General features: G+C 52.7%; 98 protein-coding genes and 1 riboswitch (2 of these 99 cut by a window edge). Of the genes, 57 read left to right on the forward strand and 41 right to left on the reverse strand.

The genetic code is table 11. From position 1 onward, the window contains the following. The 7 genes from fkpB to caiF all read left to right on the forward strand — a co-directional run. Positions 1-144: the 3' end of an FKBP-type peptidyl-prolyl cis-trans isomerase gene (gene fkpB, locus BEG40_RS09090; protein ID WP_000004655.1), read on the forward strand. Its footprint begins 306 nt before the window's first position; 144 of the gene's 450 nt are visible here — the last part of the coding sequence; its start codon lies off the left edge, out of view; it ends in the stop codon at positions 142-144. Between the two features lies 1 nt (position 145). Continuing rightward, a complete protein-coding gene (gene ispH / locus BEG40_RS09095; protein ID WP_001166391.1) occupies positions 146-1,096 on the forward strand; it encodes a 4-hydroxy-3-methylbut-2-enyl diphosphate reductase in 951 nt (316 codons plus the stop codon). A 65-nt stretch (positions 1,097-1,161) separates the two neighbouring features. Beyond that, a complete protein-coding gene (gene rihC / locus BEG40_RS09100; RefSeq protein ID WP_001239106.1) occupies positions 1,162-2,076 on the forward strand; it encodes a ribonucleoside hydrolase RihC in 915 nt (304 codons plus the stop codon). A gap of 166 nt (positions 2,077-2,242) precedes the next feature. Continuing rightward, positions 2,243-3,064: a 4-hydroxy-tetrahydrodipicolinate reductase gene (dapB, locus tag BEG40_RS09105; protein ID WP_105285269.1), complete on the forward strand. Its 822-nt coding sequence runs from the start codon at positions 2,243-2,245 to the stop codon at positions 3,062-3,064. 456 nt (positions 3,065-3,520) lie between these two features. Further along, a complete protein-coding gene (gene carA / locus BEG40_RS09110; RefSeq protein WP_001589662.1) occupies positions 3,521-4,669 on the forward strand; it encodes a glutamine-hydrolyzing carbamoyl-phosphate synthase small subunit in 1,149 nt (382 codons plus the stop codon). Between the two features lie 17 nt (positions 4,670-4,686). Next, positions 4,687-7,908 (forward strand): carbamoyl-phosphate synthase large subunit, encoded by a 3,222-nt coding sequence (carB, locus tag BEG40_RS09115; protein ID WP_001126396.1) that lies wholly within the window; start codon positions 4,687-4,689, stop codon positions 7,906-7,908. Between the two features lie 260 nt (positions 7,909-8,168). Next, the gene (gene caiF, locus BEG40_RS09125) at positions 8,169-8,564 is read left to right on the forward strand and encodes a carnitine metabolism transcriptional regulator CaiF (protein WP_000333115.1); all 396 of its coding nucleotides are present in this window, start codon (positions 8,169-8,171) and stop codon (positions 8,562-8,564) included. 117 nt (positions 8,565-8,681) lie between these two features. Here the strand turns inward: caiF and caiE are convergent, their stop codons facing one another. The 6 genes from caiE to caiT form a co-directional block, all read right to left on the reverse strand. Next, a complete protein-coding gene (caiE, locus tag BEG40_RS09130; protein ID WP_000122891.1) occupies positions 8,682-9,272 on the reverse strand; it encodes a carnitine operon protein CaiE in 591 nt (196 codons plus the stop codon). Positions 9,273-9,277: 5 nt separating this feature from the next. After that, positions 9,278-10,063 (reverse strand): crotonobetainyl-CoA hydratase, encoded by a 786-nt coding sequence (caiD, locus tag BEG40_RS09135; RefSeq protein ID WP_000004402.1) that lies wholly within the window; start codon positions 10,061-10,063, stop codon positions 9,278-9,280. A gap of 109 nt (positions 10,064-10,172) precedes the next feature. Then, on the reverse strand, positions 10,173-11,726 hold the full coding sequence (gene caiC, locus BEG40_RS09140) for a crotonobetaine/carnitine-CoA ligase (protein WP_105285270.1): 1,554 nt from the start codon (positions 11,724-11,726) through the stop codon (positions 10,173-10,175). Between the two features lie 72 nt (positions 11,727-11,798). Then, positions 11,799-13,016 (reverse strand): L-carnitine CoA-transferase, encoded by a 1,218-nt coding sequence (gene caiB, locus BEG40_RS09145; RefSeq protein ID WP_105285271.1) that lies wholly within the window; start codon positions 13,014-13,016, stop codon positions 11,799-11,801. A gap of 128 nt (positions 13,017-13,144) precedes the next feature. Further along, entirely contained in the window at positions 13,145-14,287 is a 1,143-nt protein-coding gene (gene caiA, locus BEG40_RS09150; RefSeq protein ID WP_000347117.1) for a crotonobetainyl-CoA dehydrogenase, read from the reverse strand. Between the two features lie 30 nt (positions 14,288-14,317). Then, positions 14,318-15,832, reverse strand: a complete 1,515-nt coding sequence (gene caiT / locus BEG40_RS09155) for an L-carnitine/gamma-butyrobetaine antiporter (protein ID WP_000650972.1) — start codon at positions 15,830-15,832, stop codon at positions 14,318-14,320. Positions 15,833-16,304: 472 nt separating this feature from the next. Here caiT and BEG40_RS09160 point away from each other — a divergent pair, with 472 nt between their 5' ends. The 10 genes from BEG40_RS09160 to BEG40_RS09210 all read left to right on the forward strand — a co-directional run bounded on the left by BEG40_RS09160 (position 16,305) and on the right by BEG40_RS09210 (position 24,842). Then, entirely contained in the window at positions 16,305-17,075 is a 771-nt protein-coding gene (locus BEG40_RS09160) for an electron transfer flavoprotein (protein WP_000692177.1), read from the forward strand. A 14-nt stretch (positions 17,076-17,089) separates the two neighbouring features. Then, complete coding sequence (locus BEG40_RS09165; RefSeq protein ID WP_105285272.1) at positions 17,090-18,031, forward strand: electron transfer flavoprotein subunit alpha/FixB family protein; 942 nt, start codon at positions 17,090-17,092, stop codon at positions 18,029-18,031. Between the two features lie 50 nt (positions 18,032-18,081). Continuing rightward, entirely contained in the window at positions 18,082-19,368 is a 1,287-nt protein-coding gene (locus BEG40_RS09170) for an FAD-dependent oxidoreductase (RefSeq protein WP_105285273.1), read from the forward strand. Continuing rightward, positions 19,365-19,652 carry a ferredoxin-like protein FixX gene (gene fixX / locus BEG40_RS09175; protein WP_000203741.1) on the forward strand — a complete coding sequence of 96 codons (288 nt, stop codon included), beginning with the start codon at positions 19,365-19,367 and terminating at the stop codon, positions 19,650-19,652. The genes BEG40_RS09170 and fixX overlap by 4 nt, the downstream gene beginning before the upstream one ends. Before the next feature lie 58 nt (positions 19,653-19,710). Further along, positions 19,711-21,042: an MFS transporter gene (locus BEG40_RS09180; RefSeq protein ID WP_105285274.1), complete on the forward strand. Its 1,332-nt coding sequence runs from the start codon at positions 19,711-19,713 to the stop codon at positions 21,040-21,042. Positions 21,043-21,149: 107 nt separating this feature from the next. Continuing rightward, positions 21,150-21,680 carry a glutathione-regulated potassium-efflux system oxidoreductase KefF gene (gene kefF, locus BEG40_RS09185; protein ID WP_000600737.1) on the forward strand — a complete coding sequence of 177 codons (531 nt, stop codon included), beginning with the start codon at positions 21,150-21,152 and terminating at the stop codon, positions 21,678-21,680. Then, positions 21,673-23,532 (forward strand): glutathione-regulated potassium-efflux system protein KefC, encoded by a 1,860-nt coding sequence (gene kefC, locus BEG40_RS09190; protein WP_105285275.1) that lies wholly within the window; start codon positions 21,673-21,675, stop codon positions 23,530-23,532. Before kefF ends, kefC begins: the two co-directional genes overlap by 8 nt. A gap of 194 nt (positions 23,533-23,726) precedes the next feature. Then, on the forward strand, positions 23,727-24,206 hold the full coding sequence (folA, locus tag BEG40_RS09200) for a type 3 dihydrofolate reductase (protein ID WP_024191058.1): 480 nt from the start codon (positions 23,727-23,729) through the stop codon (positions 24,204-24,206). An 85-nt stretch (positions 24,207-24,291) separates the two neighbouring features. After that, positions 24,292-24,525 (forward strand): type II toxin-antitoxin system CcdA family antitoxin, encoded by a 234-nt coding sequence (locus BEG40_RS09205; protein ID WP_000125566.1) that lies wholly within the window; start codon positions 24,292-24,294, stop codon positions 24,523-24,525. A 2-nt stretch (positions 24,526-24,527) separates the two neighbouring features. Continuing rightward, positions 24,528-24,842 carry a CcdB family protein gene (locus BEG40_RS09210; protein ID WP_105285276.1) on the forward strand — a complete coding sequence of 105 codons (315 nt, stop codon included), beginning with the start codon at positions 24,528-24,530 and terminating at the stop codon, positions 24,840-24,842. On the opposite strand, the gene apaH is transcribed toward BEG40_RS09210, so the two are convergent. From apaH to lptD, 6 genes are read right to left on the reverse strand one after another with little or no spacing between them, the layout of a single operon-like run. Beyond that, complete coding sequence (gene apaH, locus BEG40_RS09215; protein WP_016159402.1) at positions 24,839-25,687, reverse strand: bis(5'-nucleosyl)-tetraphosphatase (symmetrical) ApaH; 849 nt, start codon at positions 25,685-25,687, stop codon at positions 24,839-24,841. The two genes, BEG40_RS09210 and apaH, sit on opposite strands and share 4 nt — an antisense overlap. A gap of 6 nt (positions 25,688-25,693) precedes the next feature. Further along, positions 25,694-26,071, reverse strand: coding sequence for a Co2+/Mg2+ efflux facilitator ApaG/CorD (gene apaG, locus BEG40_RS09220; RefSeq protein ID WP_000610905.1), 378 nt, complete (start codon positions 26,069-26,071; stop codon positions 25,694-25,696). A 2-nt stretch (positions 26,072-26,073) separates the two neighbouring features. Further along, positions 26,074-26,895, reverse strand: a complete 822-nt coding sequence (rsmA, locus tag BEG40_RS09225; protein ID WP_001042780.1) for a 16S rRNA (adenine(1518)-N(6)/adenine(1519)-N(6))-dimethyltransferase RsmA — start codon at positions 26,893-26,895, stop codon at positions 26,074-26,076. After that, positions 26,892-27,881 (reverse strand): 4-hydroxythreonine-4-phosphate dehydrogenase PdxA, encoded by a 990-nt coding sequence (gene pdxA, locus BEG40_RS09230; RefSeq protein WP_105285277.1) that lies wholly within the window; start codon positions 27,879-27,881, stop codon positions 26,892-26,894. Before pdxA ends, rsmA begins: the two co-directional genes overlap by 4 nt. Beyond that, a complete protein-coding gene (gene surA, locus BEG40_RS09235; protein WP_000800488.1) occupies positions 27,881-29,167 on the reverse strand; it encodes a peptidylprolyl isomerase SurA in 1,287 nt (428 codons plus the stop codon). The genes pdxA and surA overlap by 1 nt, the downstream gene beginning before the upstream one ends. 52 nt (positions 29,168-29,219) lie before the next feature. Continuing rightward, positions 29,220-31,577 (reverse strand): LPS assembly protein LptD, encoded by a 2,358-nt coding sequence (lptD, locus tag BEG40_RS09240; RefSeq protein ID WP_000746179.1) that lies wholly within the window; start codon positions 31,575-31,577, stop codon positions 29,220-29,222. A gap of 254 nt (positions 31,578-31,831) precedes the next feature. Between lptD and djlA the strand changes: the two genes are divergently transcribed. Continuing rightward, on the forward strand, positions 31,832-32,647 hold the full coding sequence (djlA, locus tag BEG40_RS09245; RefSeq protein ID WP_001200584.1) for a co-chaperone DjlA: 816 nt from the start codon (positions 31,832-31,834) through the stop codon (positions 32,645-32,647). Positions 32,648-32,758: 111 nt separating this feature from the next. On the opposite strand, the gene rluA is transcribed toward djlA, so the two are convergent. The 6 genes from rluA to araB form a co-directional block, all read right to left on the reverse strand. Next, complete coding sequence (gene rluA / locus BEG40_RS09250) at positions 32,759-33,418, reverse strand: bifunctional tRNA pseudouridine(32) synthase/23S rRNA pseudouridine(746) synthase RluA (protein ID WP_105285278.1); 660 nt, start codon at positions 33,416-33,418, stop codon at positions 32,759-32,761. Between the two features lie 11 nt (positions 33,419-33,429). Continuing rightward, positions 33,430-36,336 (reverse strand): RNA polymerase-associated protein RapA, encoded by a 2,907-nt coding sequence (gene rapA / locus BEG40_RS09255; protein WP_105285279.1) that lies wholly within the window; start codon positions 36,334-36,336, stop codon positions 33,430-33,432. A gap of 164 nt (positions 36,337-36,500) precedes the next feature. Beyond that, entirely contained in the window at positions 36,501-38,852 is a 2,352-nt protein-coding gene (gene polB, locus BEG40_RS09260; protein ID WP_105285280.1) for a DNA polymerase II, read from the reverse strand. Between the two features lie 71 nt (positions 38,853-38,923). After that, on the reverse strand, positions 38,924-39,622 hold the full coding sequence (gene araD, locus BEG40_RS09265) for an L-ribulose-5-phosphate 4-epimerase (protein WP_105285281.1): 699 nt from the start codon (positions 39,620-39,622) through the stop codon (positions 38,924-38,926). A gap of 168 nt (positions 39,623-39,790) precedes the next feature. Then, a complete protein-coding gene (gene araA, locus BEG40_RS09270; RefSeq protein ID WP_105285282.1) occupies positions 39,791-41,293 on the reverse strand; it encodes an L-arabinose isomerase in 1,503 nt (500 codons plus the stop codon). 10 nt (positions 41,294-41,303) lie between these two features. After that, positions 41,304-43,004: a ribulokinase gene (gene araB, locus BEG40_RS09275; RefSeq protein WP_105285283.1), complete on the reverse strand. Its 1,701-nt coding sequence runs from the start codon at positions 43,002-43,004 to the stop codon at positions 41,304-41,306. A gap of 338 nt (positions 43,005-43,342) precedes the next feature. Here araB and araC point away from each other — a divergent pair, with 338 nt between their 5' ends. Both araC and BEG40_RS09290 read left to right on the forward strand, forming a co-directional pair. Next, positions 43,343-44,221 (forward strand): arabinose operon transcriptional regulator AraC, encoded by an 879-nt coding sequence (araC, locus tag BEG40_RS09285; protein ID WP_016159393.1) that lies wholly within the window; start codon positions 43,343-43,345, stop codon positions 44,219-44,221. Positions 44,222-44,306: 85 nt separating this feature from the next. Beyond that, complete coding sequence (locus tag BEG40_RS09290) at positions 44,307-45,071, forward strand: DedA family protein (RefSeq protein ID WP_001148380.1); 765 nt, start codon at positions 44,307-44,309, stop codon at positions 45,069-45,071. 113 nt (positions 45,072-45,184) lie between these two features. Here BEG40_RS09290 and thiQ read toward each other — a convergent pair whose 3' ends face one another. The 9 genes from thiQ to leuL all read right to left on the reverse strand — a co-directional run bounded on the left by thiQ (position 45,185) and on the right by leuL (position 55,443). Beyond that, positions 45,185-45,883 (reverse strand): thiamine ABC transporter ATP-binding protein ThiQ, encoded by a 699-nt coding sequence (thiQ, locus tag BEG40_RS09295; protein WP_105285284.1) that lies wholly within the window; start codon positions 45,881-45,883, stop codon positions 45,185-45,187. Further along, positions 45,867-47,477: a thiamine/thiamine pyrophosphate ABC transporter permease ThiP gene (gene thiP / locus BEG40_RS09300; RefSeq protein ID WP_105285285.1), complete on the reverse strand. Its 1,611-nt coding sequence runs from the start codon at positions 47,475-47,477 to the stop codon at positions 45,867-45,869. Before thiP ends, thiQ begins: the two co-directional genes overlap by 17 nt. Next, complete coding sequence (thiB, locus tag BEG40_RS09305; RefSeq protein WP_105285286.1) at positions 47,453-48,436, reverse strand: thiamine ABC transporter substrate binding subunit; 984 nt, start codon at positions 48,434-48,436, stop codon at positions 47,453-47,455. Before thiB ends, thiP begins: the two co-directional genes overlap by 25 nt. 30 nt (positions 48,437-48,466) lie before the next feature. Continuing rightward, a riboswitch (TPP riboswitch) is annotated at positions 48,467-48,566 on the reverse strand. A gap of 33 nt (positions 48,567-48,599) precedes the next feature. Next, positions 48,600-50,255, reverse strand: coding sequence for a DNA-binding transcriptional regulator SgrR (gene sgrR / locus BEG40_RS09310; RefSeq protein WP_105285287.1), 1,656 nt, complete (start codon positions 50,253-50,255; stop codon positions 48,600-48,602). 327 nt (positions 50,256-50,582) lie between these two features. Further along, positions 50,583-51,188: a 3-isopropylmalate dehydratase small subunit gene (gene leuD, locus BEG40_RS09320; RefSeq protein ID WP_105285288.1), complete on the reverse strand. Its 606-nt coding sequence runs from the start codon at positions 51,186-51,188 to the stop codon at positions 50,583-50,585. A 10-nt stretch (positions 51,189-51,198) separates the two neighbouring features. Next, on the reverse strand, positions 51,199-52,599 hold the full coding sequence (gene leuC, locus BEG40_RS09325; RefSeq protein WP_001140670.1) for a 3-isopropylmalate dehydratase large subunit: 1,401 nt from the start codon (positions 52,597-52,599) through the stop codon (positions 51,199-51,201). 2 nt (positions 52,600-52,601) lie between these two features. Then, positions 52,602-53,693 carry a 3-isopropylmalate dehydrogenase gene (gene leuB / locus BEG40_RS09330; RefSeq protein WP_000042349.1) on the reverse strand — a complete coding sequence of 364 codons (1,092 nt, stop codon included), beginning with the start codon at positions 53,691-53,693 and terminating at the stop codon, positions 52,602-52,604. After that, positions 53,693-55,264 carry a 2-isopropylmalate synthase gene (leuA, locus tag BEG40_RS09335; RefSeq protein ID WP_105285289.1) on the reverse strand — a complete coding sequence of 524 codons (1,572 nt, stop codon included), beginning with the start codon at positions 55,262-55,264 and terminating at the stop codon, positions 53,693-53,695. The genes leuB and leuA overlap by 1 nt, the downstream gene beginning before the upstream one ends. 92 nt (positions 55,265-55,356) lie before the next feature. Beyond that, complete coding sequence (gene leuL / locus BEG40_RS09340; RefSeq protein WP_001300467.1) at positions 55,357-55,443, reverse strand: leu operon leader peptide; 87 nt, start codon at positions 55,441-55,443, stop codon at positions 55,357-55,359. A gap of 657 nt (positions 55,444-56,100) precedes the next feature. On the opposite strand from leuL, the gene leuO reads away from it, so the two are divergent. The 24 genes from leuO to mutT all read left to right on the forward strand — a co-directional run bounded on the left by leuO (position 56,101) and on the right by mutT (position 83,166). After that, positions 56,101-57,045, forward strand: coding sequence for a transcriptional regulator LeuO (gene leuO / locus BEG40_RS09345; protein WP_010355140.1), 945 nt, complete (start codon positions 56,101-56,103; stop codon positions 57,043-57,045). 317 nt (positions 57,046-57,362) lie between these two features. Then, a complete protein-coding gene (gene ilvI, locus BEG40_RS09350) occupies positions 57,363-59,087 on the forward strand; it encodes an acetolactate synthase 3 large subunit (RefSeq protein WP_000425627.1) in 1,725 nt (574 codons plus the stop codon). A 2-nt stretch (positions 59,088-59,089) separates the two neighbouring features. Continuing rightward, the gene (gene ilvN / locus BEG40_RS09355) at positions 59,090-59,581 is read left to right on the forward strand and encodes an acetolactate synthase small subunit (protein ID WP_010355142.1); all 492 of its coding nucleotides are present in this window, start codon (positions 59,090-59,092) and stop codon (positions 59,579-59,581) included. Positions 59,582-59,592: 11 nt separating this feature from the next. Continuing rightward, positions 59,593-59,679, forward strand: coding sequence for a fruR/shl operon leader peptide (locus BEG40_RS21735; protein ID WP_123058462.1), 87 nt, complete (start codon positions 59,593-59,595; stop codon positions 59,677-59,679). 81 nt (positions 59,680-59,760) lie between these two features. Next, positions 59,761-60,765 (forward strand): catabolite repressor/activator, encoded by a 1,005-nt coding sequence (gene cra, locus BEG40_RS09360; protein ID WP_000762401.1) that lies wholly within the window; start codon positions 59,761-59,763, stop codon positions 60,763-60,765. 601 nt (positions 60,766-61,366) lie between these two features. Further along, entirely contained in the window at positions 61,367-61,825 is a 459-nt protein-coding gene (mraZ, locus tag BEG40_RS09365; protein ID WP_000488288.1) for a division/cell wall cluster transcriptional repressor MraZ, read from the forward strand. 1 nt (position 61,826) lies between these two features. Continuing rightward, a complete protein-coding gene (gene rsmH / locus BEG40_RS09370) occupies positions 61,827-62,768 on the forward strand; it encodes a 16S rRNA (cytosine(1402)-N(4))-methyltransferase RsmH (protein ID WP_105285290.1) in 942 nt (313 codons plus the stop codon). After that, a complete protein-coding gene (gene ftsL, locus BEG40_RS09375) occupies positions 62,765-63,130 on the forward strand; it encodes a cell division protein FtsL (RefSeq protein WP_000625658.1) in 366 nt (121 codons plus the stop codon). The genes rsmH and ftsL overlap by 4 nt, the downstream gene beginning before the upstream one ends. A 15-nt stretch (positions 63,131-63,145) precedes the next feature. Then, positions 63,146-64,912, forward strand: coding sequence for a peptidoglycan glycosyltransferase FtsI (gene ftsI, locus BEG40_RS09380; protein ID WP_000642204.1), 1,767 nt, complete (start codon positions 63,146-63,148; stop codon positions 64,910-64,912). Further along, positions 64,899-66,386 carry a UDP-N-acetylmuramoyl-L-alanyl-D-glutamate--2,6-diaminopimelate ligase gene (gene murE / locus BEG40_RS09385; protein ID WP_105285291.1) on the forward strand — a complete coding sequence of 496 codons (1,488 nt, stop codon included), beginning with the start codon at positions 64,899-64,901 and terminating at the stop codon, positions 66,384-66,386. The genes ftsI and murE overlap by 14 nt, the downstream gene beginning before the upstream one ends. Further along, positions 66,383-67,741: a UDP-N-acetylmuramoyl-tripeptide--D-alanyl-D-alanine ligase gene (gene murF / locus BEG40_RS09390; RefSeq protein WP_105285292.1), complete on the forward strand. Its 1,359-nt coding sequence runs from the start codon at positions 66,383-66,385 to the stop codon at positions 67,739-67,741. The genes murE and murF overlap by 4 nt, the downstream gene beginning before the upstream one ends. Next, the gene (mraY, locus tag BEG40_RS09395; protein WP_000964122.1) at positions 67,735-68,817 is read left to right on the forward strand and encodes a phospho-N-acetylmuramoyl-pentapeptide-transferase; all 1,083 of its coding nucleotides are present in this window, start codon (positions 67,735-67,737) and stop codon (positions 68,815-68,817) included. Before murF ends, mraY begins: the two co-directional genes overlap by 7 nt. A 2-nt stretch (positions 68,818-68,819) precedes the next feature. Beyond that, entirely contained in the window at positions 68,820-70,136 is a 1,317-nt protein-coding gene (murD, locus tag BEG40_RS09400) for a UDP-N-acetylmuramoyl-L-alanine--D-glutamate ligase (RefSeq protein ID WP_000796425.1), read from the forward strand. Then, entirely contained in the window at positions 70,136-71,380 is a 1,245-nt protein-coding gene (gene ftsW, locus BEG40_RS09405; protein WP_010345404.1) for a cell division protein FtsW, read from the forward strand. Before murD ends, ftsW begins: the two co-directional genes overlap by 1 nt. Further along, positions 71,377-72,444, forward strand: coding sequence for an undecaprenyldiphospho-muramoylpentapeptide beta-N-acetylglucosaminyltransferase (murG, locus tag BEG40_RS09410; RefSeq protein ID WP_105285293.1), 1,068 nt, complete (start codon positions 71,377-71,379; stop codon positions 72,442-72,444). The genes ftsW and murG overlap by 4 nt, the downstream gene beginning before the upstream one ends. 53 nt (positions 72,445-72,497) lie before the next feature. After that, complete coding sequence (gene murC / locus BEG40_RS09415) at positions 72,498-73,973, forward strand: UDP-N-acetylmuramate--L-alanine ligase (RefSeq protein ID WP_001096083.1); 1,476 nt, start codon at positions 72,498-72,500, stop codon at positions 73,971-73,973. Beyond that, complete coding sequence (gene ddlB / locus BEG40_RS09420; protein WP_000130076.1) at positions 73,966-74,886, forward strand: D-alanine--D-alanine ligase; 921 nt, start codon at positions 73,966-73,968, stop codon at positions 74,884-74,886. The genes murC and ddlB overlap by 8 nt, the downstream gene beginning before the upstream one ends. Position 74,887: 1 nt before the next feature. After that, entirely contained in the window at positions 74,888-75,718 is an 831-nt protein-coding gene (ftsQ, locus tag BEG40_RS09425; RefSeq protein WP_000075731.1) for a cell division protein FtsQ, read from the forward strand. Further along, complete coding sequence (gene ftsA / locus BEG40_RS09430; protein WP_000588474.1) at positions 75,715-76,977, forward strand: cell division protein FtsA; 1,263 nt, start codon at positions 75,715-75,717, stop codon at positions 76,975-76,977. The genes ftsQ and ftsA overlap by 4 nt, the downstream gene beginning before the upstream one ends. Before the next feature lie 60 nt (positions 76,978-77,037). Then, complete coding sequence (ftsZ, locus tag BEG40_RS09435) at positions 77,038-78,189, forward strand: cell division protein FtsZ (protein WP_105285294.1); 1,152 nt, start codon at positions 77,038-77,040, stop codon at positions 78,187-78,189. Positions 78,190-78,289: 100 nt separating this feature from the next. Continuing rightward, a complete protein-coding gene (gene lpxC / locus BEG40_RS09440) occupies positions 78,290-79,207 on the forward strand; it encodes a UDP-3-O-acyl-N-acetylglucosamine deacetylase (RefSeq protein WP_000595482.1) in 918 nt (305 codons plus the stop codon). A 230-nt stretch (positions 79,208-79,437) separates the two neighbouring features. Further along, complete coding sequence (secM, locus tag BEG40_RS09445; protein ID WP_000014328.1) at positions 79,438-79,950, forward strand: secA translation cis-regulator SecM; 513 nt, start codon at positions 79,438-79,440, stop codon at positions 79,948-79,950. Between the two features lie 61 nt (positions 79,951-80,011). Further along, entirely contained in the window at positions 80,012-82,717 is a 2,706-nt protein-coding gene (gene secA, locus BEG40_RS09450; protein WP_000905811.1) for a preprotein translocase subunit SecA, read from the forward strand. 59 nt (positions 82,718-82,776) lie between these two features. Continuing rightward, on the forward strand, positions 82,777-83,166 hold the full coding sequence (mutT, locus tag BEG40_RS09455; protein ID WP_000736052.1) for an 8-oxo-dGTP diphosphatase MutT: 390 nt from the start codon (positions 82,777-82,779) through the stop codon (positions 83,164-83,166). Between the two features lie 98 nt (positions 83,167-83,264). On the opposite strand, the gene yacG is transcribed toward mutT, so the two are convergent. The 3 genes from yacG to coaE are packed head-to-tail and all read right to left on the reverse strand — an operon-like array spanning position 83,265 to position 84,835. Further along, positions 83,265-83,462: a DNA gyrase inhibitor YacG gene (yacG, locus tag BEG40_RS09460; protein ID WP_105285295.1), complete on the reverse strand. Its 198-nt coding sequence runs from the start codon at positions 83,460-83,462 to the stop codon at positions 83,265-83,267. Between the two features lie 9 nt (positions 83,463-83,471). Then, on the reverse strand, positions 83,472-84,215 hold the full coding sequence (gene zapD / locus BEG40_RS09465) for a cell division protein ZapD (RefSeq protein ID WP_105285296.1): 744 nt from the start codon (positions 84,213-84,215) through the stop codon (positions 83,472-83,474). Further along, a complete protein-coding gene (coaE, locus tag BEG40_RS09470) occupies positions 84,215-84,835 on the reverse strand; it encodes a dephospho-CoA kinase (RefSeq protein ID WP_105285297.1) in 621 nt (206 codons plus the stop codon). The genes zapD and coaE overlap by 1 nt, the downstream gene beginning before the upstream one ends. A gap of 24 nt (positions 84,836-84,859) precedes the next feature. Between coaE and BEG40_RS21910 the strand changes: the two genes are divergently transcribed. Both BEG40_RS21910 and guaC read left to right on the forward strand, forming a co-directional pair. After that, positions 84,860-84,904: a hypothetical protein gene (locus BEG40_RS21910; RefSeq protein ID WP_176241868.1), complete on the forward strand. Its 45-nt coding sequence runs from the start codon at positions 84,860-84,862 to the stop codon at positions 84,902-84,904. A 155-nt stretch (positions 84,905-85,059) separates the two neighbouring features. Next, a complete protein-coding gene (gene guaC / locus BEG40_RS09475; protein WP_001217338.1) occupies positions 85,060-86,103 on the forward strand; it encodes a GMP reductase in 1,044 nt (347 codons plus the stop codon). Positions 86,104-86,137: 34 nt separating this feature from the next. On the opposite strand, the gene hofC is transcribed toward guaC, so the two are convergent. From hofC to nadC, 4 genes are all read right to left on the reverse strand, one after another. Next, positions 86,138-87,340, reverse strand: a complete 1,203-nt coding sequence (gene hofC / locus BEG40_RS09480; protein WP_105285298.1) for a protein transport protein HofC — start codon at positions 87,338-87,340, stop codon at positions 86,138-86,140. Beyond that, on the reverse strand, positions 87,330-88,715 hold the full coding sequence (gene gspE / locus BEG40_RS09485; protein ID WP_105285299.1) for a type II secretion system protein GspE: 1,386 nt from the start codon (positions 88,713-88,715) through the stop codon (positions 87,330-87,332). The genes hofC and gspE overlap by 11 nt, the downstream gene beginning before the upstream one ends. A gap of 9 nt (positions 88,716-88,724) precedes the next feature. Then, positions 88,725-89,165, reverse strand: a complete 441-nt coding sequence (ppdD, locus tag BEG40_RS09490) for a prepilin peptidase-dependent pilin (protein ID WP_000360898.1) — start codon at positions 89,163-89,165, stop codon at positions 88,725-88,727. A gap of 203 nt (positions 89,166-89,368) precedes the next feature. Continuing rightward, complete coding sequence (nadC, locus tag BEG40_RS09500; protein ID WP_021550199.1) at positions 89,369-90,262, reverse strand: carboxylating nicotinate-nucleotide diphosphorylase; 894 nt, start codon at positions 90,260-90,262, stop codon at positions 89,369-89,371. 87 nt (positions 90,263-90,349) lie between these two features. Here nadC and ampD point away from each other — a divergent pair, with 87 nt between their 5' ends. Beyond that, positions 90,350-90,901, forward strand: a complete 552-nt coding sequence (gene ampD / locus BEG40_RS09505; RefSeq protein ID WP_000923717.1) for a 1,6-anhydro-N-acetylmuramyl-L-alanine amidase AmpD — start codon at positions 90,350-90,352, stop codon at positions 90,899-90,901. After that, on the forward strand, positions 90,898-91,752 hold the full coding sequence (ampE, locus tag BEG40_RS09510) for a beta-lactamase regulator AmpE (RefSeq protein ID WP_105285300.1): 855 nt from the start codon (positions 90,898-90,900) through the stop codon (positions 91,750-91,752). Before ampD ends, ampE begins: the two co-directional genes overlap by 4 nt. A gap of 42 nt (positions 91,753-91,794) precedes the next feature. Here ampE and aroP read toward each other — a convergent pair whose 3' ends face one another. Then, a complete protein-coding gene (gene aroP / locus BEG40_RS09515) occupies positions 91,795-93,168 on the reverse strand; it encodes an aromatic amino acid transporter AroP (RefSeq protein ID WP_077630333.1) in 1,374 nt (457 codons plus the stop codon). 540 nt (positions 93,169-93,708) lie between these two features. Between aroP and pdhR the strand changes: the two genes are divergently transcribed. The 4 genes from pdhR to lpdA all read left to right on the forward strand — a co-directional run bounded on the left by pdhR (position 93,709) and on the right by lpdA (position 100,842). Next, positions 93,709-94,473, forward strand: a complete 765-nt coding sequence (gene pdhR / locus BEG40_RS09520) for a pyruvate dehydrogenase complex transcriptional repressor PdhR (protein WP_000331776.1) — start codon at positions 93,709-93,711, stop codon at positions 94,471-94,473. 160 nt (positions 94,474-94,633) lie between these two features. Then, entirely contained in the window at positions 94,634-97,297 is a 2,664-nt protein-coding gene (gene aceE / locus BEG40_RS09530; RefSeq protein WP_000003836.1) for a pyruvate dehydrogenase (acetyl-transferring), homodimeric type, read from the forward strand. 14 nt (positions 97,298-97,311) lie between these two features. Continuing rightward, positions 97,312-99,210 (forward strand): pyruvate dehydrogenase complex dihydrolipoyllysine-residue acetyltransferase, encoded by a 1,899-nt coding sequence (gene aceF / locus BEG40_RS09535; RefSeq protein WP_105285301.1) that lies wholly within the window; start codon positions 97,312-97,314, stop codon positions 99,208-99,210. Between the two features lie 207 nt (positions 99,211-99,417). Further along, complete coding sequence (lpdA, locus tag BEG40_RS09540) at positions 99,418-100,842, forward strand: dihydrolipoyl dehydrogenase (RefSeq protein ID WP_000102484.1); 1,425 nt, start codon at positions 99,418-99,420, stop codon at positions 100,840-100,842. A 242-nt stretch (positions 100,843-101,084) separates the two neighbouring features. On the opposite strand, the gene BEG40_RS09550 is transcribed toward lpdA, so the two are convergent. Continuing rightward, on the reverse strand, positions 101,085-103,085 hold the full coding sequence (locus BEG40_RS09550; protein ID WP_105285303.1) for a DUF3300 domain-containing protein: 2,001 nt from the start codon (positions 103,083-103,085) through the stop codon (positions 101,085-101,087). 354 nt (positions 103,086-103,439) lie between these two features. On the opposite strand from BEG40_RS09550, the gene acnB reads away from it, so the two are divergent. Then, positions 103,440-106,037 carry a bifunctional aconitate hydratase 2/2-methylisocitrate dehydratase gene (gene acnB / locus BEG40_RS09560; protein WP_105285304.1) on the forward strand — a complete coding sequence of 866 codons (2,598 nt, stop codon included), beginning with the start codon at positions 103,440-103,442 and terminating at the stop codon, positions 106,035-106,037. 175 nt (positions 106,038-106,212) lie between these two features. After that, positions 106,213-106,575: a protein YacL gene (gene yacL / locus BEG40_RS09565; RefSeq protein WP_021550202.1), complete on the forward strand. Its 363-nt coding sequence runs from the start codon at positions 106,213-106,215 to the stop codon at positions 106,573-106,575. 37 nt (positions 106,576-106,612) lie between these two features. Here yacL and speD read toward each other — a convergent pair whose 3' ends face one another. From speD to BEG40_RS09580, 3 genes are all read right to left on the reverse strand, one after another. Then, entirely contained in the window at positions 106,613-107,407 is a 795-nt protein-coding gene (gene speD, locus BEG40_RS09570) for an adenosylmethionine decarboxylase (protein ID WP_105285305.1), read from the reverse strand. A 15-nt stretch (positions 107,408-107,422) separates the two neighbouring features. Then, positions 107,423-108,289, reverse strand: coding sequence for a polyamine aminopropyltransferase (gene speE, locus BEG40_RS09575; protein ID WP_000818482.1), 867 nt, complete (start codon positions 108,287-108,289; stop codon positions 107,423-107,425). Positions 108,290-108,394: 105 nt separating this feature from the next. After that, complete coding sequence (locus tag BEG40_RS09580) at positions 108,395-108,742, reverse strand: YacC family pilotin-like protein (RefSeq protein WP_000846617.1); 348 nt, start codon at positions 108,740-108,742, stop codon at positions 108,395-108,397. Positions 108,743-108,906: 164 nt separating this feature from the next. Here BEG40_RS09580 and cueO point away from each other — a divergent pair, with 164 nt between their 5' ends. After that, positions 108,907-110,457: a multicopper oxidase CueO gene (gene cueO / locus BEG40_RS09585; RefSeq protein ID WP_105285306.1), complete on the forward strand. Its 1,551-nt coding sequence runs from the start codon at positions 108,907-108,909 to the stop codon at positions 110,455-110,457. 181 nt (positions 110,458-110,638) lie between these two features. Here cueO and gcd read toward each other — a convergent pair whose 3' ends face one another. Continuing rightward, positions 110,639-113,029, reverse strand: a complete 2,391-nt coding sequence (gene gcd, locus BEG40_RS09590; RefSeq protein ID WP_105285307.1) for a quinoprotein glucose dehydrogenase — start codon at positions 113,027-113,029, stop codon at positions 110,639-110,641. 205 nt (positions 113,030-113,234) lie between these two features. Here gcd and hpt point away from each other — a divergent pair, with 205 nt between their 5' ends. Next, positions 113,235-113,771 (forward strand): hypoxanthine phosphoribosyltransferase, encoded by a 537-nt coding sequence (gene hpt / locus BEG40_RS09595; RefSeq protein ID WP_000683335.1) that lies wholly within the window; start codon positions 113,235-113,237, stop codon positions 113,769-113,771. A 40-nt stretch (positions 113,772-113,811) separates the two neighbouring features. Here the strand turns inward: hpt and can are convergent, their stop codons facing one another. Then, a complete protein-coding gene (can, locus tag BEG40_RS09600) occupies positions 113,812-114,474 on the reverse strand; it encodes a carbonate dehydratase (protein WP_000651596.1) in 663 nt (220 codons plus the stop codon). Between the two features lie 108 nt (positions 114,475-114,582). Between can and BEG40_RS09605 the strand changes: the two genes are divergently transcribed. Further along, positions 114,583-115,343, forward strand: partial view of an ABC transporter ATP-binding protein gene (locus BEG40_RS09605; protein ID WP_105285308.1) — the 5' portion only. The gene runs 166 nt beyond the window's last position; the window shows 761 of its 927 coding nt (coding positions 1-761); its start codon is at positions 114,583-114,585; its stop codon lies beyond the right edge, outside the window.

A 115,343-nucleotide genomic window follows, 5' to 3' on the forward strand; every position in this document is an offset into this window, starting at 1 on the left:
GCAATGGATGGCAGTGAGATGCCTGGTGTGATCCGCGAAATTAACGGCGACTCCATTACCGTTGATTTCAACCATCCGCTGGCCGGGCAGACCGTTCATTTTGATATTGAAGTGCTGGAAATCGATCCGGCACTGGAGGCGTAACATGCAGATCCTGTTGGCCAACCCGCGTGGTTTTTGTGCCGGGGTAGACCGCGCTATCAGCATTGTTGAAAACGCGCTGGCCATTTACGGCGCACCGATTTATGTCCGTCACGAAGTGGTACACAACCGCTACGTGGTTGATAGCCTGCGCGAGCGTGGGGCTATTTTTATTGAGCAGATTAGCGAAGTACCGGACGGCGCGATCCTGATTTTCTCTGCGCATGGCGTTTCCCAGGCCGTACGTAACGAAGCGAAAAGCCGTGATTTGACGGTATTCGACGCCACCTGTCCGCTGGTGACCAAAGTGCATATGGAAGTCGCCCGCGCCAGCCGCCGTGGCGAAGAATCTATTCTCATCGGTCACGCAGGGCACCCGGAAGTGGAAGGGACGATGGGCCAGTACAGTAACCCGGAAGGGGGGATGTATCTGGTTGAATCGCCGGACGATGTGTGGAAACTGACGGTCAAAAACGAAGAGAAGCTCTCCTTTATGACCCAAACCACGCTGTCGGTGGATGACACGTCTGATGTGATCGACGCGCTGCGTAAACGCTTCCCGAAAATTGTCGGTCCCCGCAAAGATGACATCTGCTACGCCACTACTAACCGTCAGGAAGCGGTACGCGCCCTGGCAGAGCAGGCGGAAGTTGTGTTGGTGGTCGGTTCGAAAAACTCCTCTAACTCCAACCGTCTGGCGGAGCTGGCACAGCGTATGGGCAAACGCGCGTTTTTAATTGACGATGCGGCAGATATCCAGGAAGAGTGGGTGAAAGAAGCGAAATGCGTCGGTGTGACCGCTGGCGCATCAGCTCCGGATATTCTGGTACAGAACGTAGTCGCACGTTTACAGCAGCTTGGCGGTGGCGAAGCCATCCCGCTGGAAGGCCGTGAAGAAAACATTGTTTTCGAAGTACCGAAAGAGCTGCGTGTCGATATTCGTGAAGTTGATTAAGTCATTAGCAGCCTAAGTTATGCGAAAATGCCGGTCTCGTTACCGGCATTTTTTATGGAGAAAACATGCGCTTGCCGATTTTTTTGGATACCGATCCAGGTATCGACGATGCCGCAGCGATTGCTGCCGCGATCTTTGCTCCACAACTCGATCTCCAACTGATGACGACTGTCGGAGGCAATGTCTCGGTGCATAAAACTACCCGAAATGCGCTGCAATTGCTGCATTTCTGGAATGCGGATATCCCACTCGCCCAGGGGGCGGCAACACCGCTGGTTCGCGCACCGCGTGATGCGTCTTATGTTCATGGCGAATCCGGCATGGAAGGTTATGACTTCGTTGAGCACAATCGGAAACCACTGGAGAAACCGGCGTTTCTGGCGATTCGTGATGCGCTAATGTGCGCGCCAGAACCGATTACGTTGGTGGCGATCGGCCCGTTGACGAATATCGCGCTATTGCTTTCACAGTGCCCGGAATGCAAACCACATATTCGTCGTCTGGTCATCATGGGTGGTTCTGCCGGTCGTGGAAATTTCACGCCAAATGCCGAGTTTAATATTGCTATTGATCCTGAAGCGGCAGCCCAGGTCTTCCAGAGCGGGCTGGAGATTGTGATGTGTGGCCTGGACGTTACCAATCAGGCGATGCTAACTCCCGAATACCTCACCACACTGCCGGAATTGAATCGCACCGGAAAAATGCTTCATGCACTGTTTAGCCACTACCGCAGCGGCAGTATGCAAAGTGGCTTGCGAATGCACGATCTCTGTGCCATCGCGTGGCTGGTGCGCCCGGACTTGTTCACTCTCAAGCCGTGTTTTGTGGCGGTAGAAACGCAGGGTGAATTTACTGCGGGTACGACAGTCGTCGATATTGACGGTCGGCTGGATAAACCGGCAAATGTTCAGGTTGCGCTGGATCTGGATGTGAAAGGTTTCCAGCAGTGGGTGGCGGAGGTGCTGGCGCTGGCGCCGTAACCTGTCACATGTTATCGGCATGTAGTCATTCACTGACTCATGCCTTTCACTGATATCCCTCCCTGTTTATCATTAATTTCTAATTATCAGCGTTTTTGGCTGGCGGCGTAGCGATGCGCTGGTTACTCTGAAAACGGTCTATACAAATTAACAAAAGAGAATAGCTATGCATGATGCAAACATCCGCGTTGCCATCGCGGGAGCCGGGGGGCGAATGAGCCGCCAGTTGATTCAGGCGGCGTTGGCATTAGAGGGCGTGCAGCTTGGCGCGGCGCTGGAACGCGAAGGATCTTCTTTACTGGGCAGCGATGCTGGCGAACTGGCCGGTGCCGGGAAAACCGGCGTTATCGTACAAAGCAGCCTTGATGCTGTAAAAGATGATTTTGATGTATTTATCGATTTTACTCGTCCGGAAGGCACGCTGAATCATCTGGCCTTTTGTCGCCAACACGGCAAAGGAATGGTGATCGGCACTACGGGTTTTGACGAAGCAGGCAAACAGGCGATTCGTAATGCCGCCGAAGATATTGCGATTGTCTTTGCCGCCAACTTTAGCGTCGGTGTCAACGTCATGCTTAAGTTGCTGGAGAAAGCGACTCAGGTAATGGGTGACTACACTGATATCGAAATTATCGAGGCACATCATCGACATAAAGTCGATGCGCCGTCAGGCACCGCGCTGGCGATGGGGGAAGCGATTGCCCATGCGTTGGATAAAGATCTGAAAGATTGTGCCGTTTACAGCCGCGAAGGGCATACCGGTGAACGCGTTCCCGGAACGATAGGTTTTGCCACCGTCCGCGCCGGAGACATTGTGGGCGAGCATACTGCGATGTTTGCCGATATTGGTGAGCGTCTGGAGATTACCCATAAGGCTTCCAGCCGTATGACTTTTGCCAACGGTGCGGTAAGATCGGCTTTGTGGCTTAATAGCAAGAAAAGTGGTCTTTTTGATATGCGAGATGTGCTTAATCTCAACAGTTTATAGTTATAAAATACTGTCGATGACGAAAAAATAACTTATTTAATCTTATGATTTTACAGGTCTTTATTTTTAAGGCCTGTTATTTTTGTTGTTTGGTGATGGTTTTTTACTAATGAGGGAAAAATTAAGTGTTTTGTGGCTGATAATTGTTGTTTTAATGTAAATTTTGACCATCTGGTCTACTTTTCTTCTCCGGTTTTTGCATTTACATATTCTTCTCGCTGCGCAAGCGTTTTCCAGACCTTGTTAGATGGTGTTTTTGTCGGTTAGTGCCCGTAAAGCAGGCATGATGCATAAAATTATATAATAAATCCCGCTGTTGAGTTGACTTTTAGCTCCCATATCTCCAGAATGCCGCCGTTTGCCAGAAATTCGTCGGTAAGCAGATTTGCATTGATTCATCGTATCATTGTGAATTAATATGCAAATAAAGTGAGTGAATATTCTCTGGAGGGTGTTTTGATTAAGTCAGCGCTATTGGTTCTGGAAGACGGAACCCAGTTTCACGGTCGGGCCATAGGGGCAACAGGTTCGGCGGTTGGGGAAGTCGTTTTCAATACTTCAATGACCGGTTATCAAGAAATCCTCACTGATCCTTCCTATTCTCGTCAAATCGTTACTCTTACTTATCCCCATATTGGCAATGTCGGCACTAATGACGCCGATGAAGAATCTTCTCAGGTACATGCTCAAGGTCTGGTGATTCGTGACCTGCCGCTGATTGCCAGCAACTTCCGTAATACCGAAGACCTCTCTTCTTACCTGAAGCGCCATAACATCGTAGCGATTGCCGATATCGATACCCGTAAGCTGACGCGTTTACTGCGCGAGAAAGGCGCACAGAACGGCTGCATCATCGCGGGCGACAACCCGGATGCGGCGCTGGCGTTAGAAAAAGCCCGCGCGTTCCCAGGCCTCAATGGTATGGATCTGGCAAAAGAAGTGACTACCGCAGAAGCCTATAGCTGGACACAAGGGAGCTGGACGCTGACCGGCGGCCTGCCAGAAGCGAAAAAAGAAGACGAGCTGCCGTTCCACGTCGTGGCTTACGATTTTGGTGCCAAGCGCAACATCCTGCGGATGCTGGTGGACAGAGGCTGCCGCCTGACCATCGTTCCGGCGCAAACTTCTGCGGAAGATGTGCTGAAAATGAATCCAGACGGCATCTTCCTCTCCAACGGTCCTGGCGACCCGGCCCCGTGCGATTACGCCATTACCGCCATCCAGAAATTCCTCGAAACAGATATTCCGGTATTCGGCATCTGCCTCGGTCATCAGCTGCTGGCGCTGGCGAGCGGAGCGAAGACCATCAAAATGAAATTTGGTCACCACGGCGGCAACCATCCGGTTAAAGATGTGGAGAAAAACGTGGTGATGATCACCGCCCAGAACCACGGTTTTGCGGTGGATGAAGCAACATTACCTGCAAACCTGCGTGTCACGCATAAATCCCTGTTCGACGGTACGTTACAAGGGATTCATCGCACCGATAAACCGGCGTTCAGCTTCCAGGGACACCCTGAAGCCAGCCCTGGGCCGCACGATGCAGCGCCGTTGTTCGACCACTTTATCGAGTTAATTGAGCAGTACCGTAAAACCGCTAAGTAATCAGGAGTAAAAGAGCCATGCCAAAACGTACAGATATAAAAAGTATCCTGATTCTGGGTGCGGGCCCGATTGTTATCGGTCAGGCGTGTGAGTTTGATTACTCTGGCGCGCAAGCATGTAAAGCCCTGCGTGAAGAGGGTTATCGCGTCATTCTGGTGAACTCCAACCCGGCGACCATCATGACCGACCCGGAAATGGCTGATGCGACCTACATCGAGCCGATTCACTGGGAAGTGGTACGCAAGATTATTGAAAAAGAGCGCCCGGACGCGGTGCTGCCAACGATGGGCGGTCAGACGGCGCTGAACTGCGCGCTGGAGCTTGAACGTCAGGGCGTGCTGGAAGAGTTCGGTGTGACCATGATTGGTGCTACCGCCGACGCGATTGATAAAGCAGAAGACCGCCGCCGTTTCGACGTGGCGATGAAGAAAATCGGCCTCGAAACCGCGCGTTCTGGTATCGCACATACTATGGAAGAGGCGCTGGCGGTTGCCGCTGAAGTTGGCTTCCCGTGCATCATTCGACCTAGCTTTACTATGGGCGGCAGCGGTGGCGGTATCGCCTATAACCGCGAAGAGTTTGAAGAGATTTGCGCCCGTGGTCTGGATCTCTCCCCGACCAAAGAGCTGCTGATTGATGAGTCGCTGATCGGCTGGAAAGAGTACGAGATGGAAGTGGTGCGTGATAAAAACGACAACTGCATCATCGTCTGCTCTATCGAAAACTTCGATGCGATGGGCATCCACACCGGTGACTCCATTACCGTGGCGCCAGCCCAGACGCTGACCGACAAAGAATATCAAATCATGCGTAACGCCTCGATGGCGGTACTGCGTGAAATTGGCGTTGAAACCGGCGGTTCCAACGTTCAGTTTGCGGTTAACCCGAAAAACGGTCGCCTGATTGTTATCGAAATGAATCCGCGTGTGTCGCGTTCTTCGGCGTTGGCATCGAAAGCCACCGGCTTCCCGATTGCCAAAGTGGCGGCGAAACTGGCGGTGGGTTACACCCTTGACGAGCTGATGAACGACATCACCGGCGGGCGTACTCCGGCCTCCTTCGAACCGTCCATCGACTACGTGGTTACTAAAATTCCTCGCTTCAACTTCGAGAAATTCGCCGGTGCTAATGACCGTCTGACCACCCAGATGAAATCGGTTGGCGAAGTGATGGCGATTGGTCGCACGCAGCAGGAGTCTTTGCAAAAAGCCCTGCGCGGCCTGGAAGTGGGCGCGACTGGCTTCGACCCGAAAGTGAGCCTCGACGACCCGGAAGCCCTGACCAAAATCCGTCGCGAACTGAAAGATGCAGGCGCTGAGCGTATCTGGTACATCGCCGATGCTTTCCGCGCGGGTCTGTCTGTAGACGGCGTTTTCAACCTGACCAACATTGACCGCTGGTTCCTGGTGCAAATCGAAGAGCTGGTGCGTCTGGAAGAGAAAGTGGCGGAAGTGGGCATCACTGGCCTGAACGCTGACTTCCTGCGCCAGTTGAAACGCAAAGGCTTTGCCGATGCGCGTCTGGCAAAACTGGCGGGTGTGCGCGAAGCGGAAATCCGTAAGCTGCGCGACCAGTATGACCTACATCCGGTCTACAAACGTGTGGATACCTGTGCGGCAGAGTTCGCCACCGACACCGCTTACATGTACTCCACTTATGAAGAAGAGTGCGAAGCGAATCCGTCTACTGACCGTGAAAAAATCATGGTGCTCGGCGGCGGCCCGAACCGTATCGGCCAGGGTATCGAATTCGACTACTGCTGCGTACACGCCTCGCTGGCGCTGCGCGAAGACGGTTACGAAACCATTATGGTTAACTGTAACCCGGAAACCGTCTCCACCGACTACGACACTTCCGACCGCCTCTACTTCGAGCCGGTAACCCTGGAAGATGTGCTGGAAATCGTGCGTATTGAGAAGCCGAAAGGCGTTATTGTCCAGTATGGCGGTCAGACCCCGCTGAAACTGGCGCGTGCACTGGAAGCCGCTGGCGTGCCGGTTATCGGCACCAGCCCGGATGCCATCGACCGCGCGGAAGACCGTGAACGCTTCCAGCACGCGGTTGACCGTCTGAAACTGAAACAACCGGCTAACGCCACCGTTACGGCTATTGAAATGGCGGTTGAGAAGGCGAAAGAGATTGGCTACCCGCTGGTGGTGCGCCCATCTTACGTTCTCGGCGGTCGGGCGATGGAAATCGTCTACGATGAAGCCGACCTGCGCCGTTACTTCCAGACGGCGGTGAGTGTCTCTAACGATGCGCCGGTGCTGCTGGATCACTTCCTCGACGACGCGGTAGAAGTGGATGTTGACGCCATCTGCGACGGCGAAATGGTGCTGATTGGCGGCATCATGGAGCACATCGAGCAGGCGGGCGTGCACTCCGGCGACTCCGCATGTTCGCTGCCGGCGTACACCTTAAGTCAGGAAATTCAGGATGTAATGCGCCAGCAGGTGCAGAAACTGGCCTTCGAATTGCAGGTGCGCGGTCTGATGAACGTGCAGTTTGCAGTGAAAAACAACGAAGTTTACCTGATTGAAGTTAACCCGCGTGCGGCGCGTACCGTTCCGTTCGTCTCCAAAGCCACCGGTGTTCCGCTGGCGAAAGTGGCGGCGCGCGTCATGGCAGGGAAATCGCTGGCTGAGCAGGGCGTAACCAAAGAGGTTATTCCGCCGTACTACTCGGTAAAAGAAGTGGTGCTGCCGTTCAACAAATTCCCCGGCGTTGACCCGCTGTTAGGGCCAGAAATGCGCTCTACCGGGGAAGTGATGGGCGTTGGTCGTACCTTCGCTGAAGCGTTTGCTAAAGCGCAACTGGGCAGTAACTCCACCATGAAGAAACAGGGCCGTGCGCTGCTCTCCGTGCGTGAAGGCGACAAAGAACGCGTGGTTGATCTGGCGGCAAAACTGCTGAAACAGGGCTTCGAGCTGGATGCGACCCACGGCACGGCGATTGTGCTGGGTGAAGCGGGTATTAATCCGCGTCTGGTGAACAAGGTGCATGAAGGTCGTCCGCACATTCAGGATCGTATCAAGAATGGCGAATATACCTACATCATCAACACCACCTCAGGTCGTCGTGCGATTGAAGACTCCCGCGTGATCCGTCGCAGTGCGCTGCAATATAAAGTGCATTACGACACCACCCTGAACGGTGGTTTTGCCACCGCGATGGCGCTGAATGCCGATGCGACCGAAAAAGTTATTTCGGTACAGGAAATGCACGCGCAGATCAAATAATAGCGTGTCATGGCAGATATTTTTTATCTGCCAATTTGATCGAATAACTAATACGGTTCTCTGATGAGAACCGTTTTTTTTACCAGTAAGGACAATCTTTCCTGGAAACTCTATTTTTGATGATGTAAGCAGGATTTAGCTCACACTTATTGACAGGGAAGTTGCATACTATCGATATATCCACAATTTTAATATGGCCTTGTTTGATTGCTTCAAAACGAGTCATAGCCAGACTTTTAATTTGTGAAACTGGAGTTCGTATGTGTGAAGGATATGTTGAAAAACCACTCTATTTGTTAATCGCCGAATGGATGATGGCTGAAAATCGTTGGGTGATAGCAAGAGAGATCTCTATTCATTTCGATATTGAACACAGCAAGGCGATTAATACCCTGACTTATATTCTGTCGGAAGTCGCAGAAATAAGCTGCGAAGTTAAGATGATCCCTAATAAGCTGGAAGGGCGGGGATGTCAGTGTCAGCGACTGGTTAAAGTGATCGATATCGATGAGCAAATTTACGCGCGCCTGCGTAATAACAGTCGGGAAAAATTAGTCGGCGTAAGAAAGACGCCGCGTATTCCTGCCGTTCCGCTCACGGAACTTAACCGAGAGCAGAAGTGGCAGATGATGTTGTCGAAGAGTATGCGTCGTTAATTTAATTTCGTTGATACCGCGCGGCCTGGTTGCCGGATGCGATGCTGGCGCATCTTATCCGGCCTACGGTTGCTCTCCGCCAGGTCGGATAAGGCGTTTACGCCGCATCCGACGATGTTACCGTTTTGGCGTCACATCCGTCGTCCCCTGCAAACGGGGACGATTTTCCTCCATTTGCCTCAACGGTTGCGTTTCATGTAACGCTGCATGGCAACGCCCGACAAGATCCTGATACTCTTTAGTGTTCAATTGCTTCCAGTGCAACTCGTCATCGCTGACGCTGCGCACCGCACGGGCTGGCGTGCCCATCAACAACTGGCGTTTCTCGCCGCAAAAACCTGCTTTGACAAAGCTCATGGCGGCAACAATGCTCTCATCGCCAATGACCGCACCATCCATGATCACGCTGTTCATCCCGACCAATGCATCACGACCGATCACACAGCCATGCAGGATAGCGCCATGACCGATATGACCGTTTTCCCCGACAATGGTGTCAGTATCGCTGTAGCCGTGCATGATGCAGCCATCCTGAATATTGGCTCCCGCTTGCACAATCAGTCGTCCGTAATCACCGCGCAGCGAGGCGAGGGGGCCGATGTAGACACCGGCTCCCACGATCACATCGCCAATCAGTACTGCACTGGGATGGACAAACGCCGTCGGGTGAACCACCGGAATTAATCCCTCAAAGGCGTAATAGCTCACGGTTGTTAACGCCCTTTCCACACCGGATCGCGCTTCTCGGCAAACGCCAGCGGCCCTTCAATGGCATCTTCCGAATGCAGAACTGATGGATAGTGTTTCAACACGCCGCTGCGAATATAGCGATATGCCTCTTCTACTGGCATTTCGCTGGTGGTGCGGTAGATCTCTTTCAGTGCCGCAATCGCCAGCGGGGCGCTGTCAACCAGTTGCTGCGCCAGTTCGCGGGCGTTATCCATCAGTTCCGCCTGGCTAACCACGCGGTTGACTACCCCCCAACGCTGCGCCTCTTCTGCGCCCATTCTTCTGCCAGTCATTACCATTTCATTGACGATGGCAGGCGGCAGGATCTTCGGCAGACGCAGCACGCCGCCGCTGTCCGGGACAATACCCAGTTTGGCTTCCGGCAGGGCGAAGCTGGCGTTATCGGCACAAACAATAAAATCTGCCGCCAGCGCCAGTTCAAAGCCGCCGCCAAAGGCGTAGCCGTTCACGGCTGCGATAACCGGTTTATCGAGATTGAAAATTTCGGTTAACCCAGCAAATCCGCCTGGCCCGAAATCAGCATCCGGCGCTTCGCCTTCTGCTGCCGCTTTTAAATCCCAGCCAGCAGAGAAGAATTTCTCTCCGGCTCCGGTAATAATAGCGACGCGCAATTGCGGATCGTCACGGAAATTAAGAAATACTTCGCCCATCTCAAAGCTGGTTTTTGCATCAATAGCATTTGCTTTTGGACGATCAAGGGTAATTTCCAGAATTGATCCATTGCGGGTCAGATGTAATGATTCACTCATTCCTTTTCTCCATTTTTATTTTTTTCAGGGACGACAACATCCCTGCAAAGAATGCATTTATTTTTAGAACGTGATTATTAGCTGGCAGGATAATTCCCTGCCATTATGTTTATTTCAGATTCTTTCTGATTATTTTCCCCGAGCAATTACGCGGCAGATCTTTTCTGATCTCCAGATAAGATGGCACTTTAAATTTCGCCATATTTTGTTCGCAGAAGCGGAAAAATTCCTCTTCGCTCAATGTTTCACCTTCATTCAGTACCACGAACGCTTTAATGGCTTCATCGCGAATAGAATCTTTAATACCAACAACCACGATATCCTGAATTTTCGGATGGGCGGAGATAATATTTTCCAGCTCCACGCAGGAGACATTTTCTCCGCCGCGTTTGATCATGTTGCAGCGACGATCGACGAAATAAAAAAAGCCCTCTTCGTCGCGGTATCCGGTATCGCCAGTATGCAGCCAGCCATCGGCTTCCAGCACTTTCGCAGTGGCTTGCGGGTTGAGAAAGTACTCTTTGAAGATGGTTTTCCCTGGTTCGCCTTTAATGCAAATTTCGCCGATCTCACCTGCCGGGAGCGGACGATTGTGATCGTCGCGGATTTCCGCTTCGTAGCAAAACCCCGCCCGACCAATCGACGGCCAGCGCCGTTTATCGCCGGGGCGATCGCCGATAATGCCGACGATGGTTTCCGTCATCCCATAAGACGTCAGCAAGCGAACGCCGAAGCGTTCACAAAAAGCGTCTTTTTCCTGCTCCGACAAGTTGAGATAAAACATCACTTCCCGCAGGCAGTGTTGTCGATCGTTCGCAGAAGGCGGTTGCACCATCAAGGTGCGGATCATCATCGGAATACATTCGGTGACGGTGGCACGATACTTCTGTACCTGTCCCCAGAAGGCGCGGGCGCTGTATTTCTCGACCAGCACAAAGGTGGCTCCGGCAGAAAACGCCGCCATCGCCGCAGTACACTGGCAGTCGATATGAAACGCAGGCATCACCGTCAGGTAGACGTCATCGTCACGCAGGGCGCACTGCCAGGCGGAGTAATATCCGGCGAAGCGCAGATTGTAATGGGTAATCACCACCCCTTTCGGTCGGGAAGTGGTGCCGGAGGTAAAGAGAATTTCCGCCGTATCGTCGGTCGATAGCGGCGGCGCATAGCACAAGGTGGCAGGTTGTTGATCTTTCAGTTGAGTAAACGAACTGACGCCATCATCAGCGGGAAGCGCCACATCGGTCAGGCAAATGTGCCGTAGCTGCGTGGCATCTTCCTGCTGAATCTGTTGATACATGGGATAGAATTGCGCACTGGTCACCAGCAGGCACGCCTGGCTATTTTGCAGGATCCACGCACTCTCTTCGCGTAGCAGGCGGGCGTTAATCGGCACCATAATCGCGCCAATTTTTGCCAGCCCGAACCAGCAAAAGATAAATTCCGGGCAGTTGTCCAGATGCAGCGCGACTTTGTCGCCTTTGCGGATCCCCAGCGTATAAAACAGGTTTGCCGTGCGGTTAATCTCCTGATTTAACTGAAGATAACTGTACCGGTTAACGACTCCGCCGCTGGATTCACAAATCAGCGCCGTTTTATGACCGTAAACGTCCGCCAGATCGTCCCACATTTGACGTAGATGTTGTCCGCCAATGATATCCATTGCACCTCTATCCATTTTGTTCGTTTGTTATTGAGCGGGCGCTAGTCAGTCAAGCCGACTGGCGCCACGCGTTTAGTCCTCAACTTTGGCCAGACCTTTGCTGACCAACTCCTGAATGTCGTTTTCGCTGTAGCCGATATTTTTCAAAATGGCTGCCGTGTCCATGCCGTGCGATGGCATTCCGCGCCAGATTTGACCGGGATTATTTTTGAATTTCGGCATCACGTTCGGCCCTTTGCAGGTGCGGCCATCCATCGTTTGCCACTGAGTGATCGATTCACGGGCGACGTACTGTGGATTGCTTTCCAGTTCCGGTACGGTCAGTACTTTGGCACAGGCGACATTCAGTTCGGCAAAGCGTTCTTTTACTTCCGCGATGGTGTGTGCTGCCAGCCAGGCATCGAGTTTCTCTTCTACCAGCGGACCGTAAGGGCATTCGATACGGTGGATAAGCTGGGCGCCTTCCGGGATTTCCGGCGTACCAAGCAGATGCGCAAGGCCAATATCTTTAAAGCACTCTGCGATCTGAGTAATACCCACCAGCTCCATAACGATGTAGCCATCAGCGCATTTGTACAGACCGCAACCGGCGTAGTAGGGATCTTTACCTTTGGTCATGCGCGGGCACATTTCGCCGCCGTTGAAGTAATCCATCATGAAGTACTGACCCATGCGCAGCATCACTTCATACATGGCGATGTCGATACTTTCGCCTTTACCGGTTTCACGCACTTTGTGCAGTGCCGCCAGCGCCGCCGTGGTGGCGGTCAGGCCGGAGAAGTAATCGGCGGTATACGGGAAAGCAGGCATTGGCTGGTCAACATCACCGTTCTGAATCAGGTAACCACTGAAGGCCTGGGCGATGGTGTTATAGGCCGGAAGGTTGGTGTACTCCTCGGTGCCGTACTGCCCAAAACCGGACAAGTGAGCGATAACCAGTTTCGGGTTGTGCTGCCACAGGACTTCATCGGTAATGCCACGGCGGGCAAAGGCCGGGCCTTTACTGGCTTCGATGAAGATATCGGTGGTTTCCATTAATTTCAGAAACGCTTCGCGGCCTTCATCTTTGAAAATATTTAACGACAGCGCGTGCAAATTACGGCGGGAGAGCTGCGGGTAGTTCGGTTGAACGCGAATGGTGTCGGCCCAGGCGACGTTCTCGATCCAGATAACTTCCGCGCCCCATTCTGCGAACATTTGTCCGGCAAACGGTCCGGCGATTTCGATACCGGAGAAGACAACGCGCAATCCGGCCAGCGGTCCGAATTTCGGCATGGGTAGATGATCCATTATTTGCTCCTGAAAAATTTATGTAGCGCATGACTGCCGGATGCGGCGTAAACGCTTTATCCGGCCTACATTCGTGCTCCCGTAGGTCTGATAAGACGCGTCAGCGTCGCATCAGGCAGCGCACGGACTTAGCGGTATTGCTTCAGCACCGCACGACCCAGCGTCAGGATCTGCATTTCGTCAGATCCCCCGGAGACGCGGTCTACACGCAGGTCACGCCAGAAGCGGCTGATGCGGTGGTTGCCCGCAATCCCGACACCGCCCAGCACCTGCATTGCGCTATCCACAACTTCAAATGCCGCATTGGCGCAGAAGTATTTGCACATCGCTGCATCGCCAGAGGTGATGGTGCCGTTGTCTGCTTTCCACGCTGCTTCATACAGCATGTTTTTCATGGAGTTTAATTTGATCGCCATATGGGCGAATTTTTCCTGAATCAACTGGAAACGACCAATTGCCTCGCCAAACTGTACGCGCTGGTTGGCGTAGCGCGCTGCATCTTCAAAGGCGCACATTGCCGTACCGTAGTTGGTCAGGGCTACCAGGAAACGTTCGTGGTCGAACTCTTCTTTGACGCGGTTAAAGCCGTTACCTTCCCGACCGAACATGTCTTTCTCGTCCAGTTCTACATCGTCAAAGGTGATTTCACAGCAGCTATCCATACGCAGACCGAGCTTCTCAAGTTTGGTCACTTTGATGCCCGGTTTGCTCATATCAACAAACCATTCGGTGTAGACAGGTTTGTCCGGAGAAGCCCCGTCGCGCGCCATCACCACGATGTACGGGGTGTAGGCGCTGCTGGTAATAAAACACTTACTACCATTAAGATAAATCTTACCATTTCTACGGGTATAAGTCGTTTTCAGGCTACCCACGTCGGAGCCAGCGCCCGGTTCAGTAATCGCCGAGTTCCACATCTGCTTACCCGTGCCACGGAACGCCATAATCTTGTCGATCTGCTCTTGTGTGCCTTCGCGCAGGAAGGTGTTAAACCCGCCCGGCAACTGGTACAGCACGTAGGTTGGCGCCCCCAGACGCCCCAGTTCCATCCACACAGCGGCAAGCGTGACGAATCCCGCGTCCAGACCACCGTGCTCTTCCGGGATCAGCAGGCTATCGATACCCATATCCGCCAGTGCTTTGACAAAACGTTCCGGGTAGACGCTGTCACGGTCACACTCGGCAAAATAGGCCTCCCAGTTTTCGCTGGCCATCAGTTCACGTATACCGGCGACAAACAGTTCCTGCTCGTCATTTAAATTAAAATCCATCTTTCAACCTCTTGATATTTTGGGGGTTAATTAATCTTTCCAGTTCTGTTTCGCGTCTTTAATAAAGGAGAGCGTCACCATAATGTTGACGAAGAACAGCGGGCATCCTCCGGCGATAATGGCGGTTTGAATCGGTTTCAGGCCGCCGAGCGCCAACAGAACGATGCCGATAATGCCAACCAGGATTGACCAGCCGATACGTACCAGCAGTGGCGGTTCTTCGCCGTCGCGTACTTCGCGGCAGGTGGACATCGCCAGGGTATAAGAGCAGGCGTTAACCAGCGTAACGGTGGCAATAAAGCAGAGAATGAAGAAGCCCCACATGGTGGCGGTGCTGAGCGGCAGAGCGGCCCAGGTTTCGATGATGGCGCGCGCCACACCGTACTGTTCGATCAGGTTCGGAATGTTGATGATGTTTTTATCCATCAACAGCAGAGTGTTACTGCCGAGTACGGTCCACAGGATCCAGGTGGACGCTGTCAGTCCCAGCACCATGCCGAAGCACAGTTCACGCACGGTACGACCACGGGAGATACGGGCGAGGAAGATACTCATCTGGATAGCGTAAATCACCCACCATGCCCAGTAGAACACGGTCCAGCCCTGTGGGAAGCCGCCTTTAGCGATGGGATCGGTATAGAACAACATGCGCGGCAGATACATCAGCAACATCCCCACCGAATCGGTGAAGTAGTTCATGATGAAGCTGGCACCGCTGACAATGAACACCCAACCCAGCATCAGGAAGCTCAGGTAACTACGCACGTCACTGGCGATACGTACCCCTTTTTGCAGACCGCAGGCGACGCAAATGGCGTTGAGGATAATCCAGCAGGTAATGATGATAGCGTCCAGTTGCAGGGTATGCGGAATGCCAAACAACCATTGCATACACTCGGTCACCAGCGGCGTGGCAAGGCCCAGACTGGTGCCCATCGCGAAGATCAAGGCGACGAGATAGAAGTTGTCGACGATAGTGCCGAACAACCCTTTGGCGTGTTTTTCACCTACCAGCGGCACCAGGGTGGAGCTGGGGCGAATCACTTCCATTTTGCGGACAAAGAAGAAGTAAGCGAAGGCGACTGAAAGGAAGCTGTAAGTGGCCCACGGCAGAGGTCCCCAGTGGAACAAGCTGTAAGCCAGCCCCAACTCTTTCGCTCCTGTCGAGTTCGGTTCTAAGCCAAACGGCGGGGTGGAGATGTAGTAGTAGATCTCAATCGATCCCCAGAACAGTACGGCAGCAGACGTACAGGAGGCGAACATCATAAAGATCCAACTGGCGGTGCTAAATTCCGGTGGTTCGTTACCTAAACGCTTTTTGGCATACGGACCAAACACCAGCCAGAACCAGCCGAAAAGCATCACCACCATATACCATTCAAATGCCCATCCCCATACATTGGTGACGTAACTGAATACAGCATTAATAACGACATTCGCCGCATCCAGATCTCTGACTGTAAGCCAACAAAGTATGCCGACGATTATTAACGGCGGAAAGAAAACCTTCGGTTCTATTCCCGTTTTTCTCTTTTCATCTTTCATGAGTTAATTCCACTGTGAAAACGAATATTTATTTTGCGTTCCCGTTTGTTTTATTTTTGTTAACATTTAATATAATTATTATTAACCTCGTGAACGCGTTGATGGCTAACTCATAATGGGTATTCAGTTAGCCGTATTCTGTGATGGTAGTCACGTTTTTCTATCGGGTGAAAGCAGGGTGTTTTGATGTAAATATTCCTTGTTAATCAATTTATTATGTTTGATTATGAGTAAAAAAATAGCATCTGACTTTCAATATTGGTGATCCATAAAACAATATTGAAAATTTCTTTTTTCTACGCCGTGTTTTCAATATTGGTGAGGAACTTAACAATATTGAAAGTTGGATTTATCTGCGTGTGACATTTTCAATATTGGTGATTAAAGTTTTATTCCGGAATTAAATGGCGTGATATCTGTAATTAACACCACCGATATGAACGACGTTTCCTTCATGATTTCTGGAGATGCAATGAAGATTATTACTTGCTATAAGTGCGTGCCTGATGAACAGGATATTGCGATCAATAATGCTGATGGTTCATTAGACTTCAGTAAAGCCGATGCCAAAATAAGCCAATACGATCTGAACGCTATTGAAGCGGCTTGCCAGCTAAAGCAACAGGCAGCAGAGGCGCAGGTGACGGCCTTAAGTGTGGGCGGTAAAGCCCTGACCAACGCCAAAGGGCGTAAAGATGTGCTATCGCGCGGCCCGGATGAACTGATTGTGGTGATTGATGACCAGTTCGAGCAGGCACTGCCGCAACAAACGGCGAGCGCACTGGCTGCCGCCGCCCAGAAAGTAGGCTTTGATTTGATCCTCTGTGGCGATGGTTCTTCCGACCTTTATGCCCAGCAGGTTGGTTTGCTGGTAGGCGAAATCCTCAATATTCCTGCAGTTAACGGCGTCAGCAAAATTATCTCCCTGACGGCAGATACCCTCACCGTTGAGCGCGAACTGGAAGATGAAACCGAAACCTTAAGCATTCCGCTGCCTGCGGTTGTTGCTGTTTCCACTGATATCAACTCCCCACAAATTCCTTCGATGAAAGCCATTCTCGGCGCGGCGAAAAAGCCAGTCCAGGTATGGTCGGCGGCGGATATCGGTTTTAACGCAGAGGCAGCCTGGTCAGAACAACAGGTTGCCGCGCCGAAACAGCGCGAGCGTCAGCGCATCGTGATTGAAGGCGACGGCGAAGAACAGATCGCCGCATTTGCTGAAAATCTTCGCAAAGTCATTTAATTACAGGGGATGCTATGAACACGTTTTCTCAAGTCTGGGTATTCAGCGATACCCCTTCTCGTCTGCCGGAACTGATGAACGGTGCGCAGGCTTTAGCTAATCAAATCAACACCTTTGTCCTCAATGATGCCGACGGCGCACAGGCAATCCAGCTCGGCGCTAATCATGTCTGGAAATTAAACGGCAAACCGGACGATCGGATGATCGAAGATTACGCCGGTGTCATGGCTGACACTATTCGCCAGCACGGCGCAGACGGTCTGGTGCTGTTGCCAAACACCCGTCGCGGCAAATTACTGGCGGCAAAACTGGGTTATCGCCTTAAAGCGGCGGTGTCTAACGATGCTAGCACCGTCAGCGTACAGGACGGTAAAGCGACAGTGAAACACATGGTTTACGGTGGTCTGGCGATTGGCGAAGAACGCATTGTCACGCCGTATGCGGTACTGACCATCAGCAGCGGCACGTTCGATGCGGCTCAGCCAGACGCGTCACGTACTGGCGAAACGCACACCGTGGAGTGGCAGGCTCCGGCTGTGGCGATTACCCGCACGGCAACCCAGGCGCGCCAGAGCAACAGCGTCGATCTCGACAAAGCCCGCCTGGTGGTCAGCGTCGGTCGCGGTATTGGCAGCAAAGAGAACATTGCGCTGGCAGAACAGCTTTGCAAGGCGATAGGTGCGGAGTTGGCCTGTTCTCGTCCGGTGGCAGAAAACGAAAAATGGATGGAGCACGAACGCTATGTCGGTATCTCCAACCTGATGCTGAAACCTGATCTGTACCTGGCGGTGGGGATCTCCGGGCAGATCCAGCACATGGTTGGCGCTAACGCGTCGCAAACCATTTTCGCCATCAATAAAGATAAAAATGCGCCGATCTTCCAGTACGCGGATTACGGCATTGTTGGCGACGCCGTGAAGATCCTTCCGGCGCTGACCGCAGCTTTAGCGCGTTGATCCACTCTGGCAGGGCTGCATTTCGGCTCTGCCGCTGACAGGGAGCTCTTATGTCCGAAGATATCTTTGACGCCATCATCGTCGGTGCAGGGCTTGCCGGTTCGGTTGCCGCACTGGTGCTCGCCCGCGAAGGGGCGCAAGTGTTAGTTATCGAGCGTGGCAATTCCGCAGGTGCCAAGAACGTCACCGGCGGGCGTCTCTATGCCCACAGTCTGGAACACATTATTCCTGGTTTCGCCGAATCCGCCCCCGTAGAACGCCTGATCACCCATGAAAAACTCGCGTTTATGACGGAAAAGTCAGCGATGACTATGGACTACTGCAACGGTGACGAAACCTTGCCATCCCAGCGTTCTTACTCTGTTTTGCGCAGTAAATTTGATGCCTGGCTGATGGAGCAGGCCGAAGAAGCGGGCGCGCAGTTAATTACCGGGATTCGCGTCGATAACCTCGTACAGCGCGATGGCAAAGTGGTCGGCGTAGAAGCCGATGGCGATGTGATTGAAGCGAAAACGGTGATCCTTGCCGACGGGGTGAACTCTATTCTTGCCGAAAAGCTGGGAATGGCGAAACGCGTCAAACCGACGGATGTGGCGGTTGGCGTGAAGGAACTGATCGAGTTACCGAAGTCGGTTATCGAAGACCGTTTTCAGTTGCAGGGTAATCAGGGCGCGGCTTGCCTGTTTGCGGGTTCCCCCACCGATGGCCTGATGGGCGGCGGCTTCCTTTATACCAATGAAAACACTCTGTCGCTGGGGCTGGTTTGTGGTCTGCATCATCTGCATGACGCGAAAAAGTCGGTGCCGCAAATGCTGGAAGATTTCAAACAGCATCCGGCAGTTGCACCGCTGATCGCGGGCGGCAAGCTGGTGGAATATTCTGCTCACGTCGTGCCGGAAGCGGGCATCAACATGCTGCCGGAACTGGTCGGTGACGGCGTGTTGATTGCCGGTGATGCCGCCGGAATGTGTATGAACCTCGGTTTTACCATTCGCGGGATGGATCTGGCGATTGCCGCTGGGGAAGCAGCAGCAAAAACCGTGCTTTCAGCGATGAAAAGCGACGATTTCAGTAAGCAAAAACTGGCGGAATATCGTCAACATCTGGAGAGTGGCCCGCTGCGCGATATGCGTATGTACCAGAAACTACCGGCGTTCCTTGATAACCCACGCATGTTTAGCGGCTACCCGGAACTGGCGGTGGGCGTGGCGCGTGACCTGTTCACCATTGACGGCAGTGTGCCGGAACTGATGCGCAAGAAAATCCTCCGCCACGGCAAGAAAGTGGGCTTCATCAATCTGATCAAGGATGGCATGAAAGGAGTGACCGTTTTATGACTTCTCCCGTCAATGTGGACGTCAAACTGGGCGTCAATAAATTCAATGTCGATGAAGAGCATCCACACATTGTTGTGAAGGCCGATGCCGATAAACAGGCCCTGGAGCTGCTGGTGAAAGCGTGCCCCGCAGGTCTGTACAAGAAGCAGGATGACGGCAGTGTGCGCTTCGATTACGCCGGATGTCTGGAGTGCGGCACCTGTCGCATTCTGGGGCTGGGGTCGGCGCTGGAACAGTGGGAATACCCGCGCGGCACCTTTGGTGTGGAGTTCCGTTACGGCTGATGTTGGTTTGATACGTAACGCCGTACTGACTCTCATTGCAAAAAAACAGGAATAACCCATGCAACCGTCCAGAAACTTTGACGATCTCAAATTCTCCTCTATTCACCGCCGTATTTTGCTGTGGGGAAGCGGTGGTCCGTTTCTGGATGGTTACGTACTGGTAATGATTGGCGTGGCGTTGGAGCAACTGACTCCGGCACTGAAACTGGACGCCGACTGGATTGGCTTGCTGGGCGCGGGAACGCTCGCCGGGCTGTTTGTCGGTACATCGCTGTTTGGCTATATCTCCGATAAAGTCGGACGGCGCAAAATGTTCCTCATTGATATCATCGCCATCGGCGTGATATCGGTGGCGACGATGTTTGTCTCATCCCCCGTCGAACTGCTGGTGATGCGGGTACTCATCGGCATTGTCATTGGCGCGGATTATCCCATCGCCACCTCAATGATCACCGAGTTCTCCAGCACCCGTCAGCGGGCGTTTTCCATCAGCTTTATTGCCGCCATGTGGTATGTCGGCGCGACCTGTGCCGATCTGGTCGGCTACTGGCTTTATGATGTGGAAGGTGGTTGGCGCTGGATGTTGGGTAGCGCGGCGATCCCCTGTTTGTTGATTTTGATTGGTCGATTCGAACTGCCTGAATCTCCCCGCTGGCTGCTACGCAAAGGGCGAGTAAAAGAGTGCGAAGAGATGATGATCAAACTGTTTGGCGAACCGGTGGCTTTCGATGAAGAGCAGCCACAGCAAACCCGTTTTCGCGATCTGTTTAACCGTCGCCATTTTCCGTTTGTTCTGTTTGTTGCCGCCATCTGGACTTGCCAGGTGATCCCAATGTTTGCCATTTACACCTTTGATCCGCAAATCGTTGGTCTTCTGGGGCTGGGCGTCGGCAAAAATGCGGCGCTGGGAAATGTGGTGATTAGCCTGTTCTTTATGCTCGGCTGTATTCCGCCGATGCTGTGGCTAAACACTGCCGGACGGCGTCCATTGTTGATTGGCAGCTTTGCCATGATGACGCTGGCGCTGGCGGTTTTGGGGCTGATCCCGGATATGGGGATTTGGCTGGTGGTGATGGCGTTCGCGGTGTATGCCTTTTTCTCTGGCGGGCCGGGTAATTTGCAGTGGCTTTATCCTAATGAACTCTTCCCGACGGATATCCGCGCTTCTGCCGTGGGGGTGATTATGTCCTTAAGCCGGATTGGCACCATTGTTTCGACCTGGGCGCTGCCGATCTTTATCAATAATTACGGTATCAGTAACACGATGCTAATGGGGGCGGGTATCTCGCTGTTTGGCTTGTTGATTTCCGTAGCGTTTGCCCCGGAAACCCGTGGGATGTCACTGGCGCAGACCAGCAATATGACGATCCGCAGGCAGCGAGCGGGGTAATTTATTCAGAATTCTCTCTTTTCTGAATCAATATTATTGACTATAAGCCGCGTGAATATGTGACTACACTTTGTGGGAAAACAAAGGCGTAACCGCGCAGGCTAACTATGATTCTCATAATTTATGCGCATCCTTATCCGCATCATTCCCATGCGAATAAACGGATGCTTGAACAGGCAAGGACGCTGGAAGGCGTCGAAATTCGCTCTCTTTATCAACTCTATCCTGACTTCAATATCGATATTGCCGCCGAGCAAGAGGCGCTGTCTCGCGCCGATCTGATCGTCTGGCAGCACCCGATGCAGTGGTACAGCATTCCACCGCTCCTTAAACTTTGGATCGATAAAGTCCTCTCGCACGGCTGGGCTTACGGTCACGGCGGTACGGCGCTGCATGGCAAACATTTGCTGTGGGCGGTGACGACCGGCGGCGGGGAAAGCCATTTTGAGATTGGCGCGCATCCGGGCTTTGATGTGCTGTCGCAGCCGCTACAGGCGACGGCGATCTACTGTGGGCTGAACTGGCTGCCGCCGTTTGCCATGCACTGCACCTTTATTTGTGACGACGAAACCCTCGAAGGGCAGGCGCGTCACTATAAGCAACGTCTGCTGGAATGGCAGGAGGCACATCATGGATAGTCATACGCTGATTCAGGCGCTGATCTACCTCGGTTCGGCGGCGCTGATTGTACCCATTGCAGTACGCCTCGGTCTGGGATCGGTACTTGGCTACCTGATCGCAGGCTGCATTATTGGCCCGTGGGGGCTGCGGCTGGTGACCGATGCCGAATCTATCCTGCACTTTGCTGAAATCGGCGTGGTGCTGATGCTGTTTATCATTGGCCTCGAACTCGACCCACAAAGGCTGTGGAAGCTGCGTGCGGCGGTGTTCGGTGGTGGCGCATTGCAGATGGTGATTTGTGGCGGCCTGCTGGGGCTATTCTGCATGTTACTTGGGCTGCGCTGGCAGGTAGCGGAACTGATCGGCATGACGCTGGCGCTCTCCTCTACGGCGATAGCCATGCAGGCGATGAATGAGCGTAACCTAATGGTGACGCAGATGGGACGCAGCGCCTTTGCGGTACTGCTGTTCCAGGATATTGCCGCAATCCCGCTGGTAGCGATGATCCCGCTACTGGCGGCGAGCAGTGCCTCGACGACGATGGGCGCATTTGCTCTCTCGGCATTAAAAGTGGCGGGCGCACTGGTGCTGGTGGTACTGCTGGGGCGTTATGTCACGCGTCCGGCGCTGCGTTTTGTTGCCCGCTCTGGCTTGCGGGAAGTGTTTAGTGCCGTGGCGTTATTCCTCGTGTTTGGCTTTGGTTTGCTGCTGGAAGAGGTCGGCTTGTCGATGGCGATGGGCGCGTTTCTGGCGGGTGTACTGCTGGCAAGCTCGGAATATCGTCATGCGCTGGAAAGCGATATCGAACCGTTCAAAGGTTTGCTGCTGGGGCTGTTTTTCATTGGCGTTGGCATGTCGATAGACTTTGGCACGCTGCTTGAAAATCCGTTGCGCATTGTCATTTTGCTGCTTGGTTTCCTCATCATCAAAATCGTCATGCTGTGGCTGATTGCCCGGCCGTTACAGGTGCCGAATAAACAGCGTCGCTGGTTTGCGGTGCTGTTAGGGCAGGGCAGTGAGTTTGCCTTTGTGGTGTTTGGTACGGCGCAGATGGCAAATGTGCTGGAGCCGGAGTGGGCGAAATCGCTGACCCTGGCGGTGGCGCTGTCGATGGCGGCAACGCCGATTCTGCTGGTGATCCTCAATCGCCTTGAGCAATCTTCTACTGAAGAAGCGCGTGAAGCCGATGAGATTGACGAAGAACAGCCACGGGTCATTGTTGCTGGATTTGGACGTTTTGGGCAGATCACCGGACGTTTACTGCTCTCCAGCGGGGTAAAAATGGTGGTGCTCGATCACGATCCTGACCATATCGAAACGTTGCGCAAATTCGGCATGAAAGTGTTTTACGGCGATGCCACGCGGATGGATTTACTGGAATCTGCCGGAGCGGCGAAAGCAGAAGTGCTGATTAACGCCATCGACGATCCGCAAACCAATCTGCAACTGACGGAGATGGTGAAGGAGCATTTCCCACATTTGCAGATTATTGCCCGTGCCCGCGATGTTGATCACTATATCCGCCTGCGCCAGGCAGGCGTTGAAAAGCCGGAGCGTGAAACTTTCGAAGGCGCGTTGAAAACCGGGCGGCTGGCGCTGGAAAGTTTAGGTCTTGGGCCATATGAAGCGCGAGAACGCGCGGATGTGTTCCGCCGCTTTAATATTCAGATGGTGGAAGAGATGGCAATGGGCGAAAACGACACCAAAGCCCGCGCGGCAGTCTATAAACGCACCAGCGCGATGTTAAGCGAGATTATTACTGAGGATCGCGAACATCTGTCATTAATTCAACGGCATGGCTGGCAGGGAACCGAAGAAGGCAAACATACCGGCAACATGGCGGATGAGCCAGAAACTAAGCCATCGTAATCAGAAAGTGTGATGTAGCACACGCTTTACAACTAACTGTTTGTTTTTGCGCAACTGTAATGAGGCGAGTCCAGGGGCATAGCGTGGACTCGCCAGCAGAATATAAAATTTTCCTCAACATCATCCTCACGCCAGTCGACGAAGGTTTACGCTTTACGTATAGTGGCGACAATTTTTTTTATCGGGAAATCTCAATGATCAGTCTGATTGCGGCGTTAGCGGTAGATCGCGTTATCGGCATGGAAAACGCCATGCCGTGGAACCTGCCTGCCGATCTCGCCTGGTTTAAACGTAACACCTTAAATAAACCCGTGATTATGGGGCGCCATACCTGGGAATCCATTGGTCGCCCGCTGCCTGGGCGCAAGAATATTATCCTCAGCAGCAAGCCAGGTACGGACGATCGCGTAACGTGGGTTAAATCGGTGGATGAAGCCATCGCCGCGTGTGGTGACGTACCGGAGATTATGGTGATTGGCGGTGGACGCGTATACGAGCAGTTCCTGCCGAAAGCACAGAAGCTGTATCTGACGCATATCGACGCGGAAGTGGAAGGCGACACTCATTTCCCGGATTACGAGCCGGACGACTGGGAATCGGTATTCAGCGAATTCCACGACGCCGATGCGCAGAACTCTCACAGCTATTGTTTTGAGATTCTGGAGCGGCGGTAATTCTGTATATTAGAATTCCGGCATCACTGATACGTGCAGATATCCGTGTATACTAGACGTATAAATTGTACAGGAGCACGATATCATGACTGCAAAACGTACCACACAAAGTGTGACCGTCACCGTCGACCGTGAGTTAGTCAATCGCGCTCGTGATGCAGGGTTAAATATGAGCGCCACCCTTACGGTTGCGCTCAATGCTGAACTTAAAAAACATGCAGCAACACGTTGGCGTGAAGAGAACGCAGAAGCTATCGCTGCGTTAAATCAATTGGCTGATGAAACCGGATGTTTCTCTGATGAGTACCGGAGCTTCTAGTGATGCAATTTACGGTATACCGCAGTCGCGGCAGGAACGCCGCGTTTCCCTTTGTTATCGATGTTACCAGCGACATTATTGGTGAGATTAATCGCCGTATCGTTATTCCATTAACACCTATTGAACGATTTAGCCGTATTCGCCCACCAGAACGGCTTAACCCAATCCTTTTACTGGTAGATGGCAAAGAATATGTGCTCATGACGCATGAGACTGCCACTGTTCCAGTTAACGCGCTGGGAACGAAATTTTGCGATGCCAGCGCGCACCGAACGTTGATTAAAGGAGCATTAGATTTTATGCTCGACGAGATTTAAGACGCGACCGCCTCTCCCTCACCCAAATCCTTATGCCGGTTCGACGGCTGGACGAAATACTGCTTATCTTCCCAGCGCAGGCAGGTTAATGTCCCGCCCCAGCAGCATCCTGTATCCAGCGCGTAAATGCCTTCTGGCGTGCCTTTTCCTTCCAGCGATGCCCAGTGACCAAACACAATGCTGTACTCTTCGCTAACTGGCCCTGGAATGGTAAACCACGGTTTCAACGGTGCTGGCGCGTCTTCTGGCGACTCTTTGCTGTACATATCCAGTTGACCGTTCGGGAAGCAAAAACGCATACGGGTAAAGGCGTTGGTGATAAAGCGCAGTCGTGCCAGACCACGTAACTCTGGCGTCCAGTTGTTTGGCATGTCGCCGTACATGGCGTCGAGAAAGAAAGGATAGGAGTCACTCGACAATACTGCTTCTACGTCGTGAGCACACTCTTTGGCTGTCTCTAAGTCCCACTGCGGCGTGATCCCCGCGTGAGCCATCACCAGTTTTTTCTCTTCGTCGATTTGCAGCAGAGGCTGGCGACGCAGCCAGTTAAGCAGCTCGTCGGCGTCCGGCGCTTCCAGCAGCGGTGTCAGGCGATCTTTCGGTTTATTGCGGCTGATCCCGGCAAATACTGCCAGCAGATGCAGATCGTGATTACCCAGAACCAGACGCACGCTGTCGCCTAAGGATTTTACATAGCGCAGAACATCAAGCGAACCAGGCCCACGCGCGACCAGGTCGCCCGTCAGCCAGAGGGTATCTTTCCCAGGGGTAAATTCCACTTTATGCAGCAATGCGATCAGTTCATCGTAACAACCATGAACGTCGCCAATAAGGTATGTCGCCATATTATTTTAATGAATGAGTATTGGAACGGAGAGTCGGAATACAGGAATGTCGATGCTGAATGGAACGCCATTTTCATCGATCATTTCGTAGTGACCCTGCATGGTGCCCATCGGTGTTTCAATAATCGCACCGCTGGTGTACTGGTACTCTTCGCCAGGGGCGATATGCGGCTGAACGCCCACCACACCTTCGCCCTGGACTTCGGTTTCACGGCCATTGCCGTTGGTGATCAGCCAGTAACGCCCCAACAACTGCACTGGCGCTCGCCCCAGGTTGCGTATGGTTACGGTATAAGAAAAAACGTAACGTTCATTATCAGGTGAAGATTGCGCTTCAATGTAAACACTTTGAACCTGAATACACACTCGGGGCGAATTGATCATCGTTAACTCTCCTGCAAAGACGCGTTCTCCGCCAGATAGTTCGCCATCTGGCAATATTGCGCGACAGAGATATTTTCCGCTCGCATCGCCGGGTCGATGCCCATTCCCGTTAACACCTCAACGCTAAACAGGTTGCCGAGGCTGTTACGAATGGTTTTACGACGCTGGTTAAAGGCTTCGGTGGTGATACGGCTTAACACGCGAACATCTTTAACCGGGTAAGGCATCGTTGCATGAGGAACCAGGCGCACGACGGCGGAATCCACTTTTGGTGGTGGTGTAAAGGCTGATGGCGGTACTTCCAGCACCGGGATCACGTTGCAATAATATTGCGCCATGACGCTTAATCGACCATACGCTTTGCTGTTCGGTCCTGCAACCAGACGATTCACCACCTCTTTTTGCAACATAAAGTGCATGTCGGCAATGGCATCAGTATAGCTAAACAGATGGAACATCAACGGCGTGGAGATGTTATACGGCAGGTTACCGAAAACTCGTAGCGGCTGCCCCATTTTCTCGGACAGCTCACCGAAGTTAAAGGTCATCGCATCCTGCTGATAAATCGTCAGTTTCGGGCCTAAGAACGGATGCGTTTGCAGACGTGCCGCCAGATCGCGGTCAAGTTCGATGACCGTCAGCTGGTCCAGACGTTCGCCGACCGGTTCGGTCAATGCCGCCAGACCGGGGCCGATTTCGACCATCGCCTGACCCTTCTGCGGGTTAATGGCAGAAACAATGCTGTCGATCACGAACTGATCGTTGAGAAAGTTTTGCCCGAAGCGTTTACGGGCTAAGTGGCCCTGGTGGACTCGTTTATTCATTGGGTATTAACAATCATTTTGATGGCGAGATTAAGCGCCGTAATAAAACTGCCGACATCGGCTTTGCCACGTCCCGCCAGTTCCAGCGCGGTGCCGTGGTCAACCGATGTGCGAATAAAGGGCAGGCCCAGCGTAATGTTCACACCGCGCCCGAAGCCCTGGTATTTTAGCACGGGAAGACCCTGATCGTGGTACATCGCCAGCACCGCGTCGGCGTTGTCGAGATATTTAGGCTGAAACAGGGTATCGGCAGGCAAAGGCCCGTTGAGTTTCATCCCCTGCGCCCGTAACTCGTCGAGCACCGGAATGATGGTGTCTATCTCTTCCGTGCCCATATGACCGCCTTCACCTGCGTGCGGATTCAGTCCACAGACCAGAATGCGCGGCTCAGCAATACCAAATTTGGTTTGCAAATCGTGATGCAAAATAGAAATGACTTCATGCAGCAGTGGTGGGGTGATGGCGTCAGCGATATCACGTAGCGGTAAATGCGTCGTTGCCAGCGCCACGCGAAGTTCTTCGGTTGCCAGCATCATCACGACTTTTTTTGCCTGCGAGCGTTCTTCGAAAAACTCGGTATGACCGGTAAACGGAATACCAGCGTCGTTAATGACGCCTTTATGCACGGGGCCGGTAATCAGTGCGGCAAATTCACCGTTCAGACAGCCATCACACGCTTGCGCCAGCGTCTCTACCACGTAATGCCCATTTTCAACCGTTAATTGCCCCGCAGTCACAGGTGCACGTAGCGCGACAGGAAGTAGCGTTAATGTGCCCGCAGTTTGCGGTTGGGCAGGGGAGTCTGGGGAATAAGGGCGGAGTGTAAGCGGCAAACCGAGCATCGCTGCCCGGTCGGTAAGGAGAGTGGCATCGGCACAAACAACCAGTTCGACCGGCCACTCATGCTGTGCAAGCTGGACAACTAAGTCCGGGCCAATCCCGGCGGGTTCGCCGGGAGTGATCACAACACGTTGGGTTTTAACCATTAGTTGCTCAGGATTTTAACGTAGGCGCTGGCGCGTTGTTCCTGCATCCAGCTTGCTGCTTCTTCCGAGAACTTACGGTTCATCAGCATACGATAAGCACGATCTTTCTGCGCAGCGTCGGTTTTATCGACATTACGGGTATCCAGCAGTTCGATTAAATGCCAGCCGAATGAAGAGTGAACCGGTGCACTCATTTGACCTTTATTCAGGCGGGTCAACGCGTCACGGAAGGCCGGATCGAAAATATCTGGCGTTGCCCAGCCAAGATCGCCGCCCTGGTTGGCAGAGCCAGGATCCTGAGAGAACTCTTTCGCTGCGGCAGCAAAAGTTGTTTTACCACTCTTGATGTCCGCTGCAATTTGTTCCAGTTTCACGCGGGCCTGTTCGTCAGTCATGATCGGCGACGGTTTCAGCAGAATATGGCGAGCATGAACTTCGGTCACCGAGATATTTTTGCTTTCGCCGCGCAGGTCGTTAACTTTCAGAATATGGAAGCCAACGCCAGAACGAATCGGACCAACAATATCGCCTTTCTTCGCCGTGCTTAACGCCTGGGCGAAAATTCCCGGCAGTTCCTGAATACGACCCCAGCCCATCTGACCGCCGTTCAGCGCCTGCTGATCGGCAGAGTGAGCGATCGCCAGTTTACCGAAATCAGCGCCGTTACGAGCCTGATCGACAATGGCACGCGCCTGCGTTTCCGCTTCGTTTACCTGCTCAGAAGACGGGTTTTCCGGCAGCGGGATCAGGATGTGGCTTAAGTTCAGCTCAGTGCTGGCATCGTTTTGATTACCGACTTGTTGCGCCAGAGCTTCAACTTCCTGCGGCAGGATGGTGATGCGACGACGCACTTCGTTGTTACGCACTTCAGAGATAATCATCTCTTTGCGGATCTGGTTACGATAGGTGTTGTAGTTCAGACCATCGTAGGCCAGACGGCTGCGCATCTGATCCAGCGTCATATTGTTCTGTTTGGCAATATTGGCAATCGCCTGATCGAGCTGCTCATCGGAGATTTTCACTCCCATTTTCTGCCCCATCTGCAAGAGGATTTGATCCATGATCAAACGCTCCATGATTTGGTGGCGCAGCGTCGCGTCATCAGGAAGTTGCTGCCTTGCCTGGGCGGCATTCATTTTTACCGACTGCATTAATCCATCAACGTCGCTTTCCAGCACGACGCCGTTATTGACGACGGCTGCGACTTTATCGACTACCTGGGGGGCAGCGAAACTGGTATTCGCGATCATCGCGATACCGAGAAGCAGCGTTTTCCAGTTCTTCATACTTTTTCCATTTCAATTAACCGCACTGCGGATTACGTGGTAAATCAACAAATCACAAAGAGTTTTGATACGGCAGAATGTTCGAACGCAGCATCTCTTGCGTACCCAGACCGTAGTTAGAGCTCAGGCCGCGAAGTTCGATGTTAAAGCCGATTGCGTTGTCATATACCGCATGTTGTTTATCGTTATCCCAACCGTTCAGCTTCCGCTCGTAACCGACGCGAATCGCATAGCAGCAGGAGCTGTATTGCACGCCTAACATAGAGTCGGCTTGCTTGTTCGCATTGGTGTCGTAGTAGTAAGCCCCGACAATTGACCAACGATCGGCGATTGGCCAGCTGGCGACTGCGCCTACCTGCGAAATACCGTTTTTAAATTGTTCATATGTGGAATAATAATTAGGCAGTGTCGCCTGTATATATTCCGGGCTGGCATAGCGATAGTTCAGCTGTACCAGACGGTCTTCATCACGACGGTATTCAATACTGGTGTTACTGGTGGCTACGTTATCCAGACGAGTATCGTACTGAATGCCGCCACGTAATCCCCAGCGTTCGGAGATGCGCCAGTAGGTATCGCCTGCCCATACCAGTGAGCCCGTTTTGTCGTCATTCTCCCATGTTATGTTGTCATCGCCGGTGCGAGACTCCGTGAAATAGTAGATTTGACCAACGGAAATATTAAAACGTTCAACGGCTGCATCATCATATACGCGAGTTGTGATACCGGTCGTCACTTGGTTTGCGGAAGCAACACGGTCAAGACCGCCATAACTCCGGTCCCGGAACAGGCCTGAGTAGTCGGATTGCAACAGTGCGGAGTCATAGTTATAGATTTTGCTCTGATCGCGATACGGCACATACAGGTATTGAGCGCGCGGCTCCAGCGTCTGGGTGTAACCCGGCGCCAGCATTTCCATATCACGTTCGAAGACCATTTTGCCGTCAACTTTAAATTGCGGCATTACGCGGTTAACAGAATCTGCCAACTTATTGTTTTGTGGGTTGCTGTTATACCAGTCGAGATTGGTCTGCTGATAATGGGTAGCCAGTAGCTTCGCTTCGGTATTGATACTGCCCCAGGTGTTAGATAACGGCAGATTGATCGTCGGCTCCAGATGAACGCGAGTAGCCTCTGGCATATTGCTGTTTGTATTAACAAAATGCACTGCCTGACCATAAACTCGGGTATCAAAAGGGCCGAGATCGTTATGGTAGTAGTTGACGTCTAACTGCGGTTCAGCGGCATAGCTGTTGCCACTGGTATCATCAAAAACCTGGAATTGTTTATGCGAAAGCGTAGCGTCAAAGTTCTGCACCGCATAGCCAACGCTGAATTTTTGCGTTGCGTAACCATCGGTACTGGAACCATATTTATTATCAAAATCGTTGAAATAGGTCGGGTCGCTGACTTTGGTGTAGTCGATGTTAAAGCGCCAAACCTGGTCCATCACTCCGGAGTGTTGCCAGTAGAACAACCAACGGCGTGAATTACTATCTTCTGGATGTTCATCTTCATAGACTTTATCCGAAGGCAGATAATCCAGTTCCATCAAGCCTGCGCCTGCCTGGGTGAGATAACGGAATTCGTTCTCCCACATGATGTTGCCACGACGATGCATATAATGCGGCGTGATGGTGGCATCCATATTTGGCGCGATGTTCCAGTAATATGGCAGATAGAATTCAAAGTAGTTGGTGGTGGTGTATTTGGCGTTCGGAATCAAGAAACCAGAACGGCGTTTATCACCCACCGGCAACTGCAAATACGGGCTGTAAAAGATCGGAACCGGACCCACCTTAAAGCGGGCGTTCCAGATCTCCGCAACTTGTTCTTCGCGGTCATGAATAATTTCGCTACCTACCACGCTCCAGGTATCAGAACCTGGCAAACAGGAAGTAAAGCTACCGTTATCCAGAATGGTGTAGCGGTTTTCGCCACGCTGTTTCATCAGGTCCGCTTTACCACGACCCTGGCGACCCACCATCTGGTAATCACCTTCCCAGACGTTGGTATCTTTGGTGTTCAGATTCGCCCAGCCTTTCGGCCCTTTGAGGATCACCTGGTTATCGTCGTAATGGACATTACCGAGCGCATCAACAGTACGTATCGGCTCCGGTTGTCCTGGTGCCTCTTTTTGATGGAGCTGCACTTCGTCGGCCTGCAGACGGCTGTTACCCTGCATGATATCTACGCTGCCAGTAAACACGGCGTCATCGGGGTAATTCCCCTTTGCGTGGTCAGCATTAATCGTCACGGGTAAGTCGTTAGTATCGCCCTGTACCAGAGGACGGTCATAGCTTGGCACGCCCAACATACACTGTGAGGCGAGGTCGGCTGCCAGTCCCTGTTGACTGTAAAGGGCGGTGGCAATCATGGTGGCCAGGAGAGTGGGGATACGTTTTTTCATACGTTGATTTTATTGTTCCATCATCGGTAACGTTGCGCGTGACAAACGGTCAGAGACTAACGTACTCGTCATCTCTACGCTAGTGTTAATCCTGTCCGAATAGCGTCAGTGGTGTTAGGCACGGCATTGAATGACAGGTATGATAATGCAAATTATAGGCGATGTCCCACAATTGACCGCAGCCGGAAAACGGTAAAAGCACCTTTATATTGTGGGAGATAGCCCTGATATCCGTGTGTCTATTTGGGGAATATATGCAGTATTGGGGAAAAATCATTGGCGTGGCCGTGGCCTTACTGATGGGCGGCGGCTTTTGGGGCGTTGTATTAGGTCTGTTAATCGGCCATATGTTTGATAAAGCCCGCAGCCGCAAAATGGCGTGGTTCGCCAACCAGCGCGAGCGTCAGGCGCTGTTTTTTGCCACCACTTTTGAAGTGATGGGGCATTTAACCAAATCCAAAGGACGTGTTACTGAGGCTGATATTCATATTGCCACATTGCTCATGGATCGGATGAATTTACACGGTGCTTCCCGTACTGCGGCGCAAAATGCATTCCGGGTGGGAAAATCAGACAATTACCCGCTGCGCGAAAAGATGCGTCAGTTTCGCAGTGTCTGCTTTGGTCGTTTTGACTTAATTCGTATGTTTCTGGAGATCCAGATTCAGGCAGCATTTGCCGATGGTTCACTGCATCCAAACGAACGGGCGGTGTTGTATGTGATTGCTGAAGAGTTGGGGATCTCCCGCGCCCAGTTTGACCAGTTTCTGCGCATGATGCAGGGCGGAGCGCAATTTGGCGGCGGTTATCAGCAGCAATCTGGCGGTGGTAACTGGCAGCAAGCGCAGCGTGGTCCGACTCTGGAAGATGCCTGTAACGTGCTGGGCGTGAAGCCGACGGATGATGCAACCACCATTAAACGTGCCTACCGTAAGCTGATGAGTGAACACCATCCCGATAAGCTGGTAGCGAAAGGTTTACCGCCAGAGATGATGGAGATGGCGAAGCAAAAAGCGCAGGAAATTCAGCAGGCGTATGAACTGATAAAGCAGCAGAAAGGGTTTAAATAAGTTTCAAATTGTAGGCCTGACAAGACGCGGGCGCGTCGCATCCGGCGGCACAAATTGCCGGATGCGGCGTGAACGCCTTATCCGGCCTACCGAACTGCACCAGCGTGACTATTAAAAATCCGCAGGCGCCTTGAACGTCATACTATTGCCATATGCTGGATGGGTAATCGTCAACATCTCTGCATGTAGCAGCAAACGAGGTGCCATTGCTCTCGCTTCCGGTGAAGCATAAAAACGATCGCCGAGAATCGGATGCCCCAGCGCCAGCATATGCACACGCAGCTGATGCGAACGCCCGGTAATCGGCTTTAACACCACTCTTGCCGTGTTATCCGCCGCATAATCCACCACTTCATATTCCGTCTGCGCAGGCTTCCCCGTTTCGTAACAGACTTTCTGTTTCGGGCGGTTTGGCCAGTCGCAAATCAATGGCAGATCTATCAGACCTTCGGCGGGGGATGGATGCCCCCAGACGCGAGCCACATACTGCTTTTTCGGCTCGCGCTCGCGGAACTGGCGTTTTAATTCCCGCTCCGCCGCTTTGGTCAACGCCACTACAATCACACCGCTGGTAGCCATATCCAGACGATGCACCGATTCTGCCTGCGGATAATCACGCTGAATGCGCGTCATCACGCTGTCTTTGTGCTCTTCCAGACGCCCCGGCACAGACAACAAACCGCTCGGCTTGTTGACCACCATAATGTGATCATCCTGATACAGGACAACCAGCCAGGGTTCCTGCGGCGGATTGTAGTTTTCCATCCCCATCATCGGCTCCGTTACTGATGCGTCACAACGATTAAACGCAGGGCATCCAGACGCCAGCCTGCCTGATCCAGGCTTTCCATCACCTGATGACGGTTGCTCTCAATGGCGGTCAGTTCGTCGTCACGAATGTTCGGGTTCACTGCACGCAGTGCTTCCAGACGCGACAGTTCCGCAGACAGTTTTTCGTCAGCTTCGTTACGCGCCGCATCAATCAGTGCACGAGCAGACTTCTCAATCTGCGCTTCACCCAGCTGAAGAATAGCGTGAACCTCTTGCTGCACGGCGTTAACCAGCTTGCTGCCAGTGTGACGGTTAACCGCGTTAAGCTGACGGTTAAAGGTTTCAAACTCTACCTGTGCCGCCAGGTTGTTGCCGTTTTTATCCAACAGCATACGTACCGGCGTCGGCGGCAGGAAGCGGTTAAGCTGCAACTGCTTCGGCGCTTGTGCTTCAACCACGTAAATCAGCTCCACCAACAGCGTACCTACCGGCAACGCTTTGTTTTTCAACAGTGAAATCGTACTGCTACCGGTATCGCCAGAAAGGATCAGATCCAGACCGTTGCGGATCAGCGGATGTTCCCATGTAATAAACTGCGCATCTTCACGCGCCAGCGCCACTTCACGATCAAAGGTGATGGTGATGCCATCTTCCGACAGACCCGGGAAGTCCGGCACCAGCATGTGATCGGACGGTGTCAGCACGATCATGTTGTCGCCGCGATCGTCCTGATTGATCCCGATAATATCGAACAGATTCATGGCGAAGGCGATCAGGTTGGTATCGTCATCCTGCTCTTCAATGCTTTCTGCCAGTGCCTGGGCTTTTTCGCCACCGTTGGAGTGGATCTCCAGCAGGCGGTCACGCCCCTGCTCCAGCTGTGCTTTCAGGGCTTCATGCTGCTCGCGGCAGTTTTTGATCAGCTCATCAAAGCCTTCGGTTTGATCGGGTGAAGCCAGGTAGTTAATCAGATCGTTGTACACGCTATCGTAAATAGTGCGTCCGGTCGGGCAGGTGTGCTCGAAGGCATCAAGACCTTCGTGATACCAGCGCACCAGCACTGACTGAGCGGTTTTTTCCAGATAAGGTACGTGGATCTGAATATCGTGCGCCTGACCGATACGATCCAGACGACCAATACGCTGCTCCAGCAGGTCTGGGTTGAACGGCAGATCGAACATTACCATGTGGCTGGCGAACTGGAAGTTACGCCCTTCAGAACCGATTTCCGAGCACAGCAGCACTTGTGCGCCGGTATCTTCTTCAGCGAACCATGCGGCTGCGCGGTCACGTTCGATAATCGACATGCCTTCGTGGAACACCGCTGCGCGAATACCTTCACGCTCGCGCAGCACCTGCTCCAGTTGCAGCGCGGTGGCGGCTTTAGCGCAGATCACCAGCACTTTCTGAGAGCGATGGCTGGTCAGGTAGCCCATCAGCCACTCAACGCGCGGATCGAAGTTCCACCAGGTGGCGTTATCACCTTCAAATTCCTGATAAATACGCTCCGGGTAGAGCATATCGCGGGCGCGGTCTTCCGCACTTTTACGTGCGCCCATGATGCCGGAGACTTTAATAGCCGTCTGATATTGCGTCGGCAGCGGCAGTTTAATAGTGTGTAGCTCGCGTTTCGGGAAGCCTTTCACACCGTTACGGGTGTTACGGAACAGCACGCGGCTGGTGCCGTGGCGATCCATCAGCATCGAAACCAGCTCCTGACGGGCGCTCTGGGCATCTTCGCTGTCGCTGTTTGCTGCTTGCAACAGCGGCTCGATATCCTGCTCGCCGATCATCTCGCCAAGCATGTTCAGTTCGTCATTGCTCAGTTTGTTACCTGCCAGCAGCATGGCAACGGCGTCCGCAACCGGACGATAATTTTTCTGCTCTTCAACGAATTGCGCAAAATCGTGGAAACGGTTCGGGTCCAGCAGACGCAGACGGGCGAAGTGGCTTTCCATCCCCAGCTGTTCCGGGGTTGCGGTCAGCAGCAGAACGCCAGGCACATGCTCTGCCAGTTGTTCAATGGCCTGATATTCACGGCTCGGCGCATCTTCGCTCCACACCAGGTGATGCGCTTCATCGACCACCAGCAGGTCCCACTCGGCTTCACAGAGATGTTCCAGACGCTGTTTGCTACGACGGGCAAAATCCAGCGAGCAAATCACCAGCTGTTCGGTATCGAACGGGTTGTAAGCATCGTGCTGAGCTTCGGCATAACGCTCATCATCAAACAGAGCAAAACGTAGGTTGAAACGGCGCAGCATTTCTACCAGCCACTGATGCTGTAAGGTTTCCGGGACGATAATCAGCACACGTTCAGCAGCGCCAGAGAGCAACTGCTGATGCAGGATCATCCCAGCTTCAATGGTTTTCCCTAAACCCACTTCGTCAGCCAGCAGAACGCGCGGCGCGTGGCGGCGACCAACATCATGAGCGATGTTGAGCTGGTGCGGGATCAGACTGGTACGCTGACCGCGCAGGCCGCTGTACGGCATACGGAACTGTTCGCTGGAATACTTACGTGCGTGATAACGCAGCGCAAAGCGATCCATACGGTCGATCTGCCCGGCAAACAGGCGGTCTTGCGGTTTGCTGAACACCAGTTTGCTATCAAGGAAAACTTCGCGCAGGGGCACGCCGGCTTCTTCAGTATCCAGGCGAGTACCGATATAGGTCAGCAAGCCATTTTCTTCTTTTACTTCTTCGACTTGCATCTGCCAGCCGTCGTGGCTGGTAATGGTATCACCAGGGTTGAACATCACGCGGGTCACGGGGGAATCACTGCGTGCGTACAGACGGTTTTCACCAGTAGATGGGAAAAGCAGAGTGACAGTTCGCGCATCCACCGCGACAACGGTTCCAAGTCCCAATTCGCTTTCTGTATCGCTGATCCAGCGTTGACCAAGTGTAAAAGGCATATGTGTTCGGCTCTATATCTTTAATTGCAGGCAATAACTACCCGCTACCGGGCTTATGAGGTAGTGGCGTTATTCAGGTCCAGGAATGGAAAGGGCGCTATGGTACTGGATGGCAAAGGATTCGTCACGCATCAAAATGGTATCTGGCGAACTCTTTTTTTTGCTCAAAATAGCCCAAGTTGCCCGGTCATAAGTGTAGCAAAATTATCCTCAATAAAGGGGAGTATTCCTTCCGCCACCGGTTGAAGCTGGCGAGTCAGATAGTGTTCGTAATCCAGCGGTGAACGTTGATAGTCCAGCGACTCCGGGCCGTTAGTGGTCCAGACATATTTAATGGTGCCTCGGTTCTGATATTGCAAGGGGCGTCCGCGCTTTTGGTTTTCTTCATCGGCAAGGCGAGCGGCGCGTACATGAGGCGGCACATTACGCTGATATTCGCTCAGTGGGCGGCGTAGCCGTTTGCGGTAAACCAGCCGTGCATCCAGTTCACCTGCCATCAGTTTGTCGATGGTTTCGCGGATATAATCCTGATATGGCTCGTTGCGAAAGATGCGCAAATACAGCTCCTGCTGAAACTGCTGAGCCAGTGGTGTCCAGTCGGTACGCACGGTTTCCAGCCCTTTAAACACCATCCGCTGCTTGTCGCCTTCCTGAATCAGTCCGGCGTATCGCTTCTTACTGCCGGTATCGGCTCCGCGAATAGTTGGCATCAGAAAACGGCAGAAATGAGTTTCATACTCCAGTTCCAGCGCACTGGTCAGCCGTTGTTTTTGCAGCGTTTCCGCCCACCAGGCGTTAACGTGCTGCACCAGTGCTCGACCGATTTTCGCCGCTTCTTCTTCGCAATGTGCGCCTTTCAACCAGACAAACGTTGAGTCGGTATCGCCATAGATCACGTCATAGCCTTGCGCTTCAATTAACGCTTTGGTTTGTCGCATGATCTGATGACCGCGCATGGTGATCGAGGACGCCAGGCGCGGATCGAAGAATCGGCAGGCGGTCGTACCAAGCACGCCATAAAAGGCATTCATAATGATTTTCAGTGCCTGCGACAGCGGCTTATTGCCCTGACGTTTGGCTTCATCGCGGCCGTGCCAGATGTTAGTTACGATCTCTGGCAGGCAATGTTTTTCCCGCGAGAACCAGGCTTCGAGAAAACCTTCGGTGCTGTGCTCTGGATCAGGCTGCGCCATGCCTTCCACCAGCCCGACGGGATCAATCAGAAAGGTGCGGATGATCGATGGGTACAGGCTTTTGTAGTCCAGCACCAGCACCGAATCATACAGCCCTGGTCGCGAATCCATCACGTAGCCGCCAGGGCTGGCGTGCGGTGGAACTTCGCCGAGATTGGGCGCGACATATCCGGCGCGATGCATTCGCGGGAAATAGAGATGACCAAACGCCGCCACCGAACCACCGTGGCGGTCTACCGGCAGGCCGTTAACCGTCGCCCGTTCGAGCAAAAATGGCATGATTTCAGTTTTATGGAAGATCTGCGTTACCAGTTCGCAATCTTTCAGGTTATAAGTCGCCAGTGCGGGCTTATCTTCGGCGAAACGGCGGTCAATTTCGTCCATCCGATCCCACGGGTTATCGATAGATTTTCCTTCGCCTAACAATTCCTGGGCGACGGTTTCCAGCGAGAATGAAGAGAAATTCCAGAACGCGGATTTCAGCGCCTCGATACCGTCGATAATTAGCCGGCCTTTGGCCTGGGCAAAAAAAACACCGTTTTTAAAACCGTGCTCGCGCCACTCCAGCTCGCTGTTATCGCGCCCCAGACGCAGCGGAATGCGGTAACGCTCGGCATGTTTTTGCAGCATTCGCAGATCAAACTGCACCACGTTCCAGCCGATGATCACATCGGGATCGTGGTTTGCAAACCAGGCGTTAAGTTTTTCCAGCAGTTGCGGACGGCTGGCGACGTACTCCAGTTCGAAATCAAGTGAGGAAGCGTCGCCATTCTCTGGCCCCAGCATATAAACGATGCGCTGCCCACAGCCTTCCAGGCCGATGCAGTACAGCTCACCGTGGCGGGTAGTTTCAATATCTATAGAGACCCACTTGAGCGGCGGGCGGTAGTCGGGATGCGGTTTCAGACGGGCATTAACGATAGCGCCATCACGCAAATCACCCTCGACCCACACCGGAGCGGTAATAAACCGCTCCATCAGATAGCGTTCAGGCGGGCGCACATCGGCCTCGTAAACGGTAACGCCACTTTCACGCAGGCGCTTCTCGTAATTCATCAACTGGCGATGGGCGCGACAGTAAAGGCCATACACCGGCTGACGGTGAAAATCCTTTAACGCCAGCGACGTCAGGCGAAATCCTTGCTCACCCTGCAAAATATGTTGAGCGCGGGGAACGTGATCGGCGGGAATAAACGCCACGGACTCTTGCGGCGCAAGCGTAACCTGCAACGGCCCGTTGTCCGTCGCTAACCAAAAGGAAACTTCGGTTCCTTGCGGGGTATCCCGCCAGTGTCGGGTTAAGATAAAACCTGCCTGCGCCACGTTGAAAATCCAATAAAAAACCAGGCTTGAGTATAGCCTGGTTTCGTTTGATTGGCTGTGGTTTTATACAGTCATTGCTGCCCGTAATATGCCTTCGCGCCATGCTTACGCAGATAGTGCTTATCCAGCAACGTTTGCTGCATATCCGGTAACTGCGGCGCTAACTGGCGGCAGAAAATCCCCATATAAGCGACTTCTTCCAGCACGATGGCGTTGTGCACCGCATCTTCGGCATTTTTACCCCACGCAAATGGACCGTGAGAATGCACCAGTACGCCTGGCATTTGCGCCGCGTCGATCCCCTGTTTTTTGAAAGTTTCAACGATGACGTTACCGGTTTCCCACTCATATTCACCGTTGATTTCCGCATCGGTCATTTTACGCGTACAGGGAATGGTGCCGTAGAAATAGTCGGCGTGGGTGGTGCCGGTTGCCGGAATCGACTGACCTGCCTGCGCCCAGATGGTGGCGTGGCGGGAGTGCGTATGCACAATGCCGCCAATGGACGGGAATGCCTGATAGAGCAACCGGTGAGTTGGCGTGTCGGAGGAGGGCTTTTTCTTGCCTTCAACTACTTCACCGGTTGCGATACTGACCACGACCATATCGTCGGCGGCCATGGTACTGTAATCGACGCCGGAAGGTTTGATCACAAAGACGCCGCGCTCGCGATCAACGGCGCTGACGTTGCCCCAGGTCAGCGTGACCAGGTTGTGTTTTGGCAGCGCCAGATTGGCTTCTAATACCTGACGTTTGAGATCTTCTAACATGTTGACTCCAGAGAGGTCATTTCCCCTCACCCCGACCCTCTCCCCAAAGGGGCGAGGGGGAAAAGAATGCCAGATGCGCTTTGCTTATCCGGCCTACAAAATCGCAGCGTGTAGGCCTGATAAGACGCGTTAGCGTCGCATCAGGCGTTGAAAGCCCGATGCGGCTAATTAGCGACGAAATCCGTAATACACCTCGTTCCAGCGCAGCGCGTCTTTAAACGCTGGCAGGCGGGTGTCGTTATCAATCACCGTGATTTCAATGTCGTGCATCTCGGCAAACTGGCGCATATCGTTGAGGTTCAGCGCATGGCTGAAGACGGTATGGTGCGCGCCACCAGCGACAATCCACGCTTCGGAAGCAGTTGGCAGATCCGACTGCGCTTTCCACAACGCATTCGCTACCGGCAGTTTCGGCAGGGAGTGCGGCGTTTTCACCGTGTCGATGCAGTTAACCAGCAGACGATAACGATCGCCGAGATCAATCAGGCTGGCGACAATGGCCGGACCGGTTTGGGTGTTGAAGATCAGGCGGGCAGGATCGTCTTTACCGCCAATGCCAAGGTGCTGAACGTCGAGGATCGGTTTCTCTTCTGCGGCGATCGACGGGCAGACTTCCAGCATATGGGAGCCGAGCACCAGGTCATTACCTTTCTCGAAGTGATAGGTGTAATCCTCCATAAAGGAGGTGCCGCCCTGCAGACCGGTTGACATCACCTTCATGATGCGAAGCAGGGCGGCAGTTTTCCAGTCGCCTTCGCCCGCAAAGCCGTAACCCTGCTGCATCAGACGCTGTACGGCCAGACCAGGAAGCTGTTTCAGACCGTGCAAATCTTCAAAGGTGGTGGTGAACGCGTGGAAGCCACCTTGTTCCAGGAAACGCTTCATCCCCAGCTCAATACGTGCCGCTTCCAGCACGTTCTGCCGTTTTTCGCCGTGGATTTGTGTGGCAGGCGTCATGATGTAGCTGCTTTCATACTCATCGACCAGCGCGTTAACATCGCCATCGCTGATGGAGTTCACCACCTGCACCAGATCGCCAACCGCCCAGGTATTCACCGAGAAACCGAACTTGATCTGTGCGGCAACTTTATCGCCGTCAGTGACCGCCACTTCACGCATGTTATCGCCAAAACGGCAGACTTTCAGATGACGCGTATCCTGTTTAGAGACCGCTTGGCGCATCCAGGAGCCGATACGCTCATGCGCTTGTTTATCCTGCCAGTGACCGGTAACGACGGCATGTTGCTGACGCATACGCGCGCCGATGAAGCCGAACTCGCGGCCGCCGTGCGCGGTCTGGTTCAGGTTCATAAAGTCCATATCGATACTGTCCCACGGCAGCGCCGCGTTGAACTGGGTGTGGAATTGCAGCAACGGTTTGTTGAGCATGGTCAGGCCGTTGATCCACATTTTTGCCGGGGAGAAGGTGTGCAGCCACACCACCAGACCGGCGCAACGATCGTCGTAATTGGCGTCGCGGCAAATTGCGGTGATTTCATCCGGCGTGGTGCCCAGCGGTTTCAGCACCAGTTTGCAGGGCAGTTTCGCTTCTGTATTCAGCGCATTAACAACGTGCTCGGCATGTTGGGTGACCTGACGCAGGGTTTCCGGGCCATACAGATGCTGGCTACCAATGACAAACCACACTTCATAATTATCAAAAATCGTCATTTTCGTGTCCTTATAGAGTCGGAACGGCCTGGGCAGCCTGTGCCGGGGCGGAAGTTGGAAGATAGTGTTGTTCGGCGCTCATCGCCCATTGCTGATAGCGGCGATAAAGCTGTTCAAAGCGTTGTGCCTGTTCGCTGCGCGGTTGTAGGGTTTTCTCTACCGCACTGGCCATTTTTTGCTGTGCTGATGGGATGTCTGCGTGTACTTTCGCGGCGACGGCAGCGAAAATTGCCGCACCGAGCGCACAGCACTGGTCAGAGGCTACAATTTGCAGCGGGCGATTCAGCACGTCGCAGCAGGCCTGCATAATGACCTGGTTTTTCCGCGCGATGCCGCCCAGCGCCATCACGTTATTGACGGCGATTCCCTGATCGGTGAAGCACTCCATGATTGCGCGTGCGCCAAAGGCGGTGGCGGCAATCAAACCGCCGAACAGCAGCGGAGCGTCGGTAGCGAGGTTCAGATCTGTAATCACCCCTTTCAGGCGTTGGTTCGCGTTCGGTGTGCGACGACCGTTAAACCAGTCGAGCACCACCGGCAGGTGATCCAGAGAAGGATTTTTGGCCCACGCCTCGGTCAGCGCCGGAAGCAGTTGTTTTTGGCTGGCGTTGATTTGCTCTTTCAGTTCCGGATATTGGGCGGCGAGCTGTTCCAGAGGCCAGCCGAGTACGCGACCAAACCAGGCGTAGATATCACCAAATGCCGACTGACCGGCTTCCAGACCGATAAATCCAGGCACCACGCTGCCATCAACCTGGCCGCAAATGCCTTTCACCGCGCGTTCGCCGACGCTGTGTTTGTCGGCAATCAGAATGTCGCAGGTGGACGTGCCGATAACTTTTACCAGCGTGTTAGGCTGTGCACCCGCGCCGACCGCGCCCATATGGCAGTCAAACGCGCCGCCGGAAATCACAACGCTTTCAGGCAAACCGAGACGCTGCGCCCATTCCGGGCATAAGGTGCCCACCGGAATATCGGCAGTCCAGGTGTCAGTGAACAACGGGGAAGGTAAATGACGGTTGAGGATCGGATCCAGCTCATCAAAGAAACTGGCTGGTGGCAGGCCACCCCAGCTTTCATGCCACAGTGATTTATGCCCGGCGCTGCAACGTCCGCGACGAATATCCTGCGGGCGCGTGGTGCCGGAAAGCAGGGCAGGAACCCAGTCGCACAGCTCAATCCACGATGCGGCAGATTGCGCAACGGCGCTGTCCTGACGGGTAACGTGGAGAATTTTCGCCCAGAACCATTCGCTGGAATAAATACCGCCAATATAGCGGGAGTAGTCAACTTTGCCCGGTGTGTGACATAAGCGGGTGATCTCTTCCGCTTCTTCAACCGCTGTGTGGTCTTTCCACAATACGAACATCGCGTTCGGGTTTTCGGCAAACTCCGGGCGCAGCGCCAGCACGTTGCCGTCGGCGTCGATTGGCGCAGGCGTGGAGCCGGTGCTGTCCACGCCAATACCGACCACTTCAGCCCGTTGTTCGGCGCTAAGTTCTGCCAGTACGGTTTTCAGCGCCGCTTCCATTGACTCAATGTAGTCACGCGGATGATGACGGAACTGGTTATTCGGGCCGTCACAATATTGCCCTTTTTGCCAGCGGGGATACCACTCTACGCTGGTGGCGATCTCTTCACCGGTGGCGCATTCCACCGCCAAAGCTCGCACAGAATCACTGCCAAAATCGAGGCCAATTGCAATCGCCATCGTTTCACTCCATCCAAAAAAACGGGTATGGAGAAACAGTAGAGAGTTGCGATAAAAACAGTCAGGCAGTATTCGCTAATCTTATGGATAAAAATGCTATTGCATAGCAAAGTGTGACGCCGTGCAAATAATCAATGTGGACTTTTCTGCCGCGATTATAGACACTTTTGTTACGCGTTTTTGTCATGGCTTTCGTCCCTCCTTGTTACAAAATGCTTTTAACAAGCGGGGTTGTCGGTTGGATTAGTGAAGATAGCCCACCAGAGACGCAATGCTGATGATGTTCAATGCAATATGGACAATTGGTTTCTTCTCTGATTGGCGGGAGTATGAAAAGTATGGCTGAAGCGCAAAATGATCCCCTGCTGCCGGGTTACTCGTTTAACGCCCATCTGGTGGCGGGTTTAACGCCGATTGAGGCCAACGGTTATCTCGATTTTTTTATCGACCGACCGCTGGGAATGAAAGGCTATATTCTCAACCTCACCATTCGTGGACAGGGTGTGGTGAAAAATCAGGGACGAGAATTTGTCTGCCGGCCGGGCGATATTTTGCTGTTCCCTCCGGGCGAAATTCATCATTACGGTCGTCATCCGGAGGCTCGTGAATGGTATCACCAGTGGGTTTACTTTCGTCCGCGCGCCTACTGGCACGAATGGCTTAACTGGCCGTCGATATTTGCCAATACCGGTTTCTTTCGCCCGGACGAAGCGCACCAGCCGCATTTCAGCGACTTGTTCGGGCAAATCATTAATGCCGGGCAAGGGGAAGGGCGCTATTCGGAGTTGCTGGCGATAAATCTTCTTGAGCAATTATTACTGCGGCGCATGGAAGCGATAAATGAGTCGCTCCATCCGCCAATGGATAATCGGGTACGCGAGGCTTGTCAGTACATTAGCGATCACCTGGCGGACAGCAATTTTGATATCGCCAGCGTCGCGCAGCATGTTTGCCTGTCGCCGTCGCGTCTGTCGCATTTGTTCCGCCAGCAGTTAGGAATTAGCGTCTTAAGCTGGCGCGAGGATCAACGCATTAGTCAGGCGAAGCTGCTTTTGAGCACCACCCGGATGCCTATCGCCACAGTCGGGCGCAATGTTGGCTTTGATGATCAACTCTATTTCTCGCGGGTATTTAAAAAATGTACAGGGGCAAGTCCGAGTGAGTTCCGTGCCGGTTGTGAAGAAAAAGTGAATGATGTAGCTGTCAGGTTGTCATAACTGGTAACGAATCAGACAATTGATGGCTTGACGGAGTGGCAATGGGTTTGCAGAATCCCTGCTTCGTCCCTTTGACAGGCACATTATGCAAGCATTGCTGGAACACTTTATTACCCAATCCACCGTGTACTCATTGATGGCGGTGTTATTGGTGGCTTTTCTGGAGTCGCTGGCGCTGGTCGGGTTGATTCTACCCGGTACGGTGCTGATGGCGGGGCTGGGGGCGCTGATTGGCAGTGGCGAGTTAAGTTTCTGGCACGCCTGGCTGGCAGGGATTATTGGCTGCCTGATGGGCGACTGGATCTCCTTCTGGCTGGGCTGGCGTTTTAAAAAGCCGTTGCATCGCTGGTCATTTCTGAAGAAAAACAAAGCACTACTCGATAAAACTGAACATGCGCTGCATCAGCACAGCATGTTCACCATTCTGGTCGGTCGTTTTGTCGGCCCGACGCGTCCGCTGGTGCCAATGGTGGCGGGGATGCTGGATCTGCCGGTGGCGAAATTTATCACGCCAAATATTATCGGCTGTTTGTTGTGGCCGCCGTTTTACTTCCTGCCGGGGATTCTGGCGGGCGCGGCGATTGATATTCCTGCCGGGATGCAGAGCGGTGAGTTTAAGTGGCTGTTGCTGGCGACGGCGGTGTTTTTGTGGGTTGGTGGCTGGCTGTGTTGGCGGTTATGGCGCAGCGGTAAAGCAACTGACCGTTTAAGTCATTATTTGTCGCGTGGTCATTTGTTGTGGCTGACACCGTTGATATCTGCCACTGGCGTGGTGGCGCTGGTGGTGTTAATTCGCCATCCGTTGATGCCGGTGTATATCGATATTTTGCGGAAAGTGGTTGGGGTTTAGGGCATAGTCTTGTGCGGGGCGCCTGATGCGACGCTTGCCGCGTCTTATCAGGCCTACAAAACGCACTAACCGTAGGTCGGATAAGGCGTTTGCGCCGCATCCGAAAGTGCATATTAACCTGTAATCCCCAACAGCGCCGAAGCACTCGCCTTACCGCTCAACAACTCATCGGTCTTACCCTGCCAGGCGATGCGCCCGTCGGCGACCACCACCGAGCGCGTGGCGATCCGCGCCGCATCTTCCACACTGTGCGACACCATCAATAGCGTCATTTTTTGCTGCTGGCAGCTCGTGCTCACCAGCGTCAGCATCTCCTGACGCAGCGCCGGATCGAGCGCGGAGAAGGGTTCATCGAGCAATAAAATGGGCTGTTCACGCACCAGACAACGCGCTAACGCCACGCGCTGCCGTTGACCGCCGGAAAGCTCGCCCGGTAACCGTGCCATTAAATTATCAATCCCCATTTGACGGGCGATAGCGTGCATTTTCTCCTGCTGTACCGCGTTCAGCTTCAATCCCGGATTCAACCCCAGCCCGATGTTCTGCGCCACCGTCAGGTGACTGAACAGGTTGTTCTCCTGAAACAGCATCGACACCGGGCGGCGTGACGGCGGCGTCGTGGTGTGATTAACGCCGTTGATAGTCAGCGAGCCACTGGCAGGCGTCAGAAAACCGGCGATCAAATTCAGCAGGGTACTTTTACCTGCGCCGCTTGGCCCGAGGATCGCCACCTGCTCGCCGCGTTCCACCGTTAGGCTAAAACGCATCGGTAAATGGTGGTAAAGCCAGGTGATATCAGTCAGTTTTAACATTTCGCCCCGGTAGTTTTTCAATCACGGTAAACAGCATAAAACAGAGCAGCAGCAGAATTAACGCGGTGACCGCGCCGTCCTGGCTGCGGTATGAGCCAATTTGCTGGTAGAGATAAAACGGCAGGGTGCGGAAATCATCGTTACCGAACAACGCCACTACGCCAAAATCACCAATCGACAGCACGCAGGCAAAGGCCAGCGCCTGCGCCAGTGGGCGTTTCAGGGCGCGCAGTTCCACCACTTTTAAGCGCGACCAGCCTTCAATGCCCAGCGACTGACACAACATGCTGTAGCGGGCGGTAATATCGCGCATCGGGTTTTCCAGCACTTTCAGCGCGTAAGGGATTGCCATTAACGCATTGGTGAAAATCACAATGCCGTCAGCAGATTGCGGCAGGCCAGTAGTGTTGTTGAGCAGCAAAAAGAAACCCGTTGCCAGCACAATACCCGGCATGGCGAGGATTAGCATTCCGCTCATCTCCAGCGCCTGACCCGCCAGTATTTTTTGCCGCGCCCGCAGTTCGCGACTGCTCCATAGCAGCATCATGGTCAGCACCACGCACAATACGCCTGCCGCCAGCGCAATACGCAACGAGGTCCACAGCGCCTGCCACAGCACTGGTTGCGTCAGCACTTCCGGCAATTGGCGATTTACCCCATCGACGATCACCGCCAGTAACGGTGGCAGCAACAACAGCAGCGCCAATACAATCAACACAGTGTCACAAATGCGGCTGTGCAGACGATCGTCCGGGTCACGCCAGCCTTGCAGCAGCGTGGTGCCGGGCGCAATGGCCTTACTTAATCGCTGACTCAACAGCACCAGCCCAAGGCAGCACACCATCTGGATCAGCGCCAGCATCGCCGCGCGGGCGGGATCGTAGTCGTAACTCAGCGCCTGATAGATTGCCAGCTCGATAGTGGTCGCCTGTGGCCCGCCGCCCAGCGATAGCACGGTGGCGAAGCTGGCGAAACAGAGCATAAAGATCAGCGCAGCAACCGGCGGGATTTGTCGCCGTAACCACGGCCATTCGACGAAACGAAAGAAATGCCAGCCGCGCATCCCAAGCTGTGCGGCAAGTTGACGTTGTTCGCCGGGAATGTTTTCCAGTGCCTGGAGTAATAAACGGCTCGCCATCGGCAGATTAAAAAATACGTGCGCCAGCAAAATACCTTGCAGGCCGTAGGGCGAAAAGGTCCATTCCAGACCGAGCGTTTGCCAGAGCGATGCCAGCCAGCCCTGACGACCATAGACGCTAAGAATACCAAAAACGGCGACCAGCACCGGCAGGATCAAGGTCATGGCGCACAGACGCAGCAGCGCCAGGCGTCCAGGAAAGCGTCTGCGATAGAGGGCGCGGGCAAGGAATATCGCGGGTACGACAGAAAGCAGCGCCGAGAGAAACGCCTGCCAGAAGGAGAAGCGTACCACGTGCCACAGGTAACTGTCCTGCCAGATTGTTGCCCAGTCACCCTGCGGCGCGTTCCACCACAGGGCGAGAAACGCCGCCAGTGCAACCGCCACCACAAGCGTAGCGGCGCTTACGCCTGGAATTAACCAGCCGGGAATTAACGGCTGACGGCGCGTTGCCATTCGCTAATCCATGCCTGACGTTGTGCCGCCACTTCGGCTGGCGTGAACTCCAGCGTGGTTGCTGGTTTGGTCAATTGTTCAAAACCGGCAGGCAGCGTGACGTTTGCCACCGGATACATCCAGTTGCCGGTTGGGATCGCATTCTGGAAAGCCGGAGAAACCATAAACTGGAGGAATTTTTGCGCCAGCTCCGGCTGCTTGCTGGCAGCGGTGCGGGCGGCAACTTCCACTTGCAGATAGTGACCTTCGCTAAAGTTAGCGGCGGCGTAGTTATCTTTCTTCTCTTCGAGAATGTGATAAGCCGGAGAGGTGGTGTAGCTCAATACCAGATCGCTTTCGCCTTTTAAAAACAGGCCATAGGCTTCACTCCAGCCCTTCGTTACCGTGACGGTTTTCTTCGCCAGTTTCTGCCAGGCCTGCGGGGCGTCATTGCCGTAGACTTTTTGCATCCACAGCAGCAGGCCCAGCCCCGGCGTACTGGTGCGCGGATCTTCATAAATCACCCGCCAGTTTTGATCGCTCTCAACCAGCTCTTTCAGGCTTTGTGGCGGATTTTTCAGTTTGTTTTTGTCATAGACGAAGGCGAAGTAGCCGTAATCAAACGGTACGAAAGTGTCATTATTCCAGCCGCCGGGAACGTTAACGGCATCGGCTGCCACGCCGCTTTTGGCAAACAGTCCGGTTTTGCTGGCGGCGTCTAACAGATTGTTATCCAGCCCCAGCACCACATCGGCTTTACTGTTTTTGCCTTCCATCCGCAGGCGGTTGAGCAGTGAGACACCATCTTCCAGCGCCACCAGTTTCAGTTCGCAATTACAGTCGGCTTCAAAGGCTTTTTTGACCACCGGACCAGGCCCCCAGTCGGCGGCAAAGGAGTCGTAGGTATAAACAGTCAGAACGGGTTTAGCGAAAACGGGCGCTGTGCACAGCAACAGCAGGGGAAGACATTTTTTTAACACTTTGCACCTCAAAAAAGAGTGGCAAAGGACTTGAGAAGGAGCCTCAAATCCCTTCGCCGGCGTTATCCGGATCAGGTTCGACGGGTATTTTCTCAGCGCACGCGTCTGCGTGGCACCCCGTTGAGAACGGCGTTAGTGTAGTGATTTTGTTATCAACCAGCAATCATGGATCCGGTGGCGCAAACCACGCTGATTTAAAATCGAACCAGCCGAGGGTATTCATGCGCAGACCGCGCATACTACGTTGCCCCTGAATGATCAACCAGTGGTGGATTAGCGGCACCATCGCTTTGCTGGTAACCAGTTGCTGGCACCAGTTCGCCAGATTCATCTCGCCGTTACGCCAGCGGGCGGCGTCGGCTTGCCAGTCGATCGGAATACAGTGTTGTAGCAGCGGCACCTCGCACAAGTGCGCGAACAGCGAAAAATCCAGCGGCAGCGTAAAGTTGGCGCTGTTAAGCCAGATGTCGCTTTCGATCTCACCTTCGTGCCATTGATCGTAGCTGATCTCATTGATGTTAAGCGTCACCTGATGACTTGCCAGAATTTGCTGCATGATCCTGGCAATTACCCGATGTTCAATATGATCCTGGTAAAAGGTCAGGGTGAGATGTTCCAGTCCGGCGGGTTTTTCGCAATGCGTGGGGCGGGCATGGTGCCAACGGGGAAGCAACCCATAGGCCGGGAACCAGAGTTGTTGGTACTGTTCCTCGGCGAAATAAACCAGATTGGTCGGCGAAAGCACATAGCTTACCCAGTCTCTGACTTGCTGATTCGCCCCGCGATGGGTGCGGCTGTCGAACAGTAAATAATAGCAACCTTCCTCCAGGCGGCTTTCAATCTCTTTTTCCTCGCCCTGCGGCCCTTTCAGCATCAGCCCTCCGGCTGGCTCGTCGGCAATTTCCGGCAAGACCCAGACGTTAACCTCGTCGATTAGCGCGCGATAACCGAAGAAGTCATCGAATGCCTGAATTTTCAACTGATTGGCGCTGTTACGCATTACCGCATACGGACCAGTGCCGATGGGATGGCTGGCAAAGTTGCTGAGGGTTTCCCATTCACGCGGCAGGATCATCGCCGGAACTTGCCCCAGCAGTAACGGCAACCAGCGGTCTGGTTGTGTGAGATGGATATCCAGCGTCCAGGGCGTCGGCGATACAATTTCAGCAATATGCGAATAGAGCGGCAGCGTATTGATCCGTTTCAACGAGGCAATTACGTCGTCCATTTCCAGTTCACGCCCATGATGAAAATGAACTCCCGGACGTAAAAAGAAACGCCAGTGAAGCGGAGAAATTTGTTGCCAGTGGTGGGCGATGTCCGCTTCCAGTTCCCCATTTTCCTCATTTATGCGGGTTAACGCGCTGAAGATTTGCCGGGCGATATGCGTTTCGGAACGGCGTAATGCGCTGCCAGGCATCAGGTTGCGCAACGGACGATAGTAGAGGACGCGCAGGATGTGCCGCCCCTGGCGGAAGCTACGCCCCAGATGAGAAACCAGCATTTGCCGCACGGCGCTTTTATCACCAACGAGTTGCACCAGTTGGTCGATACGATCCTGCTCCAGTAAGTCCTCTGCCCGCTGTTGTTGTAGCGCCAGCCCGGTATAGAGAAACGTTAAACGCGAGCGTTTGCCGCGCCCGACTTCCGCTTCCCACGTCAGCCAGCCGCGATCCTGCATGGTGTTGAGCAGGGTGCGCATATGACGGCGGGAGCAGCTCAATAACTCCGCCAGTTCGTTCAGCGTTGTCTCCTGCGATTTACCCTCGCAGCATTGCCACAGGCGGATGAACTGTTGTTGCAGACGAGCAGATGGCATAAAAGGGGAACTCCTGCGCAAAAGTCAGCAATTTTATTTTCCCTATATTAAGTCAATAATTCTTAACGATGAAGCAATGAGGTATCCCATGCGTCAGTTTTATCGGCACTATTTTATCGTGACAGAGAAGATGTGCTGGCTTCGCGGGTTAATCGTTCTACAACGTTTAGTCATGCCTGAAGAACGGATACCGTGGGAGGGGAGTTACTTTGACTACTGATTTGCAGACATCATGTGTGACTGAGTATTGGTGTTAATCGCCACGCCAGCAGTGAATACCTGCTGGCTTTTTTCTTTTTGGCGATTGAGTGCCGGACGGAGTACAAACTAACGCATAAACGCCGGTTGCTTCTCTTCATAAGACGCAATGGCGTCGTCGTGCTGCAGGGTCAGACCGATGCTGTCCAGACCATTCATCATGCAGTGGCGGCGGAAGGTATCAATAGCAAAGCGATAAGTTTTATCACCCGCTTTCACTTCTTGAGCTTCCAGATCCACATCGAAGTGAATCCCCGGATTGGCTTGCACCAACGCAAACAGCTCGTCCACTTCCGCATCGCTTAATTTCACCGGCAGCAACTGGTTGTTAAAGCTGTTACCGTAAAAGATATCGGCGAAACTCGGCGCAATCACCACTTTAAAACCGTAATCAGTCAACGCCCACGGCGCGTGCTCACGCGAGGAACCGCAGCCGAAGTTTTCCCGCGTCAGTAAAATGGATGCGCCCTGATATTGCGGGAAGTTCAGCACGAAATCCGGGTTTGGCTGTTGGCCTTTTTCATCGAGAAAACGCCAGTCGTTAAACAGATGCGCGCCAAAACCAGTGCGCGTCACTTTCTGCAAAAACTGTTTCGGGATGATTGCATCTGTGTCGACATTGGCGGCATCCAGCGGAACCACCAGGCCTGTGTGTTTGATAAATTTCTCTGCCATGGTGTGCTCCTTATTTAATGTTGCGGATATCGGCAAAATGACCAGTAACAGCAGCGGCGGCAGCCATTGCCGGGCTGACCAGATGCGTACGCCCGCCGCGCCCCTGGCGGCCTTCAAAGTTACGGTTGCTGGTGGAGGCACAACGTTCGCCCGGATTCAGACGATCGTTGTTCATCGCCAGACACATTGAGCAGCCAGGCAAGCGCCATTCAAAACCGGCTTCAATAAAGATTTTGTCCAGACCTTCTGCTTCTGCCTGGGCTTTTACCGGACCGGAGCCGGGAACCACCAGCGCCTGTACGCCTGGCGCGACTTTCCGGCCTTTGGCGATTTCCGCTGCCGCGCGTAAATCTTCAATGCGCGAGTTGGTGCAGGAACCAATAAACACTTTGTCGATAGCGACTTCAGTCAGCGGAATACCCGGTTTCAGCCCCATATAGGCCAGTGCTTTTTCTGCCGACGCGCGTTCAACCGGATCGGCAAATGAAGCGGGATCAGGGATATTCTCGTTAACGGAGATCACCTGTCCTGGGTTAGTTCCCCAGGTCACCTGCGGGGCGATCTCTTCTGCCTGTAAAGTAACAACGGTATCGAAAGTTGCACCTTCGTCGGTTTGCAGGGTTTTCCAGTAGGCAACGGCGTCGTCGAAATCTTTGCCCTTCGGCGCATGAAGACGGCCTTTGACATAGTTAAAGGTGGTTTCGTCTGGTGCAACCAGACCGGCTTTCGCGCCCATTTCGATTGCCATATTACACAGGGTCATACGACCTTCCATGCTCAAATTGCGGATCGCTTCGCCGCAAAATTCCACCACATGCCCGGTGCCGCCTGCGCTGCCAGTTTTACCGATAATCGCCAGTACGATATCTTTTGCGGTAATGCCTGGTGCGGCTTTGCCCTGGACTTCAATTTTCATGGTCTTTGCGCGTCCCTGTTTCAGGGTTTGCGTTGCCAGTACGTGTTCAACTTCGGAAGTGCCGATACCAAAGGCCAGTGCGCCAAACGCACCGTGAGTGGCGGTATGAGAGTCACCGCAAACAATGGTCATTCCTGGTAACGTCACGCCCTGTTCTGGTCCCATCACGTGGACGATCCCTTGATACGGGTGATTCAGGTCATACAGCTCGACGCCAAATTCTTTGCAGTTTTTGATCAGCTCCTGCATCTGGATGCGCGCCATTTCTCCGCAGGCATTAATGTCTTTGGTCTGGGTAGAGACGTTGTGATCCATGGTGGCGAAGGTTTTACCCGGCTGACGCACCGGGCGACCGTGGGCGCGCAGACCATCGAACGCCTGCGGTGAGGTCACTTCGTGTACCAGATGGCGGTCGATATATAACAGCGGGGTTTCGTTTTCGGCTTCGTAGACTACGTGAGCGTCGAACAATTTTTCGTATAACGTCTTAGCCATGATTACACCCCTTCAGCCACATAGCGGGCAATGATATCGCCCATTTCATCGGTACTAACGGCGGCAGCGCCACGGGCTAAATCTCCGGTACGAATGCCTTCTTCTAATGCGCGGTTAATGGCGCGTTCAATGGCGGAAGCCGCATCATCGGCATCCAGGCTGTAGCGCAGCAGCAGCGCCAGCGACAGAATTTGCGCAATCGGGTTGGCGATATTTTTGCCTGCGATATCTGGTGCCGAGCCGCCCGCCGGTTCATACAGTCCAAAACCTTGCTCGTTCAGGCTGGCGGAAGGCAACATGCCCATCGAGCCAGTGATCATTGCGCATTCATCAGAAAGAATGTCGCCAAACAGGTTGGAGCACAGCAGAACGTCAAACTGCGATGGATCTTTAATCAGTTGCATGGTGGCGTTGTCGATGTACATATGCGCCAGTTCGACATCCGGATATTCAATGGCGATCTCGTTAACGATCTCTCGCCATAAAATAGAAGATTGCAGCACGTTGGCTTTGTCGATTGAGGTGACTTTGTGGCGACGCTTGCGGGCAGATTCAAACGCGATGCGGGCAATACGCTCGATCTCAAAACGGTGGTACACCTCGGTATCAAACGCTTTTTCATATTGTCCGCTACCTTCGCGGCCTTTGGGCTGACCGAAATAGATGCCGCCAGTCAGTTCGCGTACACACAGGATGTCGAAGCCGTTAGCGGCAATGTCTGCGCGCAGCGGGCAGAACGCTTCCAGCCCCTGATACAGTTTTGCCGGACGCAGGTTGCTGAATAATTTGAAGTGCTTACGCAAAGGCAACAGCGCGCCGCGTTCTGGTTGCTGGTCTGGTGGTAAATGTTCCCACTTCGGGCCTCCAACTGAGCCAAACAGCACAGCATCGGCTTGCTCACAACCTTCAACCGTCGCAGGTGGCAGCGGCTGCCCGTGGTTATCAATGGCTGCGCCGCCTACATCGTAATGGCTGGTGGTGATGCGCATCGCAAAGCGGTTACGCACGGCGTCCAGCACTTTCAGCGCCTGGGTCATCACTTCCGGCCCGATCCCATCTCCGGGCAATACGGCAATATGGTAATTCTTCGACATCACACGGTTTCCTTGTTGTTTTCGTTGTGTTGAGCTTTGCGTTGCAACTCTTTTTCGACTTCTGCGGCGCGCCAGATATTGTTCAGCACGTGTACCATCGCTTTGGCGGAGGACTCGACAATATCGGTAGCCAGGCCGACGCCGTGGAAGCGGCGACCGTTGTAGTTGGCAACAATATCCACCTGACCCAGCGCATCTTTACCGTGACCTTTGGCGGTCAGGCTGTATTTCACCAGTTCGACGTTGTAGTCAGTGATGCGGTTAATTGCCTGGTAGACGGCATCGACCGGACCGTTACCGTTGGCGGCTTCCGCTTTTACTTCCTCGCCACAGACCAGTTTGACGGCAGCGGTGGCGATATCGTTAGAACCAGACTGCACGCTGAAGTAATCCAGACGGAAATGCTCCGGTTCTTCTTGCTGTTTACCGATGAAGGCCAGCGCCTCCAGGTCGTAATCAAACACCTGACCTTTCTTATCTGCCAGTTTCAGAAACGCGTCGTACAGCTTGTCTAAATTATATTCACTTTCTTTATATCCCATCTCATCCATGCGGTGTTTCACCGCCGCACGACCGGAACGAGAGGTCAAATTCAACTGGATTTGGTTCAGACCAATAGATTCTGGTGTCATGATTTCGTAATTTTCGCGATTTTTCAGCACGCCATCCTGGTGAATGCCGGAGGAGTGCGCGAACGCACCGCTGCCGACAATGGCTTTGTTTGCCGGGATCGGCATATTACAAATCTGGCTAACTAACTGGCTGGTGCGCCATATTTCCTGGTGATTAATGGCGGTGTGGACGTTGAGAATATCCTTACGTACCTTGATCGCCATGATCACTTCTTCCAGCGAACAGTTACCGGCACGCTCGCCGATCCCGTTCATCGCGCCTTCTACCTGCCGCGCGCCGGCATGTACCGCCGCCAGTGAGTTGCCGACCGCCAGACCCAAATCATCGTGGGTATGTACGGAAATAATGGCTTTATCGATGTTGGGTACGCGTTCATACAGGCCGCTGATGATTCCGGCGAACTCAAACGGCATGGTGTAGCCCACGGTATCCGGAATGTTGATGGTGGTGGCACCGGCGTTAATCGCCGCTTCGACCACTCGCGCCAGGTCGGCAATCGGTGTGCGTCCGGCATCTTCGCAAGAAAATTCAACATCATCGGTGTAATTGCGTGCGCGTTTCACCATATAGATGGCGCGTTCGATCACCTCATCCAGCGTGCTGCGCAGCTTGGTGGCGATGTGCATTGGGGAGGTGGCAATAAAGGTATGAATACGGAAGGCTTCGGCGACTTTCAGAGATTCGGCCGCTACGTCGATATCTTTTTCCACGCAGCGGGCTAACGCACATACGCGGCTGTTTTTAACCTTGCGGGCGATGGTTTGCACTGATTCAAAATCGCCCGGCGAAGAGACGGGAAAACCGACTTCCATCACGTCGACCCCCATACGCTCAAGACCCAGCGCAATTTGCAGTTTTTCTTTCACACTCAAGCTTGCCTGTAACGCCTGTTCACCGTCGCGCAATGTGGTATCGAAAATAATGACTTGCTGGCTCATGGTTTGGGTCCTTGTCTCTTTTAGAGCGCCTCGCTTCGGGCATAAAAAAACCCGCGCAATGGCGCGGGTTTTTTGTTTGACTGCGTGCTGGCTTAATGCTGAATGCCGCTCACTCGTCTACCGCGCAAAGAAGATGCGTTTAGTAGTAGTAGACCGATAAAGCGAACGATGTGAGTCATTAAATCAGCTCCAGATGAATGCGATATGCTTTTAGAGTTACTGGATACAAAAACGGATGTCAACCCTGATGCAACAAAAACGTCCCGCCAGCATGAGTTCTGCATGAGTTGAATTAGCTAATTGTGCTGCGCGGGTTTAAACAGTCGATATTAATTTCTGCTTAACCACACATACCTTTCATTGGTGGACATACTTCAGAATAATTTATGGCATTTAATCAATGAGGTAAAAGGAGGGAAATTTATTCTTTACCCTGTCTATCCTGATGATTTTTATTGAATTATATTTTGAGTGAATGTTTTGATATTGATTTTATGAATATTATTGATCGATTAATGTTAAGAATTAATGCATCAAATATATAAATTAATTATTAAATGCGCACGTTTAATCCATTTTTGGGATGATTGAGTATTCGCGGGAGTTATGATTAGATTGTTTTCGCAACAAAAACATTATGGATTATTATGCTGTGGTGAATGACTCTTCGCACGGCAATGGATTCTGTTTTTATCAGAACCCGTATCTTTATGTTTTCCTAATTTTACGCATTTTTCTTTTTCTTATTTTATATGCATGGTAAATCATATTTTTCAGGATTATTTCTCTGCATTCCAATAAGGGAAAGGGAGTTAAGTGTGACAGTGGAGTTAATTATGTCAGAGGTAAAAACAGATCATCCAGAAATTGCGGAGTTAAGCAAGCCACAGCTACGCATGGTCGATCTAAACTTATTAACCGTTTTCGATGCCGTGATGCAGGAGCAGAACATTACCCGTGCCGCGCATGTTCTGGGTATGTCGCAACCAGCGGTCAGTAACGCTGTTGCACGCCTGAAGGTGATGTTTAATGATGAACTGTTTGTTCGTTATGGGCGTGGTATCCAACCGACTGCCCGCGCTTTTCAACTTTTTGGCTCTGTGCGTCAGGCGCTGCAATTAGTGCAAAACGAATTACCCGGTTCAGGTTTTGAGCCGGCCAGCAGCGAACGTGTATTCCATCTTTGCGTTTGCAGCCCGCTAGATAGCATTCTGACCTCGCAGATTTATAATCACATTGAGCAAATCGCGCCAAATATTCATGTGATATTCAAGTCTTCATTAAACCAGAACACCGAACATCAGCTACGTTATCAGGAAACGGAGTTCGTTATTAGTTATGAAGACTTCCATCGTCCTGAATTTACCAGCGTGCCATTATTTAAAGATGAAATGGTACTGGTAGCCAGCAAGAACCATCCGACTATTAAAGGACCATTACTGAAACATGACGTTTATAACGAACAACATGCGGCAGTTTCGCTCGATCGTTTCGCGTCGTTTAGTCAACCGTGGTACGACACAGTAGATAAACAAGGCAGTATCGCTTATCAGGGAATGGCAATGATGAGCGTCCTTAGCGTGGTGTCGCAAACTCATCTGGTTGCTATTGCGCCTCGTTGGCTGGCTGAAGAGTTCGCTGAATCCTTAGAGTTACAGGTATTACCGCTGCCGTTAAAACAAAACAGCAGAACCTGTTATCTCTCCTGGCATGAAGCTGCCGGGCGTGATAAAGGCCATCAATGGATGGAAGAGCAATTAGTCTCTATTTGTAAACGTTAAGCAAAGGCAGAATAAATCAGGCGCGTAATTCTGGTTTATTCTGCATTTTTTATTAAATGTAGAATTTTATTCTGAATACATGTTTGCCCTGATTTTAGAAATAATGAAAAAATAGAGAAATTGCTGTAACTGGTCGAATTTGACCGATTTATTATCAATTCTGTCCGCCATTCTGGATTATTTTATCGTTTATTTTCTCCTTTCCTCCTGTTTATTCTTATTTCTTCACGCTTGTGACTCTGCTTGTCAATTGCTTAAGCAAGATCGGACGGTTAATGTGTTTTACACATTTTTTCCGCCAAACAGTGAGGCAAGCCATGGAGATGTTGTCTGGAGCCGAGATGGTCGTCCGATCGCTTATCGATCAGGGCGTTAAACAAGTATTCGGTTATCCCGGAGGCGCAGTCCTTGATATTTACGATGCATTGCATACCGTGGGCGGTATTGATCACGTATTAGTTCGTCATGAGCAGGCAGCGGTACATATGGCCGATGGCCTGGCGCGCGCGACCGGAGAAGTGGGCGTTGTGCTGGTGACATCGGGTCCTGGAGCCACCAACGCAATTACCGGTATCGCCACCGCCTATATGGACTCCATTCCGCTGGTTATCCTTTCCGGGCAGGTGGCAACCTCGCTGATAGGTTACGATGCCTTTCAGGAGTGTGACATGGTGGGAATTTCCCGGCCGGTGGTTAAACACAGTTTTCTGGTTAAGCAAACGGAAGACATTCCGCAGGTGCTGAAAAAGGCTTTCTGGCTGGCGGCAAGCGGGCGTCCTGGTCCGGTGGTGGTTGATTTACCGAAAGATATTCTTAATCCGGCGAACAAATTACCTTACGTCTGGCCGGAATCGGTCAGTATGCGCTCGTATAACCCGACAACGTTGGGTCATAAAGGGCAGATTAAACGTGCACTACAAACGCTGGCTGCGGCGAAAAAACCGGTCGTTTACGTAGGCGGTGGCGCAGTGACTGCGGCTTGCCATCAACAACTCAAACAGATTATTGAGCAACTTAATCTTCCTGTCGTCTCGTCATTAATGGGATTAGGCGCGTTTCCGGCAACGCATCGTCAGGCGCTGGGAATGCTGGGAATGCACGGCACTTACGAAGCCAATATGACAATGCATAATGCCGATGTCATTTTTGCGGTTGGCGTACGCTTTGATGATCGCACTACTAACAATCTGGCAAAGTACTGCCCAAATGCGACGGTGTTACATATTGATATCGATCCAACCTCTATCTCAAAAACCGTGACCGCCGACATCCCGATCGTTGGCGATGCGCGGCTGGTGTTGGATCAAATGCTGGAGTTGCTGGCACAAGAAACGGCTCACCAACCGTTGGATGAAATCCGTGATTGGTGGCAGAAAATTGAACAGTGGCGCGCTCGCCAGTGCCTTAAATACGACACTCGGAGCGAAAAGATTAAACCGCAGGCGGTGATAGAGACGCTCTGGCGACTGACGAAGGGGGACGCTTACGTTACGTCCGACGTCGGGCAGCACCAGATGTTCGCCGCACTTTATTATCCTTTCGACAAACCGCGTCGCTGGATCAACTCCGGTGGCCTTGGCACCATGGGTTTTGGTTTACCTGCGGCACTGGGCGTCAAAATGGCGCTGCCGGAAGAGACTGTGGTCTGCGTTACTGGCGACGGCAGTATTCAGATGAACATTCAGGAACTGTCTACTGCCTTGCAATACGAGCTTCCGGTGTTGGTGGTGAATCTAAATAACCGCTATCTGGGGATGGTGAAACAGTGGCAGGACATGATCTATTCCGGTCGTCATTCACAATCTTATATGCAATCTCTGCCAGATTTCGTCCGTCTGGCAGAAGCCTATGGTCATGTTGGTATCCAGATTTCGCGCCCGGATGAGCTGGAAAGTAAACTTGGCGAGGCGCTGGAACAGGTACGAAATAATCGCTTGGTATTTGTTGATGTCACCGTCGATGGCAGTGAGCACGTTTATCCGATGCAGATTCGCGGAGGCGGAATGGATGAAATGTGGTTAAGCAAAACGGAGAGAACCTGATTATGCGCCGGATATTATCAGTATTACTCGAAAATGAATCAGGCGCGTTATCCCGCGTGATCGGCCTTTTTGCCCAGCGTGGCTATAACATTGAAAGCCTGACCGTTGCGCCAACCGACGATCCGACATTATCGCGTATGACCATCCAGACCGTGGGCGATGAAAAAGTGCTTGAGCAAATCGAAAAGCAATTACACAAGCTGGTCGATGTGTTGCGCGTGAGCGAGCTGGGGCAGGGCGCGCACGTTGAGCGGGAGATTATGCTGGTGAAAATTCAGGCCAGCGGCTATGGACGTGACGAAGTGAAACGCAATACGGAAATATTTCGTGGGCAAATCATTGATGTCACGCCTTCGCTTTATACCGTTCAACTGGCAGGCACCAGCGATAAACTCGACGCATTTTTAGCATCGATTCGCGATGTGGCGAAAATTGTTGAAGTTGCCCGCTCCGGCGTCGTCGGTCTTTCGCGCGGCGATAAAATAATGCGTTGAGAATGATCTCAATGCGCAATTTGCAGCCCAATAAGTCACGTTGGGCTTTTTTTGCGAATTTAGTAGGAACCTGGAATAAAAGCAGTTGCCGCAGTTAATTTTCTGCGCTTAGATGTTAATGAATTTAATCCATACCAGTACAATGGTTATGGTTTTTACATTTTACGCAAGGGGCAATTGTGAAACTGGATGAAATCGCTCGGCTGGCGGGAGTGTCGCGGACCACTGCAAGCTATGTTATTAACGGCAAAGCGAAGCAATACCGTGTGAGCGACAAAACCGTTGAGAAAGTCATGGCAGTGGTGCGTGAGCACAATTACCACCCGAATGCCGTGGCGGCTGGGCTTCGTGCTGGACGCACACGTTCTATTGGTCTTGTTATCCCCGATCTTGAGAACACAAGTTATACCCGCATTGCTAACTATCTTGAACGCCAGGCGCGTCAACGCGGTTATCAGCTACTCATTGCTTGTTCCGAAGATCAGCCAGACAACGAAATGCGTTGTATTGAGCATCTTTTACAACGTCAGGTCGATGCCATCATTGTTTCGACTTCGCTGCCGCCAGAGCATCCTTTCTATCAACGCTGGGCTAATGACCCGTTCCCGATTGTCGCGCTGGATCGCGCCCTCGATCGTGAACATTTCACCAGCGTGGTTGGTGCCGACCAGGATGATGCTGAAATGTTGGCGGAAGAGTTACGTAAGTTTCCGGCCGAAACGGTACTTTATCTTGGCGCGCTGCCGGAGCTTTCTGTCAGCTTCCTGCGTGAGCAGGGTTTCCGTACTGCCTGGAAAGATGATCCGCGCGAAGTGCATTTCCTTTATGCCAATAGCTATGAGCGGGAAGCTGCTGCCCAGTTATTCGAAAAATGGCTGGAAACGCATCCGATGCCGCAGGCGCTGTTCACTACCTCTTTTGCATTGTTGCAGGGAGTGATGGATGTCACGCTGCGCCGCGATGGTAAACTGCCTTCCGATCTGGCGATTGCCACCTTTGGCGATAACGAATTGCTCGACTTCTTACAATGTCCTGTGCTGGCAGTGGCTCAGCGTCATCGGGATGTCGCAGAGCGCGTGCTGGAGATTGTCCTGGCGAGTCTGGATGAGCCGCGTAAGCCAAAACCAGGTTTAACGCGCATCAAACGAAATCTCTATCGTCGCGGCGTCCTCAGCCGTAGCTAAACGTTAAACAAAAAATGATGCGCTGGTTGATTGCGGCTGGCGCATTGAGTACGTAATTGGACATCAATATCCTTTATGTAAATAAGACTATTCCTGACTATTATCCATAAGACCTTCTAAATATCTCACCAATTAACTTCATTCGATGTGCTTAATGATAATTAAGTCGTAACGATGGATTGCGATTGCATTATTTTGTTACATGCAAATCGGCAATTGCCGATTAAACAAACACTTTTCTAATCTTTTACGCAAAGTCGCTGGCGTCAGGCATGGTGCGTGCGCAACAGGGACTGTTATCCGGGGGCGATATGTCCTAAAATGCCGCTCGCGTCGCAAACTGACACTTTATATTTTCATTAAGGAAAAAGAAGTCGTTTTTAAAACGGTAATGATGAGTGGGATTTTTTCTTACAACTATTCATAACGTTAATTTGCTTCGTTCGTTGGGCGATTTTTAAACAATGCAGATATTAGTCGTAAACATCGGGTTTTTTGCTTCGGTAAGGAATGTTCCTGGCTTGACAAGCTTTTCCTCCGCTCCGTAAACTCCTTTTAGTGGGAATTTGTGGGATAAAGTGGTAATTGGGGGAAGACTGGCATGTTCCGGGGAGCAACGTTAGTCAATCTCGACAGTAAAGGGCGCTTATCGGTGCCCACCCGTTATCGGGAAGAGCTGCTCGGGAACGCTGCCGGTCAAATGGTGTGTACCATTGACATTCATCACCCATGTCTGCTGCTTTACCCCCTTCCTGAATGGGAAATTATCGAGCAAAAATTATCGCGTCTGTCGAGCATGAACCCGGTTGAGCGCCGTGTGCAGCGCCTTCTGTTAGGTCATGCCAGCGAATGTCAGATGGATGGCGCAGGTCGATTGTTAATCGCGCCAGTACTGCGGCAACATGCCGGGCTGACAAAAGAAGTGATGTTGGTTGGACAGTTCAATAAGTTTGAGCTGTGGGATGAAACAACCTGGCATCAACAAGTCAGGGAAGATATCGACGCAGAACAGTTGGCTACCGAAAACTTATCGGAGCGGCTGCAGGACTTGTCTCTATAAAATGATGGAAAACTATAAACATACTACGGTGCTGTTGGATGAAGCCGTAAATGGCCTCAATATCCGTCCTGACGGTATCTACATTGATGGAACTTTTGGTCGCGGTGGTCACTCACGTCTGATCCTCTCGCAGCTTGGCGAAGAGGGGCGTTTGCTGGCGATCGATCGCGACCCGCAGGCTATTGCCGTTGCGAAGACTATTGATGATCCGCGCTTCTCCATCATACATGGACCTTTCTCCGCGCTGGGCGAATACGTCGCCGAGCGTGATCTTATCGGCAAGATTGATGGCATTCTCCTCGATCTTGGTGTCTCTTCACCGCAACTCGATGATGCTGAACGCGGTTTTTCCTTTATGCGCGATGGCCCGCTGGACATGCGTATGGATCCGACGCGCGGTCAATCCGCTGCTGAATGGCTACAAACTGCCGAAGAAGCCGATATCGCCTGGGTATTAAAAACGTATGGCGAAGAACGTTTCGCTAAACGCATTGCGCGCGCCATTGTCGAGCGTAACCGCGAACAGCCGATGACCCGCACCAAAGAACTGGCGGAAGTCGTTGCTGCCGCAACGCCGGTGAAGGACAAATTCAAACATCCTGCGACCCGTACCTTCCAGGCGGTGCGCATCTGGGTAAACAGTGAACTGGAGGAGATAGAGCAGGCGCTAAAAAGCTCGCTCAACGTGTTGGCGCCAGGTGGGCGGCTTTCGATCATCAGTTTTCATTCGCTGGAAGACCGTATTGTGAAACGCTTTATGCGTGAAAACAGTCGTGGTTCGCAAGTACCGGCAGGATTACCGATGACTGAAGAGCAGCTCAAAAAACTGGGTGGCCGTCAGTTGCGAGCATTAGGCAAGTTGATGCCGGGCGAAGAAGAGGTGGCAGAGAACCCTCGTGCCCGTAGTTCAGTTCTGCGTATTGCAGAGAGGACGAACGCATGATCAGCAGAGTGACAGAAGCTCTAAGCAAAGTTAAAGGATCGATGGGAAGCCACGAGCGCCATGCCTTGCCTGGCGTCATCGGTGACGATCTTTTGCGATTTGGGAAGCTGCCACTCTGCCTGTTCATTTGCATTATTTTGACGGCGGTGACTGTGGTGACCACAGCACACCATACCCGTTTGCTGACCGCTCAGCGCGAACAACTGGTGCTGGAGCGAGACGCTTTAGACATTGAATGGCGCAACCTGATTCTTGAAGAGAACGCGCTCGGCGACCATAGCCGGGTGGAAAGGATCGCTACGGAGAAGCTGCAAATGCAGCATGTCGATCCATCACAAGAAAATATCGTAGTGCAAAAATAAGGATAAACGCGACGCATGAAAGCAGCGGCGAAAACGCAGAAACCAAAACGTCAGGAAGAACATGCCAACTTTATCAGTTGGCGTTTTGCGTTGTTATGCGGCTGTATTTTACTGGCGCTGGCTTTTCTGCTCGGGCGCGTAGCGTGGTTACAGGTTATCTCCCCGGATATGTTGGTGAAAGAGGGCGACATGCGTTCTCTTCGCGTTCAACAAGTATCCACCTCACGCGGCATGATTACTGACCGCTCTGGTCGCCCATTAGCGGTAAGTGTGCCGGTAAAAGCGATCTGGGCTGACCCAAAAGAAGTGCATGACGCTGGCGGTATCAGCGTCGGTGACCGCTGGAAGGCGCTGGCTAACGCGCTTAACATTCCACTGGATCAGCTCTCAGCCCGCATTAACGCCAACCCGAAAGGACGCTTTATTTATCTGGCGCGTCAGGTAAACCCTGACATGGCGGACTACATCAAAAAACTGAAACTGCCGGGGATTCATCTGCGTGAAGAGTCTCGCCGTTACTATCCGTCCGGCGAAGTGACCGCTCACCTCATCGGCTTTACCAACGTCGATAGCCAGGGGATTGAGGGCGTCGAGAAGAGTTTCGATAAATGGCTTACCGGGCAACCTGGTGAACGTATTGTGCGTAAAGACCGCTACGGTCGCGTAATTGAAGATATTTCTTCTACCGACAGCCAGGCGGCGCACAACCTTGCGCTGAGTATTGATGAACGCCTGCAGGCGCTGGTTTATCGCGAACTGAACAACGCGGTGGCCTTTAACAAGGCGGAATCCGGTAGTGCCGTGCTGGTGGATGTCAACACTGGCGAAGTGCTGGCGATGGCTAACAGCCCGTCTTATAACCCCAACAATCTGAGTGGCACGCCAAAAGAGGCGATGCGTAACCGTACCATCACCGACGTCTTTGAACCAGGTTCAACCGTCAAGCCGATGGTGGTGATGACCGCGTTGCAGCGCGGCGTGGTGCGAGAAAACTCAGTACTGAATACCGTTCCTTATCGAATTAACGGCCACGAAATCAAAGACGTGGCGCGCTACAGCGAATTAACCCTGACCGGGGTATTACAGAAGTCGAGTAACGTCGGTGTTTCCAAGCTGGCGTTAGCGATGCCGTCCTCAGCGTTAGTAGATACTTACTCACGTTTTGGACTGGGAAAAGCGACCAATTTGGGGTTGGTCGGAGAACGCAGTGGCTTATATCCTCAAAAACAACGGTGGTCTGACATAGAGAGGGCCACCTTCTCTTTCGGCTACGGGCTAATGGTAACACCGTTACAGTTAGCGCGAGTCTACGCAACTATCGGCAGCTACGGCATTTATCGCCCGCTGTCGATTACCAAAGTTGACCCCCCGGTTCCCGGTGAACGAGTCTTCCCGGAATCCATTGTCCGCACCGTGGTGCATATGATGGAAAGCGTGGCGCTACCGGGCGGCGGCGGCGTGAAGGCGGCGATTAAAGGCTATCGTATCGCTATTAAAACCGGTACTGCGAAAAAGGTCGGGCCGGACGGTCGCTACATCAATAAATATATTGCTTATACCGCAGGCGTTGCGCCTGCGAGTCAGCCGCGCTTCGCGCTGGTTGTTGTTATCAACGATCCGCAGGCGGGTAAATACTACGGCGGCGCCGTTTCCGCGCCGGTCTTTGGTGCCATCATGGGCGGCGTATTGCGCACCATGAACATCGAGCCGGATGCGCTGACAACGGGTGATAAAAATGAATTTGTGATTAATCAAGGCGAGGGGACAGGTGGCAGATCGTAATTTGCGCGACCTTCTTGCTCCGTGGGTGCCAGACGCACCTTCGCGAGCACTGCGAGAGATGACACTCGACAGCCGTGTGGCTGCGGCGGGCGATCTCTTTGTAGCTGTAGTAGGTCATCAGGCGGACGGGCGTCGATATATCCCGCAGGCGATAGCGCAAGGTGTGGCTGCCATTATTGCAGAGGCGAAAGATGAGGCGACCGACGGTGAAATCCGTGAAATGCACGGCGTACCGGTCATCTATCTCAGCCAGCTCAATGAGCGTTTATCTGCACTGGCGGGCCGCTTTTACCATGAACCCTCTGACAATTTACGTCTCGTGGGCGTAACGGGCACCAACGGCAAAACCACGACTACCCAGCTTCTGGCGCAGTGGAGCCAACTGCTTGGCGAAACCAGCGCGGTAATGGGCACTGTTGGTAACGGCCTGCTGGGGAAAGTCATCCCGACGGAAAATACCACCGGATCGGCAGTTGACGTTCAGCATGAGCTGGCGGGGCTAGTGGATCAGGGCGCGACTTTTTGCGCGATGGAAGTTTCCTCCCACGGACTGGTACAGCACCGTGTGGCGGCATTGAAATTTGCGGCGTCAGTTTTTACCAACTTAAGCCGCGATCACCTTGATTATCATGGTGATATGGAACACTACGAAGCCGCGAAATGGTTGCTTTATTCTGAACATCATTGCGGTCAGGCGATTGTTAACGCTGATGATGAAGTGGGTCGCCGCTGGCTGGCAAAACTACCAGACGCGGTTGCGGTGTCGATGGAAGACAATATCAATCCGAACTGTCACTGTCGTTGGCTGAAAGTGACCGATGTGAACTATCACGACAGCGGTGCGACTATCCGCTTCACCTCAAGCTGGGGCGATGGCGAAATAGAAAGTCGCCTGATGGGCGCTTTTAACGTCAGCAACCTGATGCTGGCGCTGGCGACACTGCTGGCGCTGGGTTATCCGCTGGCCGATCTGCTAAAAACCGCCGCACGTCTGCAACCGGTTTGCGGACGTATGGAAGTGTTCACTGCGCCAGGCAAACCGACGGTGGTGGTGGATTACGCGCATACGCCGGATGCACTGGAAAAAGCCTTACAGGCGGCGCGTCTGCACTGTGCGGGCAAGCTGTGGTGCGTCTTCGGCTGCGGCGGCGATCGTGATAAAGGCAAGCGTCCACTGATGGGCGCAATTGCCGAAGAGTTTGCTGACGTGGCGGTGGTGACGGACGATAACCCGCGTACCGAAGAACCGCGCGCCATCATCAACGATATTCTGGCGGGAATGTTAGACGCCGGACATGCCAAAGTGATGGAAGGCCGCGCTGAAGCGGTGACTTGCGCCGTTATGCAGGCTAAAGAGAATGATGTGGTGCTGGTCGCGGGCAAAGGCCATGAAGATTACCAGATTGTTGGCAACCAGCGTCTGGACTACTCCGATCGTGTCACGGTGGCGCGTCTGCTGGGGGTGATCGCATGATTAGCGTAACCCTTAGCCAACTGGCGAACATTCTCAACGGTGAACTGCAAGGGGCAGATATCACCCTTGATGCCGTAACGACTGACACCCGTAAACTGACGCCGGGCTGCCTGTTTGTTGCCCTGAAAGGCGAACGTTTCGATGCCCATGATTTTGCCGACCAGGCGAAAGCTGGCGGCGCGGGCGCGCTGCTGGTTAGCCGTCCGCTGGACATCGAGCTGCCACAGTTAATCGTCAAGGATACGCGTCTGGCGTTTGGTGAACTGGCTGCATGGGTTCGCCAGCAAGTTCCGGCGCGCGTGGTTGCTCTGACCGGTTCCTCCGGCAAAACCTCTGTGAAAGAGATGACGGCGGCGATTTTAAGCCAGTGCGGGAAGACGCTTTATACGGCTGGCAACCTCAACAATGACATCGGCGTGCCGATGACGCTGCTGCGCTTAACGCCAGAATACGACTACGCAGTCATTGAACTTGGTGCGAACCATCAGGGCGAAATTGCCTGGACAGTAAGCCTGACCCGCCCGGAAGCCGCGCTGGTCAACAACCTGGCGGCGGCGCATCTGGAAGGCTTCGGTTCTTTGGCGGGCGTGGCAAAAGCGAAAGGCGAAATCTTTACCGGCCTGCCGGAAAACGGTATCGCCATTATGAATGCCGACAATAACGACTGGTTGAACTGGCAAAGCGTGATTGGCAATCGCAAAGTGTGGCGTTTCTCACCCAATGCCGCCAACAGCGATTTCACCGCCACCAATATTCATGTGACCTCGCACGGTACTGAATTTACTCTGCAAACTCCAACGGGTAGCGTCGATGTCCTGCTGCCGCTGCCGGGGCGTCACAATATTGCGAATGCATTGGCTGCTGCGGCGCTCTCCATGTCCGTGGGCGCAACGCTTGATGCCATCAAAGCAGGGCTGGCAAATCTACAGGCTGTTCCTGGCCGTTTGTTCCCCATCCAACTGGCGGAAAACCAGTTGCTGCTCGACGACTCCTACAACGCTAACGTCGGCTCCATGACCGCCGCTGTTCAGGTTCTGGCTGAGATGCCGGGCTACCGTGTACTGGTCGTTGGCGATATGGCGGAACTGGGCGCTGAAAGCGAAGCCTGCCATGTACAGGTGGGCGAAGCGGCAAAAGCTGCCGGTATTGACCGCGTGTTAAGCGTGGGTAAACAAAGCCATGCTATCAGCACCGCCAGCGACGTTGGCGAACATTTTGCTGATAAAACTGCGTTAATTACGCGTCTTAAATCACTGATTGCTGAGCAACAGGTAATTACGATTTTAGTTAAGGGTTCACGTAGTGCTGCCATGGAAGAGGTAGTACGCGCTTTACAGGAGAATGGGACATGTTAGTTTGGCTGGCCGAACATTTGGTCAAATATTATTCCGGCTTTAACGTCTTTTCCTATCTGACGTTTCGCGCCATCGTCAGCCTGCTGACCGCGCTGTTCATCTCATTGTGGATGGGGCCGCGCATGATTGCTCATCTGCAAAAACTCTCCTTTGGTCAGGTAGTGCGTAACGATGGCCCGGAATCGCACTTCAGCAAGCGCGGTACGCCGACCATGGGCGGGATTATGATCCTGACAGCGATTGTGATCTCCGTACTGCTGTGGGCTTACCCGTCTAACCCGTATGTCTGGTGCGTACTGGTAGTGCTGGTCGGCTACGGCATCATTGGCTTCGTTGATGACTATCGCAAAGTCGTGCGTAAAGACACCAAAGGGTTGATCGCACGTTGGAAGTATTTCTGGATGTCGGTCATTGCGCTGGGTGTTGCTTTCGCTTTGTATCTTGCCGGGAAAGACACGCCAGCAACGCAACTGGTTGTACCGTTCTTTAAAGATGTGATGCCGCAGTTAGGTTTGTTCTACATCCTGCTGGCCTACTTCGTTATTGTCGGCACCGGTAACGCGGTAAACCTGACCGATGGTCTTGATGGCCTGGCGATTATGCCGACCGTATTTGTCGCCGGTGGTTTTGCGCTGGTGGCGTGGGCGACCGGCAACATGAACTTTGCCAGCTATTTACACATACCGTATCTGCGACACGCAGGGGAACTGGTCATTGTCTGCACCGCGATAGTCGGAGCAGGGCTGGGCTTCCTGTGGTTTAACACCTATCCGGCACAGGTCTTTATGGGCGATGTTGGTTCGCTGGCGTTAGGCGGCGCGTTGGGCATTATCGCCGTACTGCTGCGTCAGGAATTCCTGCTGGTGATTATGGGCGGCGTGTTTGTCGTCGAAACCCTGTCGGTTATTTTGCAAGTCGGCTCCTTTAAACTGCGCGGGCAACGTATTTTCCGCATGGCGCCGATTCATCACCACTATGAACTGAAAGGCTGGCCGGAACCGCGCGTCATTGTGCGTTTCTGGATTATTTCGCTGATGCTGGTCCTGATTGGTCTGGCAACGCTGAAGGTACGTTAATCATGGCTGATTACCTGGGTAAAAATGTCGTCATTATCGGCCTGGGCCTCACCGGGCTTTCTTGCGTGGACTTTTTCCTTGCTCGCGGCGTGACGCCGCGCGTAATGGATACGCGTATGACACCGCCAGGCCTGGATAAATTACCCGAAGCGGTGGAGCGTCATACTGGCGGTCTCAATGATGAATGGCTGATGGCGGCAGATCTGATTGTCGCCAGCCCCGGTATTGCGCTGGCGCATCCTTCCTTAAGCGCCGCTGCCGATGCGGGAATTGAAATTGTTGGCGATATCGAACTGTTCTGCCGCGAAGCACAAGCGCCTGTCGTGGCGATCACCGGTTCTAACGGCAAAAGCACTGTCACCACCTTAGTGGGGGAAATGGCGAAAGCAGCAGGCGTTAACGTTGGCGTGGGTGGCAACATTGGCCTGCCAGCATTGATGCTGCTGGATGCTGAGTGCGAGCTGTACGTGCTGGAACTGTCAAGCTTCCAGCTGGAAACGACATCCAGCTTACAGGCGGTGGCGGCGACGATTCTGAACGTGACTGAAGATCATATGGATCGCTATCCATTTGGTTTACAGCAGTATCGTGCGGCAAAACTGCGTATTTACGAAAACGCAAAAGTTTGCGTGGTTAATGCCGATGATGCCTTAACGATGCCGATTCGCGGTGCGGATGAACGTTGCGTCAGCTTCGGCGTCAATATGGGTGACTATCACCTGAACCATCAGCAGGGTGAAACCTGGCTGCGGGTGAAAGGCGAGAAAGTGTTGAACGTGAAAGAGATGAAACTTTCCGGGCAGCATAACTACACCAATGCGCTGGCAGCACTGGCGCTGGCTGATGCCGCAGGTTTACCGCGTGCCAGCAGCCTGAAAGCGTTAACCACGTTTACCGGTCTGCCGCATCGCTTTGAAGTGGTGCTGGAGCATAACGGTGTGCGCTGGATTAACGATTCGAAAGCGACCAACGTCGGCAGTACCGAAGCGGCGCTGAATGGCCTGCACGTAGACGGCACGCTGCATTTGTTGCTGGGCGGCGATGGTAAATCGGCAGACTTCAGCCCACTGGCGCGCTATCTGAATGGCGATAACGTGCGTCTGTATTGTTTCGGTCGTGATGGCGCACAGTTGGCGGCGTTACGCCCGGAAGTGGCAGAGCAAACCGAAACTATGGAACAGGCGATGCGCTTGCTGGCTCCGCGTGTTCAGCCGGGAGATATGGTTCTGCTCTCCCCGGCATGTGCCAGCCTTGATCAGTTCAAGAACTTTGAACAACGAGGCAATGAGTTTGCCCGTCTGGCGAAGGAGTTAGGTTGATGCGTTTATCTCTCCCTCGCCTGAAAATGCCGCGCCTGCCAGGATTCAGTATCTTGGTCTGGATCTCCACGGCGCTAAAGGGCTGGGTGATGGGCTCGCGGGAAAAAGATACCGACAGCCTGATCATGTACGATCGCACCTTGCTGTGGCTGACCTTCGGCCTCGCGGCGATTGGCTTTATCATGGTGACCTCGGCGTCAATGCCCATAGGGCAACGCTTAACCAACGATCCGTTCTTCTTCGCGAAGCGTGATGGCGTCTATCTGATCCTGGCGTTCATTCTGGCGATCATTACGCTGCGTCTGCCGATGGAGTTCTGGCAACGCTACAGTGCTACGATGCTGCTCGGATCAATCATCCTGTTGATGATCGTGCTGGTGGTGGGTAGCTCGGTTAAAGGGGCATCGCGTTGGATCGATCTTGGCTTGCTGCGTATCCAGCCAGCCGAACTGACCAAGCTGTCGCTGTTTTGCTATATCGCCAACTATCTGGTGCGCAAAGGCGATGAAGTGCGTAACAACCTGCGCGGCTTCCTGAAACCGATGGGCGTGATTCTGGTGTTGGCCGTGTTGCTGCTGGCACAGCCTGACCTTGGTACGGTGGTGGTGTTGTTTGTGACTACGCTGGCGATGCTGTTCCTGGCTGGGGCGAAATTGTGGCAGTTCATCGCCATTATTGGCATGGGGATTTCAGCGGTTGTGTTGCTGATCCTCGCCGAACCGTACCGTATTCGTCGTGTTACCGCATTCTGGAACCCGTGGGAAGATCCCTTCGGCAGCGGCTATCAGCTGACGCAATCGCTGATGGCGTTTGGTCGCGGCGAACTGTGGGGACAAGGTTTAGGTAACTCGGTACAAAAACTGGAGTATCTGCCGGAAGCGCACACTGACTTTATTTTCGCCATTATCGGCGAAGAACTGGGGTATATCGGTGTGGTGCTGGCGCTTTTAATGGTATTCTTCGTCGCTTTTCGCGCGATGTCGATTGGTCGTAAAGCGTTAGAAATTGACCATCGTTTTTCCGGTTTTCTCGCCTGTTCAATTGGCATCTGGTTTAGTTTCCAGGCGCTGGTTAACGTCGGCGCTGCGGCGGGGATGTTACCGACCAAAGGTTTGACATTGCCGCTCATCAGTTACGGTGGTTCGAGCTTACTGATTATGTCGACAGCCATCATGATGCTGTTGCGTATTGATTATGAAACGCGTCTGGAGAAAGCGCAGGCGTTTGTACGAGGTTCACGATGAGTGGTCAAGGGAAGCGATTAATGGTGATGGCAGGCGGTACTGGCGGACATGTGTTCCCGGGGCTTGCGGTTGCGCATCATTTAATGACCCAGGGGTGGCAAGTTCGCTGGCTGGGTACTGCCGATCGTATGGAAGCGGACTTAGTGCCGAAGCACGGTATCGAGATCGACTTTATTCGTATCTCTGGTTTGCGCGGCAAGGGTATTAAAGCGTTACTCGCAGCTCCGTTGCGTATCTTTAACGCCTGGCGTCAGGCGCGGGCGATTATGAAAGCGTATAAACCTGACGTGGTGCTCGGTATGGGCGGCTACGTTTCAGGCCCAGGAGGTCTGGCAGCGTGGTCGTTAGGTATTCCGGTCGTACTTCATGAACAAAACGGTATTGCGGGCTTAACCAATAAATGGCTGGCGAAGATTGCGACCAAAGTGATGCAGGCGTTTCCAGGCGCTTTCCCTAATGCGGAAGTGGTGGGTAATCCTGTTCGTACCGATGTGCTGGCGCTGCCGTTGCCGCAGCAACGTCTGGCTGGACGTGAAGGTCCGGTTCGTGTGTTGGTAGTGGGTGGTTCTCAGGGCGCACGCATTCTTAACCAGACAATGCCGCTGGTTGCAGCAAAGCTGGGCGATTCAGTCACTATCTGGCATCAGAGTGGCAAAGGTTCGCAACAATCCGTTGAACAGGCGTATGCCGAAGCGGGGCAACCGCAGCATAAAGTGACGGAATTTATTGATGATATGGCAGCGGCGTATGCGTGGGCGGATGTCGTCGTTTGCCGCTCCGGTGCGTTGACGGTGAGTGAAATCGCTGCGGCGGGGTTACCAGCATTGTTTGTGCCGTTTCAGCATAAAGACCGCCAGCAATACTGGAATGCGTTACCGCTGGAAAAAGCGGGCGCAGCCAAAATTATCGAGCAGCCACAGCTTACCGTGGATGCTGTCGCCAACACCCTGGCCGGGTGGTCGCGAGAAACCTTATTAACCATGGCAGAACGCGCCCGTGCTGCATCCATACCGGATGCCACCGAGCGAGTGGCAAATGAAGTGAGCCGGGCTGCCCGGCCGTAATTGTGGCGATGCCTTTTGCATCGCATGAATTTGAGAAGTTAATGGCGTAAAGAATGAATACACAACAATTGGCAAAACTGCGTTACATCGTGCCCGAAATGCGTCGCGTTCGGCACATTCACTTTGTCGGCATCGGTGGTGCCGGTATGGGCGGTATTGCCGAAGTTCTGGCCAATGAAGGGTATCAGATCAGTGGTTCAGATTTAGCGCCAAATCCGGTCACGCAGCAGTTAATGAACCTGGGAGCGACTATTTACTTCAACCATCGCCCGGAAAACGTGCGCGACGCCAGCGTGGTCGTTGTTTCCAGTGCAATTTCTGCCGATAACCCTGAGATTGTTGCCGCTCATGAAGCGCGTATTCCGGTGATCCGTCGCGCGGAAATGCTGGCTGAGTTAATGCGTTTTCGTCATGGCATCGCCATTGCCGGAACGCATGGCAAAACGACAACCACCGCGATGGTTTCCAGTATCTATGCGGAAGCGGGTCTCGATCCAACTTTCGTTAACGGTGGGCTGGTAAAAGCGGCTGGCGTTCATGCGCGTTTAGGGCATGGCCGCTACCTGATTGCCGAAGCAGATGAGAGCGATGCATCGTTCCTGCATCTGCAACCCATGGTGGCGATTGTCACCAATATCGAAGCCGACCATATGGATACCTACCAGGGCGACTTTGAGAATTTAAAACAGACCTTTATTAATTTTCTGCACAACCTACCGTTTTACGGTCGTGCGGTAATGTGTGTTGACGATCCGGTGATCCGCGAATTGTTACCGCGCGTGGGGCGTCAGACCACGACTTACGGCTTCAGCGAAGATGCCGATGTGCGTGTAGAAGATTATCAGCAGATTGGCCCGCAGGGGCATTTTACGCTGCTGCGCCAGGACAAAGAGCCGATGCGCGTTACCCTGAACGCGCCTGGTCGTCATAATGCGCTGAACGCGGCGGCTGCGGTTGCGGTTGCTACGGAAGAGGGGATTGACGACGATGCTATTCTACGTGCGCTGGAGAGCTTCCAGGGAACCGGTCGTCGCTTCGATTTCCTCGGTGAATTCCCGCTGGAGCCGGTCAACGGTAAAAGCGGTACAGCAATGCTGGTTGATGACTACGGTCACCATCCGACCGAAGTGGATGCCACCATAAAGGCGGCACGTGCAGGCTGGCCGGATAAAAACCTGGTAATGCTGTTTCAGCCGCACCGTTTTACCCGTACTCGCGACCTGTATGACGATTTCGCCAATGTACTGACTCAGGTTGATACCCTGTTGATGCTGGAAGTTTATCCGGCAGGTGAAGCACCGATTCCGGGAGCGGATAGCCGTTCACTGTGCCGCACGATTCGTGGACGTGGGAAAATTGATCCTATTCTGGTGCCAGATCCGGCGCAGGTAGCCGAGATGTTAGCACCAGTATTAACCGGTAACGACCTGATTCTCGTGCAGGGTGCGGGTAATATTGGAAAAATTGCCCGTTCTTTAGCTGAAATCAAACTGAAGCCGCAAACTCCGGAGGAAGAACAACATGACTGATAAAATCGCGGTTCTGTTGGGTGGGACCTCCGCAGAGCGGGAAGTTTCTCTGAATTCTGGCGCTGCTGTGTTAGCCGGGCTGCGCGAAGGCGGCGTCGATGCACATCCTGTTGACCCTAAAGAAGTTGACGTGACGCAACTGAAATCGATGGGATTTCAGAAAGTATTTATCGCTCTGCACGGGCGCGGCGGTGAAGACGGCACATTGCAGGGGATGCTTGAGCTGATGGGACTGCCTTATACCGGCAGCGGAGTGATGGCATCTGCGCTTTCAATGGATAAACTACGCAGCAAACTGCTGTGGCAAGGTGCCGGTTTACCGGTCGCTCCGTGGGTGGCGTTAACCCGCGCAGAGTTTGAAAAAGGCCTTAACGATAAGCAGTTAGCCGAAATTTCTGCCCTGGGTTTACCATTAATCGTTAAGCCGAGCCGCGAAGGTTCCAGCGTGGGAATGTCAAAAGTAGTAGCAGAAAATGCTCTACAAGATGCATTAAGATTGGCATTTCAGCACGATGAAGAAGTATTGATTGAAAAATGGTTAAGTGGGCCGGAGTTCACGGTTGCGATACTCGGTGAAGAAATTTTACCGTCAATACGTATTCAACCCGCCGGAACCTTCTATGATTATGAGGCGAAGTATCTCTCTGATGAGACACAGTATTTCTGCCCCGCAGGTTTAGAAGCGGCACAAGAGGCCAATTTGCAGGCATTAGTGCTGAAAGCATGGACGACTTTAGGTTGTAAAGGATGGGGGCGTATTGACGTCATGCTGGACAGCGATGGACAGTTTTATCTGCTGGAAGCCAATACCTCTCCGGGTATGACCAGCCACAGTCTGGTGCCGATGGCGGCACGTCAGGCAGGCTTAAGCTTCTCGCAGTTGGTAGTACGAATTCTGGAACTGGCGGACTAATATGTCGCAGGCTGCTCTGAACACGCGAAACAGTGAAGAAGAAATTTCTTCTCACCGCAATAATGGAACGCGTCTGGCGGGGATACTTTTCCTGCTGACGGTTTTAACGACTGTGTTGGTGAGCGGCTGGGTCGTGTTGGGCTGGATGGAAGATGCGCAACGCCTGCCGCTCTCAAAGCTGGTGTTGACCGGTGAACGCCATTACACGCGTAATGACGATATCCGGCAGTCGATCCTGGCATTGGGTGAGCCGGGTACTTTTATGACTCAGGATGTCAACATCATCCAGACGCAAATTGAACAACGCCTGCCGTGGATTAAGCAGGTGAGCGTCAGAAAGCAGTGGCCTGATGAATTGAAGATTCATCTGGTTGAATATGTGCCGATTGCGCGGTGGAATGATCAACATATGGTAGACGCCGAAGGAAACACCTTCAGCGTGCCGCCAGATCGCACCAGCAAGCAGGTGCTCCCGATGTTGTATGGCCCGGAAGGCAGCGCCAATGAAGTGCTGCAGGGTTATCGCGAAATGGGGCAAATGCTGGCAAAGGACAGATTTACTCTGAAGGAAGCGGCAATGACCGCGCGGCGTTCCTGGCAGTTGACGCTGAATAACGATATTAAGCTCAACCTTGGCCGGGGCGATACGATGAAACGTTTGGCTCGCTTTGTAGAACTTTATCCGGTTTTACAGCAGCAGGCGCAAACCGATGGCAAACGGATTAGCTACGTTGATTTGCGTTATGACTCTGGAGCGGCAGTTGGCTGGGCGCCCTTGCCGCCGGAGGAATCTACTCAGCAACAAAATCAGGCACAGGCAGAACAACAATGATCAAGGCGACGGACAGAAAACTGGTAGTAGGACTGGAGATCGGCACCGCGAAGGTTGCCGCTTTAGTAGGGGAAGTTCTGCCCGACGGTATGGTCAATATCATTGGTGTGGGCAGCTGCCCGTCACGTGGTATGGATAAAGGCGGGGTTAACGACCTCGAATCTGTGGTCAAATGCGTACAACGCGCTATTGACCAGGCAGAATTGATGGCTGATTGCCAGATCTCTTCGGTATATCTGGCGCTTTCTGGTAAGCACATCAGCTGCCAGAATGAAATTGGTATGGTGCCCATTTCTGAAGAAGAAGTGACGCAAGAAGATGTGGAAAACGTCGTCCATACTGCGAAATCGGTGCGTGTGCGTGATGAGCATCGTGTGCTGCATGTGATCCCGCAAGAGTATGCCATTGACTATCAGGAAGGGATCAAAAATCCGGTAGGACTTTCGGGCGTGCGAATGCAGGCAAAAGTGCACCTGATCACATGTCACAACGATATGGCGAAAAACATCGTCAAAGCGGTTGAACGTTGTGGGCTGAAAGTTGACCAACTGATATTTGCCGGACTGGCATCAAGTTATTCGGTATTGACGGAAGACGAACGTGAATTGGGAGTCTGCGTCGTCGATATCGGTGGTGGTACAATGGATATCGCCGTTTATACCGGTGGGGCATTGCGCCACACCAAGGTAATTCCTTATGCTGGCAATGTGGTGACCAGCGACATTGCCTATGCCTTTGGCACGCCGCCAAGCGACGCCGAAGCGATTAAAGTTCGCCATGGCTGCGCGTTGGGTTCCATCGTCGGTAAAGATGAGAGCGTGGAAGTGCCGAGCGTAGGTGGGCGACCACCGCGTAGTCTGCAACGTCAGACGCTGGCGGAGGTGATTGAGCCACGGTATACCGAGTTGCTCAACCTGGTCAACGAAGAGATATTGCAGCTGCAGGAAAAGCTTCGCCAACAAGGCGTGAAACATCACCTGGCGGCGGGCATTGTATTAACCGGTGGCGCGGCGCAGATCGAAGGACTTGCCGCCTGCGCTCAGCGCGTGTTTCATACGCAGGTGCGTATTGGCGCGCCGCTGAATATCACCGGTTTAACTGATTATGCTCAGGAGCCGTATTACTCGACGGCTGTGGGATTGCTTCACTACGGGAAAGAGTCACATCTTAACGGTGAAGCGGAAGTAGAAAAACGTGTTACAGCATCAGTTGGCTCGTGGATCAAGCGACTCAATAGTTGGCTGCGAAAAGAGTTTTAATTTTTATGAGGTCGACGGTGATTACGGCCTCAGGCGACAGGCACATATCGGAGAGAAACTATGTTTGAACCAATGGAACTTACCAACGACGCGGTGATTAAAGTCATCGGCGTCGGCGGCGGCGGCGGTAATGCTGTTGAGCACATGGTGCGTGAGCGCATTGAAGGTGTTGAATTTTTCGCGGTAAATACCGATGCACAGGCGCTGCGTAAAACGGCGGTTGGGCAGACGATTCAGATCGGTAGTGGTATCACCAAAGGACTGGGAGCTGGCGCTAATCCAGAAGTTGGCCGTAATGCGGCTGATGAGGATCGCGATGCACTGCGTGCGGCGCTGGAAGGTGCAGACATGGTATTTATTGCAGCAGGTATGGGTGGTGGTACTGGTACAGGTGCTGCGCCGGTCGTTGCTGAAGTGGCAAAAGATTTGGGTATCCTGACCGTTGCTGTCGTGACTAAGCCTTTCAACTTTGAAGGCAAGAAGCGTATGGCCTTCGCGGAGCAGGGGATCACTGAATTGTCCAAGCATGTGGACTCATTGATCACCATCCCGAACGACAAACTGCTGAAAGTGCTGGGGCGCGGTATCTCCCTGCTTGATGCGTTTGGCGCCGCGAACGATGTGCTGAAAGGCGCAGTTCAGGGTATCGCCGAACTGATTACTCGTCCGGGTCTGATGAACGTGGACTTTGCAGACGTACGTACCGTGATGTCTGAAATGGGCTACGCAATGATGGGTTCTGGCGTGGCGAGCGGTGAAGATCGTGCGGAAGAGGCGGCTGAAATGGCTATCTCTTCTCCGCTGCTGGAAGACATCGACCTGTCTGGTGCGCGCGGCGTGCTGGTTAACATCACGGCGGGCTTCGACCTGCGTCTGGATGAGTTCGAAACCGTAGGTAACACCATCCGTGCATTTGCTTCGGATAACGCAACTGTGGTTATCGGTACTTCTCTTGACCCGGATATGAACGACGAACTGCGTGTAACCGTGGTTGCAACAGGTATCGGCATGGACAAACGTCCTGAAATCACTCTGGTGACCAATAAACAAGTTCAGCAGCCAGTGATGGAGCGTTACCAGCAGCATGGTATGGCACCGCTGACGCAAGAGCAGAAACCGGTAGCTAAAGTGGTGAACGACAATACGCCGCAAACCGCGAAAGAGCCGGATTATCTGGATATCCCTGCTTTCCTGCGTAAGCAAGCTGACTAAGATTAAGCTGGAATTTGGGTTACCAGGCTCTTTGTGCTAAACTGGCCTGCCGAATGTATAGTACACTTCGGTTGGATAGGTAATTTGGCGAGATAATACGATGATCAAACAAAGGACACTTAAACGTATCGTTCAGGCGACGGGTGTCGGTTTACATACCGGCAAGAAAGTCACTCTGACGTTACGCCCTGCGCCGGCCAACACCGGGGTCATCTATCGTCGCACCGACTTGAATCCACCGGTAGATTTTCCGGCCGATGCCAAATCTGTGCGTGATACCATGCTCTGTACGTGTCTGGTCAACGAGCATGATGTACGGATTTCAACCGTTGAGCACCTGAATGCTGCGCTCGCGGGCTTAGGCATCGATAACATCGTTATCGAAGTTAACGCACCGGAAATCCCGATCATGGACGGTAGTGCCGCTCCGTTTGTTTACCTGCTGCTTGATGCTGGTATCGACGAGCTGAACTGCGCCAAGAAATTTGTTCGCATCAAAGAGACTGTTCGTGTCGAAGATGGCGATAAGTGGGCTGAATTTAAGCCGTACAATGGTTTTTCGCTGGATTTCACCATCGATTTCAACCATCCGGCTATCGATTCCAGCAATCAACGTTATGCGATGAACTTCTCTGCTGATGCATTTATGCGCCAGATCAGCCGTGCGCGTACGTTCGGTTTCATGCGTGATATCGAATACCTGCAGTCTCGTGGTTTGTGCCTGGGCGGCAGTTTCGATTGTGCCATCGTTGTTGACGATTATCGCGTACTGAACGAGGACGGTCTGCGTTTTGAAGACGAATTTGTGCGTCACAAAATGCTCGACGCGATCGGTGACTTGTTCATGTGCGGTCACAACATTATTGGTGCATTTACCGCTTATAAATCCGGTCATGCACTGAATAACAAATTGTTGCAGGCTGTCCTGGCAAAACAGGAAGCCTGGGAATATGTGACCTTCCAGGACGACGCAGAACTGCCGTTGGCCTTCAAAGCGCCTTCAGCAGTACTGGCATAACGACATTTATACTGTCGTATAAAATTCGACTGGCAAATCTGGCACTCTCTCCGGCCAGGTGAACCAGTCGTTTTTTTTTGAATTTTATAAGAGCGATAAGAAACGGTGCGAACGCTGTTTTCTTAAGCACTTTTACGCACAACTCATCTTCATTCCTGCTGTGGACTTCGGGCTTTAATGATAAGATTTGTGCGCTAAATACGTTTGAATACGATCGGGATGGCAATAACGTGAGTGGAATACTGACGCGCTGGCGACAGTTTGGTAAACGCTACTTCTGGCCGCATCTCTTATTAGGGATGGTCGCGGCGAGTTTAGGTTTGCCTGCGCTCAGCAATGCCGCCGAGCCGAACGCGCCCGCAAAAGCGACAACTCGCAACCACGAGCCTTCCGCCAAAGTTAACTTTAGTCAGTTGGCTTTGCTGGAAGCGAACACGCGCCGCCCGAACTCAAACTATTCCGTTGATTACTGGCATCAGCACGCAATTCGCACGGTAATCCGTCATCTTTCCTTTGCAATGGCGCCGCAAACGCTGCCTGTTGCCGAAGAATCTCTGCCTCTTCAGGCGCAACATCTTGCTTTACTGGATACGCTCAGCGCGCTGCTGACTCAGGAAGGCACGCCGTCTGAAAATGATTATCGCATTGATTATGCGCATTTTACCCCGCAAACAACATTCAGCACGCCCGTCTGGATAAGCCTGGCGCAAGGCATCCGTGCAGGTCCTCAACGCTTCAGCTAACAACAATAAACCTTTACTTCATTTTATTAACTCCGCAACGCGGGGCGTTTGAGATTTTATTATGCTAATCAAATTATTAACTAAAGTTTTCGGTAGTCGTAACGATCGTACCCTGCGCCGGATGCGCAAAGTCGTCAATGTCATCAATGCCATGGAACCGGAGATGGAAAAACTCTCCGACGAAGAGTTGAAGGGAAAAACCGCAGAGTTTCGCGCGCGCCTGGAAAAAGGCGAAGTGCTGGAAAATCTGATCCCGGAAGCCTTCGCAGTCGTGCGTGAAGCAAGTAAGCGCGTCTTTGGTATGCGTCACTTCGATGTACAGTTGCTCGGCGGTATGGTTCTTAATGAGCGTTGCATCGCAGAAATGCGTACTGGTGAAGGTAAAACCCTGACCGCAACGCTGCCTGCTTACCTGAACGCATTAACCGGTAAAGGTGTGCACGTTGTTACCGTCAACGACTATCTGGCGCAACGTGATGCTGAAAACAACCGTCCGCTGTTTGAATTCCTCGGCCTGACTGTCGGCGTCAACCTGCCGGGAATGCCTGCGCCGGCAAAGCGTGAAGCCTATGCGGCTGACATCACTTACGGTACGAACAACGAATACGGCTTCGACTACCTGCGCGACAACATGGCATTCAGCCCTGAAGAACGTGTACAGCGTAAACTGCACTATGCGCTGGTGGACGAAGTGGACTCCATCCTGATCGATGAAGCACGTACGCCGCTGATCATTTCCGGCCCGGCTGAAGACAGCTCGGAAATGTATAAGCGAGTGAACAAAATCATTCCGCACCTGATCCGTCAGGAAAAAGAAGACTCCGAAACCTTCCAGGGCGAAGGCCACTTCTCGGTTGATGAAAAATCTCGCCAGGTGAACCTGACCGAACGTGGTTTGGTACTGATTGAAGAACTGCTGGTGAAAGAAGGCATCATGGCGGAAGGTGAGTCACTGTACTCTCCGGCCAACATCATGCTGATGCACCACGTAACGGCGGCGCTGCGCGCTCATGCACTGTTTACCCGCGACGTCGATTACATCGTTAAAGATGGCGAAGTTATCATCGTTGACGAACACACCGGTCGTACCATGCAGGGGCGTCGCTGGTCCGATGGTCTGCACCAGGCTGTTGAAGCCAAAGAAGGTGTGCAGATCCAGAACGAAAACCAGACGCTGGCTTCTATCACCTTCCAGAACTACTTCCGCCTGTATGAAAAACTGGCGGGGATGACCGGTACTGCTGATACCGAAGCATTCGAATTCAGCTCAATTTACAAGCTGGATACCGTAGTCGTTCCGACTAACCGTCCGATGATTCGTAAAGATCTGCCAGACCTGGTCTACATGACCGAAGCAGAAAAAATTCAGGCAATTATCGAAGATATCAAAGAACGTACCGCGAAAGGCCAGCCGGTGCTGGTGGGGACTATTTCCATTGAAAAATCGGAGCTGGTGTCAAACGAGCTGACTAAAGCCGGTATCAAACATAACGTCCTGAACGCCAAATTCCACGCCAACGAGGCGGCGATTGTTGCTCAGGCAGGTTATCCGGCTGCGGTGACTATCGCGACCAACATGGCGGGTCGAGGTACTGACATTGTGCTCGGTGGTAGCTGGCAGGCAGAAGTTGCCGCGCTGGAAAACCCGACCGCAGAGCAAATTGAAAAAATCAAAGCCGACTGGCAGGTGCGTCACGACGCAGTACTGGCGGCAGGTGGTCTGCATATCATCGGCACCGAACGTCACGAATCTCGTCGTATCGATAACCAGCTGCGCGGTCGTTCTGGTCGTCAGGGGGATGCCGGTTCTTCCCGTTTCTACCTGTCGATGGAAGATGCGCTGATGCGTATTTTCGCCTCTGATCGCGTTTCCGGCATGATGCGTAAACTCGGGATGAAACCAGGCGAAGCCATTGAGCACCCGTGGGTGACCAAAGCGATTGCTAACGCCCAGCGTAAAGTTGAAAGCCGTAACTTCGATATTCGTAAGCAACTGCTGGAATATGATGACGTGGCTAACGACCAGCGTCGCGCCATTTACTCCCAGCGTAACGAACTGCTGGATGTCAGCGATGTGAGCGAAACCATCAACAGCATTCGTGAAGATGTGTTCAAAGCGACCATCGATGCTTACATTCCGCCACAGTCACTGGAAGAAATGTGGGATATTCCGGGTCTGCAGGAACGTCTGAAAAACGATTTCGACCTCGATTTGCCGATTGCCGAGTGGCTGGACAAAGAGCCTGAACTGCATGAAGAGACGCTGCGTGAACGTATTCTGACGCAATCCATTGAAGTGTATCAGCGTAAAGAAGAAGTGGTTGGCGCTGAGATGATGCGTCACTTCGAGAAAGGCGTGATGTTGCAAACGCTCGACTCCCTGTGGAAAGAGCACTTGGCGGCGATGGATTATCTGCGTCAGGGTATCCACCTGCGTGGCTATGCGCAGAAAGATCCGAAGCAGGAATACAAACGTGAATCGTTCTCCATGTTTGCAGCGATGCTGGAATCGCTGAAATATGAAGTTATCAGCACGCTGAGCAAAGTCCAGGTGCGTATGCCGGAAGAAGTTGAAGAGCTGGAACAACAGCGTCGTATGGAAGCCGAGCGTTTAGCGCAAATGCAGCAGCTTAGCCATCAGGATGACGACTCTGCAGCCGCAGCTGCGCTGGCGGCGCAAACTGGCGAGCGCAAAGTAGGACGTAACGATCCTTGCCCGTGCGGTTCTGGTAAAAAATATAAGCAGTGCCATGGTCGCCTGCAATAAAAGCTAACAGTTGACATAAAAGGCGCAGGATTCTGCGCCTTTTTTATAGGTTTAAGACAATGAAAAAGCTGCAAATTGCGGTGGGTATCATTCGCAATAAAAACAACGAAATTTTTATTACTCGTCGTGCCGCAGATGCGCACATGGCGAATAAGCTGGAGTTTCCTGGCGGTAAAATTGAAATGGGCGAAACACCGGAACAAGCGGTGGTGCGTGAACTTCAGGAAGAAGTCGGGATTACCCCACAACATTTTTCGCTATTTGAAAAACTGGAATATGAATTCCCGGACAGGCATATCACTCTGTGGTTCTGGCTGGTCGAAGGTTGGGAAGGGGAGCCGTGGGGTAAAGAAGGGCAACCCGGTGAGTGGATGTCGCTAGTCGGTCTTAATGCCGATGATTTTCCTCCAGCCAATGAACCGGTAATTGCGAAGCTTAAGCGTCTGTAGGTCGGATAAGGCGTCACGCCGCATCCGACATTTGCACAAGATGCCTGATGCGACGCTGGCGCGTCTTATCAGGCCTACGTGCGGCATCAGACAAAATGTTACTGCTTTGGCTCTTCGCTCCAGTCATCACTCTCAGAAAGATCGCCGCTGCTGGGGATTCGTTTTTCTTCAGCAGCCCATTCTCCGAGGTCGATCAACTGACAACGTTTGCAACAAAATGGCCGAAACGGGCTGATTTCACCCCACATCACAGTTTTCCCGCAGGTTGGGCAATTCACCGTAATAGTTTCTGACATCGTAACTCCTTAGCAGCAAGCCAGTTCAAAATCCAGGCGCTCTGGCACCAGACCATTTTCACTGTCCAGCGGCATAAAACGAATCGCAAAACGGCTTTTATGACCGGAAATTTGCGGATAAAGCTGTGAATCAAGCGCCAGATTCAGCCGCAGCAGATCAGCGTCTTCGCCATTATCCTGATAAAAACCGTTCAGGCTGGTTTGTTTACGAAAAGGAGCCGACTGGCGAATCAGATCCAGCACCATGGTAAGTGCCTGGGTGAGCGGGTTCAGGCTGGCAATCCAGGTTGCTACCTGGCTGTCACGCTGTGACTGGGGTAAATGTAGCCAAATATGCAAAGTGGGCAAATCAAAGCTACAACAGCCGCCAGGTATGCTCAGACGCTGACGCACTAAGGCAATCAACCTGTCTTCACGCAGAAATTGCCCGATACGCGGCGCAGAAATCAACACGCTACCCGCTGCTTTTAACTGCTGAATTAATGCTTCAATACGGCTCTGATCAACGCCTGGCACGCCAATCCAGGTTTGAAGTTTACGTTGCTGGCGGTCAAGCTCTTTCAATAGCTCAGTGCGCACTTCTCCGCGCTCGAAAACATCCAGCAATTCACTGACATTACGGAAGAAATGCAGAGCGCCAGCGTAGTCAACAATGGGTAAATTTACGGTGAGTTGTTGAATTAAAAACTCAATGCGCAGCCATGTACGCATTTTTTCATTTAGTGGATGTTCAAAAAGGACCTGGGTCTGCATTACGGTTTTTCCTGTGAGACAAACTGCGACGCAAGCTGCAAATAGTGTGCGTGCAGGCGGGCAACATCCGATGCAATAGCATCCGGTGCGCCGTTATTATCAATGACGTCATCTGCCACGGCAAGACGGGCTTCGCGCGTTGCCTGGGCAGCAAGAATTTGTTCGACATGGTCGCGAGTAACATCATCGCGCTGCATGGTACGCTTAAGTTGCGTTTCTGGGCTGACATCCACCACCAGCACACGATTCGCTTTTTTATACAGTGAGTTTTCTACCAGCAATGGCACAACCCACAGTATATAGGGGGAAGTTGCCTGCTGGATCTGACCTTGCGTCTCCTGCTGAATCAGCGGATGCAGCAGGGAGTTAAGCCAGTTTTTCTCTTCCGGGTTGGCGAAGATCCGCTCGCGCAAGACCCGGCGCTGCAATGAGCCATCAGCAGCAATCATGTCAGCACCAAAGTGTTCAGCAATGGCACGTAGCGCAGGTGCACCTGGTTCAACCACCTGACGCGCAATAATATCGGCATCAATGACGTTAATTCCGAGGTCTGCAAACGCATTTGCAACGGTACTCTTGCCACTGCCAATGCCTCCCGTTAAGGCAACTATATACCTCATAATTTATATTCCCGGGAATTCATCATGATTATCAAAACGTTAAAAATGAGCGTACAAAAGCGAAATTGATGGAACGTTCGCTCATTATTTACCAGGTAAATTTATGGGATTGTAGCGTAAAAAAAGACAATTTCGCAGTCTTGCGCCACATCGATTAGTGCGTATGATAGCGTCACTGGAGTTGCGCTCTTATCCTTATAGCCATTAACCCCAGGAATCCGCACATGCGTATTGAAGAAGATCTGAAGTTAGGTTTTAAAGACGTCCTCATCCGTCCTAAACGTTCTACTCTTAAAAGTCGTTCCGATGTTGAACTGGAGCGTCAATTCACCTTCAAACATTCAGGTCAGAGCTGGTCCGGCGTGCCGATTATCGCCGCGAATATGGACACCGTAGGCACTTTTTCCATGGCCTCTGCGCTGGCTTCTTTTGATATTCTTACCGCTGTGCATAAACACTATTCTGTCGAAGAGTGGCAAGCGTTTATCAACAATTCTTCCGCTGATGTGCTGAAACATGTGATGGTTTCTACCGGCACGTCTGATGCGGATTTCGAAAAAACCAAACAAATTCTCGACCTGAACCCGGCATTAAACTTCGTTTGTATTGACGTGGCGAATGGTTATTCCGAACACTTCGTGCAGTTCGTTGCGAAAGCGCGTGAAGCGTGGCCGACCAAAACCATTTGTGCTGGCAACGTAGTGACTGGTGAAATGTGTGAGGAGCTTATCCTCTCCGGTGCCGATATCGTTAAAGTTGGTATTGGCCCAGGTTCTGTCTGTACAACTCGCGTCAAAACAGGCGTCGGTTATCCGCAACTTTCTGCGGTAATCGAATGTGCCGATGCTGCGCACGGTCTGGGCGGGATGATCGTCAGCGATGGTGGCTGCACCACACCGGGCGATGTCGCGAAAGCCTTTGGCGGCGGTGCTGATTTCGTGATGCTCGGCGGTATGCTGGCAGGCCACGAAGAGAGTGGTGGTCGCATTGTAGAAGAGAACGGCGAGAAATTTATGCTGTTCTACGGCATGAGCTCCGAGTCTGCGATGAAACGCCACGTTGGCGGCGTTGCGGAATATCGCGCTGCAGAAGGTAAAACCGTTAAGCTGCCGCTGCGTGGTCCGGTTGAAAATACCGCGCGTGATATTTTAGGCGGTCTGCGTTCAGCTTGTACATACGTTGGGGCTTCACGCCTGAAAGAGCTGACCAAGCGCACCACGTTTATCCGTGTGCAGGAACAAGAAAACCGTATCTTCAATAACCTGTAATCTCCCAACGCTGGCGTGGATCACCACGCCAGCGTTATCCCATCCCACTCATCGCATCGCCTAAATGGAAAATTGGCAGGTACATTGCCACCACTAGCGTACCGATAATTCCTCCTGTAATGACCAGCAACGCCGGTTCCAGTAAGGCTGCAAGATTATCTGCCAGCGCCAGCGTGTTATCCCGATGATGGTGAGCGAGATTCTCCAGCATGAGATCCAGCGAGCCGGATGCCTCTCCTGTTCTCACTAATTGCAAACAGAGTGGGCTAAACTCACCGGCATTTTTTAGCGCCAGCCAGATGGGCTGACCGTTACTGATATCGTGCTGGATTTGTGTCAGAAGTTGCGCCCAGTACGGGCAGCGCATTGTTTCTCTGACGCTCTCAACCCCTTGTAAAAAAGTAATTCCTGCACTTTGTGTCAGCGCCAGAATCGTAAAAATCTGCGTGAGTTTTTGTCCCCGCATCAGGGAACCCATAATTGGGATGCGTAACAGCAATTTCTGTCGCACGATAAGCCAGGTCGGACGGCGCATCAGCAACTTATTGGCTATCGCCAGCAGAAAGCCGAACAACACCAGCAACCAGCCCCATTCACTACTAAAGTCTGCCAGCGTCATGATCCCCTGCGTTAGCGCCGGTAGTGGGGTATTAAAGGTCTTATAGATAGCGGCAAACTCCGGCAGAACAAAATGCAGCATTGCCATAACCACCATGATTGCCATCGCTAAAATGATGATGGGATAACGCAACGCTGATTTCACTTTGTCGGTCAACTGACGTTGGGCTTTTTGCTGGCGCGCCAGTTCAAAGCAGCATTCATCCAGCTTACCGGTCAGTTCACCCGTGCGGATCATCGCCTGATAGAGCGGTGGGAAAACCTCTGACCAGGGTAATAAGGCATTGGAAAAGGCAACGCCCTGTTCGAGATCGTGCGCCAGCGATTGCAGCAATACTTGCCATTGCTTACAGGGATGCTGTTCCGCCAGCAGCGCCAGCCCTTCAGAAAGGGTTAAGCCGGCTTTGAGTAGCGTCGCCAGTTGATGAATGACTTCCGCGCTTTTATCTCCTCGCCACTGTGCAGAATTGATGGCGATTCGCTTCAGACGCAGTGGGGTAACCGTCTGTTGCTGTAGCGCAAAAATCAACAAAGTACGGCTTTCTGCCCATAGCATCCCATCTTGCATATTGCCGTCGCCGGTTATGCCATGCCAGCGCCAGAGTTGCTTACTCGCCATGCGGCATCCCCAATACGCGGATTAACTCTTCAAAGGTGGTTAAGCCTTGCTCCACGGCCAGGCAGCCGTTTTCAAAAAGCGTGCGCATTCCCGCCTGTCGGGCGTGCGTTTCCAGCGATTCAACGTCGGTATTAGCGGAAATAATCTGACGTATGACCGGTGTTATAGGCAGAACTTCAAACAAGGCCGTGCGACCATAAAAACCGTGGTAGCAGTGTCTACAACCGGGTGCTTGCCAGCGGGGCAGCGGCGATGTCCATACATTGTCGGGAATATGGATGGGTTTCCCTTGCTGCAGGCGACAATGCGGGCAAAGTTTGCGTACCAGCCGCTGGGCTATCACCAGCGTGAGCGCCGATGAAAGCATCCAGCGAGCAACGCCCATTTGCTGTAAACGCACCAGCGTTTCGCAGGTGGAATTAGTGTGTAGCGTGGACAATACCAGATGACCCGTTTGCGCGGCTTTAATGGCGATTTCTGCCGTTTCGCCATCGCGGATCTCTCCGATCATGATGACATCGGGATCCTGGCGTAATAACGCGCGCAAAACGCCCTGAAAGGTAAGACCGGCACGTGGATGGATTTGCGTCTGGTTTAGCCCGGTGATGGGGATCTCAACCGGATCTTCGACGCTACAAATATTAATATCAGCGGTATTCAGCGTTTGCAGGGCGCTATAAAGCGTGACGGTTTTTCCGCTTCCGGTTGGCCCAGTTACCAGCACCAGTCCTTGTGGTTGCTGTAGGGCATGAGCAAAGTCCGCCAGTTGTAACGGCTGCATTCCCAGCGTGTTGACATCCAGCGCCTGGTTTACCTGCTGTAACAACCGTAATACCACCTTTTCACCGCCCCGACATGGCAAGGTTGCAATACGAAATGAGACGGCGTTCCCTGCCAGTTCGACAGTGAATTGCCCGTCCTGCGGCAGGCGATGTTCCGCAATATCCAGGCTTCCCAGCACTTTTAATCTGGCGGTTAATGCGGCTCCGGCATCCCGTGGAACATCTGGTAAAGGATGCAGCACGCCGTCGATACGCAAGCGGATACGGTAGGCGCTGTTCGCTGGTTCGATATGAATATCAGACGCGCGTTGTTCCAGCGCAGATTGTAACGTTTGGGTCAGCAACTCTGCCTTGAGCTGATGTTTCTCCTGAACGGTTACGGGCAACGTTTGTTGTGAGCGGCTGGCATGGCCTTCCATTTGCTGGCGCGTCCAGCAGGTGATCTCAATGCGTTTAGTGGTGGCAAAATGTAAGGCATCGAGGAATTCATGCGAAGGCGCATCGACTACCGCAACATGAACCACCTCTTCGCTGGCATCCAGCAAGACTCCCTGATAACGCAGACACAGGGCGGTGAGCTGTGAAATATTCATTGCCGCTCCTTAGTTGGCGTCATCAAAGCGGAAGACATCTTCGCAGGCTTGCTGCAATGCGCTGTCACTTTGAATATTGCAGTTGCGCGTCCAGCCGGTGACGCCGTTTGCGTTATCCCAACCCGGTGTCATGATGACGTTTAAACCATTAAGACTTTCTTGCCCGGTCAGCGACACCACGCCCTTCGCCACGCTCATGGCAGAGACATAGCGAGTGGTGGTGGGCGAGGGGATACCATTGCTACCGCCGTCACAGGTGTCTAATCCACCATGTTCCAGCGCGCACAATTCTACGGCAGTACGGTAAGGCACAAAGGTTTGTAGCATGTCGGTGAGTGCTGCTTTGCGCAGGTAGTTCTGATAAGCGGGAATGCCGATGGCGCTTAAAATGGCAATAATGCCAATAACCACCATCAGTTCGATAAGTGTAAAACCGCGTTGCTTGTCCATCTGTTTCGCTCCTTGATTTCGTTGGCGCTACTTTGGCAAACGCCATCGGTACAGGCGAGGGGAAAAAAACGAAACGGGAAGGCGGCTTCCGGGGTTTTTTATTACGTTGCAGCGAAAGACAAGAAATTTGCGAGGCGTTACGAAGAAAGATGGGGGAAGGGAGGATTATCCGCCCGCTACGGAGCGGATAAATCTGTCAGCAATTAGCGAAAACGCATTGAAAGGTCGAGTGCCTGTACGTGTTTAGTTAGCGCGCCGACGGAGATAAAGTCCACGCCCGTTTCGGCAAATTCGCGCAGAGTTTTGTCGGTGACGTTGCCAGACACTTCCAGTAGCGCCTTGCCGTTGGTGCGTTTGACGGCTTCGCGCATCTGTTCTGTTTCGAAGTTATCCAGCATGATGATATCGGCACCTGCTTTCAGGGCTTCATCAAGTTCTTCCAGATTTTCTACTTCGACTTCTACTGGCGCATCAGGGTGCAGCCAGGACGCTTTTTCGACCGCCTGACGCACTGAGCCGGAGGCAATAATATGGTTTTCTTTGATCAGGAAGGCGTCAGAAAGCCCCAGACGGTGATTCGCTCCGCCGCCGCAAAGTACCGCGTATTTCAGAGCCGAACGCAGACCAGGCAAGGTTTTGCGCGTATCCAACAACTGCGTGTTGGTGCCTTCCAGTAATTCGACATAGTGGCGAACCTTACTGGCAACCCCGGAAAGAGTTTGCACAAAATTGAGCGCCGTGCGTTCGCCCGTTAACAGCACGCGGGATGGGCCTTCAAGTTCGAACAAGGGTTGATTGGCGTGGATGAGTTCGCCGTCATCCACATGCCAAATAATGGTGACATCGTCGCCTGCCAGTTGAATAAACACCTCTTCAACCCAGCGTTTGCCGCAAAATACGCCATTTTCGCGGGTGATCACCGTGGCATGAGAGCGAGAATTTTCCGGTAAAAGTTTTGCCGTAATGTCGTTGTTGGCATCGACTGTTCCGCCTAAATCTTCTCGCAGCGCCTGAGCCACCGCGCCGGGGATATCGAGATTAATGCGTTCCAGCAGCTCGTCACGTCGGGTGTCAGGGTTATAGCGGCGAGGCGGCATGTTAAAACTCCAGATAGCTAACGAATCATAAGGTAGAAACATGCTACTCTGAACCGGGTATTAGCACCACATATAAGGAGATCCTGCATGTTGTTAGAACAGGGGTGGCTGGTCGGCGCGCGCCGCGTTCCCTCACCACATTACGATTGCCGCCCGGATGACGAAACACCCACCCTGCTGGTGGTGCACAATATTAGCCTGCCTCCAGGTGAGTTTGGCGGTCCGTGGATTGATGCATTATTCACCGGAACTATTGATCCGCAGGCACATCCCTTCTTTGCTGAGATCGCCCATTTGCGCGTTTCCGCCCACTGTTTGATTCGCCGTGATGGTGAAATTGTCCAGTATGTTCCTTTCGATAAACGCGCCTGGCACGCGGGGATATCTCAGTATCAAGGTCGCGAACGCTGTAATGATTTTTCTATTGGGATTGAGCTGGAAGGCACCGACACGCTGGCTTATACCGATGCGCAGTATCAGCAACTGGCGGCGGTTACGCGGGCGCTGATTCATCGCTATCCAGATATCGCTAATAATATGACGGGGCATTGCGATATTGCGCCGGATCGTAAAACCGATCCTGGTCCTGCATTTGATTGGGCACGGTTTCGTGCGCTGGTCAGCAAGGAGACAACATGACGCTATTCACAACCTTACTGGTGTTAATTTTTGAGCGCCTGTTTAAGTTGGGCGAGCACTGGCAGCTTGATCACCGTCTTGAAGCGTTCTTTCGGCGGGTGAAACATTTTTCGCTGGGGCGCACGTTAGGTATGACCATTATTGCGATGGGGGTGACTTTTTTGCTGTTGCGCGCGTTGCATGGGTTATTGTTCAACGTCCCGACGCTGCTGGTATGGCTGTTGCTTGGTTTACTGTGTATTGGCGCGGGTAAAGTGCGTCTCCATTATCATGCATATCTGACAGCCGCTTCACGTAACGATAGCCATGCCCGTTCCACAATGGCTGGCGAATTAACCATGATTCATGGTGTTCCTGCAGGTTGTGATGAACGTGAGTTCTTGCGCGAGCTGCAAAATGCACTGCTGTGGATCAATTTCCGTTTTTACCTGGCGCCGCTGTTCTGGTTGATTGTAGGGGGAACCTGGGGGCCAGTTACGCTGATGGGTTATGCGTTTTTGCGTGCATGGCAATACTGGCTGGCGCGTTACCAGACGCCGCATCATCGTTTACAGTCCGGTATTGATGCCGTGCTTCATGTACTGGATTGGGTGCCGGTTCGCCTTGCGGGCGTGGTATATGCCTTGATCGGTCACGGAGAGAAAGCATTACCAGCCTGGTTTGCTTCGCTGGGTGATTTCCATACTTCGCAATATCAGGTGTTAACGCGTCTGGCGCAGTTCTCTCTGGCGCGTGAACCGCATGTTGATAAGGTGGAGACGCCGAAAGCAGCGGTTTCAATGGCGAAGAAAACTTCGTTCGTGGTTGTGGTGGTGATTGCGCTACTGACGATTTACGGAGCGTTAGTGTAAAAATTGTAGCCCTCACCCAGCGCGGGTGAGGGCGTAGAGAAATTAATGCGCTTTTACGGCTTTTGCGGTTTTCTCTTTAAACAGATAGCCGATGCCTAACACGAGCAGCCATACCGGGATCAGGTAAACCGAAATCGCCATTCCCGGCGTCATCAGCATAATTACCAGTACCGCCGCCATAAACAGCAGGCAGATCCAGTTACCCAGCGGATAGAGCAGAGCAGGGAAACGGGTAGCCACACCTTGTGCTTGTTTGGCGCGACGGAATTTCATATGCGCAAGGCTAATCATCGCCCAGTTGATCACTAGTGCAGATACCACCAGCGCCATTAACAGTCCGAATGCGGACTCTGGGGCAAGGTAGTTAATCAGTACGCACAATGCCGTAACCAACGCAGAGACCAGAATGGTGTTTACCGGTACGCCGCGTTTATCGACGGAAGCGAGCATTTTCGGTGCGTTCCCCTGTTGTGCCAGACCGAACAACATACGGCTGTTGCAGTAGACGCAACTGTTGTAAACCGAAAGCGCCGCCGTCAACACCACGATATTCAGGGCGTTAGCGACAAAAGTATCGCCCAACTCGTGGAAGATCAGCACAAACGGACTGGTATCGGCGGTAACGCGCGTCCACGGCATCAGGGAGAGCAGAACGGCTAAGGAACCAATGTAGAAAATCAGGATGCGGTAGATAACCTGGTTAGTCGCTTTGGGAATACTTTGCTCCGGGTTATCTGCTTCTGCTGCGGTGATGCCTACCAGTTCCAGACCACCGAACGAGAACATGATAATCGCCATCATCATTACCAGCCCGGTGAAGCCGTGCGGCAGGAAGCCACCTTGATCCCAGAGGTTGCTAACGCTCGCCTGCGGGCCACCGTTGCCGCTGAACAGCAGCCAGCCACCGAAGATGATCATCGCCACCACCGCGATAACTTTGATAATGGCAAACCAGAACTCCATCTCGCCAAACACTTTAACGTTGGTCAGGTTGATGGCATTGATCACCACAAAGAATACGGCGGCCGAAGCCCAGGTGGGGATTTCCGGATACCAGAACTGAATGTATTTGCCGACGGCAGTAAGCTCTGCCATGGCAACTAAAACGTACAGTACCCAGTAGTTCCAGCCAGAGGCGAAACCAGCAAAACTGCCCCAGTATTTATAAGCAAAGTGGCTGAAGGAGCCTGCTACCGGTTCTTCGACCACCATTTCACCTAACTGACGCATGATCAGAAAGGCGATAAAACCGGCAATAGCGTAACCCAGGATAATCCCTGGCCCTGCGGACTGTATTACGGAGGCGCTTCCCAGGAATAGTCCTGTCCCTATCGCGCCACCCAGCGCGATAAGCTGGATATGGCGGTTTTTAAGGCCGCGCTTTAGCTGCTCGCCGTGCTGTTGACCTTCCATCATGAAACCTCGTGCGGTGATTGTTTTTTTGATCTACGCAGTGATGCGTGTGTAAGTTTGCAATTCCGTTTGTTGTATTAATTTGTTTACATCAAAAACGTTTGAATTGTTACAAAGGGACTTCCGTCAGATCAAGAATAATGGTATGCGCCAGTGAATGCACTCGCTTTATGCCAGGTTGAAGATGAGTTGCCTAAAAAGAAATCGTTTGTAAAGGAAAGCCCCGAAACACCCCATCGCAATAAATGAATATAAATTCATTTTAATGGCATTAAAAATCGAAAAATTGGTAAGTGAATCGGTTCAATTTGGATTTTTATAGTTTAATAAACGTTAAAAAAACCATTGCTCACGTAAAGTCTACATTTGTGCATAGTTACAACTTTGAAACGTCATATGTGTCAAGTTGTTAAAATGTGCACAGTTTCATGATTTCAATCAAAACCTGTATGGACATAAGGTGAATACTTTGTTACTTTAGCGTCACAGACATGAAATTGGTAAGACCAATTGACTTCGGCAAGTGGCTTAAGACAGGAACTCATGGCCTACAGCAAAATCCGCCAACCAAAACTCTCCGATGTGATTGAGCAGCAACTGGAGTTTTTGATCCTCGAAGGCACACTTCGTCCGGGCGAAAAACTCCCACCGGAACGCGAACTGGCGAAACAGTTCGACGTCTCCCGTCCCTCCTTGCGTGAGGCGATTCAACGTCTCGAAGCGAAGGGCTTGTTGCTTCGTCGCCAGGGTGGCGGCACTTTTGTCCAGAGCAGCCTCTGGCAAAGTTTCAGCGATCCGCTGGTGGAGCTGCTCTCCGACCATCCTGAATCACAGTATGACTTGCTCGAAACACGACACGCCCTGGAAGGTATCGCCGCTTATTACGCCGCGCTGCGTAGTACCGATGAAGACAAGGAACGCATCCGTGAACTCCATCACGCCATAGAGCTGGCGCAGCAGTCTGGCGATCTGGACGCGGAATCAAACGCCGTACTCCAGTATCAGATTGCCGTCACCGAAGCGGCCCACAATGTGGTTTTGCTTCATCTGCTAAGGTGTATGGAGCCGATGTTGGCTCAGAATGTCCGTCAGAACTTCGAATTGCTCTATTCGCGTCGCGAGATGCTGCCGCTGGTGAGTAGTCACCGCACCCGCATATTCGAAGCGATTATGGCCGGTAAGCCGGAAGAAGCGCGCGAAGCATCACATCGCCATCTGGCCTTTATCGAAGAAATTTTGCTCGACAGAAGCCGTGAAGAGAGTCGCCGTGAGCGTTCTCTGCGCCGTCTGGAGCAACGAAAGAATTAGTGATTTTTCTGGTGAAAATTAGCCAGAAGATGTTGTAAATCAAGCGCATATAAAAGCGCGGCAACTAAACGTAGAACCTGTCTTATTGAGCTTTCCGGCGAGAGTTCAATGGGACAGGTTCCAGAAAACTCAACGTTATTAGATAGATAAGGAATAACCCATGTCAGAACGTTTCCCAAATGACGTGGATCCGATCGAAACTCGCGACTGGCTCCAGGCGATCGAATCGGTCATCCGTGAAGAAGGTGTTGAGCGTGCTCAGTATCTGATCGACCAACTGCTTGCTGAAGCCCGCAAAGGCGGAGTCAACGTAGCCGCAGGCACCGGCGTCAGCAACTACATCAACACCATCCCCGTTGAAGAACAACCGGAGTATCCGGGTAATCTGGAACTGGAACGCCGTATTCGTTCAGCTATCCGCTGGAACGCCATCATGACGGTTCTGCGTGCATCCAAAAAAGATCTGGAACTGGGCGGCCACATGGCATCCTTCCAGTCTTCCGCAACCATTTATGATGTGTGCTTTAACCACTTCTTCCGTGCACGCAACGAGCAGGATGGCGGCGACCTGGTTTACTTCCAGGGTCACATCTCTCCGGGCGTTTACGCTCGTGCTTTCCTGGAAGGTCGTCTGACTCAGGAGCAGCTCGATAACTTCCGTCAGGAAGTTCACGGCAATGGCCTCTCTTCCTATCCGCACCCGAAACTGATGCCGGAATTCTGGCAGTTCCCGACCGTATCTATGGGTCTGGGACCGATTGGTGCTATTTACCAGGCTAAATTCCTGAAATATCTGGAACACCGTGGCCTGAAAGATACCTCTAAACAGACCGTTTACGCGTTCCTCGGCGACGGTGAAATGGACGAACCGGAATCCAAAGGTGCGATCACCATCGCTACCCGTGAAAAACTGGATAACCTGGTCTTCGTTATCAACTGTAACCTGCAGCGTCTTGACGGCCCGGTCACCGGTAACGGCAAGATCATCAACGAACTGGAAGGCATCTTCGAAGGTGCTGGCTGGAACGTGATCAAAGTGATGTGGGGTAGCCGTTGGGATGAACTGCTGCGTAAAGATACCAGCGGTAAACTGATCCAACTGATGAACGAAACCGTTGACGGCGACTACCAGACCTTCAAATCGAAAGATGGTGCGTACGTTCGTGAACACTTCTTCGGTAAATATCCTGAAACTGCAGCACTGGTTGCAGACTGGACTGACGAGCAGATCTGGGCACTGAACCGTGGTGGTCACGATCCGAAGAAAATCTACGCTGCATTCAAGAAAGCGCAGGAAACTAAAGGCAAAGCGACGGTAATCCTTGCTCATACCATTAAAGGTTACGGCATGGGCGACGCGGCTGAAGGTAAAAACATCGCGCACCAGGTTAAGAAAATGAACATGGACGGCGTGCGTCACATCCGCGACCGTTTCAATGTGCCGGTGTCTGATGCAGATATCGAAAAACTGCCGTACATCACCTTCCCGGAAGGTTCTGAAGAGCATACCTATCTGCACGCTCAGCGTCAGAAACTGCACGGTTATCTGCCAAGCCGCCAGCCGAACTTCACCGAGAAGCTGGAGCTGCCGAGCCTGCAAGACTTCGGCGCGCTGCTGGAAGAGCAGAGCAAAGAGATCTCTACCACTATCGCTTTCGTTCGTGCCCTGAACGTGATGCTGAAGAACAAGTCGATCAAAGATCGTCTGGTGCCGATCATCGCCGACGAAGCGCGTACTTTCGGTATGGAAGGTCTGTTCCGTCAGATTGGTATTTACAGCCCGAACGGTCAGCAGTACACCCCGCAGGACCGCGAGCAGGTTGCTTACTATAAAGAAGACGAGAAAGGTCAGATTCTGCAGGAAGGGATCAACGAGCTGGGCGCAGGTTGTTCCTGGCTGGCAGCGGCGACCTCTTACAGCACCAACAACCTGCCGATGATTCCGTTCTACATCTATTACTCGATGTTCGGCTTCCAGCGTATCGGCGATCTGTGCTGGGCAGCTGGCGACCAGCAAGCGCGTGGCTTCCTGATCGGCGGTACTTCCGGTCGTACCACCCTGAACGGCGAAGGTCTGCAGCACGAAGATGGTCACAGCCACATTCAGTCGCTGACTATCCCGAACTGTATCTCTTACGACCCGGCTTACGCTTACGAAGTTGCTGTCATCATGCATGACGGTCTGGAGCGTATGTACGGTGAAAAACAAGAGAACGTTTACTACTACATCACTACGCTGAACGAAAACTACCACATGCCGGCAATGCCGGAAGGTGCTGAGGAAGGTATCCGTAAAGGTATCTACAAACTCGAAACCATTGAAGGTAGCAAAGGTAAAGTTCAGCTGCTGGGTTCCGGTTCTATTCTACGTCACGTCCGTGAAGCAGCACAGATCCTGGCGAAAGATTACGGCGTAGGTTCTGACGTATATAGCGTGACCTCCTTCACCGAACTGGCGCGTGATGGTCAGGATTGTGAACGCTGGAACATGCTGCACCCGCTGGAAACTCCGCGCGTTCCGTACATCGCTCAGGTGATGAACGACGCACCGGCAGTGGCATCTACCGACTATATGAAACTGTTCGCTGAGCAGGTCCGTACTTACGTACCGGCTGACGACTACCGCGTACTGGGTACTGATGGCTTCGGTCGTTCCGACAGCCGTGAGAACCTGCGTCACCACTTCGAAGTTGATGCTTCCTATGTAGTGGTTGCGGCGCTGGGCGAACTGGCTAAACGTGGCGAAATCGATAAGAAAGTGGTTGCTGACGCAATCGCCAAATTCAACATCGATGCAGAAAAAGTTAACCCGCGTCTGGCGTAAGAGGTAAAAGAATAATGGCTATCGAAATCAAAGTACCGGACATCGGGGCTGATGAAGTTGAAATCACCGAGATCCTGGTCAAAGTGGGCGACAAAGTTGAAGCCGAACAGTCGCTGATCACCGTAGAAGGCGACAAAGCCTCTATGGAAGTTCCGTCTCCGCAGGCAGGTATTGTTAAAGAGATCAAAGTCTCTGTTGGCGATAAAACCCAGACCGGTGCACTTATTATGATTTTCGATTCCGCCGACGGTGCAGCTGACGCTGCACCTGCTCAGGCAGAAGAGAAGAAAGAAGCAGCTCCGGCAGCAGCACCAGCGGCAGCGGCGGCAAAAGACGTTAACGTTCCGGATATCGGCAGCGACGAAGTCGAAGTGACCGAAATCCTGGTGAAAGTGGGCGATAAAGTTGAAGCTGAACAGTCGCTGATCACCGTAGAAGGCGACAAGGCTTCTATGGAAGTTCCGGCGCCGTTTGCGGGCACCGTGAAAGAGATCAAAGTGAATGTTGGCGACAAAGTGTCCACCGGCTCGCTGATCATGATCTTCGAAGTTGCGGGTGAAGCAGGTGCGGCAGCTCCGGCTCCGGCGGCTAAACAGGAAGCAGCTCCTGCAGCAGCACCAGCGCCAGCGGCTGGCGTGAAAGAAGTTAACGTTCCGGATATCGGCGGTGACGAAGTTGAAGTGACCGAAGTGATGGTGAAAGTGGGCGACAAAGTTGCCGCTGAACAGTCACTGATCACCGTAGAAGGCGACAAAGCCTCTATGGAAGTTCCGGCTCCGTTTGCAGGTGTTGTGAAGGAACTGAAAGTCAACGTTGGCGATAAAGTGAAAACTGGCTCGCTGATTATGATCTTCGAAGTTGAAGGCGCAGCGCCTGCGGCGGCTCCGGCGAAACAGGAAGCGGCAGCGCCGGCTCCGGCAGCAAAAGCTGAAGCTCCGGCAGCAGCACCGGCTGCGAAAGCCGAAGGCAAATCTGAATTTGCTGAAAACGATGCTTACGTTCACGCGACTCCGCTGATCCGTCGTCTGGCACGCGAGTTTGGCGTTAACCTGGCGAAAGTGAAGGGCACAGGCCGTAAAGGTCGTATCCTGCGCGAAGACGTTCAGGCTTACGTGAAAGAAGCTATCAAACGTGCAGAAGCGGCTCCGGCGGCGATTGGCGGCGGTATCCCAGGTATGTTGCCGTGGCCGAAGGTGGACTTCAGCAAGTTTGGTGAAATCGAAGAAGTGGAACTGGGCCGTATCCAGAAAATCTCTGGCGCGAACCTGAGCCGTAACTGGGTGATGATCCCGCATGTTACTCACTTCGACAAAACCGATATCACCGAGCTGGAAGCGTTCCGTAAACAGCAGAACGAAGAAGCAGCGAAACGTAAGCTGGATGTGAAGATCACCCCGGTTGTCTTCATCATGAAAGCCGTTGCTGCGGCACTTGAGCAGATGCCTCGCTTCAACAGTTCTCTGTCGGAAGACGGTCAGCGTCTGACCCTGAAGAAATACATCAACATCGGTGTGGCGGTGGATACCCCGAACGGTCTGGTTGTTCCGGTATTCAAAGACGTCAACAAGAAAGGCATCATCGAGCTGTCTCGCGAGCTGATGACCATTTCCAAGAAAGCGCGTGACGGTAAGCTGACTGCGGGCGAAATGCAGGGCGGTTGCTTTACCATCTCCAGCATCGGTGGCCTGGGTACTACCCACTTCGCGCCGATTGTGAACGCACCGGAAGTGGCTATCCTCGGCGTTTCCAAGTCCGCGATGGAGCCGGTGTGGAATGGTAAAGAGTTCGTGCCGCGTCTGATGCTGCCGATTTCTCTCTCCTTCGACCACCGCGTGATCGACGGTGCTGATGGTGCCCGTTTCATTACCATCATTAACAACACGCTGTCTGATATTCGCCGTCTGGTGATGTAAATAAAAGAGCCGGCCCAACGGCCGGCTTTTTTCTGGTAATCTCATGAATGTATTGAGATTATTAGCGAATAGACAAATCGGTTGCCGTTTGTTGTTTAAAAATTGTTAACAATTTTGTAAAATACCGACGGATAGAACGACCCGGTGGATAATGGGCGTCATAAAAAAAACGTCAGACCCGCCGGAGATAAATATATAGAGGTCATGATGAGTACTGAAATCAAAACTCAGGTCGTGGTACTTGGGGCAGGCCCCGCAGGTTACTCTGCTGCCTTCCGTTGCGCTGATTTAGGTCTGGAAACCGTAATCGTAGAACGCTACAACACCCTCGGCGGTGTTTGCCTGAACGTCGGCTGTATCCCTTCTAAAGCACTGCTGCACGTAGCGAAAGTTATCGAAGAAGCCAAAGCTCTGGCTGAACACGGTATCGTCTTCGGTGAACCGAAAACTGATATCGACAAGATTCGTACCTGGAAAGAGAAAGTGATCAATCAGCTGACCGGTGGTCTGGCTGGTATGGCGAAAGGCCGCAAAGTAAAAGTGGTCAACGGTCTGGGTAAATTCACCGGGGCAAACACCCTGGAAGTTGAAGGTGAGAACGGTAAAACCGTGATCAACTTCGACAACGCGATCATCGCAGCGGGTTCTCGCCCGATCCAACTGCCGTTTATTCCGCATGAAGATCCGCGTATCTGGGACTCCACTGACGCGCTGGAACTGAAAGAAGTACCAGAACGCCTGCTGGTAATGGGTGGCGGTATCATCGGTCTGGAAATGGGCACCGTTTACCACGCGCTGGGTTCACAGATTGACGTGGTTGAAATGTTCGACCAGGTTATCCCGGCAGCTGACAAAGACATCGTTAAAGTCTTCACTAAGCGTATCAGCAAGAAATTCAACCTGATGCTGGAAACCAAAGTTACCGCCGTTGAAGCGAAAGAAGACGGCATTTATGTGACGATGGAAGGCAAAAAAGCACCCGCTGAACCGCAGCGTTACGACGCCGTGCTGGTAGCGATTGGTCGTGTGCCGAACGGTAAAAACCTCGACGCAGGCAAAGCTGGCGTGGAAGTTGACGACCGTGGCTTCATCCGCGTTGATAAACAACTGCGTACCAACGTACCGCACATCTTTGCTATCGGCGATATCGTCGGTCAGCCGATGCTGGCACACAAAGGTGTTCACGAAGGTCACGTTGCTGCTGAAGTTATCGCAGGTAAGAAACACTACTTCGATCCGAAAGTTATCCCGTCTATCGCTTATACCGAACCAGAAGTTGCATGGGTGGGGCTGACCGAGAAAGAAGCGAAAGAGAAAGGCATCAGCTACGAAACCGCCACCTTCCCGTGGGCTGCTTCTGGTCGTGCTATCGCTTCCGACTGCGCAGACGGTATGACCAAACTGATTTTCGACAAAGAATCTCACCGTGTGATCGGTGGTGCAATTGTCGGTACTAACGGCGGCGAGCTGCTGGGTGAAATCGGTCTGGCAATCGAAATGGGTTGTGACGCGGAAGACATCGCGCTGACCATCCACGCGCACCCGACTCTGCACGAGTCTGTGGGTCTGGCGGCAGAAATATTCGAAGGTAGCATCACCGACCTGCCGAACCCGAAAGCGAAGAAGAAGTAATTCTTCGTGTGCCGGAACATCCGGCAAATTAAGAAGCGGCTATTCTGGCCGCTTCAGATTGTTGACAAAGTGCTCGTTGTTGATGCCGGATGCGGCGTAAACGCCTTATCCGGCCTACAAAATCATGCAAATTCAATGCATTGCAGGTGCCGTGTAGGCCCGATAAACTTGCGCATCGGGCGATTCGATGTTTGTCATCAGTCTTAAGCGGCTAACAACGCCGCTTTTTTTACGCCTGCAATTTACCTTTCCTGTCTTCTTGCTCCACGCTCAGACAACCGTTCACGTACCGCTGACCGTTGTTCGTTATTCAGCCTGGCAGTATGGTTACTGTCGTTTAGACGTTGCGGGCGGTTCTCCTGAACTTTCTCCCGAAAAACCTGACGTTGTTCAGGAGATGCCGATTGAATACGCTGGCGGGCGTTATCACGCTGTTGTTGGTTCAGTGGGCGTTGCTCAGGTGATGCAGACTGAATACGCTCATGCGCTGCCTCTCTTTGCTGCTGGTTCTGCGGGTTAGTCTGCATTTTCTCGCGTACCGCCTGGCGCTGTTCGGGTGACGCGGACTGAATACGCTGACGCGCCACCTCTCTTCGCTGCTGGTTCTGCGGGTTAGTTCGCATTTTCTCGCGTACCGCCTGGCGCTGTTCGGGTGACGCGGACTGAATACGCTGACGCGCCACCTCTCTTCGCTGCTGGTTCTGCGGGTTAGTTCGCATTTTCTCGCGTACCGCCTGGCGCTGTTCGGGTGACGCGGACTGAATACGCTGACGCGCCGCCTCTCTTCGCTGCTGGTTCTGCGGGTTAGTCTGCATTTTCTCGCGTACCGCCTGGCGCTGCTCAGGTGAAGCGGACTGATAACGCTGACGAGCGGCATCCTTTTGCTGCTGGGTCAGTGGTTGGCGACGGCTGAACTCGCGAAAATCTTCATAATTGCCATAGTGTTCCGCTTCATTAAACCGCTGTGCCGCAGCCTGACGCTGGGTATCGCGTGTAGTCTCAGGTGTGGAGTGTGTTCGTTGCCGAAACTGGCTTGCCGCAGCCTGACGCTGACTGTCGCGCGATGGTGCAGGAAGCGACGTGGCGCTCATGCCGCCACTGACATCGGTTTGATGAAACCGCTTTGCCATATCCCTGTCATGATAAGGCACACCATCTCGATAGTTTGGGTTGTGCCGCCATGCCATATTCTTATCAGTAAGATGCTCACCGGTGATGCGGTTGAAATTGTTGACGTCGATATTGATGTTGTCACCGTTGTGTTGCCAGCCGTTGCCGTCACGATGACCGCCATCGTGATGATAATCATCATCGTCATGATGATGATGGTCATGATCGTCGTCATCCCAGTCGATGCTGCTGAATAACGCGTATGTAGTGGCGACGCCCATGCTGTAGCCGAAACCGCGCACAAAGCTGTCAACAAACGGTTCTCCGGCTGGCGGCGGCAGATAAACCGGCGGATACGCGGAATTGGCCCAGTTCCCGTAAACCACGGTCGGGTTATAGTTGGGAATATAAACCATATCCGGATTGGTTGGTTCGATAGTTATTACGGTTGGTGCAGGCTCTGCAATGACGGGGCTGGCTGTTGAAACGGTATTGGATTGTATGACGGGAGCCGTGACAGCCTGTTTTACCGGTACAGCTTTCTTCGTTGTCGTAATGACTTTCTGTTCGGTTGATGACTTCAGCGATCCGGTTTGTTGCGCCAGTTGACGCAAACGCTGTACCGAGTCCATTACATCCTGCGGCTGCGCCAGAAACGCATCGCCGAGGTTTTGTACCCACTGCGGGTTTTCGCCCATCAATGCCATCAGCTGTGGAAACGCCACCAGTGATTTGACGCTGGCATCCCACGGCTGGTCAGCTACTGCCTGAATAGCAGCGTCACCTTGTTTAAGTGGATTATCGTGCGACCATTGCACTGCTTGCGCAACGTTTGCCGGATAGGTTGATGCCATTAACACTTGTGAAAGCAGAGAATCGGGGTACAGCGCGACAGGCGCGACCCATTGATCAATTTGTGCAGTACTGAAGGTAGATTTGACGACGGCGGGCGTTACTGGCGGCGCGGAAACCGTTGCAGGAAGCGTAGCTGTAGTGACAACAGGCACAGTTTGCGCTTCTACAGGCGTTTCCACAGTGCGGTTTTTTACATACAAAGCACCGGAAGTGGCACAAAGCCCGGCACTGCAAATTAGCGCCAGCACATGGGGTTTAAACGGCAAAGTCATTTTCATAATTCGGATCTCAAGGAAATCGCAATGGTCGGCGAACTGCCACCCGCAGGTGCTGTGAATCCGAGTATAAAGAGGCGGTAGTTTAAATTTTGACTAATCTTGGGATTCATTGAGAAAGGTGATTATCACCATGCGAATTAACGAGGTTTTTACGGAGAGAAACAATCTCTAGACCATCCTTAACGATTCAGCCACTTTTTTATGTTGCTTTTTTGTAAACAGATTAACACATCGTCAAAATCCTGCTATTCTGCCCGTTGCGGTACTGGGCATTTACCCTACAAACTGCTGTCTCACAGGAGCGTGAAGAGAATCGCCTGCCGCACTATGACAATGAGAGCGAGGAGAACCGTCGTGCTAGAAGAATACCGTAAGCACGTAGCTGAGCGTGCCGCTGAGGGGATTGCGCCCAAGCCCCTGGATGCAAACCAAATGGCCGCGCTTGTAGAGCTGCTGAAAAACCCGCCTGCGGGCGAAGAAGAATTCCTGTTAGATCTGTTAACCAACCGAGTTCCCCCTGGCGTCGATGAAGCCGCCTATGTAAAAGCTGGTTTCCTTGCTGCTGTCGCGAAAGGCGAAGCCAAATCCCCACTGTTGACTCCAGAAAAAGCCATTGAACTGCTGGGCACCATGCAGGGTGGTTACAACATTCATCCGCTGATCGATGCGCTGGACGATGCCAAACTGGCGCCAATTGCCGCCAAAGCACTGTCTCATACGCTGCTGATGTTCGATAACTTCTATGATGTAGAAGAAAAAGCCAAAGCAGGCAACAAATACGCGAAGCAGGTTATGCAGTCCTGGGCGGATGCCGAATGGTTCCTGAATCGCCCGGCGCTGGCTGAAAAACTGACCGTTACCGTTTTCAAAGTTACCGGCGAAACCAACACCGATGACCTCTCTCCGGCACCGGATGCATGGTCGCGTCCGGATATCCCACTGCACGCGCTGGCGATGCTGAAAAATGCCCGTGAAGGTATTGAGCCAGACCAGCCAGGCGTTGTTGGGCCGATCAAACAGATTGAAGCCCTGCAACAGAAAGGTTTCCCGCTGGCGTACGTCGGTGACGTTGTGGGCACGGGTTCTTCGCGTAAATCCGCCACTAACTCCGTACTGTGGTTTATGGGCGATGATATTCCGCATGTGCCAAACAAACGCGGTGGCGGTCTGTGCCTCGGCGGCAAAATTGCGCCAATCTTCTTTAACACGATGGAAGATGCCGGCGCACTGCCAATTGAAGTGGACGTTTCCAACCTGAATATGGGCGACGTAATTGACGTTTACCCGTACAAAGGTGAAGTGCGTAACCACGAAACCAACGAACTGCTGGCAACCTTCGAACTGAAAACCGACGTGCTGATTGATGAAGTACGTGCGGGTGGTCGTATTCCGCTGATTATCGGTCGTGGCCTGACCACCAAAGCGCGTGAAGCACTTGGTCTGCCGCACAGCGATGTCTTCCGTCAGGCGAAAGATGTCGCTGAAAGCGATCGCGGCTTCTCGCTGGCGCAGAAAATGGTGGGTCGTGCCTGTGGCGTGAAAGGCATTCGTCCGGGCGCTTACTGTGAGCCGAAAATGACTTCGGTCGGTTCTCAGGACACCACCGGCCCAATGACCCGTGATGAACTGAAAGACCTGGCGTGCCTGGGCTTCTCGGCTGACCTGGTGATGCAGTCTTTCTGTCACACAGCGGCTTATCCGAAGCCGGTTGACGTTAACACACACCACACGCTGCCGGACTTCATTATGAACCGTGGCGGTGTGTCGCTGCGTCCGGGTGATGGCGTAATCCACTCCTGGCTGAACCGTATGCTGCTGCCGGATACCGTGGGTACTGGCGGTGACTCTCATACTCGTTTCCCGATTGGTATCTCCTTCCCGGCGGGTTCTGGTCTGGTGGCATTTGCTGCCGCGACTGGCGTCATGCCGCTGGACATGCCGGAATCTGTTCTGGTGCGCTTCAAAGGCAAGATGCAGCCGGGCATTACCCTGCGCGATCTGGTACACGCAATCCCGCTGTATGCGATCAAACAAGGTCTGCTGACCGTTGAGAAGAAAGGCAAGAAAAACATCTTCTCTGGTCGCATCCTGGAAATTGAAGGTCTGCCGGATCTGAAAGTTGAGCAGGCCTTTGAGCTGACCGATGCGTCCGCTGAGCGTTCCGCTGCTGGTTGTACCATCAAGATGAATAAAGAGCCGATCATCGAGTATCTGAACTCTAACATTGTCCTGCTGAAGTGGATGATCGCAGAAGGTTACGGCGATCGTCGTACCCTCGAACGTCGTATTCAGGGCATGGAAAAATGGCTGGCGAATCCTGAGCTGCTGGAAGCCGATGCGGATGCGGAATACGCGGCAGTGATCGACATCGATCTGGCTGATATTAAAGAGCCAATCCTCTGTGCACCGAACGATCCAGACGACGCACGTCCGCTGTCTGCGGTACAGGGTGAGAAGATCGACGAAGTGTTTATCGGTTCCTGCATGACCAACATCGGTCACTTCCGTGCCGCCGGTAAACTGCTGGATGCGCATAAAGGACAGTTGCCGACTCGCCTGTGGGTGGCACCGCCAACCCGTATGGACGCCGCGCAGCTGACAGAAGAAGGCTACTACAGCGTCTTCGGTAAGAGCGGCGCGCGTATTGAGATCCCTGGCTGTTCCCTGTGTATGGGTAACCAGGCGCGTGTGGCGGACGGTGCGACGGTGGTTTCCACCTCTACCCGTAACTTCCCGAACCGTCTGGGTACTGGCGCGAACGTCTTCCTGGCTTCTGCGGAGCTGGCCGCTGTCGCGGCACTTCTTGGCAAACTGCCAACGCCGGAGGAGTACCAGACCTACGTTGCGCAGGTAGATAAAACTGCCGTTGATACTTACCGTTATCTGAACTTCAACCAGCTTTCTCAGTACACCGAAAAAGCGGATGGGGTGATTTTCCAGACTGCGGTTTAAAAAGTCAGCGCACGTGCTGCGCATAAACGAGACAATGCCCGGAGAATGTGATTCCCGGGCATTTTTTTATTTCTAAACCATCGCCGTTCCGCTGTTTTTCTCCGGTAAGGCTGCGATAATTACATCAATGGCGCAATGCGATTTCGGCGCATTGCCGGGAGCAGAGGAACACACTATGGATTACGAATTTCTGCGCGATATTACCGGAGTGGTAAAGGTGCGTATGTCCATGGGGCATGAAGTGGTCGGGCACTGGTTTAATGAAGAGGTGAGAGAAAACCTGGCCTTGCTTGATGAAGTGGAAGACGCCGCGCGCACGCTCAAAGGTAGCGAACGTTCCTGGCAGCGGGCAGGGCATGAGTACACGCTATGGATGGACGGCGAAGAAGTGATGGTTCGCGCCAATCAACTGGAATTCGCTGGCGATGAAATGGAAGAGGGGATGAACTACTACGACGAAGAAAGCCTGTCGCTATGCGGCGTTGAGGATTTTCTTCAGGTGGTGGCGGCTTACCGCAATTTCGTGCAACAGAAGTAACTAAATCAGGCGGAGCCTCGGTGCTCCGCCTGAGCCGTTAAATAGCTGGCATATTGCGCCCGTAATAAATCTCGCGCATTTCTTTCCACAGCGCAGCGGTAATTTCTTTGCGCTCGCTGTCGGTCAAATCTTCCGGTTTGGTGTGGAACATGTAGTGCTTAAGGTCGAACTCTTTAAGCAACATCTTGGTATGGAAGATATTTTCCTGATAGACATTTACATCCACCATGTCATACAGCGCCTTCATATCCTCGGACATAAAGTTCTGAATCGAATTAATCTCATGGTCGATAAAGTGCTTCATACCGTTGATGTCACGCGTAAAGCCGCGCACGCGATAATCAATGGTTACGATATCGGACTCAAGCTGATGGATCAGGTAATTCAGCGCCTTCAGCGGAGAAATCACGCCGCAGGTGGAAACTTCTATGTCGGCGCGGAAGGTACATAAACCGCCTTCGGGATGGCTTTCCGGGTAGGTATGTACGCAAATATGACTTTTATCGAGATGGGCAACGACCGTTTCTGGCAGTGGGCCGGGGTGTTCTGTTTTGTCGATGAGTTTCGGGTCAACCGGTTCTTCACTCACCAGAATAGTGACGCTGGCACCCTGTGGTTCGTAATCCTGGCGGGCGATGTTAAGAATATTGGCCCCGATAATGGAACAGGTTTCTGACAGGATTTCGGTCAGACGGTTGGCATTATAGAGTTCATCGATATAAGCAATATAACCGTCGCGCTCTTCGGCGGTTTTGGCGTAGCAGATATCGTAAATACAAAAACTCAGACTTTTGGTCAGATTATTAAAGCCATGCAGTTTCAGTTTTTTCAATTTCTTATCTTCTCCTTAGGACGGCTGTGAAGCCAGTGCGTCTTGCAGATACTGAGGTAAGGCAAAAGCTGCCGTATGGACTGCCGGGTTGTAATAACGGCATTTCAGGCCAGAAGCGAGAAAACGCGCCTGAATAATTTCGGTAGAGAGATGGCGTAAGGCGTCGTTATCTGTCGCCCATGCAAAGGTCATGATGCCGCCGTAATAGGTCGGGATCGCCGCCTGATAAAAGCCAACGTCGCTGAAGTAATGGCTGAGTTTGCGATGACTGTCGATAGCCTCTTCCTGCTGTAAAAAGCAGACGCCGTTTTGTGCGACGAAGATACCGCCAGGATTCAGGCAGCGTTTGCAACCTTCATAAAATGCTGAGGTGAACAGGCTTTCGCCGGGACCGATGGGATCGGTACAGTCGGAGATGATCACGTCGAAGGTCTGGCTGGTTTGATTAACGAAATTGACGCCATCGTCGATCACCAGTTTAAAGCGCGGATCGTCGTAGCTACCGGCGTTATGGTTTGGCAGATACTGACGGCAGAACGACACGACACCCGCATCGATTTCCACCATCGTGATTGACTCAACGTTTTTATGCCGGGTCACTTCTCGCAGCATGGCACCGTCACCGCCGCCGATGATCAGCACATGTTTCGCGTGACCGTGAGCCAGTAGCGGAACATGGGTCATCATCTCATGATAGATAAACTCGTCGCGCTCGGTGGTTTGTACTACGCCATCCAGCGCCATCACGCGACCAAATGCGGCGTTCTCAAAAATGATCAGATCCTGGTGATCGGTCTTTTCATGATACAGAACGTTATCTACAGCAAAGTACTGCCCAAACTGGTCGTGTAGCGTTTCATGCCACCGTTTTTTTTCGGCCATGGGTTGATACCTCCTTTGTTAACACCCGTAAAAAAAGGGCGCAACATAATAGCTAACATTGACCGCAGATGCACGGTCAATATTTCTACAAAAAGGTATCAGGGATTATTTGACGTAGGCAAGCAGGCTTAAGGAATCGCGAGCCAGGGCTTTGCACTTTTTAGCGACGGGAATACCAATACCGCTGAGATCGCGGTAGCTGTCTTCACCGAGGGATTTCATGTCGAAGGTGTCGTAATTGCTGAGATCCCACTGGTTTTGCTGGGCGAAAAAGACCAGTGCGCGACGAATTTGCCCGTTAGGTAAGTTCTGGTAACCGCAATCGTTCTTCAGAAAAACAAAAACAGCCGTTAAATCGGCCATATCTTCGGCTTCAGACTCGCTGAGCGCGTAACTGTTTGCGCATACAGCCATCAGGCTGCCGAATAATACTGTTCTGAAAAACGTCTTCATTGCTTCTACCAGGACTTAAAGATGATAAACGTTAGCACACTGCGAGCGAGGCGACGACCATTATTGTGGATTAAATTGTGTCTGTGGCTTGACCTTCCTGTAAGGGGAAGGACTATGCTCAACGTTTGATTTTGTTTCGCCTGCTTAAGAATAAGGAAATAACTATGCAACGTCGTGATTTCTTAAAATATTCCGTCGCGCTGGGCGTGGCTTCGGCCTTGCCGCTGTGGAGCCGCGCAGTTTTTGCGGCGGATCGTCCAACGTTACCGATCCCTGATTTGCTCACGACCGATGCCCGTAATCGTATTCAGTTAACTATTGGCGCAGGCCAGTCCACTTTTGGCGGGAAAACCGCAACTACCTGGGGTTACAACGGCAATCTGCTGGGGCCAGCGGTGAAATTACAGCGCGGCAAAGCGGTAACGGTTGATATCTATAACCAACTGGCGGAAGAGACGACGTTGCACTGGCACGGGCTGGAAGTGCCGGGGGAAGTGGACGGCGGCCCGCAGGGGATTATTCAGCCTGGTGGTAAACGCACGGTGACGCTGAACGTTGATCAACCTGCCGCTACCTGCTGGTTCCATCCGCATCAACACGGCAAAACCGGGCGTCAGGTGGCGATGGGGCTGGCTGGGCTGGTGGTGATTGAAGATGACGAGATCCTGAAATTAATGCTGCCGAAACAGTGGGGTATCGATGATGTCCCGGTGATTGTTCAGGATAAAAAATTTAACGCCGACGGACAGATTGATTATCAACTAGATGTGATGACCGCCGCCGTGGGCTGGTTTGGCGATACGCTGCTGACCAACGGCGCTATCTACCCGCAACATGCTGCTCCGCGTGGCTGGCTGCGTCTGCGTTTGCTCAATGGCTGTAATGCCCGCTCGCTCAATTTCGCCACCAGCGACAATCGCCCGCTTTATGTGATTGCCAGCGACGGTGGTCTGCTACCTGAACCGGTGAAGGTGAGCGAGCTGCCGGTGCTGATGGGCGAGCGTTTTGAAGTGCTGGTGGAGGTTAACGACAACAAACCGTTTGACCTGGTGACGCTGCCGGTCAGCCAGATGGGGATGGCGATTGCGCCGTTTGACAAGCCGCATCCGGTAATGCGGATTCAGCCGATTGCTATTAGTGCCTCAGGTGCCTTACCTGAGGCGTTAAGTAGCCTGCCTGCTTTACCTTCGCTGGACGGATTAACGGTACGCAAGCTACAACTCTCTATGGATCCGATGCTCGATATGATGGGGATGCAGATGCTAATGGATAAATATGGCGATCAGGCGATGGCCGGGATGGATCACAGCCAGATGATGGGGCATATGGGGCACGGCAATATGAATCATATGAACCACGGCGGGAAGTTCGATTTCCACCATGCCAATAAAATCAACGGTCAGGCGTTCGATATGAACAAGCCGATGTTTGCGGCGGCGAAAGGGCAGTACGAGCGTTGGGTTATTTCTGGCGTGGGTGACATGATGCTGCATCCGTTCCATATCCACGGTACGCAGTTCCGTATCTTGTCAGAAAATGGCAAACCGCCAGCGACGCATCGCGCAGGCTGGAAAGATACCGTTAAGGTGGAAGGTAATGTCAGCGAAGTGCTGGTGAAGTTTAATCATGATGCACCGAAAGAACACGCTTATATGGCGCACTGCCATCTGCTGGAGCATGAAGATACGGGGATGATGTTAGGGTTTACGGTGTAAAAATACTGTATTCGGGAAGATGCCCGGATCTCTCCGGGCTTTAAACTGATGACAAACGCAAAACTGCCTGATGCGCTACGCTTATCAGGCCTACGCACCATACGATTTTGTAGGCCGAATAAGGCGTTTACGCCGCATCCGGCATGAACAAAGCGCACTTTGTCAGTAATCTGAGCGAATCTTACTTCACATCATCCGGCAGCGCATAAGCCACAATATAGTCGCCCATCTTCGTACCAAATGAACCGTGACCGCCTGCGGAGATCACCACATACTGCTTACCATTCACTTCATAGGTCATCGGTGTTGCCTGACCGCCCGCTGGTAGACGACCCTGCCACAGTTTTTCACCGTTGCTCATGTTGTAAGCGCGCAGGTAGTTATCTGCCGTAGCGGCAATAAACAGCACGTTACCCGCCGTGGAGATTGGTCCGCCAAGCATCGGCATACCCATGTTGAACGGCACCGGAACCGGCATCGGGAACGGCATACTGTCCTGCGGCGTACCAATACGTTTCTTCCACACCACTTCATTGGTTTTCAGATCCAGCGCCGAAATATAACCCCATGCTGGCTGTTTACACGGCAGACCAAACGGTGAAAGGAACGGGTTGAGCGTGACGCCATACGGCACGCCGTACTGCGGCTGAATACCGGATTCCGTACCCGTGCCTTTGGCATCTTTCGGTTGTTCCATTGGGTTGCCAGGGCCGCGCGGGATCAGTTTCGAAACAAATGGCAGCGCCATTGGGTTGGCAATTGCCACTTCACGATTCGGATCAACGGAAATCCCGCCCCATTCGAACATCCCCAGGTTACCCGGGAATACCAGCGTACCCTGTTCAGATGGTGGGGTGAAAATGCCTTCATAGCGCATCTGGTGGAACATCACGCGGCACACCAGTTGGTCAAACATGGTAGCGCCCCACATATCCGCGCCGCTCAAATCTTTCGTCGGACGGAAGCTCAGTTCAGAGAACGGTTGGGTCGGGGTAACGTAATCGCCTTTCGCTGCGCCTTGTGGCACTGGTTTTTCCGGGGCAGGAACCACCAGTTCACCATTACGACGATCGAGCACAAAAATGTTGCCGGTTTTCGCAGGAGCATAAATAACCGGCACCTTCTGACCATTAACGGTGATATCCGCCAGCGTCGGCTGTGCCGGAAGATCCATATCCCACAGGTCATGGTGAACGGTCTGGTAACTCCACGCCAGTTTCCCGGTGGTGGCATTCAGCGCCAGAATCGAGCTGGCATAACGTTCCTGCTCCGGAGTGCGGTTACCGCCCCAGATATCTGGCGTGGTCACGCCCATCGGCAGATATACCAGATCCAGCTTCGCGTCATAGGCCGCAGGTGCCCAGGAGTTTGGCGAGTTAAAGGTAAATGTGTGCTCGTCAGACGGGATGGCGTTCGGATCTTTCGCGCCCGGATCAAAGGCCCATAGCAGCTCGCCGGTGTTGACATCAAAACCACGGATCACGCCAGACGTTTCGCGGGTTGAGAAGTTATCGGTGACTGAACCGGCCATCACGATGGTTTTATCGGTAATAATCGGCGGCGAAGTTGGCTCATACAGACCCGGTTTGGTGTCCGGCATGTTACTTTGCAGATTGAGCACGCCTTTATCGGCGAAGGTTTCGCACAGCTTCCCGCTTTCAGCGTTGAGTGCAATCAGGCGACCATCATTGACCGGAAGTATGATACGACGCGGACAATCCGCCATCACTTCCGACGAAGCGGTTTCTGCTTTGGCTTCATGATAAGAGACGCCGCGACAGGTTACGTGCTGGAAAGATTCGTTGGTTTTCAACTCAGGATCGTAATGCCATTTCTCTTTACCGCTGGCGGCATCGAGCGCAAACAGGCGCTGGTGAGCGGTACACAGGTAAAGCGTGTCGCCTACTTTAATTGGCGTGACTTCATTGGTGATTTCGCCCGGATCGTTAGGCTGTTTGACATCGCCAGTACGGAATACCCACGCTTCTTTCAGCTTATGGACATTATCGGCGTTAATTTGCTTCAGTGGTGAAAAGCGTTGACCTTCCTGATTGCGACCATACGCAGGCCAGTCCTGATCGGCAACGGGGGAGATAGCTTCGGCAGGTGTGGCATCGGCGCTTAAGGTGCCGTTGATTTCCTGCGGATCGTTAAATCCCGCCCAGGTGAGAATTCCGCCGCTAATCAGCAACGCCACTACCAGCGCGGCAACTGCGCCACTGGAAGGAATGACCAGGCGACGCCAGACAAACGGCAGGATCAGCCAGATGCCGAAGAAGACCAGAATGTCGCTGCGCGGGGTCAGCGCCCAGAAATCGAAACCGACTTCCCAGACGCCCCAAATCATGGTGCCGAGCAGCAGAGCCGCGTACAGCCAAAGTGCGGCGCGTTTACTGCGCCACAGCATCCAGGCGACGCCGAGCATCACAAGGCCTGCAATAGGGTAGTACCAGGAGCCGCCAATCGTGACCAGCCAGCCTCCGCCAATGAGAAGATACAGCCCGCAAAGAGCTGCAAAAAGGGCTGTTAGCGTGACGAGTAATCGCCGCGAGCCGGTATTGTTAATTGCCATAAAGAAACACCATTTCAATTCATTAATATTTTAGTAGCAATTAATTATAGGTTTTAACATGTGTGATCGTCATCACAATTTGAGCTTTATTAACAGATTCCGCCAATGAATAGTTTTACTGGTATACTGCGTGTCTTGCGCTTTGCTGCGGTGCCGAAGCCAGCCCGTGCGAAGTGATTTGTTTTTAAATCATATGGTTAGAGATATGAAACATACTGTAGAAGTAATGATCCCCGAAGCGGAGATTAAAGCGCGTATCGCCGAACTGGGTCGTCAGATTACTGAGCGTTACAAAGACAGCGGCAGCGATATGGTGCTGGTAGGCCTGCTGCGTGGCTCATTTATGTTTATGGCGGACCTGTGCCGTGAAGTTCAGGTATCTCATGAAGTCGACTTTATGACCGCCTCCAGCTACGGTAGCGGCATGTCCACCACCCGTGATGTGAAAATCCTCAAAGATCTGGATGAAGATATCCGTGGCAAGGACGTGCTGATTGTTGAAGATATCATCGACTCGGGTAATACACTGTCGAAAGTGCGTGAAATCTTAAGCCTGCGCGAACCGAAGTCGCTGGCGATTTGTACGCTGCTGGATAAACCGTCCCGCCGTGAAGTGAACGTCCCGGTAGAATTTATCGGTTTCTCGATCCCGGATGAGTTTGTGGTGGGTTACGGTATTGATTACGCACAGCGTTACCGCCATCTGCCGTATATCGGCAAAGTGATTCTGCTGGACGAGTAAGTGCGGATTTGCCGGATGTGTTGCATCCGGCATGGCGAATTTATTTGTGGTTGATGTGCTTCAGCTTGAGGTTGGAAATCCCGTGACGGTAACGTTGCTCCAGGGTTTCGCGGTTGGTGGCTGTGACATCCAGGTCACGCAGTAAGCCGTCGTGAATGCCGTAAGCCCAGCCGTGAATGGTGACTTTCTGCCCGCGTTTCCACGCTGATTGCATAATGGTGGAGTGACCCAGGTTATATACCTGTTCCATTACGTTCAGTTCGCACAGGGTATCCAGACGACGTTCCGGCGGCATTTCGCCGAGCAATGAGCTATGTTTGAACCAGATATCGCGGATGTGCAGCAGCCAGTTGTTGATTAGTCCCAGTTCCGGGTTTTCAACAGCAGCTTGCACGCCGCCGCAACCATAGTGGCCACAGATAATAATATGTTCAACTTCGAGAACATCCACTGCATACTGAACCACGGAGAGGCAGTTTAGATCGGTGTGAATGACCAGGTTAGCAACATTACGGTGAACAAAGAGTTCGCCCGGCTCAAGACCGGTTAAACGTTCTGCAGGAACGCGACTGTCGGAACATCCAATCCATAGAAAGCGCGGTTTTTGCGCTTGTGCCAGTTTCTCAAAAAACCCGGGATCCTCTTCCACCAGCATTTTTGACCATAGTGCATTATTGCTGATGAGTGTATCTATGTCTTTCATGGAGGTTAACGACCTGTAACCAAATAATTACGTTTGGCTAATATAGGGCAACTCCGGGACGATTTAAACCACAGATAAAGTGTAAGAACGTAAGGTAAGTAAAAATTTATGACCATTGCACTGGAACTTCAACAGCTTAAAAAAACCTATCCAGGCGGCGTTCAGGCGCTTCGTGGAATAGATTTGCAGGTCGAGGCGGGTGATTTTTATGCGCTTCTGGGGCCGAATGGGGCCGGGAAATCGACCACTATCGGTATTATCAGCTCGCTGGTAAATAAGACCTCCGGGCGCGTCAGCGTATTTGGTTACGATCTTGAAAAAGATGTCGTCAACGCCAAACGCCAGTTGGAGCTGGTGCCGCAGGAATTTAACTTCAACCCGTTTGAAACCGTACAGCAAATAGTGGTGAATCAGGCGGGGTACTACGGCGTAGAGCGCAAAGAAGCGTACATCCGCAGCGAAAAGTATCTTAAACAGCTCGATCTATGGGGAAAGCGTAACGAACGTGCGCGTATGTTATCTGGTGGGATGAAGCGCCGTTTAATGATCGCCCGTGCGTTAATGCATGAACCTAAACTGCTAATTCTTGACGAACCAACTGCAGGTGTGGATATCGAACTTCGCCGCTCAATGTGGGGCTTTTTGAAGGATTTAAACGACAAAGGCACCACCATCATTCTCACCACGCACTACCTGGAAGAAGCAGAAATGCTGTGCCGCAATATCGGCATTATTCAACACGGTGAACTGGTGGAGAATACCTCGATGAAGGCGCTGCTGGCGAAGCTGAAATCGGAAACCTTTATTCTCGATCTCGCACCGAAAAGCCCGTTGCCGAAGCTCGATGGCTATCAGTACCGACTGGTAGA

The organism is Escherichia sp. MOD1-EC5495 (genome assembly GCF_002965965.1).
Classification (GTDB): Bacteria; Pseudomonadota; Gammaproteobacteria; order Enterobacterales; family Enterobacteriaceae; genus Escherichia; species Escherichia ruysiae.

Coding starts and splice junctions, on each gene's coding strand:
- caiB (WP_105285271.1), bottom strand. CDS start 13,016: ATGGATCATCTACCCATGCCGAAATTCGGACCGCTGGCCGGATTGCGC.
- BEG40_RS09550 (WP_105285303.1), bottom strand. CDS start 103,085: ATGAAAATGACTTTGCCGTTTAAACCCCATGTGCTGGCGCTAATTTGC.
- yacG (WP_105285295.1), bottom strand. CDS start 83,462: ATGTCAGAAACTATTACGGTGAATTGCCCAACCTGCGGGAAAACTGTG.
- leuA (WP_105285289.1), bottom strand. CDS start 55,264: ATGAGCCAGCAAGTCATTATTTTCGATACCACATTGCGCGACGGTGAA.
- hpt (WP_000683335.1), top strand. CDS start 113,235: ATGAAACATACTGTAGAAGTAATGATCCCCGAAGCGGAGATTAAAGCG.
- cueO (WP_105285306.1), top strand. CDS start 108,907: ATGCAACGTCGTGATTTCTTAAAATATTCCGTCGCGCTGGGCGTGGCT.
- guaC (WP_001217338.1), top strand. CDS start 85,060: ATGCGTATTGAAGAAGATCTGAAGTTAGGTTTTAAAGACGTCCTCATC.
- dapB (WP_105285269.1), top strand. CDS start 2,243: ATGCATGATGCAAACATCCGCGTTGCCATCGCGGGAGCCGGGGGGCGA.
- lpdA (WP_000102484.1), top strand. CDS start 99,418: ATGAGTACTGAAATCAAAACTCAGGTCGTGGTACTTGGGGCAGGCCCC.
- zapD (WP_105285296.1), bottom strand. CDS start 84,215: ATGCAGACCCAGGTCCTTTTTGAACATCCACTAAATGAAAAAATGCGT.
- ddlB (WP_000130076.1), top strand. CDS start 73,966: ATGACTGATAAAATCGCGGTTCTGTTGGGTGGGACCTCCGCAGAGCGG.
- aceE (WP_000003836.1), top strand. CDS start 94,634: ATGTCAGAACGTTTCCCAAATGACGTGGATCCGATCGAAACTCGCGAC.
- rluA (WP_105285278.1), bottom strand. CDS start 33,418: ATGGGGATGGAAAACTACAATCCGCCGCAGGAACCCTGGCTGGTTGTC.
- rapA (WP_105285279.1), bottom strand. CDS start 36,336: ATGCCTTTTACACTTGGTCAACGCTGGATCAGCGATACAGAAAGCGAA.
- fixX (WP_000203741.1), top strand. CDS start 19,365: ATGACTTCTCCCGTCAATGTGGACGTCAAACTGGGCGTCAATAAATTC.
- BEG40_RS09205 (WP_000125566.1), top strand. CDS start 24,292: ATGACTGCAAAACGTACCACACAAAGTGTGACCGTCACCGTCGACCGT.
- ispH (WP_001166391.1), top strand. CDS start 146: ATGCAGATCCTGTTGGCCAACCCGCGTGGTTTTTGTGCCGGGGTAGAC.
- caiD (WP_000004402.1), bottom strand. CDS start 10,063: ATGAGTGAATCATTACATCTGACCCGCAATGGATCAATTCTGGAAATT.
- ftsQ (WP_000075731.1), top strand. CDS start 74,888: ATGTCGCAGGCTGCTCTGAACACGCGAAACAGTGAAGAAGAAATTTCT.
- nadC (WP_021550199.1), bottom strand. CDS start 90,262: ATGCCGCCTCGCCGCTATAACCCTGACACCCGACGTGACGAGCTGCTG.
- mraY (WP_000964122.1), top strand. CDS start 67,735: ATGTTAGTTTGGCTGGCCGAACATTTGGTCAAATATTATTCCGGCTTT.
- BEG40_RS09290 (WP_001148380.1), top strand. CDS start 44,307: ATGCAAGCATTGCTGGAACACTTTATTACCCAATCCACCGTGTACTCA.
- djlA (WP_001200584.1), top strand. CDS start 31,832: ATGCAGTATTGGGGAAAAATCATTGGCGTGGCCGTGGCCTTACTGATG.
- ampE (WP_105285300.1), top strand. CDS start 90,898: ATGACGCTATTCACAACCTTACTGGTGTTAATTTTTGAGCGCCTGTTT.
- BEG40_RS09170 (WP_105285273.1), top strand. CDS start 18,082: ATGTCCGAAGATATCTTTGACGCCATCATCGTCGGTGCAGGGCTTGCC.
- pdxA (WP_105285277.1), bottom strand. CDS start 27,881: ATGGTTAAAACCCAACGTGTTGTGATCACTCCCGGCGAACCCGCCGGG.
- BEG40_RS21735 (WP_123058462.1), top strand. CDS start 59,593: ATGCGCAATTTGCAGCCCAATAAGTCACGTTGGGCTTTTTTTGCGAAT.
- caiT (WP_000650972.1), bottom strand. CDS start 15,832: ATGAAAGATGAAAAGAGAAAAACGGGAATAGAACCGAAGGTTTTCTTT.
- ampD (WP_000923717.1), top strand. CDS start 90,350: ATGTTGTTAGAACAGGGGTGGCTGGTCGGCGCGCGCCGCGTTCCCTCA.
- kefC (WP_105285275.1), top strand. CDS start 21,673: ATGGATAGTCATACGCTGATTCAGGCGCTGATCTACCTCGGTTCGGCG.
- BEG40_RS09580 (WP_000846617.1), bottom strand. CDS start 108,742: ATGAAGACGTTTTTCAGAACAGTATTATTCGGCAGCCTGATGGCTGTA.
- araB (WP_105285283.1), bottom strand. CDS start 43,004: ATGGCGATTGCAATTGGCCTCGATTTTGGCAGTGATTCTGTGCGAGCT.
- apaH (WP_016159402.1), bottom strand. CDS start 25,687: ATGGCGACATACCTTATTGGCGACGTTCATGGTTGTTACGATGAACTG.
- rihC (WP_001239106.1), top strand. CDS start 1,162: ATGCGCTTGCCGATTTTTTTGGATACCGATCCAGGTATCGACGATGCC.
- can (WP_000651596.1), bottom strand. CDS start 114,474: ATGAAAGACATAGATACACTCATCAGCAATAATGCACTATGGTCAAAA.
- mutT (WP_000736052.1), top strand. CDS start 82,777: ATGAAAAAGCTGCAAATTGCGGTGGGTATCATTCGCAATAAAAACAAC.
- yacL (WP_021550202.1), top strand. CDS start 106,213: ATGGATTACGAATTTCTGCGCGATATTACCGGAGTGGTAAAGGTGCGT.
- apaG (WP_000610905.1), bottom strand. CDS start 26,071: ATGATCAATTCGCCCCGAGTGTGTATTCAGGTTCAAAGTGTTTACATT.
- leuC (WP_001140670.1), bottom strand. CDS start 52,599: ATGGCTAAGACGTTATACGAAAAATTGTTCGACGCTCACGTAGTCTAC.
- aceF (WP_105285301.1), top strand. CDS start 97,312: ATGGCTATCGAAATCAAAGTACCGGACATCGGGGCTGATGAAGTTGAA.
- folA (WP_024191058.1), top strand. CDS start 23,727: ATGATCAGTCTGATTGCGGCGTTAGCGGTAGATCGCGTTATCGGCATG.
- ilvI (WP_000425627.1), top strand. CDS start 57,363: ATGGAGATGTTGTCTGGAGCCGAGATGGTCGTCCGATCGCTTATCGAT.
- lpxC (WP_000595482.1), top strand. CDS start 78,290: ATGATCAAACAAAGGACACTTAAACGTATCGTTCAGGCGACGGGTGTC.
- ftsZ (WP_105285294.1), top strand. CDS start 77,038: ATGTTTGAACCAATGGAACTTACCAACGACGCGGTGATTAAAGTCATC.
- ftsI (WP_000642204.1), top strand. CDS start 63,146: ATGAAAGCAGCGGCGAAAACGCAGAAACCAAAACGTCAGGAAGAACAT.
- coaE (WP_105285297.1), bottom strand. CDS start 84,835: ATGAGGTATATAGTTGCCTTAACGGGAGGCATTGGCAGTGGCAAGAGT.
- gspE (WP_105285299.1), bottom strand. CDS start 88,715: ATGAATATTTCACAGCTCACCGCCCTGTGTCTGCGTTATCAGGGAGTC.
- murC (WP_001096083.1), top strand. CDS start 72,498: ATGAATACACAACAATTGGCAAAACTGCGTTACATCGTGCCCGAAATG.
- leuL (WP_001300467.1), bottom strand. CDS start 55,443: ATGACTCACATCGTTCGCTTTATCGGTCTACTACTACTAAACGCATCT.
- lptD (WP_000746179.1), bottom strand. CDS start 31,577: ATGAAAAAACGTATCCCCACTCTCCTGGCCACCATGATTGCCACCGCC.
- araC (WP_016159393.1), top strand. CDS start 43,343: ATGGCTGAAGCGCAAAATGATCCCCTGCTGCCGGGTTACTCGTTTAAC.
- leuO (WP_010355140.1), top strand. CDS start 56,101: ATGTCAGAGGTAAAAACAGATCATCCAGAAATTGCGGAGTTAAGCAAG.
- murF (WP_105285292.1), top strand. CDS start 66,383: ATGATTAGCGTAACCCTTAGCCAACTGGCGAACATTCTCAACGGTGAA.
- speE (WP_000818482.1), bottom strand. CDS start 108,289: ATGGCCGAAAAAAAACGGTGGCATGAAACGCTACACGACCAGTTTGGG.
- ftsA (WP_000588474.1), top strand. CDS start 75,715: ATGATCAAGGCGACGGACAGAAAACTGGTAGTAGGACTGGAGATCGGC.
- caiF (WP_000333115.1), top strand. CDS start 8,169: ATGTGTGAAGGATATGTTGAAAAACCACTCTATTTGTTAATCGCCGAA.
- carB (WP_001126396.1), top strand. CDS start 4,687: ATGCCAAAACGTACAGATATAAAAAGTATCCTGATTCTGGGTGCGGGC.
- surA (WP_000800488.1), bottom strand. CDS start 29,167: ATGAAGAACTGGAAAACGCTGCTTCTCGGTATCGCGATGATCGCGAAT.
- BEG40_RS09160 (WP_000692177.1), top strand. CDS start 16,305: ATGAAGATTATTACTTGCTATAAGTGCGTGCCTGATGAACAGGATATT.
- murG (WP_105285293.1), top strand. CDS start 71,377: ATGAGTGGTCAAGGGAAGCGATTAATGGTGATGGCAGGCGGTACTGGC.
- aroP (WP_077630333.1), bottom strand. CDS start 93,168: ATGATGGAAGGTCAACAGCACGGCGAGCAGCTAAAGCGCGGCCTTAAA.
- thiQ (WP_105285284.1), bottom strand. CDS start 45,883: ATGTTAAAACTGACTGATATCACCTGGCTTTACCACCATTTACCGATG.
- ftsL (WP_000625658.1), top strand. CDS start 62,765: ATGATCAGCAGAGTGACAGAAGCTCTAAGCAAAGTTAAAGGATCGATG.
- pdhR (WP_000331776.1), top strand. CDS start 93,709: ATGGCCTACAGCAAAATCCGCCAACCAAAACTCTCCGATGTGATTGAG.
- hofC (WP_105285298.1), bottom strand. CDS start 87,340: ATGGCGAGTAAGCAACTCTGGCGCTGGCATGGCATAACCGGCGACGGC.
- rsmH (WP_105285290.1), top strand. CDS start 61,827: ATGATGGAAAACTATAAACATACTACGGTGCTGTTGGATGAAGCCGTA.
- sgrR (WP_105285287.1), bottom strand. CDS start 50,255: ATGCCATCTGCTCGTCTGCAACAACAGTTCATCCGCCTGTGGCAATGC.
- araD (WP_105285281.1), bottom strand. CDS start 39,622: ATGTTAGAAGATCTCAAACGTCAGGTATTAGAAGCCAATCTGGCGCTG.
- ftsW (WP_010345404.1), top strand. CDS start 70,136: ATGCGTTTATCTCTCCCTCGCCTGAAAATGCCGCGCCTGCCAGGATTC.
- ppdD (WP_000360898.1), bottom strand. CDS start 89,165: ATGGACAAGCAACGCGGTTTTACACTTATCGAACTGATGGTGGTTATT.
- kefF (WP_000600737.1), top strand. CDS start 21,150: ATGATTCTCATAATTTATGCGCATCCTTATCCGCATCATTCCCATGCG.
- BEG40_RS09180 (WP_105285274.1), top strand. CDS start 19,711: ATGCAACCGTCCAGAAACTTTGACGATCTCAAATTCTCCTCTATTCAC.
- thiP (WP_105285285.1), bottom strand. CDS start 47,477: ATGGCAACGCGCCGTCAGCCGTTAATTCCCGGCTGGTTAATTCCAGGC.
- BEG40_RS09210 (WP_105285276.1), top strand. CDS start 24,528: ATGCAATTTACGGTATACCGCAGTCGCGGCAGGAACGCCGCGTTTCCC.
- caiC (WP_105285270.1), bottom strand. CDS start 11,726: ATGGATATCATTGGCGGACAACATCTACGTCAAATGTGGGACGATCTG.
- BEG40_RS09165 (WP_105285272.1), top strand. CDS start 17,090: ATGAACACGTTTTCTCAAGTCTGGGTATTCAGCGATACCCCTTCTCGT.
- gcd (WP_105285307.1), bottom strand. CDS start 113,029: ATGGCAATTAACAATACCGGCTCGCGGCGATTACTCGTCACGCTAACA.
- secA (WP_000905811.1), top strand. CDS start 80,012: ATGCTAATCAAATTATTAACTAAAGTTTTCGGTAGTCGTAACGATCGT.
- rsmA (WP_001042780.1), bottom strand. CDS start 26,895: ATGAATAAACGAGTCCACCAGGGCCACTTAGCCCGTAAACGCTTCGGG.
- leuD (WP_105285288.1), bottom strand. CDS start 51,188: ATGGCAGAGAAATTTATCAAACACACAGGCCTGGTGGTTCCGCTGGAT.
- leuB (WP_000042349.1), bottom strand. CDS start 53,693: ATGTCGAAGAATTACCATATTGCCGTATTGCCCGGAGATGGGATCGGG.
- mraZ (WP_000488288.1), top strand. CDS start 61,367: ATGTTCCGGGGAGCAACGTTAGTCAATCTCGACAGTAAAGGGCGCTTA.
- ilvN (WP_010355142.1), top strand. CDS start 59,090: ATGCGCCGGATATTATCAGTATTACTCGAAAATGAATCAGGCGCGTTA.
- araA (WP_105285282.1), bottom strand. CDS start 41,293: ATGACGATTTTTGATAATTATGAAGTGTGGTTTGTCATTGGTAGCCAG.
- murD (WP_000796425.1), top strand. CDS start 68,820: ATGGCTGATTACCTGGGTAAAAATGTCGTCATTATCGGCCTGGGCCTC.
- caiA (WP_000347117.1), bottom strand. CDS start 14,287: ATGGATTTTAATTTAAATGACGAGCAGGAACTGTTTGTCGCCGGTATA.